Origin of the sequence: Acinetobacter lwoffii (assembly GCF_022967985.1) — a bacterium.
Classification (GTDB): Bacteria; Pseudomonadota; Gammaproteobacteria; order Pseudomonadales; family Moraxellaceae; genus Acinetobacter.
This window is the reverse complement of the sequence record NZ_JALJVC010000003.1, coordinates 1-115,343: the sequence shown is the minus strand read 5'-3', so window position 1 is coordinate 115,343 and position 115,343 is coordinate 1. Positions and strand designations below refer to the sequence as shown.

At 44.5% G+C, this 115,343-nt stretch carries 115 protein-coding genes and 3 tRNA genes (1 of these 118 running past the window's edge); 61 read left to right on the top strand and 57 right to left on the bottom strand.

Going from position 1 to position 115,343, the window contains the following annotated elements; genetic code table 11:
• The 5 genes from leuA to rdgB all read left to right on the top strand — a co-directional run.
• Positions 1-923: the 3' portion of a 2-isopropylmalate synthase gene (gene leuA / locus MWG72_RS03480; RefSeq protein ID WP_247143237.1), read on the top strand. 775 nt of this gene lie to the left of the window's left edge; only the last 923 of its 1,698 coding nucleotides appear in the window; its start codon lies beyond the left edge, outside the window; its stop codon occupies positions 921-923.
• A 112-nt stretch (positions 924-1,035) separates the two neighbouring features.
• Complete coding sequence (metX, locus tag MWG72_RS03475; RefSeq protein WP_247143236.1) at positions 1,036-2,196, top strand: homoserine O-succinyltransferase MetX; 1,161 nt, start codon at positions 1,036-1,038, stop codon at positions 2,194-2,196.
• The gene (gene metW / locus MWG72_RS03470; protein ID WP_004278415.1) at positions 2,196-2,789 is read left to right on the top strand and encodes a methionine biosynthesis protein MetW; all 594 of its coding nucleotides are present in this window, start codon (positions 2,196-2,198) and stop codon (positions 2,787-2,789) included. Before metX ends, metW begins: the two co-directional genes overlap by 1 nt.
• A complete protein-coding gene (locus tag MWG72_RS03465) occupies positions 2,786-3,376 on the top strand; it encodes a tetratricopeptide repeat protein (protein WP_004647420.1) in 591 nt (196 codons plus the stop codon). Before metW ends, MWG72_RS03465 begins: the two co-directional genes overlap by 4 nt.
• A 104-nt stretch (positions 3,377-3,480) precedes the next feature.
• Positions 3,481-4,107, top strand: coding sequence for an RdgB/HAM1 family non-canonical purine NTP pyrophosphatase (gene rdgB / locus MWG72_RS03460; protein ID WP_184412655.1), 627 nt, complete (start codon positions 3,481-3,483; stop codon positions 4,105-4,107).
• Between the two features lie 114 nt (positions 4,108-4,221).
• Here the strand turns inward: rdgB and MWG72_RS03455 are convergent, their stop codons facing one another.
• Positions 4,222-5,103: an AEC family transporter gene (locus MWG72_RS03455; RefSeq protein ID WP_247143235.1), complete on the bottom strand. Its 882-nt coding sequence runs from the start codon at positions 5,101-5,103 to the stop codon at positions 4,222-4,224.
• 186 nt (positions 5,104-5,289) lie between these two features.
• Here MWG72_RS03455 and tatA point away from each other — a divergent pair, with 186 nt between their 5' ends.
• The 4 genes from tatA to MWG72_RS03435 all read left to right on the top strand — a co-directional run bounded on the left by tatA (position 5,290) and on the right by MWG72_RS03435 (position 9,163).
• The gene (gene tatA / locus MWG72_RS03450; RefSeq protein ID WP_004729524.1) at positions 5,290-5,508 is read left to right on the top strand and encodes a Sec-independent protein translocase subunit TatA; all 219 of its coding nucleotides are present in this window, start codon (positions 5,290-5,292) and stop codon (positions 5,506-5,508) included.
• A gap of 9 nt (positions 5,509-5,517) precedes the next feature.
• The gene (gene tatB, locus MWG72_RS03445) at positions 5,518-5,940 is read left to right on the top strand and encodes a Sec-independent protein translocase protein TatB (RefSeq protein WP_191112044.1); all 423 of its coding nucleotides are present in this window, start codon (positions 5,518-5,520) and stop codon (positions 5,938-5,940) included.
• Positions 5,937-6,713, top strand: coding sequence for a twin-arginine translocase subunit TatC (tatC, locus tag MWG72_RS03440; protein ID WP_180037958.1), 777 nt, complete (start codon positions 5,937-5,939; stop codon positions 6,711-6,713). The genes tatB and tatC overlap by 4 nt, the downstream gene beginning before the upstream one ends.
• A 197-nt stretch (positions 6,714-6,910) precedes the next feature.
• A complete protein-coding gene (locus tag MWG72_RS03435) occupies positions 6,911-9,163 on the top strand; it encodes a PhoX family protein (protein ID WP_247143234.1) in 2,253 nt (750 codons plus the stop codon).
• Between the two features lie 55 nt (positions 9,164-9,218).
• On the opposite strand, the gene MWG72_RS03430 is transcribed toward MWG72_RS03435, so the two are convergent.
• Positions 9,219-9,998 carry an NRDE family protein gene (locus MWG72_RS03430; RefSeq protein ID WP_005245943.1) on the bottom strand — a complete coding sequence of 260 codons (780 nt, stop codon included), beginning with the start codon at positions 9,996-9,998 and terminating at the stop codon, positions 9,219-9,221.
• Between the two features lie 93 nt (positions 9,999-10,091).
• Between MWG72_RS03430 and lgt the strand changes: the two genes are divergently transcribed.
• The 3 genes from lgt to MWG72_RS03415 all read left to right on the top strand — a co-directional run bounded on the left by lgt (position 10,092) and on the right by MWG72_RS03415 (position 11,765).
• Complete coding sequence (gene lgt, locus MWG72_RS03425) at positions 10,092-10,901, top strand: prolipoprotein diacylglyceryl transferase (protein ID WP_005107931.1); 810 nt, start codon at positions 10,092-10,094, stop codon at positions 10,899-10,901.
• A gap of 92 nt (positions 10,902-10,993) precedes the next feature.
• A complete protein-coding gene (locus MWG72_RS03420) occupies positions 10,994-11,386 on the top strand; it encodes a hypothetical protein (protein ID WP_005107933.1) in 393 nt (130 codons plus the stop codon).
• Positions 11,379-11,765: a hypothetical protein gene (locus MWG72_RS03415; protein WP_247143233.1), complete on the top strand. Its 387-nt coding sequence runs from the start codon at positions 11,379-11,381 to the stop codon at positions 11,763-11,765. Before MWG72_RS03420 ends, MWG72_RS03415 begins: the two co-directional genes overlap by 8 nt.
• 18 nt (positions 11,766-11,783) lie before the next feature.
• Here MWG72_RS03415 and MWG72_RS03410 read toward each other — a convergent pair whose 3' ends face one another.
• Entirely contained in the window at positions 11,784-12,299 is a 516-nt protein-coding gene (locus MWG72_RS03410) for a hypothetical protein (RefSeq protein WP_005107935.1), read from the bottom strand.
• Between the two features lie 419 nt (positions 12,300-12,718).
• Here MWG72_RS03410 and MWG72_RS03405 point away from each other — a divergent pair, with 419 nt between their 5' ends.
• The 6 genes from MWG72_RS03405 to msrA all read left to right on the top strand — a co-directional run bounded on the left by MWG72_RS03405 (position 12,719) and on the right by msrA (position 17,223).
• Positions 12,719-13,210, top strand: a complete 492-nt coding sequence (locus MWG72_RS03405) for a lipocalin family protein (RefSeq protein WP_247143232.1) — start codon at positions 12,719-12,721, stop codon at positions 13,208-13,210.
• Between the two features lie 182 nt (positions 13,211-13,392).
• Entirely contained in the window at positions 13,393-14,235 is an 843-nt protein-coding gene (gene thyA, locus MWG72_RS03400; protein ID WP_004729505.1) for a thymidylate synthase, read from the top strand.
• 200 nt (positions 14,236-14,435) lie between these two features.
• On the top strand, positions 14,436-14,948 hold the full coding sequence (locus MWG72_RS03395) for a dihydrofolate reductase (RefSeq protein ID WP_247143231.1): 513 nt from the start codon (positions 14,436-14,438) through the stop codon (positions 14,946-14,948).
• Between the two features lie 23 nt (positions 14,949-14,971).
• Positions 14,972-16,021: a DUF4105 domain-containing protein gene (locus MWG72_RS03390; RefSeq protein WP_247143230.1), complete on the top strand. Its 1,050-nt coding sequence runs from the start codon at positions 14,972-14,974 to the stop codon at positions 16,019-16,021.
• 102 nt (positions 16,022-16,123) lie between these two features.
• A complete protein-coding gene (locus tag MWG72_RS03385; protein WP_247143229.1) occupies positions 16,124-16,585 on the top strand; it encodes an META domain-containing protein in 462 nt (153 codons plus the stop codon).
• Positions 16,586-16,698: 113 nt separating this feature from the next.
• Entirely contained in the window at positions 16,699-17,223 is a 525-nt protein-coding gene (msrA, locus tag MWG72_RS03380; protein ID WP_155861704.1) for a peptide-methionine (S)-S-oxide reductase MsrA, read from the top strand.
• A 64-nt stretch (positions 17,224-17,287) separates the two neighbouring features.
• Here the strand turns inward: msrA and MWG72_RS03375 are convergent, their stop codons facing one another.
• The 5 genes from MWG72_RS03375 to MWG72_RS03355 form a co-directional block, all read right to left on the bottom strand.
• The gene (locus MWG72_RS03375; RefSeq protein ID WP_004278434.1) at positions 17,288-17,692 is read right to left on the bottom strand and encodes an ExbD/TolR family protein; all 405 of its coding nucleotides are present in this window, start codon (positions 17,690-17,692) and stop codon (positions 17,288-17,290) included.
• The gene (locus MWG72_RS03370) at positions 17,692-18,315 is read right to left on the bottom strand and encodes a MotA/TolQ/ExbB proton channel family protein (RefSeq protein ID WP_247143228.1); all 624 of its coding nucleotides are present in this window, start codon (positions 18,313-18,315) and stop codon (positions 17,692-17,694) included. Before MWG72_RS03370 ends, MWG72_RS03375 begins: the two co-directional genes overlap by 1 nt.
• Before the next feature lie 25 nt (positions 18,316-18,340).
• The gene (locus MWG72_RS03365; RefSeq protein WP_180087234.1) at positions 18,341-19,108 is read right to left on the bottom strand and encodes an energy transducer TonB; all 768 of its coding nucleotides are present in this window, start codon (positions 19,106-19,108) and stop codon (positions 18,341-18,343) included.
• Between the two features lie 193 nt (positions 19,109-19,301).
• Positions 19,302-20,168 carry a formyltetrahydrofolate deformylase gene (purU, locus tag MWG72_RS03360; protein WP_004278437.1) on the bottom strand — a complete coding sequence of 289 codons (867 nt, stop codon included), beginning with the start codon at positions 20,166-20,168 and terminating at the stop codon, positions 19,302-19,304.
• A gap of 48 nt (positions 20,169-20,216) precedes the next feature.
• A complete protein-coding gene (locus MWG72_RS03355; protein ID WP_034437998.1) occupies positions 20,217-20,948 on the bottom strand; it encodes a TetR/AcrR family transcriptional regulator in 732 nt (243 codons plus the stop codon).
• 115 nt (positions 20,949-21,063) lie between these two features.
• Here MWG72_RS03355 and MWG72_RS03350 point away from each other — a divergent pair, with 115 nt between their 5' ends.
• The 4 genes from MWG72_RS03350 (at position 21,064) to MWG72_RS03335 (ending at position 24,932) form a co-directional block, all read left to right on the top strand.
• Positions 21,064-22,512, top strand: coding sequence for a coniferyl aldehyde dehydrogenase (locus tag MWG72_RS03350; protein ID WP_004278439.1), 1,449 nt, complete (start codon positions 21,064-21,066; stop codon positions 22,510-22,512).
• A 165-nt stretch (positions 22,513-22,677) separates the two neighbouring features.
• Complete coding sequence (gene rpmB / locus MWG72_RS03345) at positions 22,678-22,914, top strand: 50S ribosomal protein L28 (RefSeq protein WP_000048256.1); 237 nt, start codon at positions 22,678-22,680, stop codon at positions 22,912-22,914.
• A 12-nt stretch (positions 22,915-22,926) separates the two neighbouring features.
• Positions 22,927-23,082, top strand: coding sequence for a 50S ribosomal protein L33 (gene rpmG / locus MWG72_RS03340; protein ID WP_001205031.1), 156 nt, complete (start codon positions 22,927-22,929; stop codon positions 23,080-23,082).
• Positions 23,083-23,216: 134 nt separating this feature from the next.
• Positions 23,217-24,932 carry a cation:proton antiporter gene (locus tag MWG72_RS03335; RefSeq protein WP_180180908.1) on the top strand — a complete coding sequence of 572 codons (1,716 nt, stop codon included), beginning with the start codon at positions 23,217-23,219 and terminating at the stop codon, positions 24,930-24,932.
• Between the two features lie 257 nt (positions 24,933-25,189).
• Here MWG72_RS03335 and MWG72_RS03330 read toward each other — a convergent pair whose 3' ends face one another.
• From MWG72_RS03330 to MWG72_RS03285, 10 genes are all read right to left on the bottom strand, one after another.
• A complete protein-coding gene (locus MWG72_RS03330) occupies positions 25,190-25,468 on the bottom strand; it encodes a hypothetical protein (protein ID WP_004278462.1) in 279 nt (92 codons plus the stop codon).
• A 105-nt stretch (positions 25,469-25,573) separates the two neighbouring features.
• A complete protein-coding gene (locus tag MWG72_RS03325; protein WP_148334743.1) occupies positions 25,574-26,077 on the bottom strand; it encodes a DUF6586 family protein in 504 nt (167 codons plus the stop codon).
• Between the two features lie 194 nt (positions 26,078-26,271).
• Entirely contained in the window at positions 26,272-26,523 is a 252-nt protein-coding gene (locus MWG72_RS03320) for an RNA recognition motif domain-containing protein (protein WP_148334742.1), read from the bottom strand.
• 83 nt (positions 26,524-26,606) lie between these two features.
• Positions 26,607-28,595 carry an ATP-dependent helicase gene (locus MWG72_RS03315; protein WP_247143227.1) on the bottom strand — a complete coding sequence of 663 codons (1,989 nt, stop codon included), beginning with the start codon at positions 28,593-28,595 and terminating at the stop codon, positions 26,607-26,609.
• Positions 28,596-28,747: 152 nt separating this feature from the next.
• Positions 28,748-29,887: a glycerate kinase gene (locus MWG72_RS03310; RefSeq protein WP_247143226.1), complete on the bottom strand. Its 1,140-nt coding sequence runs from the start codon at positions 29,885-29,887 to the stop codon at positions 28,748-28,750.
• Between the two features lie 65 nt (positions 29,888-29,952).
• Positions 29,953-30,708: a hypothetical protein gene (locus MWG72_RS03305; protein WP_247143225.1), complete on the bottom strand. Its 756-nt coding sequence runs from the start codon at positions 30,706-30,708 to the stop codon at positions 29,953-29,955.
• A 95-nt stretch (positions 30,709-30,803) separates the two neighbouring features.
• Positions 30,804-33,446: a type I DNA topoisomerase gene (gene topA, locus MWG72_RS03300; protein ID WP_247143224.1), complete on the bottom strand. Its 2,643-nt coding sequence runs from the start codon at positions 33,444-33,446 to the stop codon at positions 30,804-30,806.
• 30 nt (positions 33,447-33,476) lie between these two features.
• Positions 33,477-33,926, bottom strand: a complete 450-nt coding sequence (locus tag MWG72_RS03295) for a hypothetical protein (protein ID WP_004647398.1) — start codon at positions 33,924-33,926, stop codon at positions 33,477-33,479.
• 70 nt (positions 33,927-33,996) lie between these two features.
• Positions 33,997-35,001 carry a hypothetical protein gene (locus tag MWG72_RS03290; RefSeq protein WP_005261740.1) on the bottom strand — a complete coding sequence of 335 codons (1,005 nt, stop codon included), beginning with the start codon at positions 34,999-35,001 and terminating at the stop codon, positions 33,997-33,999.
• 367 nt (positions 35,002-35,368) lie between these two features.
• On the bottom strand, positions 35,369-35,614 hold the full coding sequence (locus MWG72_RS03285; RefSeq protein ID WP_004278477.1) for a SlyX family protein: 246 nt from the start codon (positions 35,612-35,614) through the stop codon (positions 35,369-35,371).
• A 33-nt stretch (positions 35,615-35,647) separates the two neighbouring features.
• On the opposite strand from MWG72_RS03285, the gene MWG72_RS03280 reads away from it, so the two are divergent.
• Together MWG72_RS03280 and MWG72_RS03275 are read left to right on the top strand one after the other, a co-directional pair.
• A complete protein-coding gene (locus tag MWG72_RS03280) occupies positions 35,648-37,552 on the top strand; it encodes an ATP-binding cassette domain-containing protein (RefSeq protein ID WP_114541280.1) in 1,905 nt (634 codons plus the stop codon).
• 107 nt (positions 37,553-37,659) lie between these two features.
• Positions 37,660-38,595 (top strand): LpxL/LpxP family acyltransferase, encoded by a 936-nt coding sequence (locus tag MWG72_RS03275; protein ID WP_247143223.1) that lies wholly within the window; start codon positions 37,660-37,662, stop codon positions 38,593-38,595.
• A gap of 55 nt (positions 38,596-38,650) precedes the next feature.
• On the opposite strand, the gene MWG72_RS03270 is transcribed toward MWG72_RS03275, so the two are convergent.
• Positions 38,651-38,986: a GNAT family N-acetyltransferase gene (locus tag MWG72_RS03270; protein ID WP_247143222.1), complete on the bottom strand. Its 336-nt coding sequence runs from the start codon at positions 38,984-38,986 to the stop codon at positions 38,651-38,653.
• 414 nt (positions 38,987-39,400) lie between these two features.
• A complete protein-coding gene (locus tag MWG72_RS03265) occupies positions 39,401-40,531 on the bottom strand; it encodes an endonuclease/exonuclease/phosphatase family protein (RefSeq protein ID WP_247143221.1) in 1,131 nt (376 codons plus the stop codon).
• 188 nt (positions 40,532-40,719) lie between these two features.
• Here MWG72_RS03265 and asd point away from each other — a divergent pair, with 188 nt between their 5' ends.
• The 5 genes from asd to truA all read left to right on the top strand — a co-directional run bounded on the left by asd (position 40,720) and on the right by truA (position 46,826).
• Positions 40,720-41,838: an aspartate-semialdehyde dehydrogenase gene (gene asd, locus MWG72_RS03260; RefSeq protein ID WP_247143220.1), complete on the top strand. Its 1,119-nt coding sequence runs from the start codon at positions 40,720-40,722 to the stop codon at positions 41,836-41,838.
• Positions 41,839-41,958: 120 nt separating this feature from the next.
• The gene (locus tag MWG72_RS03255; protein WP_247143219.1) at positions 41,959-43,545 is read left to right on the top strand and encodes a FimV/HubP-related protein; all 1,587 of its coding nucleotides are present in this window, start codon (positions 41,959-41,961) and stop codon (positions 43,543-43,545) included.
• A 66-nt stretch (positions 43,546-43,611) separates the two neighbouring features.
• A complete protein-coding gene (locus MWG72_RS03250) occupies positions 43,612-44,997 on the top strand; it encodes a FimV/HubP family polar landmark protein (RefSeq protein WP_247143218.1) in 1,386 nt (461 codons plus the stop codon).
• Between the two features lie 47 nt (positions 44,998-45,044).
• Complete coding sequence (locus tag MWG72_RS03245; protein ID WP_247143217.1) at positions 45,045-46,013, top strand: asparaginase domain-containing protein; 969 nt, start codon at positions 45,045-45,047, stop codon at positions 46,011-46,013.
• 15 nt (positions 46,014-46,028) lie between these two features.
• Positions 46,029-46,826 (top strand): tRNA pseudouridine(38-40) synthase TruA, encoded by a 798-nt coding sequence (gene truA, locus MWG72_RS03240; RefSeq protein ID WP_005107961.1) that lies wholly within the window; start codon positions 46,029-46,031, stop codon positions 46,824-46,826.
• A gap of 92 nt (positions 46,827-46,918) precedes the next feature.
• Here truA and MWG72_RS03235 read toward each other — a convergent pair whose 3' ends face one another.
• Positions 46,919-47,926 (bottom strand): AraC family transcriptional regulator, encoded by a 1,008-nt coding sequence (locus MWG72_RS03235; protein ID WP_005107962.1) that lies wholly within the window; start codon positions 47,924-47,926, stop codon positions 46,919-46,921.
• 231 nt (positions 47,927-48,157) lie between these two features.
• Here MWG72_RS03235 and infA point away from each other — a divergent pair, with 231 nt between their 5' ends.
• From infA to MWG72_RS03220, 3 genes are all read left to right on the top strand, one after another.
• Positions 48,158-48,379, top strand: coding sequence for a translation initiation factor IF-1 (gene infA, locus MWG72_RS03230; protein ID WP_001284370.1), 222 nt, complete (start codon positions 48,158-48,160; stop codon positions 48,377-48,379).
• A 134-nt stretch (positions 48,380-48,513) separates the two neighbouring features.
• On the top strand, positions 48,514-48,894 hold the full coding sequence (locus tag MWG72_RS03225; RefSeq protein WP_247143216.1) for a hypothetical protein: 381 nt from the start codon (positions 48,514-48,516) through the stop codon (positions 48,892-48,894).
• Between the two features lie 144 nt (positions 48,895-49,038).
• Positions 49,039-49,437, top strand: coding sequence for a hypothetical protein (locus tag MWG72_RS03220; protein WP_004278492.1), 399 nt, complete (start codon positions 49,039-49,041; stop codon positions 49,435-49,437).
• Positions 49,438-49,510: 73 nt separating this feature from the next.
• On the opposite strand, the gene leuB is transcribed toward MWG72_RS03220, so the two are convergent.
• From leuB to leuC, 4 genes are all read right to left on the bottom strand, one after another.
• Positions 49,511-50,590, bottom strand: coding sequence for a 3-isopropylmalate dehydrogenase (gene leuB, locus MWG72_RS03215; RefSeq protein WP_247143215.1), 1,080 nt, complete (start codon positions 50,588-50,590; stop codon positions 49,511-49,513).
• A gap of 42 nt (positions 50,591-50,632) precedes the next feature.
• Positions 50,633-51,196: a hypothetical protein gene (locus tag MWG72_RS03210; protein ID WP_247143214.1), complete on the bottom strand. Its 564-nt coding sequence runs from the start codon at positions 51,194-51,196 to the stop codon at positions 50,633-50,635.
• Between the two features lie 87 nt (positions 51,197-51,283).
• Positions 51,284-51,934 (bottom strand): 3-isopropylmalate dehydratase small subunit, encoded by a 651-nt coding sequence (leuD, locus tag MWG72_RS03205; protein WP_114541288.1) that lies wholly within the window; start codon positions 51,932-51,934, stop codon positions 51,284-51,286.
• A gap of 21 nt (positions 51,935-51,955) precedes the next feature.
• Positions 51,956-53,404, bottom strand: coding sequence for a 3-isopropylmalate dehydratase large subunit (leuC, locus tag MWG72_RS03200; RefSeq protein WP_247143213.1), 1,449 nt, complete (start codon positions 53,402-53,404; stop codon positions 51,956-51,958).
• Positions 53,405-53,663: 259 nt separating this feature from the next.
• Between leuC and MWG72_RS03195 the strand changes: the two genes are divergently transcribed.
• From MWG72_RS03195 to ovoA, 3 genes are all read left to right on the top strand, one after another.
• A complete protein-coding gene (locus tag MWG72_RS03195; protein ID WP_004278497.1) occupies positions 53,664-53,900 on the top strand; it encodes a DUF2061 domain-containing protein in 237 nt (78 codons plus the stop codon).
• 192 nt (positions 53,901-54,092) lie between these two features.
• Positions 54,093-54,968 (top strand): LysR family transcriptional regulator, encoded by an 876-nt coding sequence (locus tag MWG72_RS03190; RefSeq protein ID WP_005107972.1) that lies wholly within the window; start codon positions 54,093-54,095, stop codon positions 54,966-54,968.
• Positions 54,969-55,117: 149 nt separating this feature from the next.
• Positions 55,118-57,292 (top strand): 5-histidylcysteine sulfoxide synthase, encoded by a 2,175-nt coding sequence (gene ovoA / locus MWG72_RS03185; RefSeq protein WP_247143212.1) that lies wholly within the window; start codon positions 55,118-55,120, stop codon positions 57,290-57,292.
• A 49-nt stretch (positions 57,293-57,341) separates the two neighbouring features.
• Here ovoA and MWG72_RS03180 read toward each other — a convergent pair whose 3' ends face one another.
• Positions 57,342-57,590 carry a DUF2789 family protein gene (locus tag MWG72_RS03180; RefSeq protein WP_004278500.1) on the bottom strand — a complete coding sequence of 83 codons (249 nt, stop codon included), beginning with the start codon at positions 57,588-57,590 and terminating at the stop codon, positions 57,342-57,344.
• Positions 57,591-57,750: 160 nt separating this feature from the next.
• Positions 57,751-58,401, bottom strand: a complete 651-nt coding sequence (locus MWG72_RS03175) for an HAD family hydrolase (RefSeq protein WP_086044150.1) — start codon at positions 58,399-58,401, stop codon at positions 57,751-57,753.
• Positions 58,402-58,583: 182 nt separating this feature from the next.
• On the opposite strand from MWG72_RS03175, the gene MWG72_RS03170 reads away from it, so the two are divergent.
• The 3 genes from MWG72_RS03170 to MWG72_RS03160 all read left to right on the top strand — a co-directional run bounded on the left by MWG72_RS03170 (position 58,584) and on the right by MWG72_RS03160 (position 61,996).
• Entirely contained in the window at positions 58,584-59,066 is a 483-nt protein-coding gene (locus MWG72_RS03170; protein WP_004278502.1) for an RNA pyrophosphohydrolase, read from the top strand.
• Positions 59,067-59,155: 89 nt separating this feature from the next.
• Complete coding sequence (gene ptsP, locus MWG72_RS03165) at positions 59,156-61,453, top strand: phosphoenolpyruvate--protein phosphotransferase (RefSeq protein WP_247143211.1); 2,298 nt, start codon at positions 59,156-59,158, stop codon at positions 61,451-61,453.
• Positions 61,454-61,495: 42 nt separating this feature from the next.
• Positions 61,496-61,996, top strand: a complete 501-nt coding sequence (locus tag MWG72_RS03160; protein WP_247143210.1) for a hypothetical protein — start codon at positions 61,496-61,498, stop codon at positions 61,994-61,996.
• Here the strand turns inward: MWG72_RS03160 and MWG72_RS03155 are convergent.
• Positions 61,993-62,172 carry a DUF7230 family protein gene (locus MWG72_RS03155; RefSeq protein ID WP_004729442.1) on the bottom strand — a complete coding sequence of 60 codons (180 nt, stop codon included), beginning with the start codon at positions 62,170-62,172 and terminating at the stop codon, positions 61,993-61,995. The genes MWG72_RS03160 and MWG72_RS03155 overlap by 4 nt on opposite strands.
• A 619-nt stretch (positions 62,173-62,791) precedes the next feature.
• Between MWG72_RS03155 and MWG72_RS03150 the strand changes: the two genes are divergently transcribed.
• From MWG72_RS03150 to MWG72_RS03140, 3 genes are all read left to right on the top strand, one after another.
• A complete protein-coding gene (locus MWG72_RS03150; RefSeq protein ID WP_247143209.1) occupies positions 62,792-64,312 on the top strand; it encodes a catalase in 1,521 nt (506 codons plus the stop codon).
• 95 nt (positions 64,313-64,407) lie between these two features.
• Positions 64,408-64,851, top strand: a complete 444-nt coding sequence (locus MWG72_RS03145; protein ID WP_247143208.1) for a thiol-disulfide oxidoreductase DCC family protein — start codon at positions 64,408-64,410, stop codon at positions 64,849-64,851.
• Complete coding sequence (locus MWG72_RS03140) at positions 64,841-65,224, top strand: DoxX-like family protein (protein WP_247143207.1); 384 nt, start codon at positions 64,841-64,843, stop codon at positions 65,222-65,224. The genes MWG72_RS03145 and MWG72_RS03140 overlap by 11 nt, the downstream gene beginning before the upstream one ends.
• 16 nt (positions 65,225-65,240) lie before the next feature.
• Here MWG72_RS03140 and MWG72_RS03135 read toward each other — a convergent pair whose 3' ends face one another.
• From MWG72_RS03135 to hcaE, 9 genes are all read right to left on the bottom strand, one after another.
• Positions 65,241-66,296: an MBL fold metallo-hydrolase gene (locus tag MWG72_RS03135; RefSeq protein WP_005250593.1), complete on the bottom strand. Its 1,056-nt coding sequence runs from the start codon at positions 66,294-66,296 to the stop codon at positions 65,241-65,243.
• A gap of 406 nt (positions 66,297-66,702) precedes the next feature.
• Positions 66,703-67,638: a cation diffusion facilitator family transporter gene (locus tag MWG72_RS03130; protein WP_005107985.1), complete on the bottom strand. Its 936-nt coding sequence runs from the start codon at positions 67,636-67,638 to the stop codon at positions 66,703-66,705.
• A 181-nt stretch (positions 67,639-67,819) separates the two neighbouring features.
• Positions 67,820-68,725: a DMT family transporter gene (locus tag MWG72_RS03125; protein WP_148334732.1), complete on the bottom strand. Its 906-nt coding sequence runs from the start codon at positions 68,723-68,725 to the stop codon at positions 67,820-67,822.
• Between the two features lie 168 nt (positions 68,726-68,893).
• Positions 68,894-70,120, bottom strand: coding sequence for a 3-phenylpropionate/cinnamic acid dioxygenase ferredoxin--NAD(+) reductase subunit (hcaD, locus tag MWG72_RS03120; RefSeq protein WP_247143206.1), 1,227 nt, complete (start codon positions 70,118-70,120; stop codon positions 68,894-68,896).
• 4 nt (positions 70,121-70,124) lie between these two features.
• Complete coding sequence (locus tag MWG72_RS03115) at positions 70,125-71,090, bottom strand: 3-carboxyethylcatechol 2,3-dioxygenase (protein ID WP_247143205.1); 966 nt, start codon at positions 71,088-71,090, stop codon at positions 70,125-70,127.
• Between the two features lie 73 nt (positions 71,091-71,163).
• The gene (gene hcaB / locus MWG72_RS03110; RefSeq protein ID WP_247143204.1) at positions 71,164-71,979 is read right to left on the bottom strand and encodes a 3-phenylpropionate-dihydrodiol/cinnamic acid-dihydrodiol dehydrogenase; all 816 of its coding nucleotides are present in this window, start codon (positions 71,977-71,979) and stop codon (positions 71,164-71,166) included.
• 2 nt (positions 71,980-71,981) lie between these two features.
• The gene (gene hcaC, locus MWG72_RS03105) at positions 71,982-72,308 is read right to left on the bottom strand and encodes a 3-phenylpropionate/cinnamic acid dioxygenase ferredoxin subunit (RefSeq protein ID WP_004278517.1); all 327 of its coding nucleotides are present in this window, start codon (positions 72,306-72,308) and stop codon (positions 71,982-71,984) included.
• Positions 72,308-72,826: a 3-phenylpropionate/cinnamic acid dioxygenase subunit beta gene (gene hcaF / locus MWG72_RS03100; protein ID WP_004278518.1), complete on the bottom strand. Its 519-nt coding sequence runs from the start codon at positions 72,824-72,826 to the stop codon at positions 72,308-72,310. The genes hcaC and hcaF overlap by 1 nt, the downstream gene beginning before the upstream one ends.
• On the bottom strand, positions 72,823-74,190 hold the full coding sequence (gene hcaE / locus MWG72_RS03095) for a 3-phenylpropionate/cinnamic acid dioxygenase subunit alpha (protein ID WP_247143203.1): 1,368 nt from the start codon (positions 74,188-74,190) through the stop codon (positions 72,823-72,825). Before hcaE ends, hcaF begins: the two co-directional genes overlap by 4 nt.
• Before the next feature lie 281 nt (positions 74,191-74,471).
• Here hcaE and hcaR point away from each other — a divergent pair, with 281 nt between their 5' ends.
• Entirely contained in the window at positions 74,472-75,380 is a 909-nt protein-coding gene (gene hcaR, locus MWG72_RS03090; protein ID WP_114541303.1) for a DNA-binding transcriptional regulator HcaR, read from the top strand.
• Positions 75,381-75,761: 381 nt separating this feature from the next.
• Here hcaR and MWG72_RS03085 read toward each other — a convergent pair whose 3' ends face one another.
• The 7 genes from MWG72_RS03085 to MWG72_RS03055 form a co-directional block, all read right to left on the bottom strand.
• Positions 75,762-76,622, bottom strand: a complete 861-nt coding sequence (locus tag MWG72_RS03085; RefSeq protein WP_004278523.1) for an alpha/beta fold hydrolase — start codon at positions 76,620-76,622, stop codon at positions 75,762-75,764.
• Between the two features lie 285 nt (positions 76,623-76,907).
• Positions 76,908-78,176 carry an OprD family outer membrane porin gene (locus MWG72_RS03080; RefSeq protein WP_247143202.1) on the bottom strand — a complete coding sequence of 423 codons (1,269 nt, stop codon included), beginning with the start codon at positions 78,174-78,176 and terminating at the stop codon, positions 76,908-76,910.
• 429 nt (positions 78,177-78,605) lie between these two features.
• Positions 78,606-79,625, bottom strand: coding sequence for a 4-hydroxy-2-oxovalerate aldolase (gene dmpG / locus MWG72_RS03075; protein ID WP_005107995.1), 1,020 nt, complete (start codon positions 79,623-79,625; stop codon positions 78,606-78,608).
• 12 nt (positions 79,626-79,637) lie between these two features.
• Positions 79,638-80,534 carry an acetaldehyde dehydrogenase (acetylating) gene (locus tag MWG72_RS03070; protein ID WP_071850451.1) on the bottom strand — a complete coding sequence of 299 codons (897 nt, stop codon included), beginning with the start codon at positions 80,532-80,534 and terminating at the stop codon, positions 79,638-79,640.
• Between the two features lie 24 nt (positions 80,535-80,558).
• Complete coding sequence (locus MWG72_RS03065) at positions 80,559-81,356, bottom strand: 2-keto-4-pentenoate hydratase (RefSeq protein ID WP_247143201.1); 798 nt, start codon at positions 81,354-81,356, stop codon at positions 80,559-80,561.
• Positions 81,357-81,763: 407 nt separating this feature from the next.
• Positions 81,764-82,432, bottom strand: a complete 669-nt coding sequence (locus MWG72_RS03060) for an HAD-IA family hydrolase (protein ID WP_005250564.1) — start codon at positions 82,430-82,432, stop codon at positions 81,764-81,766.
• Positions 82,433-82,778: 346 nt separating this feature from the next.
• Positions 82,779-83,735 carry an RluA family pseudouridine synthase gene (locus MWG72_RS03055; protein ID WP_004278531.1) on the bottom strand — a complete coding sequence of 319 codons (957 nt, stop codon included), beginning with the start codon at positions 83,733-83,735 and terminating at the stop codon, positions 82,779-82,781.
• 766 nt (positions 83,736-84,501) lie between these two features.
• On the opposite strand from MWG72_RS03055, the gene MWG72_RS03050 reads away from it, so the two are divergent.
• The 5 genes from MWG72_RS03050 (at position 84,502) to MWG72_RS03030 (ending at position 90,514) form a co-directional block, all read left to right on the top strand.
• Entirely contained in the window at positions 84,502-87,981 is a 3,480-nt protein-coding gene (locus MWG72_RS03050; RefSeq protein WP_247143200.1) for an Rne/Rng family ribonuclease, read from the top strand.
• 173 nt (positions 87,982-88,154) lie between these two features.
• On the top strand, positions 88,155-89,996 hold the full coding sequence (locus tag MWG72_RS03045) for a long-chain-acyl-CoA synthetase (RefSeq protein WP_247143199.1): 1,842 nt from the start codon (positions 88,155-88,157) through the stop codon (positions 89,994-89,996).
• 195 nt (positions 89,997-90,191) lie between these two features.
• Positions 90,192-90,267: transfer RNA gene (locus MWG72_RS03040), tRNA-Lys, on the top strand.
• Positions 90,268-90,287: 20 nt separating this feature from the next.
• Positions 90,288-90,363: transfer RNA gene (locus MWG72_RS03035), tRNA-Lys, on the top strand.
• 75 nt (positions 90,364-90,438) lie between these two features.
• Positions 90,439-90,514 (top strand) — tRNA-Lys (locus tag MWG72_RS03030).
• Between the two features lie 182 nt (positions 90,515-90,696).
• On the opposite strand, the gene MWG72_RS03025 is transcribed toward MWG72_RS03030, so the two are convergent.
• Entirely contained in the window at positions 90,697-91,386 is a 690-nt protein-coding gene (locus MWG72_RS03025) for a hypothetical protein (RefSeq protein ID WP_005245882.1), read from the bottom strand.
• 243 nt (positions 91,387-91,629) lie between these two features.
• Here MWG72_RS03025 and MWG72_RS03020 point away from each other — a divergent pair, with 243 nt between their 5' ends.
• The 4 genes from MWG72_RS03020 to MWG72_RS03005 all read left to right on the top strand — a co-directional run bounded on the left by MWG72_RS03020 (position 91,630) and on the right by MWG72_RS03005 (position 95,020).
• Entirely contained in the window at positions 91,630-91,905 is a 276-nt protein-coding gene (locus MWG72_RS03020) for a PspC domain-containing protein (protein ID WP_004278536.1), read from the top strand.
• 231 nt (positions 91,906-92,136) lie between these two features.
• A complete protein-coding gene (locus MWG72_RS03015; protein WP_005261680.1) occupies positions 92,137-92,922 on the top strand; it encodes a sulfite exporter TauE/SafE family protein in 786 nt (261 codons plus the stop codon).
• Positions 92,923-93,004: 82 nt separating this feature from the next.
• A complete protein-coding gene (locus MWG72_RS03010; RefSeq protein WP_247143198.1) occupies positions 93,005-94,417 on the top strand; it encodes an SLC13 family permease in 1,413 nt (470 codons plus the stop codon).
• Positions 94,418-94,639: 222 nt separating this feature from the next.
• On the top strand, positions 94,640-95,020 hold the full coding sequence (locus tag MWG72_RS03005; protein ID WP_164543134.1) for a hypothetical protein: 381 nt from the start codon (positions 94,640-94,642) through the stop codon (positions 95,018-95,020).
• A 37-nt stretch (positions 95,021-95,057) separates the two neighbouring features.
• Here MWG72_RS03005 and MWG72_RS03000 read toward each other — a convergent pair whose 3' ends face one another.
• Entirely contained in the window at positions 95,058-96,167 is a 1,110-nt protein-coding gene (locus tag MWG72_RS03000; protein ID WP_164543133.1) for an HPP family protein, read from the bottom strand.
• Between the two features lie 244 nt (positions 96,168-96,411).
• Positions 96,412-97,218, bottom strand: a complete 807-nt coding sequence (locus MWG72_RS02995; RefSeq protein ID WP_004729385.1) for a transglutaminase-like domain-containing protein — start codon at positions 97,216-97,218, stop codon at positions 96,412-96,414.
• Between the two features lie 312 nt (positions 97,219-97,530).
• On the opposite strand from MWG72_RS02995, the gene glyQ reads away from it, so the two are divergent.
• The 6 genes from glyQ to MWG72_RS02965 all read left to right on the top strand — a co-directional run bounded on the left by glyQ (position 97,531) and on the right by MWG72_RS02965 (position 103,865).
• Positions 97,531-98,514 carry a glycine--tRNA ligase subunit alpha gene (gene glyQ / locus MWG72_RS02990; RefSeq protein ID WP_121979985.1) on the top strand — a complete coding sequence of 328 codons (984 nt, stop codon included), beginning with the start codon at positions 97,531-97,533 and terminating at the stop codon, positions 98,512-98,514.
• Complete coding sequence (gene glyS / locus MWG72_RS02985) at positions 98,514-100,583, top strand: glycine--tRNA ligase subunit beta (protein WP_247143197.1); 2,070 nt, start codon at positions 98,514-98,516, stop codon at positions 100,581-100,583. The genes glyQ and glyS overlap by 1 nt, the downstream gene beginning before the upstream one ends.
• A 223-nt stretch (positions 100,584-100,806) precedes the next feature.
• The gene (locus MWG72_RS02980) at positions 100,807-101,358 is read left to right on the top strand and encodes an SLATT domain-containing protein (RefSeq protein WP_247143196.1); all 552 of its coding nucleotides are present in this window, start codon (positions 100,807-100,809) and stop codon (positions 101,356-101,358) included.
• Positions 101,355-102,656, top strand: a complete 1,302-nt coding sequence (locus MWG72_RS02975; protein WP_247143195.1) for a reverse transcriptase/maturase family protein — start codon at positions 101,355-101,357, stop codon at positions 102,654-102,656. The genes MWG72_RS02980 and MWG72_RS02975 overlap by 4 nt, the downstream gene beginning before the upstream one ends.
• A gap of 119 nt (positions 102,657-102,775) precedes the next feature.
• A complete protein-coding gene (locus MWG72_RS02970) occupies positions 102,776-103,165 on the top strand; it encodes a hypothetical protein (protein WP_247143194.1) in 390 nt (129 codons plus the stop codon).
• 226 nt (positions 103,166-103,391) lie between these two features.
• Entirely contained in the window at positions 103,392-103,865 is a 474-nt protein-coding gene (locus tag MWG72_RS02965; protein ID WP_004729377.1) for a hypothetical protein, read from the top strand.
• A 65-nt stretch (positions 103,866-103,930) separates the two neighbouring features.
• Here MWG72_RS02965 and MWG72_RS02960 read toward each other — a convergent pair whose 3' ends face one another.
• From MWG72_RS02960 to MWG72_RS02950, 3 genes are all read right to left on the bottom strand, one after another.
• Positions 103,931-104,887, bottom strand: coding sequence for a 2-hydroxyacid dehydrogenase (locus MWG72_RS02960; RefSeq protein WP_085064965.1), 957 nt, complete (start codon positions 104,885-104,887; stop codon positions 103,931-103,933).
• Between the two features lie 89 nt (positions 104,888-104,976).
• Positions 104,977-105,174: a hypothetical protein gene (locus tag MWG72_RS02955; RefSeq protein ID WP_081400832.1), complete on the bottom strand. Its 198-nt coding sequence runs from the start codon at positions 105,172-105,174 to the stop codon at positions 104,977-104,979.
• A 124-nt stretch (positions 105,175-105,298) separates the two neighbouring features.
• A complete protein-coding gene (locus tag MWG72_RS02950; RefSeq protein WP_247143193.1) occupies positions 105,299-106,570 on the bottom strand; it encodes a hypothetical protein in 1,272 nt (423 codons plus the stop codon).
• A gap of 113 nt (positions 106,571-106,683) precedes the next feature.
• On the opposite strand from MWG72_RS02950, the gene MWG72_RS02945 reads away from it, so the two are divergent.
• Positions 106,684-107,460: a class I SAM-dependent methyltransferase gene (locus tag MWG72_RS02945; RefSeq protein ID WP_005102950.1), complete on the top strand. Its 777-nt coding sequence runs from the start codon at positions 106,684-106,686 to the stop codon at positions 107,458-107,460.
• A 15-nt stretch (positions 107,461-107,475) separates the two neighbouring features.
• A complete protein-coding gene (locus MWG72_RS02940) occupies positions 107,476-108,063 on the top strand; it encodes a hypothetical protein (RefSeq protein ID WP_247143192.1) in 588 nt (195 codons plus the stop codon).
• Between the two features lie 150 nt (positions 108,064-108,213).
• Here MWG72_RS02940 and MWG72_RS02935 read toward each other — a convergent pair whose 3' ends face one another.
• Positions 108,214-109,413 (bottom strand): TIGR03862 family flavoprotein, encoded by a 1,200-nt coding sequence (locus MWG72_RS02935; RefSeq protein ID WP_148334722.1) that lies wholly within the window; start codon positions 109,411-109,413, stop codon positions 108,214-108,216.
• A 4-nt stretch (positions 109,414-109,417) separates the two neighbouring features.
• Positions 109,418-110,062, bottom strand: coding sequence for a class I SAM-dependent methyltransferase (locus MWG72_RS02930; RefSeq protein WP_171488349.1), 645 nt, complete (start codon positions 110,060-110,062; stop codon positions 109,418-109,420).
• A gap of 84 nt (positions 110,063-110,146) precedes the next feature.
• On the opposite strand from MWG72_RS02930, the gene MWG72_RS02925 reads away from it, so the two are divergent.
• Both MWG72_RS02925 and MWG72_RS02920 read left to right on the top strand, forming a co-directional pair.
• The gene (locus tag MWG72_RS02925; RefSeq protein ID WP_004278554.1) at positions 110,147-110,320 is read left to right on the top strand and encodes a DNA gyrase inhibitor YacG; all 174 of its coding nucleotides are present in this window, start codon (positions 110,147-110,149) and stop codon (positions 110,318-110,320) included.
• A 175-nt stretch (positions 110,321-110,495) separates the two neighbouring features.
• Positions 110,496-110,678 carry a hypothetical protein gene (locus tag MWG72_RS02920; protein WP_004278555.1) on the top strand — a complete coding sequence of 61 codons (183 nt, stop codon included), beginning with the start codon at positions 110,496-110,498 and terminating at the stop codon, positions 110,676-110,678.
• Between the two features lie 40 nt (positions 110,679-110,718).
• On the opposite strand, the gene MWG72_RS02915 is transcribed toward MWG72_RS02920, so the two are convergent.
• From MWG72_RS02915 to MWG72_RS02895, 5 genes are all read right to left on the bottom strand, one after another.
• A complete protein-coding gene (locus MWG72_RS02915) occupies positions 110,719-111,363 on the bottom strand; it encodes an MBL fold metallo-hydrolase (RefSeq protein WP_247143191.1) in 645 nt (214 codons plus the stop codon).
• 22 nt (positions 111,364-111,385) lie between these two features.
• Complete coding sequence (gene hemH / locus MWG72_RS02910; protein ID WP_247143190.1) at positions 111,386-112,399, bottom strand: ferrochelatase; 1,014 nt, start codon at positions 112,397-112,399, stop codon at positions 111,386-111,388.
• A 65-nt stretch (positions 112,400-112,464) separates the two neighbouring features.
• Positions 112,465-113,493 (bottom strand): DUF4062 domain-containing protein, encoded by a 1,029-nt coding sequence (locus tag MWG72_RS02905; protein ID WP_247143189.1) that lies wholly within the window; start codon positions 113,491-113,493, stop codon positions 112,465-112,467.
• A 114-nt stretch (positions 113,494-113,607) separates the two neighbouring features.
• Positions 113,608-114,480, bottom strand: a complete 873-nt coding sequence (gene murI / locus MWG72_RS02900; RefSeq protein WP_247143188.1) for a glutamate racemase — start codon at positions 114,478-114,480, stop codon at positions 113,608-113,610.
• A 48-nt stretch (positions 114,481-114,528) separates the two neighbouring features.
• The gene (locus MWG72_RS02895; protein WP_180038063.1) at positions 114,529-115,140 is read right to left on the bottom strand and encodes a DUF1285 domain-containing protein; all 612 of its coding nucleotides are present in this window, start codon (positions 115,138-115,140) and stop codon (positions 114,529-114,531) included.
• Positions 115,141-115,343 lie beyond the last annotated feature (203 nt).

Below are 115,343 nucleotides of genomic sequence, written 5' to 3'. Positions count from 1 at the left end.
AATTGGCAATCATGGCTGGTGCTGACCGTGTTGAAGGCTGTGTCTTCGGAAATGGTGAACGTACCGGTAACGTCGACGTGGCTGCGATTGCCTTGAACATGTATACCCAGGGTGTAACACCGAATTTAGATTTCTCCAACATCAATGAAATCATTGCGACTGTGGAAGAATGTACCGGTTTACCTGTGCACCCGCGTCATCCATATGCTGGTGATTTGGTCTTCACAGCATTCTCGGGTTCACATCAGGATGCCATCAAAAAAGGTTTCGAGTTCCAGAAAAACGAAGAAATCTGGGATATGCCGTACTTGCCAATCGACCCCAAAGATTTGGGCCGTGACTATGACGCAGTAATTCGTGTCAATTCACAATCAGGTAAAGGCGGTATTGCCTACTTGTTAGAATCGAACTACAACGTGATCTTGCCGCGTCGTTTACAGATTGAATTCTCTCAGATCGTACAAAAACGTACCGATGAGCAAGGCACTGAAATCAGTGCGACTGAAATCTGGAAGTTGTTCAAGGAAACTTATGTGGATGCTAAAAACGTTCACTATTCTGCGAAAAACTACAAATTGTCAGATGATAATGGCAATCAGGTGATTGAGCTTGATCTTGAAATTGATGGCCAGTCACGTCGTGTTCGTGGTGAAGGCAATGGTCCAATTTCTGCGATTTTGGATGCACTTCAGTTACCGATTGATGTTGTAAACTATGAAGAGCGCAGCATCAGTTCTGGTGCACATGCCAAAGCTTTGGCCTTGATCGAACTTCAGGTAAAAGGTACCGGTAAATCTGCCTTTGGTGCAGGGGTACATGACAACATCGTGACCTCTTCCATCGAAGCGATTATTGCCTCGACCAACCGTCTGATTGATCAAGGTGTGTTAAGCACCGATCAGGTGATTGCTGCTGCCGTCTAAACACGGTATTAGAATTAGCAATAATCCATAGCATTAAAAAGACTTTAGAAGGATACCTGCAAATGGTATCCTTTTATTATTCATACTCAAGATTTTAAGGCGAATCCCTCCCGTGTCTTTTCCAGCTGACTCAGTGGGCATTGTTGTCCCACAAAAGTTCCAATTTGAAGAGCCGTTAGAGCTTGAATGCGGTCGCATCCTCCCCCGTTTTGAACTGATGGTTGAAACTTATGGCGAACTCAATGCCGATAAGTCCAATGCCATTCTGATTTGTCATGCCCTTTCCGGTCATCACCATGCCGCAGGTTATCATCATGAAGATGATAAAAAACCAGGCTGGTGGGATGCCTGTATTGGCCCCGGAAAAGCCATTGATACGTCAAAATTCTTTGTGGTTTCACTGAATAATATTGGTGGCTGTAGTGGTTCGACCGGCCCAACTTCTCCGAACCCGGAAAATGACAACCGCCCTTATGGTCCTGATTTTCCTTTAGTGACTGTACGGGACTGGGTCAAAACCCAAGCCCTGCTTTCTGACCGTTTAGGGATTGATACCTGGGATGCCATCATTGGCGGTTCACTGGGTGGCATGCAGGCATTGCAATGGTCAGTGGATTATCCAAACCGTTTAAGAAAATGCGTGATCATTGCCAGCGCTCCAAAGCTTTCTGCACAGAATATTGCCTTTAACGAAGTGGCACGTCAGTCGATTTTGTCAGACCCGGATTTCCATAATGGTCGTTATCTGGAAAATGACAGCTATCCAAAACGTGGCCTGATTTTGGCACGTATGGTCGGTCATATTACCTACCTGTCCGAAGAAGCCATGAAACAGAAATTTGGCCGCGATTTAAAATCAGGCAAATTTATGTATGGTTTCGATGTCGAATTTCAAGTCGAAAGCTATTTACGTTATCAGGGTGAGCAGTTCAGCCGTAACTTTGATGCCAATACCTATCTGATCATGACCAAAGCGCTGGATTACTTTGATCCGTCGCGTGAATATGAACAGTCGCTCAAAAAAGCCATGGCCAATACCCAGTGCAAATTCCTGGTGGTGTCATTCACGACTGACTGGCGTTTTACTCCTGCCCGCTCACAGGAAATCGTGGATGCTTTAATTAGCAACCATAAACCTGTGAGCTATCTGGATATTGATGCCGAACAGGGTCATGACTCTTTCCTGTTCCCTATTCCGCTCTATGTAAAATCTTTGCGTGCATTCCTGGGTGGTGAAGAACACCTGAAAGCAACACCAAAGGAGGCCGTATAATGCGTATCGATCAACAACTCGCTGAAAAGTGGATCAAGCCCGGTTCTAGCGTACTCGACCTCGGGTGTGGCGACGGTGAACTGCTGGCACAAATGAGTAAAAAGCACGATATTCGTGCATACGGATTAGAAATTGATCAGGAAAAGATTGCAATTGCGGTCAGTCGCGGGTTAAATATCATCCAGCAGGACTTAAACCTCGGTTTAAGCCGTTTTGCCGACCAGTCTTTTGACAATGTGGTCATGGCACAAGCTTTGCAGGCTGTAGATGCACCTGACGTATTATTGCGTGATATGGTGCGTGTGGGGAAACAGGCCATTATTACCTTTCCGAACTTTGCACATTGGAAGACCCGGTCTTTCTTGGCAATCAAAGGGAGAATGCCGGTTTCTGAAGCCTTGCCGTATATGTGGTATAACACCCCGAATATCCACTTATGTACATTTCGTGATTTTGAAGCACTTTGTGCGGAAAATAATATCAAAATTATTAATCGACTCGCTGTGAACGGGAATCAAGAAGATAGTTTGCTGAGCAAGCATCTCCCGAATCTATTTGGTGAAGTCGCAATTTATCGAGTGAGCGCGCTATGAAAAAATTATTATTAAGTACGACGCTACTGGCTGGACTTTTTGGCATGCAAGCCCATGCAGATTATGTTGCACCGAGTCCTTCTGTTGCCAGTCAAGCGGCTCAGTATTCCATCATGGATATCAACAGTCTGACCAAAGCAGCGAAAGCTGGTCAGGCCGGTGCACAGTTTTATCTGGCCACCAAATACCAGTATGGTAAAGACATCCAGAAAGATGAACGTCAGGCCTTTGCCTGGTATAAAGCTGCTGCGGATCAAGGTCTGGCAGTTGCACAGCTGAATGTTGGCCGTATGCTGGCCGATGGTATTGGCACCAGAAAAGATGAAGCGCTGGCACGTCAGTATTTTGAAAAAGCGGCCAGCCGTGGCGATAACCGTGCCAGCTTTAACCTGGCAATGATGGAAGAGAAAAAGAAAAACTACATGGGTGCGTACCAGTGGTATGAACTTTCTACCCGTGATGGCATGCTCGACAATAAGGTGATTACGCTGTCGGAAGGCAGAAAAACTGCCTTGGCGGCGAATTTAACCCAAGAGCAGATCCGTCAGGCGCGTGATCGTGCCGACAGATGGATTCAGGCACAATAAGCTGAATGGTATAAATAGCACCTTCGGGTGCTTTTTTATTGCCGCAAATTCTTCATCCGTTGCTAAAATAACACCCATTCTTTATCTAATAATGAGTTTTTGACATGGCTGCAACTGACTGGTTATCCCAAGGCACACTGGTATTGGCGAGTAATAACAAAGGTAAAATTGCCGAGTTTGAAAAACTGTTTGCCGAGTTACAACTGCCGGTTGAAGTCGTGGCTCAGGGCAAGTTGAATATCGAAGATGCGATCGAAGATGGTCTAAGCTTTGTCGAAAATGCCATTATTAAGGCTCGCCATGCTTCTAAAATTTCCGGAAAACCTGCTATTGCAGATGATTCAGGTATTTGTGTGCCTGTTCTTGGAGGTGCTCCCGGCATTTACTCGGCTCGTTATGCCGGTGAGCATGGCAACGATGCCGCCAATAATGAAAAACTGCTGGCCGATCTCAAACCCTTACGCCAAGAGGGTGAAGCAATTGAGGGTATGTTTGTTTGTGTACTGGCACTGGTCCAACATGCCGAAGACCCCTTACCGCAAGTCTTTCAGGGTGTCTGGCACGGGGAAATTCTGGAAGCTGCACGTGGTGAAAATGGTTTTGGCTATGACCCGTTGTTCTGGTTACCTGAACTGGGTATTGCTAGTGCTGAAATGAGTAAGGAACAGAAAAACAAAATCAGTCATCGTGGACAAGCGATGCAGTTTTTTAAGGCGAGTTTGGCGAAGTAAGTTCCGCCTCTCATTACCCCTCTCCCTTTGGGAGAGGGCTGGGGTGAGGGATTTTTAAAATACACCTCTCCCCTTGCGAAACAGCGTTTCTCATCTCCTAAAAAGAGAGGGAATCTATAGTGTAGGCATCAATACATGCACGACTGCCCCATATAGGGCAATCAAGATCGCACTGGCCAAAGTTCCCGAGGCAATATATTTGGCGGAATGGCCCGTTCCCTGATAATGGGTTTCCAGTGCCACAATATTGGCTGCAGGCGGCAATAAAAAGAACATCAGCATTACCGCATAAGTCAGCGTCTGCTGTGGAATCGGCAAATAAAAATAAGCTGCGCCACACAGTAAAACAGCAAATAGCCCACGACAAAAAATAAGTTGCAGACTGCGCATTAAATCGAAGCGGCTGATCCGCACATTGCTTAGCCACATCCCCAGTACACACATACCACTAAAAGTCACCAGCACTTTATTGGCTTGATACAGTATCTCGACCCAAGCCACTTGTTGCCAGTGATTCAAATCCCAAAATGACAATAAAGCTGCCATCGACAAAGCGACCACCGGAGGTGAGAACAACACATTTTTTAAAATATAACGCGTGTCTTGTCTGGCTTCACTGACTGCCATCACCGCACAGACATTGCCAAACAAGGAACCACCGATGTACAGGGCAACTACGGTACTGGTCGCTTGCGGGCCAAAAACTGCCAGTGCAAAAGGAATTCCCAGCCATGCCCCATTTAAATAGCTCAGGCATAAGGCACGCAGTTTATTTTTCAGGGTGAAATAAAACAAGGCAAAGAATACGCAGGAACAGAAAAAGCTGAAGGCAATCAGCCACAAACTGCTCTCTTGGTAAAACACCATATTGTAAATAATCAGTACCGGAATCAGGACCCGTGCCAATAAAGCTGCCAAGAGAGGGCGAACCGGTTTTAAATATTGCACACCCCAGTAACCGATCAGAAAAGACAGGAGGGGAAGAATCAAGGCCATGACAATGCTGCTGAGATTTCCATATCAGGCTGTATGCTAGCACAGCATACTTTTCATTGAATTATGAATTTTTTTATATGAGTGATTCATTCCCCTGCTGCCGTGTCGGCAAACTGTCATCAAAGCGTCACCGCGCTGTCATACAAGCCTGCTGAGATAGGTACATAAAATATAGAGGATAAAATAATGGCAGGATTATCAATTTGGCATGTGCTGATTTTTGCAATTGTGGTGATTTTATTGTTCGGTACATCAAAACTTAAAAATCTGGGTAAAGACGTCGGCGGCGCGATTAAAGACTTTAAAAAATCAGTCAAAGATGAAGAGGCTGAACAGGCCAAGCTTGCAGAGCCGCGCACCATTGATGCCCAGGTCAAAACGCCTGAACATTCGGTTAAAAGTTAAGAGTTCGCTATGCTCAATATCGGAATGACCGAGCTGCTGATTTTCGGGATTATTGCGCTTTTGGTCCTTGGACCAGATAAGCTTCCGGAAGCAGTACGTTTTGTCGGAACATGGTACGGCAAGATCAAGCGTATGGTGAGCAATGTTCAGAATGATCTTGATCGTGAATTGCGCCTGTCCGAGCTACGTGAACAGATGCAAGCTGAAATGCAACGGATTCAGGAACTGGAAGCCAAGATGCAGGCACAAATGACAGATTTGCAGCAGCCGATTGCAGCTGATCAAGTAAAAATAAAACCTCAGTCTGCTCAGCCCTTGCTCAGCTATCAGCCGGTGCAACAGCCCGTATCCTCCGTGTATTTACCTAAGCCTACAGCAATTCAAACCATGATTTCAGAACAACGCTATACAAAAATGAAGGTGGCCGTATGACATCCTTACCGACCACACCCGCCTCAAATGATGCTGCAGCGCTGAATCTTGAACAGATGCCGATTACCCAGCATTTGATCATCTTAAGAAAGCATCTGTTTAAAGTGGTTGCTGTCCTGATTGGCCTGTTTTTCTGCTTATTACCCTTTGCCAATCAGACTTACCAAGGGTTGTCCGAACCCTTGCGTGCACAGCTACCTGCCAGCTCAACCATGATTGCCACAGATGTCACTGCAACCTTCATGGCACCTTTTAAGCTGAACTTCTTTGTCGCGCTGATGATCGCGATGCCGTTTATCCTGTATCAGCTTTGGACCTTTATTAAGCCTGCGTTGTATGCCAAGGAAAAGAGCCTGGCCTTGCCACTTTTGATCGGCAGTATCGTGCTGTTTTATACCGGCATCAGCTTTGCCTACTTTGTGGCATTGCCCTCAATTCTGCATTTTTTTATCAGTGTTTCGCCGGAAACTGTGGCACCGATGACCGACATTAACAGTTATCTCAGCTTCTGTTTAAAGCTGTTTCTGGTCTTTGGTTTTACCTTTGAAATTCCTATTATTACCCTGGTTCTGATCTTGATTGGCGCAGTTTCGACACAGACTCTGGTAGAGAAACGGCGCTTTATTATTGTGGGCTGCTTCTTTGTAGCGATGTTTGTCACCCCTCCGGATGCCCTGTCGATGATCATGCTGGCTGTCCCGATGTGGCTACTGTTTGAACTGGGTTTGCTGGCAGGGAAACTGATTGAAAAACGTCGGTTAAAGACTGAATAACAATAACCAGCCAAAACAACAAAAATATCGACTTACTCAGGCAGCTCTGGCTGTCTTTTTGTTTTTTTAATTTAAATAAAATACTGATTTATTTAACTTTAATGAAATATTTTCTTAAGATTACTGTCATATCCCAAGCTTAAGGTATTGAAAACTTCTACACCACCAAGCACTTATTTTTTAATTGGGACTTTAAAATGAAAAATGAAGACATGATACCTTGCCAGGATCTGGTTGAAGACAGTAACAACTCAAACAACACGCACTTCCAAACGATTCTGGATCAATATACTAGTCGCCGCAGCTTTATTGCAAAAACTACAAGTGGGGCAATGGCATTAGCATTTGCAGCAACAGTCAGTGGTTGTTCAGATGATGATAATGATTCTGGTACTCCTGACGGTAATCCAACTACACCGCCAGACACCACTAACCCAGATCAACATGCCTGGAGTGATCTAAAAGCACGTCCGAATAAATTAGTCTTTGAGCCGGTTCGCAAGAATACCCAAAACTTCTTCAGTGTTCCTGAAGGTTATGAGCTCAAAGTATTGTATGCGGTCGGCGATCCAATCAACCCTGCTTATCCAGAAAAGACCGATGCAACCTTAGCTTCTGGTGCTTCTTACCAGTTCCGTTCAGGCGATAACCATGATGGTATGAGCTTCTTCGGTATGCATCCAACCAACAAAAATTATGCTGCCAAAGAATCAACACAAGGTTTACTTGTTTTAAACCACGAATATCTACAACAATCTCAGCTCCATACACCAGAAGGTACAATTACCATCGATGGTGTACGTCCAGAAGATCAGGTACTCCGTGAAGTGAATGCGCATGGTGTTTCTGTTATTGAGATCAGCAAAGATGCAAATACACAAGACGTTAAAATCAACTTAAATTCTAATTTTAACCGTCGTATCACTGCAGCAACCGAGATGGAAATTAATGGACCAGCGCGTGGTTCTGACCTCGTCAAAACTATTTTCTCACCAGATGGGACGTTGACTCGCGGTACCTTTGCCAACTGTGGTAATGGTTATACGCCATGGGGAACTTACTTAACGGCTGAAGAAAACTGGAGTGGTTATTTCGCTCGTCAAGCCAACGACACCCGCGCTATTGCAAAAGAAGAAATTTCATTATCTCGTTATGGTCGTGGTGGTACTGATGCCCATTCGTCTCAGTACCGCTGGAATACTCCTGTTGCTGAATTAACCGGTGATAAAGGACTTTATGATCGTTGGGATATTTCAGTTAAAGGCGCAAATGCTTTAGCAGATTATCGTAATGTCATGAATACCTGTGGCTTCATTGTAGAAATTGATCCATTTAGCGCGACTACACATCCAGTTAAACGTACTGCACTGGGTCGTTTTGCACACGAAGACTGCCGCTGTAGCAACCCTATTCCGGGTCAGCCATTAGCGTTCTATATGGGTGATGACGCGACCGGCGAATATATCTATAAATTTGTTTCTGAAGCCGTCTGGGATCCGAAAGACGTCAATGGTGGTTATACTGCTGGTGATAAATACATGGATAAAGGGACATTATATGTCGCTAAATTCAATGATGACGGTACAGGTGAATGGCTAGAACTGACTCATGGCAAAAATGGTTTAACTACTGCCAATGAAATCTATCCATTTGCAGGCCAGGATGACATCGTCATCAATGCCCGTCTTGCTGCTGACCATGTTGGTGCGACCAAAATGGACCGTCCAGAATGGGTTGCCGTGAATCCCGAAAATGGTGAAGTGTATGTAACCTTAACCAACAACAGCAACCGTGGTCGTGCATATGAAACTGATGCTGCCAACCCACGTAGCTACATCGACTTTAAAGGTTCAAGCGCCAGCAATTCAGGCAATATGAATGGTCATATCATTCGTTTCAGTGAAGCTAAAAATACAGTTACAGCGACAAGTTTTGCTTGGGATATTTTCCTGTTCGGTGCAGAAGCACGTGCTGCTTCTAACATCAACCTGTCAGGTCTGGATGATTTAAATGACTTCTCCAGCCCGGATGGCATGTGGTTCGATCCGCGCGGTATTCTGTGGATTCAGACGGATGATGGTCAGTACACCGATGAAACCAACTGCATGATGTTGGCAGCACTTCCGGGTACTGTGGGTGATGGTGCTAAAGCGCTTGCAGCCAGCACCAAAGCAGAAGGACAGGAAACCTTTGTTGGTGCCAAACTCAGCAATGATCGTGTTCGTCGCTTTTTGACTGGTCCATCGAGTTGTGAAATTACCGGCGTGACTATTACCCCGGACTATAAAGCGATCTTTGTCAACGTTCAGCATCCAGGGGGTGCATGGCCAGCCAACCAAAGCGAGCGTTATAGCCGTTTAGGCAAAGTACCTCGCTCTGCAACTGTGGTCATTACCCGTAAAGATGGTGGCGCCATTGCGGGTGAGGCTTTGGAACAAGCGAGCGTATAAAAAAGCTGTTATTCAAAAATGCCGACGTCAAGTCGGCATTTTTTATATCCGGTGATTATTTCAGGCTAATTATTTTCTCAATAGTTTGACCTGCGGTCGCACCTTGTTGTGACTTCTCGATCCAGTGCCATCGTCCCTGCTGCATTCTCAAAAAATTTGAGCAGCGGGTGCCATAGGCCGGACTCTGAATAAAAGTCGAAGACAGCAGCTGTTCCATTTCCACGGAGATGCCGGTATCTGGCAGAAGTTCAGGAATCACCTTACGTTCATCTTCCAGAATATCCCAGACTGCATGACACAAATCTGCTTCTGCGATCTCCTGGTGTTGCAGCATCGGTAAAAATTCCTGGGTAAAGCGTTTACGTAAATGTCGGGTCTTGTACCAGTCTTCACTCATCAGGCCATTCGAAACCACATAGACGCCATGCGCCAGTACTTGTGGTGCTTCACCGCGATTGCTCATATACACCGCCTGATCTTGGTCGCCGATAAACAGGTTAAAGCCGGCATAGTCACACTGGCGTTGTTCCAGATCTTGAGCAAAACGAATCGGCGTTAAGTCAGAATCTAAAAAGTTCTGGATGATATGTCCACGTGAAGTCGGATAATGCCCTTTGTCCTGCCCATCACGAAAATTGGTAATCACCGCCCAGCGACCAGAAGCCGTAATCCCCATCCAGGTGCCGCCCGACTGTAGATCCTGTCCGGCAATTATCGGACTATTCTCCCATTCATGCAGCTCCTGCGTAGGACGCTGATAGAACTCATCCCGATTTGAAATCAGACATAATGAGCTCTGATCCAGAACCCGCCAAGCCAATGCCACGATACACATAATTTACGCTCTCGATCTTTACACATTGAATGTACAACATTTTTCTTTGCTTTAAGCTAAAATCTGTGCAAAACAGAATCACAAGGAACAGGAATGCTCACCTATCCCAATATTGATCCCGTCGCGATTTCGCTCGGGCCCTTACAAGTCCACTGGTATGGACTGATGTACTTACTGGCATTTTTATTTGCCTGGGGATTGGCGACGTTTCGCGCCAAACAACGTGGCTGGACACCGGATATGGTGTCTGACCTGATTTTCTTCGGTGCACTCGGTGTGATCATCGGTGGCCGTGTCGGTTATGTCTTCTTCTACGGTTTTTCCCAGTTCCTGGCCGATCCTTTATGGCTGTTCCAGATCTGGACCGGCGGTATGAGTTTCCATGGCGGTTTCCTCGGGGTCATTCTGGCCATGTTGTGGTGGTGCAAGAAATATAAGATGACCTGGTTCCAGACTCTGGATTTTATCGCACCTTGCGTACCGACAGGCTTGATGTTTGGCCGGATTGGTAACTTTATAGGTGGCGAACTGTATGGCCGTCAGGTCACCGACCCAAACTTTGCCTGGGGCATGATTTTCCCGACTGATCCGCTGCAACTGGTTCGTCATCCATCTCAACTCTATCAGGCACTATGTGAAGGCCTGATCCTGTTTATTGTACTGTGGTGGTTCAGCTCGAAGCCACGTCCACGTATGGCAGTTTCTGCGCTGTTCCTGATCGGTTATGGCCTGGCACGTTTTGTGGTTGAGTTCTTCCGTGAGCCGGACAATGGCCAACTGTTTATTGGCTGGATGAGCAAAGGACAATTCCTGAGCCTACCAATGATCCTGATTGGCTTATGGATGATGTGGTATGCCTACCAGAAGAAAATATATGACTGGGGTCCACAAAAAAATAGCTGAGAAAATCGCGTAATTTAGCGAGGCAGAGGCCTCGCTTTTTTATACTCAAAATATGCTAAAGTGCCGATTATCTCTTCTATTCTTTCATCATTATGCTTGAGTTCTGGTTTAATCCGCAGGTGTCTGTTCTCAAAAAACTGTTGATCTTTATTGTGATTGCAGCGACAGCTGCAGGCTTGTACTGGATGGAACCGCTGCCCTTAGATTCTATTTTGATGTTTGTCGGTACCGGCATCATTTTTCTGATCTGTCGTTACTGCAAAATCCACTTTGCCAGCAAAAATCCGACCGGTTTGCTGTATAGATTACTGACCTGGATTCCAATTGCCTTATTGATTGCTTTAGTTTTTATGAATATGCAACAGGGCGAAATCCTGATTCCGGGTGCACAAGGCATTGCCTTTATGGCACTGGCAATTTGTCTGTTTTCTCCACTGTCCCTGCTCAATCAGAACAAATCAGATGCAGGTTCACCTCATGCTTGAGTTCTGGTATTCGGAACGCTGTAGCCGTCAAATCAAACTCATCGCCATCATCGCGACCTGTATTTTGATTTATACAGCATCGACTGTGGCCCAGTTAGATCCGGTATTTGTGGGGGTGAGTTTAGCGATTGGAATTGTCGTGCATTTACTACACCATTTCCGCCTGAAAATCTCAAAATCCAATCCCTATGCAAATGGCTTTAGCGCCTTGAGCCGGGTCATCCCCATCATTGCCTTAATTACCCTGTTTGGCTATTTACCAGAACAGCACCAGCAATGGGGCAAATTTGCCTTGGGTCTGCAATGTCTTGGCTTTGCCGCGATTGGATTATTTATCGTTTCAATCTATGAAAGCCGTGCGAAGCGTTTTGAGGAATGATCACTTCGCAGTGTTTTCTTAGAAGTAAGTTTCCAGACGATAGTAACTATAAGTCACGTTTTTATTGCGATAAACCGCATGATCTCGCTGTTTAAAATCCGATACCCAGGCACTACCTGAATAAGCCGCGATATGTCCATATTTATGTCCCTGAGTACGGTCAATAATATAGATATCGCCTTTTTTCGGCCGATCAAAAGAAGCATTAATTTTCTTATAACCCAGCTGCATCAGGGTACTTCCCCAATCTGCTGCTGCGACCGGATGATTCACAATTTTCGCACCAGAAGATTGCAGACCGACACGAATACTGCGCGCACATTTCTGTGTACTGGTATTTCGGGTAATGCCTTGCAGATAACTGGTAAATTTCTCGATATTGATACGATGGCCATTGCTTACGCCTGAAGCGTTACGGACAGTGGCTTTTTGGGATGACTTTTTAGGTCTTTGCTCCGATTGGGAACGCACCATGATATTCGCTTGGACAGGAGCATATACTTCGCTCATGTTTACTTGATGATCATAGATCATGCCTTAACAACCGCTCCTCGCCTGTAATTTAGGCTTTCATATTGTTAACAAGCCGAGAATACTAGTCGTTTAAATGTTATCTTTCACATTAAAAATGTAAATAAATTTGTCTATTTTTCCGGCATTCAAATTAAGCCGTTCTTTCTAATACAGTTACAAAACCCATTATCTTTGCAAAAAAAAATGTAAAGCAAAGCTAACTCCGACGCCTTGCAAAGCGTTTTCAGCCTGAAATAGAGAAAATGAGCCGTTACTTTTTTCTACTCAAACGTGTGGATTTAGTCTGTAGCTCGGCCATTTTCAGACAGTATTTCACTACATGATTACATCATTTTGAGCTTTACCGCCTGTATTACACTGATGCGGCATTTTTAAACCTTGAACTAAACTTTAAATATTGAACTAAACGGAGAAGAAAAATGAGTCAGACTTTAAGTGCCGTTTCAAATTTTAATTTAGAACAATATTTAGGCACCTGGTATGAAATTGCACGCTTGCCGATGAAACATCAACCTGAAGACAGCACCGATATTTCTGCGGTATATAGCTTGAATGAAAATGGCAAGGTTCGGGTTCAAAACCGTTGTCTGGATGGCGATGGCAAACTGGATGAAGCCATTGCTGAAGCGACCATTGTCGATGCAGAACATGCCAAGCTCGAAGTCAGCTTTTTACCTGAAGGCCTGCGTTGGATTCCGTTCATCAAGGGTGATTACTGGGTATTAAAAATCGACCCCGATTATCAGACCGCGCTTGTAGGCGAACCGAATAAAGAATATTTATGGCTACTGCATCGCGGTACCAGTCTGGATGAAACCATTCAACGCGAATATTTAAGTTATGCAGAATCTTTGGGATATGATCTGTCTGATCTGATTCATACCGTCCATACGGGCCATAAAACCGCTTAAACTGCAATCAAAAGACCTCTATCAGGAGGTCTTTTTTATTCTCAATTTGGGCGATGAAAGCTCATCAAAAAATGCTATGATGTGCGCAATTTAAATTGTCCCTTTCGACAGAAAATTGATTATAAAATAATCCATTCTGCTGTTAAAACGGCGATTTTCAACAGATTCAAATAGAGAGAACTATGCGCCAATATCTTGACCTTTTACAACATATCCTCGACAACGGCGGCGATAAAGGCGACCGTACCGGTACAGGTACACGTTCGGTATTTGGTCATCAGATGCGCTTTGATCTTTCCCAAGGTTTTCCTTTACTCACCACCAAAAAAGTTCATTTCCGTTCTATCGTGATTGAATTGTTGTGGTTTCTGAAAGGCGATACCAATGTTCAATATTTAAAAGACAATAAAGTCTCGATTTGGGACGAATGGGCGACCGCAGAACAGACTGCGCGTTTTGGCCGTCCTGAAGGCGAACTTGGTCCAGTTTACGGTCACCAATGGCGTAATTTTGGTGCCAGCAAAAATGCAGACAATAGCTATAATCAGGACGGTTTTGACCAGATCAAATGGTTGATCAATGAAATTAAAACCAATCCAAATTCGCGTCGTCTGATTATCTCTGGCTGGAACCCGAATGAAGCAGGTCAGGTCGCATTACCCCCTTGCCATACCCTGTTCCAGTTCTTTGTACACAATGGAAAATTGTCTTGTCAGTTGTATCAGCGCAGTGCTGATGTATTTTTGGGTGTGCCATTTAATATTGCCAGCTATGCCTTGTTGACGCATATGATCGCGCAAGTCTGTGATCTGGAGGTTGGTGACTTTGTCTGGACTGGTGGCGATACCCACTTGTACAGCAACCATTTTGAACAGGCACAATTACAGCTCAGCCGTGAGCCACTCGGCCTTTGTCAATTAAAACTAAATCCCGAGATTAAAGACCTGTTCGATTTCAAATTTGAAGATATCGAAATTGTCGGTTATGAATCTCATCCAGGAATTAAAGCCCCTGTCGCTGTTTAATTTTCTTTATTATAAAGTTCCCCCTCCTCCTAGGAGAGGGCTAGGAAGAGGTTTTTTACCACGCGTGAATCGCCACCTCCTTTCAAAATATATTCCTAGCCCTAAAGCATGAAGGCAATCAATATAGATTTTTAACCTTTCTTTCGTACCAGTAAAAAATTACACGAAGGACTTTGGGCTTGATAAGAAGGATTCAATACATGTCATTTCAAGATTTAGAAGTTGTACACGTCGTTGCCATGGATCAGCAGCGTTGTATCGGCAAGGGCAATGACCTACCTTGGCATATCTCTGCCGACCTGAAACACTTCAAGGAAATCACCCAAGGCGGTGTGGTGGTGATGGGTCGCAAGACACTAGAATCGATGGGACGTACCTTGCCTAAACGGGTGAATTGGGTCATTACCCGTGATCCAGACTGGGCATTTGCAGGCACCAAAGTCGCTTATAGCATTGAAGATGCGCTGAGTCAGGCCGTTGCAGATGTAAAGGCTTCAGAAAAACCTGAAACCATTTTCATCATTGGTGGTGGTGAAATCTTTAAACAGACTATGGATATTGCAGACCGTCTGGAACTGACCCATGTCGAACTGGATGTACAGGGCGATGCCTATTATGCAGCGATTCCAGCAGAATTTAAAAAAGTCGCTGCCGAGCAACATATCGACGACAAAACCGGCATTGCTTTTGAGTTCGCAACCTATAGAAAATAAAGCCTATTTCTCATGAAAAAGTGATGATGCAGGGACGCGAATACATCTCCAGACATTGGAGTCTGTGGCTACTGGGCAGCCTGTTTACTTTATTCGTCCTTCTGTCGAGCCTGTGGTTCAGCCTGATGCTCTGGGTTCATCAACCCCTCGGAAAAATCGGCAGCTTGATGCTGATTGGACTCTGGCTGACCTTTGCGCTGGTCGTTCTCGGGATTTATTTCACCCGGCATCTGATCTCCCGCCAAGTGGATAGCGTTCTTTATCTTCTGGCCTTTTTATTCTGTCTGCTAGGATATTTCAGTCTGGAAGCGCGTCAGGATCGAGAGTGGAATCCTGAGGTTTCCCAGCTTCTGCATTATGAGCAGCAAGGCGATCAGGTTACCTTACATAATATCCGCAACTTTGACTGGCAGGCCGATGGTCGCTATATCGAACGCTGGGAAAGCCGCAGTTTTGATCTGAATCAGATTACTGGCGTGAACATCATTACTTCCTACTGGATGGGGCCTAAAATTGCCCATACCCTGGTCAGCTTCGATTTTGCCAATCAAAAGCCACTCACCTTCTCGATTGAAATCCGCAAGGAAAAGAATGAAGAGTTTTCAGCGATTGGTGGCTTTTTCCGAAAATATGAACTGAGTCTGGTCGCATCGGATGAAAAGGATATTGTCTATACCCGTAGCAATGTCCGTGGTGAACAGGTCTATTTTTTCCCAGTCAAAATGCCGCAAGCTCAGGCTAAAGCGCTATTCAAGGAATATCTACGTCAGGCCGATGAGCTGGCCCAAAAGCCAAAATGGTACAATACCCTGACCAGTAATTGCACCACACTAGTCTTTGATATGGTTCAGGCGATATCGCAACAACAGCTACCCTCAGATTACCGGTTGCTGGCCTCCGGCTATTTACCGAATTATCTCTATGATCTTAAAGTACTGGAACAGTCTTGGGATATGCACACTTGGTATCAACGGGCACATGTCAATCCACGGGTAGAACGCACCGCTAATCTCTCCAGTCAGGACTATTCAAGACTCATGCGACAAGGTCTACCAAAACCCGACATGCAATAACTGTGTAGCAAATCCACTTCAATAAAGATACAAAATCAACTGGAACCTTGATCATTTTTTTGTTTATATACAAACAGCTAGTCAATGATCAGAGTATCTCTCATGCTAAAAAAATTAACTGCAATCGCGATTTTAGGCTCGGTTTTAACGGTCATGGGCTGCGAAACTGTGCCTAATACAGCCACGACACAAACCGTGAATCATTTACAACTTTTGCAAAATCGTACCTGGATTGCGACCCAGATTGGCAATACTGAAATCAAGACTGCGCCAACCGCACGCAATGTTCCGAGTCTGCAATTTGATGCCAGTACCCAGCGCGTTTCAGGTTCAGATAGCTGTAACCGGATTATGGGTAGCTATACAGCAGCAAAAGACACGCTGACCCTGAGCCAGATGGCCACTACCCGTATGGCTTGCATGAACAACGATCAGCTTGATCAGAAATTTAATGAAGCTTTAGCCAAAGTGACTCATTATCAAGTGTTTGGTAAAACCTTAAAATTACTGGATCGCCATGGAAATCTCTTGATCCAGCTGGAAAGTGCTGTTCAGCCGCGTTAATACTTCCCTACAACAAAAAGCCTGTATGGACAGGCTTTTTTATCTTTCATACTGATGAGCTGGAATTTAACCATCAGCCCGATTGAGTTATTTAATTGAATGAGGAATCAACCATGCAACAGGCACTTTTCGGTGGGGGATGCTTTTGGTGTACTGAAGCCGTATTTTTACAGATTCAGGGAGTTCAGCAAGTCGTCAGCGGTTACGCAGGTGGTCATACGACTGAGCCAAACTATGATGATGTCTGTGGTGGCAATACCGGCCATGCCGAAGTCATTCTGATCGATTTCGATGAAAACCAGATTAACTATAACCAATTGCTCGATGTCTTTTTTGCGACCCATGATCCAACCACATTAAACCGTCAAGGCAATGATGTCGGCACCCAGTATCGTTCTGTGATTTATTATCTGAATGATGAACAGCAGCAACAGGCGCAGCAGGCGATCGATGCTCTGAAAGCCGATGGCATCAATATGGTGACTGAACTCAGTCCTGCCCCGACTTTCTATCCGGCGGAAGACTATCATCAAAACTTCTTTGCCAAGAACCCGACCCAGGGCTATTGCAATTTTGTCATTCCTCCAAAATTGAATAAATTACGCAGCAAATTTACGACCCTCTTAAAAACCCATTAAGTTTCATGAAAAATGGGCATAAAAAAAGCGACTGCAATCAGTCGCTTTTTTTATTACCTAAATCTTAGTTATCAGTTGCAAAAGCAATATCGCTGAGTCCGGCTCCACTCGCACGCGACATGACTTGCGCCACAGAGTCATAACGTGATTCTTTATCCGCTTTCAGCACAATGGTCGGCTGACGTTCAGCTTGGCCCGCTTCATTAAAACGGGTTTCAAGCTGCTCTAGCGTCAATACATCGCCATTCCAGGCAATGTCACCTTCGGCATTGATGCTGATCGTGACATTTTCAGGCGGCAGATCGATAATCTCCGCAGTCGTTTGTGGCAAGGTTAATGGAATTGATGGGTTCGCAACGGTCGCTGTCACCAGAAAGATGATCATCAATACCAACATAATGTCGATGAGGGGAATGAGGTTCATCTCATTCATGCCTACATCGTTGTCTTCACCCAGTTGAAAAGCCATTAAGCTTGACCTCCCACGAAACTCTGTTGTGTTACTTTTTCATCAGACTTTTTTGCAGCAGATTCCTGTTGCAGCATGGTATCAATCAACAGACCGTGTGCCTGATCCTGTAACTCGTGTGCCAAGCCACGATTAGCACGTACACAGATGTTATAAGCCAGTACCGCAGGAATTGCGACTGCCAGACCTAAGCCAGTCATAATCAATGCTTCACCGACTGGGGTTGCTACTTGTGCCAGACCGGCCTGACCACTTTTACCAACAGCAACCAGCGCATGAAAGATACCCCATACAGTACCGAACAAACCGACAAATGGAGAAATTGATGCGATGGTACCCAAAACTGATACACCTTTTTCGGCATTGGCTTTTTCTGCTGAAATCTGGCGTAACAGCGCCTGTTCTGCCACTGCCTTACGCTGTTCAAAGCCCAAAGGAGCCAGTTTGGTTTTCAGTTGCTCCAATGCCTTAGATAACTGAGTATAGGCAATCTGTTTCAGTTGGCGAGTGCCCATCAAACGCAGCACAAAAATGGTCCATGTCGCAATCGACATTGCCAATAACACGAAATACAGCGTTTTACTGACTGCATCAGCGTGTTGCCAATAAACTGAAAAGTTCATATTCGAACTCCTAATGGGTGAGCCGTTATTTAACCTGAAAATCGAAAGGCTGTTCCACGCGTGTTGGATAAGCCACACCATTTTCAACATATTTGGTGAGTTGTGCACGACGTACCGCTGCTTCTACTTTGCGCGTTACCGCCGGGCTACAACTTGAATTTCGTGCAGTCGCAGAGACCACTTTACCCTGCTCATTCGCTGAAACATCTACTACCAGTGAACAGGCTGATTTTAATTCACCTGCAGAGAGTGAGACTTTTGGTGAACGCTGCCAGGACACGCCCCCACCAATTGATACACTTTTCGGGGATGGCGCAGCAGCAGGTGCTGGCGGTGTCACAGGCGCAGGTGGCGCGACCGGAGCAGGTGCCGGTTTAATTTTAGTTTCAGTGACCACTGTCGGTACAACCGGACTTGGGGTTGGTTTTGCTTCAACTGGTGGTGCTTTAACCACTTTTGGCGCTTCAGCCTTTTTCACCTGCTCGATTTTTTCTACTTTTTTCGGTGGTGGTGGCAGCGGTTTATCGACAATTTTGACTTCTTTAGGCTTAGGCGGCTCTTTTTGTGGCTCGGCCTTCGGCTTTGGCGGTAAAGGTTTTGGCGCTTCCTGGAGTTTAACAAAGCGCACTTTTAAGGGTTGCTTATCAATAGGTGTCAGCTCAGGTGCTTTCATCTGGCTGATCGCATATAACACACCCACATGCCCAACCAGTACAGCCGCCACGATAGAGATGACTTTCTTTTTCATCTGATTCGGCGGTGTAGGCATTTGGGGCGCAGCAACTTGACTCATTAAATCTATTACCTTGAGGAGATGATGTGGAACAAACTATCAAGCTCATCGGTTAGCACAATTAAAGTATGTCAATAATAAATGAGAAGTGTTTTCATTTGCAACCGCTAATCCTACCTTTGACTGACTTTTTTTGCATCAAAACAAAAAAAGGCACACTAAAAGTATGCCTTTTTAAAACTCAATGCAAGTCTTATTGGAACACGACAGTCTTGTTGCCATCGACAATAATACGGTCTTCCAGATGCCATTTTACCGCACGGGCCAATACATTACGTTCTACGTCCTGACCGAGTTCACGTAACTGCTCAACAGTAAAGTCATGGTTCACGCGCTCCACATCCTGCTCAATAATCGGACCTTGATCCAGATCAGCAGTCACATAGTGCGCAGTTGCACCGATCAGCTTCACGCCTTTTTCATAGGCCTGTTTGTACGGATTGGCACCTACAAAAGCCGGCAGGAAAGAATGGTGAATGTTGATCACTTTCATTTCCCACTTGCTGACAAATTCTTCATCCAGAATCTGCATATAACGCGCCAGCACCAGTAAGTCATTGCCCTGCATCAACTGGTCGATTTCTGCATAAGCTTCAGGTTTGTTGTCTTTGGTCACCGGCACGACTTCGAATGGAATGCCAAAGTTTTCAACTGCTTCGCGTAAAGTCTCGTGATTCGATACCACTTTGGTAATTTCACAAGGTAGGCCACCACGCGCATGACGCCATAACAGCTCAAGCAAGGCATGATCGACCTTAGACACCAGAATACCGACTTTTTTCACGTCACTGACCAGAGCCAGACGCCATTGCATGCCATAGCGTTCTGCCACATTCGCTGCAAAAGTCTGGGTAATACTTTCTTTACGACTTTGAAGATTATCTAATTCAAATTCAACGCGCATGAAGTAACGTCCGCCCTGCGCTGCTGTCGCATATTGGTCAAGCGCAGTAATGTTGGCACCTTGATGATACAAGAAGCTCGAAACAGCCTGCACGATGCCCGGCTTGTCTTCACAAGTAATCAATAAACGTGCGGTGTTAGCAGTCGTCATATTCATGTTGATTTAAGTCACTAATCAGTTAAATTAAAAAATAAGCCGAGTATTCTAGCGCGTTTCTTGGATATTCTGAATAGTTTGTTCAGATTCAGAATCTTTAGACGACGACAGGCTGGCAAAAAGTTCCGAAGAGCCCAAACTACTCAATAAACCTTCATAGGTTTGACGACTTTCACCACGTAAATACGCCCCTTCCAGGAATACCATTTGACGGAGTGCCTGCCAGACCCATTTTTCTTCCAGCGTATTGGAATCGGTCAAATGACCTGACATATACAGGAAATTGGTCCAGTTGGTCAGTACAATCCACAGGTTAATGATCAGTGCTTCAATTTCTGAATCGGTCATGTCCATCAGGCCTGCATTAACAAAGCCTTTATAGATTTTCTGGCCCTGCTGCATGACCTGCCCTGCAAAGCGTGGATACATCTTGCGAAAATCTTCGTTATTTTCTACCAGATGATAGACATCACGATGCAGGAAACGGTAAGCCCATAACTGGCTGCTCAGTACCTGAAAATAATGCACCTTGTCATTGGCATCCAGCGCACGGTCATCCGGCAGCGCCAGCATTTCCAGGGTCTGGTGCTGGTACTGTTCCATCAATTCTTTAATAATTTCATTTTTATTGCGGAAATGATAATACAGGTTACCCGGGCTCATGCCGAGTTCAGCCGCAATGTGATTGGTGGTTACCGATCGTTCGCCACGCTCGTTAAACAGCTGCAAACTGAGCTGCAAGATACGCTCTTTAGTTTTTAAGGTTTTGGTTTGGGACATCCTAAAATAACCATTCAGTTCATGCATTAGCAGGCTAACACACAAAGTCACTTGACTAATTAGAGTATTTGCTCTAAAAATTAATTAATCGATTTTTGAATAATGGTAGTGCGGCATGAACAGTCACACAAAAACAACATCAATGACACCACATTTTTTTGATAGCCAATATCTGAATGAAGTCTTGGCGCAACAAAAACACGCTTACTTACACTACCCTCTGCCGACTGCAAAGGAACGTATCGATCGTTTAGCTCGACTTAAGCGTATCTTAGTTAAGTATCAAGATCAATTTGCTGATGCAATTAATCAGGACTATGGTAACCGTTCAATCGGGGAAACCAAGATTGGTGAACTGCTCACCTGTCTGGAACATATCAAATATTACAGCAAAAACCTGACCCGGTGGATGAAACCCTCCAAGCGTCATGTCGGCATTATTCATCAGCCGGCCAAAGCCTGGGTACAATATCAGCCTTTAGGCGTGGTTGGGATTATCGCACCATGGAACTATCCGCTGTTGTTGTCGATTGGCCCCCTGATTTGCGCACTGGCGGCCGGCAACCATGCCATGATCAAAATTTCCAGTGCATCCGCTGCCTTTGGTGAAGTTTTAGAAAAAGCTTTGGCTGAAGCCTTCCCTAAAGAATTGGTCGCTGTGGTGAATGGTGGCGGTGTGATTTCAGATGCTTTCTGTCGTTTGCCTTTCGATAAACTGATTTTCACCGGCTCAACTGCAGTCGGTAAAACCGTCATGGCAGCCGCTGCCGAAAATCTGGTGCCGGTGATTCTGGAACTGGGCGGTAAATCGCCAGTACTGGTGCATCCATCGATTGATCTGCGCGATGTCGCGCAGCGGATTGCGGTGGGCAAACTCTGGAATGCCGGTCAGACCTGTGTAGCGCCAGACTATATGTTCCTGCCTCTCGGAAAAACTGCCGAGTTCATTGATCACTTTAAAGCCTGTGTCGAAAGCATGTATCCGGATATCACCCATAATCAGGATTACACCTCGATTATTAATGTCAAACAATATAACCGTCTGCAAGGCTATCTGGATGATGCGCGTGAACAGGGTGCGCAAGTCATTGAAATTAATCCGCGTAGTGAAAATTCGGCTGATCTGCGCAAGATTGCACCGACCATCGTGACCAATGTCACCCCGATGATGCAAATCATGCAGCATGAAATCTTCGGTCCGCTGTTGCCGATCATGGAATATGATCAAATTGACGATGTCATCGACTTTATTAATAGCCGTCCGCGTCCACTTGCTTTATACTACTTCGACTTTGATCAGGCGCGTGCCGATTATGTCGCACAGCGTACCCATTCAGGGCATTTCGGGCAAAATACGGTACTGACCCATGTTGCGCAGGACGATCTACCATTTGGGGGTGTCGGTGCATCAGGTATGGGTAAATACCATGGCCCAGAAGGCTTCTTCAGTTTGTCGCATGAACGCTCAGTAATGTCGAATCCAAAGCTGTATAGCTTGAAATACATTCTGCCACCGTTTAATAAACCGATTCACAAGCTGATTTCGAAGACACTTCTCCGCTAAATGATCAAGGCATGAGCTATCGATATAGTTCGTGCCGCGTTTTGACGAAAATCGCTTGTCTTTTAAGCGCATTTTTGATATAAAACGCCCCTTGAATGATTTCAATCCGTTTATTTTTGACTGGCCATACAGATTTGCTGTTGGCTAAATCAATGGAGTTACACCATGTCTAAGGTTTGCCAAGTTACCGGCAAGCGTCCAGTCGTTGGTAACAACGTCTCACACGCCAACAACAAAACTAAGCGCCGGTTCGAGCCGAACCTGCACCACCACCGTTTCTGGTTAGAAAGCGAAAAACGTTTTGTACGTCTTCGTTTAACCACTAAAGGTATGCGTATTATCGACAAATTGGGCATTGAAAAGGTTGTTGCTGACCTACGTGCTCAAGGTCAAAAGATCTAAGGAGTCTGAACCATGCGTGATAAAATTCGCTTAGTTTCTTCAGCTGGTACAGGTTATTTCTATACCACGACTAAGAACAAACGTACTATGCCGGAAAAAATGGAAATCAAAAAATTTGATCCAAAAATCCGTCAACATGTAATCTTCAAAGAAGCTAAAATCAAATAATTTTAGTTTCTTTAAAAAAACGACCTTCGCGGGTCGTTTTTTTTGCACTTTTTTTATCCGGCTTGATAAACTTTCTGCATGTTTTGGCACTTTTTGTGCTTATTTCCCAGCAAACCTAGCTAAAGGAGTATTTAGTGCCACATGACGTAGAGCTCATTATATTACTGGCTGTTGGTTTTGGCTTAGCTTTGGTCTTTGGCTATCTCGCTGCACGGCTACGTCTCCCCCCTTTGATCGGCTATCTCATTGCCGGCATTCTGATTAGTCCCCACACGCCCGGTGTGGTCGGTGATATTCATCTGGCCAACCAGTTGGCAGAATTAGGCGTCATGTTCCTGATGTTTGGCGTCGGAATGCATTTTTCCCTAAATGATCTGATGCAGGTCCGCCGGATTGCCCTGCCTGGTGCGATTTTACAGATTGCAGTTGCCACCTTGCTCGGAGTCGGAGTTTCGATGCTGTGGGGCTGGAGCTTTGGTTCAGCGCTGGTCTTCGGCCTAAGCCTGTCCTGTGCCAGTACCGTGGTTCTACTCAAAGCCCTTGGTGATCGTGGCCTGCTCGATTCGATCAATGGCCGGATTGCTGTTGGCTGGTTGCTGGTCGAAGATCTGGTCATGGTCTTGGCGCTGGTACTGTTACCTGCCACTGCGGTACTTTTAGGTGGGCAGGCGCTGGAAGGCGCAAGCGATGAGAATATCTGGCTTACCTTAGGGATTACCTTACTTAAAGTCGCAGGCTTTATTGCCTTCATGCTGATTATTGGTAAACGCTTGATTCCGATGATCATACAGGTCGTGGCACGTCTTGGTTCACGTGAGCTGTTTACTTTAACAGTGGTGGCTGCCGCCGTTTCAATCGCCTTTGGTGCCTATAAAGTCTTTGGCGTGTCGATGGCACTGGGTGCTTTCTTTGCCGGAATGGTGGTGAAAGAGTCCGATTTTAGTCATCGTGCCGAAGAAGAAACCTTGCCACTGCGTGAAATTTTCTCGATTTTATTCTTTGTCTCCGTCGGCATGCTGTTTGATCCGCGCATCCTGCTGGAACAGCCTTTACATGTACTGGCCGTGGTCGGGATTATCATGATTGGTAAAACTATTGCCGCGATGGCACTGGTGCTGTTCTTCCGTTATCCGATCAATACCGCTTTGACCGTCGGTGCTTCTCTGGCACAGATTGGTGAGTTCTCCTTTATTTTGGCTGCACTCGGTGTTTCGCTCAATCTGCTTTCGCTGGAAGGTCAAAACCTGATTCTGGCAGGTGCCTTAATTTCGATTACGCTTAACTCCTTTATCTTTTCCGCGATTGAGCCGGTACAGAAATGGATTCGGGAACGCTCGACTCTGGCCCGCTTACTGGAACGCAGTGGTGACCCTTTGGCAATGTTACCGGATGAAGTCTCACAGGATTACCTGCGCGATCAGGTGGTCATTATTGGCCATGGTGAGGTGGGACGTCGCATTACCCGCTCATTGATGGAAGAAAACATTAAGGTGGTGATTGCCGAAGAAAACCGTGACATCGTCGAAAACCTACGTGAAAAAGGCATTGCTGCAGTGTCTGGTGTAGCCACTGAAGCCGGAGTACTGATTCAAGCACATATTCAACATGCGCGCTTACTGGTTATCTCTCCTATGGATATTATCGATATTCATAAAATCGTGGACATTGCCAAGACCTTGAATCCACAAATTCAGGTACTGGTCTGTGCAGAAAGCAAGGAAGAAGCTGAAGCCATTCGTCGGGATAATGTCGGTGCGGTTTATTATGCCAAAGAAGAAATGGCGAAAAATATGAGCAATCATATTTTGAATCAGATTGAGATCGCGCATCAGCATACGCCTTCTCATTAAAGTTTTTCTTTGAATAAACACTGAATAAAAAAGTTGCCGGATCTGGCAACTTTTTTTATGTACATCAATATATCTCTGAGCCAAATATTTTATTAACACACTGGCTTCAGACTGCTCACGACTTAAATTTTAAAATACTGATTTTTCATCTTCATTTTAAATGAACGTTTTTGTGATACTTAAAATCTGCCTAATTTAATAACCTATAAAACTCAAAAAGCACACCGATAGTGTGCTTTCTAAATAAATTTCAACGATTAACTCATATACTTTGGTTCTTCATCCACAACTTCAGCCTGCCATTCATTGACCTGCTGTTCCAGCAAGCCATAGAGTGCTGCCTGAATCATCTGTTGCGCAATCACGGGCGTCTGCTCTCCAAGTAGAGCTTTCACCTCATCATTAAATTGAATCATTACCAAAGGCTGTTTATGTGAGCCTGCATTGCGTAGAGCCAACGCGCCACCTTCAAGTTGAACGAGTTCTAAAATCGCGTCTTGATTACCAAATAAATCTTTCAACTGTTCTATAGACATATATCCTCCATGTTCAACATGGTGGCAAAGCGCCGGGTGCACTTTGCATCATTAGAGTAATTGATATAGGGTTAAAAATTGCAATTTCAAGTACAGCCGATCCGATTAAAATTCAATCATCTCACTACGAAAACCATCAATTAATTGCGTCAGGTCACGATGCCACTCCCTCAATATAGCAGTATCAGGTAACCATGCTTGTGGAGACTGTGTGACTTTAATGATGAGATTTGAGGAGGTTTCGTCTTCAGGTTCTGGGGTACTTGGTTCGGGCGCATACTGGCACAGACGGTAAGCGCGTTTCAGTTCAGCAATGAAACCACTCTTGGATAAATGTTGCAGCACCGCCACTTCTGGCGAAATTTGGCCTTTGGCCGCCATCAATTCTTCGATCGATTTTAGCGTCGGATGAGGATCATTCAGGCGATAGTAACGCACCAGTTCCTGTAAAAATGCTAACAAAGCACCATGCAAATGAAACACAGTTGCTTCACGTTGTGCCTGAGCCTGTTGTACATGTTCAGTTTGCTCTGCTTGCTGGCAGGATAGACGGGCAAAATACAGTTTTTGATTGGTACGGTCCGCATGATAGCGAGCAACACGGGTCATCGAGATTTCCTAAGGTTTAAAACAAATTTTGGCTTTTATAAAGTAAAAGGTTCGCCTGCATTTCGCAATCAAAAGATGTTTAGACTGAATCCATCCAGCACTGAAATTCAGAGCATTGAGCTCACTAATTAAGTACGGCGATACTAAATTGTAGCCATAAAAAAAGGAGCCTATCAAGTGCTCCTTTTTTGAGTTTAAGCCTGAGGCTTGTCTTCTACGGCTTTCACGCGGATGCCATGTCCGTGTAGGCGTAAAGTGTTCAGGCCTTTAATGGCTTTGACTGCTTCACGGCCATGCGGCATTTCTACAAAAGCAAAACCTTTTGATTTGCCTGTTGCTGCATCAAGCACCAAAGTACAGGTCTCCACTGTGCCATATTCCTGGAACAGTTTCAGTAATTCGGCTTCTGTGACCGTACGTTCTAAATTACGAACTAAAATTTTCATCTTACAACCTTAAGAAGATAGGCAAAAAATATCAAAAAGCACGCGCCTACTCTACTTTTTGCATGAAACAACTTTGCCATAGTTTAATCGAGATCAATCCCAAAATCTAAATTAATCGACTTGCGTTCAATCAAGGCACTTTTTACCGTTTGCTGCCGGGTCTTGTAATGGGTTTCTGTGGTGCATAAATGCCGGGTGAGATCATTCAGGAAATAGCTTTCGACTTTACGCCCCTGCTCATCGACCGTTTCCCGCGCCCAATGATTCAGGTTCTGTTTGGTCAGAATCAATTCATTTTTTGCCCGGGTCAACGCCACATATAGCACACGACGTTCTTCTTCGACATCATCAAAGTCACCCTGAGCACGTGCATGCGGGTAATTGCCTGGCGTGACATTGGCCACATAACAAACATTTTGTTCGGTGCCTTTGGCCGAGTGAATGGTAATCAAGGTCACCACATCATGGTCCGACTGGCGTTCAATTTCCGAGATTGACACCGGATCCAGTACATATTCCTCTAAAAACTCACTCAGCTGCGAATGCTTGGAGGCCAGCTGTTTGACCAGTTCAAAATCACTCTGGCGACGTGGCCAATCCTTTTTATAGTTTTCCGCCAACTGCGATTCAATCGCCTGAATCGCAAGACCGACACAGGCTTGCACTTCGCCTTTGAGCACACTCATCTGCTGCATGATCAGAATGGTTTCTAATGGTATCTTGCCAAATTTTTCCAAATTATCTGCAATAGCTTCCATTTCCGGTTCAGCCAATAACTGCTGCGATAGCTTACTGGCACCGACATCACCAACACCATTCCACAGGGTCAAGAAACGCATCCAGGCGATATCATCCAGCGGATTGGCGACTACGCGCAGCATGCTGAGCAAATCTTTGACATGCGCCGTTTCCAGCAGCTTCATGCCACCAATAAAGCGATACGGCACATTAGCCGCGATACAGGCTGCCTCAATATGCCGTGCGGCAAAACTGGAACGAACCAGCACCATATGCTCGCCCCACTTACTACCTTGCAGATAATGACGCTCTTTAATATCAATCGCGATCCATTTGGCTTCATCAAACTCATTCGGGAAAATATGCATGCGCGGCTTTACACCTTCTCCGCGATACGCTTCCAGACGTTTGTCATATTTGATTTCAGACTGATCGAGCAGCCAGTTGGACAGATCCAGAATTTCCTGGGTCGAGCGGTAGTTTTTTTCTAATTTAAAAATCTGCGCATCTGGCACACGTTCTTTGAAATAGTGAATATTTTCAAAGTCTGCACCACGAAAGCCATAAATCGACTGCGCATCATCACCGACACAGAACAGGCTGATCCGGTCTTTCAGTGGCTCCAGCAAAGCCCATTGCAATGGATTGGTATCCTGCATTTCATCGACCAGCATATGCCGACAGATTGAAGCGACATAGTCGACCAGACCTTCGGACTGTGCCAGCGCCGTAGCTACTACCGCCAGAATATCGTCATAATCCAGAAAACTTCGCGCTTGCTTACGTGCTTCATATTCTTTCATAATTTCGGCAATCTGGTCCTTTAAGGCCAGATATTCCGGCATCTGTTTTTCCAGCGCCAGACTGAGCTTTTGCCGGGTATTCCTTGCAAAAGAATACAAATCACATAATTCTTGAGGCTTCGGCAGATGATTGGGATTTTTCTTGTCATCACGGCCGCGAATCAAACGAAACATCATCAACTGATCATCACGATCAATAATCGAAAACTGTTCCAGACCAAAAGCTTTCGGAATACGGCGCAGCAGATACATACAGAAGGTATGAAAGGTCGAGGCCCGCAGTCCCTTGGCTTGTTCACCCAGTGCAAGTTCGACACGCGCCACAATTTCACTGGCTGCACGGCGGGTAAAGGTCAGAATTTGAATCTGGTTGGCAGGCACACCCTGCTCAATCAAGTAAGCTGCGCGTGCCACGATAGTCTTGGTTTTGCCACAACCTGCCCCGGCCAGCACCAAACTGTGTTTTGCTTCTGTGGTCGCTGCTTGCTTTTGTTGGGGGTTTAATTCATCAATCAGGGTGGCTAAACTCATTTTCACTCATCATTTTGTGGATGTATGTAGTTTAACAGATCGCTTCCAGAATTATGGCTTTTCAGTTGTCCTGAAACTGTCTCCAATTTTATTTCCTGATTTGATATTAGCTAACGACAGGGCGTGCTGGATTACAGGAGAGAGAAATACTTTCACTCTGTCAAAAGATTTTTAACTATCTCAACGACAGCTTTCTCCAAGTTCATTTCTGCATTATTTAAGGCTTCCTCTAAAGGACAATCTGGCGGATTAATCCCAACAATCTGGCTAAATCCTGACTCAAACAAATCCTCAATCCCTTCACCGACTAGACCAGCAAAAGCAATCACCGGTTTATTGAAGTGTTTTGCAACCTGCGCCACACCAAATGGCGTTTTGCCAAATTTGGTTTGAAAATCAATTTTACCTTCCCCGGTAAACACATGATCTGCTTGCGCTATTTTCTCGTTGAGTTGAACCTGTTGAATCATCAGCTCTACACCTGATCGAATGGAAGCAGCAGTGAATGCCATTAAACCAAAACCCAATCCACCGGCAGCGCCCGCACCTGCCACATGACGATAATCACAGCCAATCTGCTGAGCAACCACATCGGCGAAATGACAGAGGTTTTGATCCAACTGCTTGACCATTTCAGGCGTTGCACCTTTTTGTGGTCCAAAGATTATCGATGCACCATTTGGTCCACACAGTGGATTGTTGACATCCGATGCAATGATTATTTCAGTATCTGCTAAACGTGGATCAAGTTCGGATAAATCCATTGATTTGACCAGATCTAAGTTTCCACCACAGACCTGAATTAATTCACCCGCATGATTTAGAAACCGCACACCCAGTGCCTGTGCCATGCCGGCACCACCATCATTGGTAACACTCCCACCCAGCCCAATGATGATTTTTTTCACACTCAAGTCCAATGCCTGTTTGATCATTTCTCCTGTGCCATAAGTTGAAGTGAGCATCGGATTACGCTGTGAAGGCTTCAATAAATGAATGCCATTGGCCTCGGCCATTTCAATCACGGCAGTTTGACCTGGATCAACCAAACCCCAATAGGTCTGAATACGTTGCTCAGGCAGTGGTCCGGTCACTTCACATGCAATACTTTGCCCCTTTAAACTTGAAATCAATGCATCGACCGTGCCTTCACCGCCATCAGCCATTGGCACATGAATGATATGGGCATCCGGAATGACGTTCTGAATACCGCGTTGCATGGCCTGACAAGCCCGCGCAGCAGACATGCTTTCTTTAAATGAGTCAGGAGCAAGTACAAAGGTGAGCGGCATGATGTAATCTTTTATCCACAAATGAAGTCTAAATTGTGGATAAATCCAGTACTATCCACAAGTCTTTATTTCCAGCCCAGTTCAATTGCAGTTATCTCATTAATCAAGGTTTGATTTAAAGATTCTGGCATTTTACTGGTAGTTTGAGACAGGGGAATATGCCCTGCCATCAGCTCCGCCTTGGATTGCGGAAATAAGGGTTGCTGATCTGGAAATGCATAACCCAGCGGATAAATCGGTTGCCCTGTCGCTAAATCGTATTTATCCGAAGCACCAAAGGCATGCAGCAATTCATGAACCAAGACAATTTTATTCTGTTCAGTCTGTTGCTTGGATGCAAATAGATTCACCGAACCAATCCGGCCTTTTTGCAAGGCGGTTGAATGCTTTAATTGCTTGGTCTGCGCAGGATCATAGTAATTTAAAAATAAAGTCACATTGGCTGAAGGATCTGAACTCTGTCGCTGTTTCCAGGCATAGAAACGGAATTTTAAACTCCATAAAACTGTATTGATGAGCGAAGCCTGCTCAGGGACTTTGGGCGGTAGAACTTTAAGCTCACGGCCTAAATTAAAATAAAAATAAGTCGGCTGTCCGCGATACTGCTGAGCTGCTTTTTCCAGATATTCCCTTGCTCCATTCAGGTCCTGAACTGACAGTTGCTGGATATATTTCTGTGTGGTTGGTAATCCATCAGCACTAATCGGATGCAGCAAAACAATAATCGGCTTTGACCAGTTCTGGTTTTGATCACGATAGGCATTGACTGCGACAATCAATAAGATGATTAATAAAATCAGAATCCGAATCTTTTTCCACATGGCCCCAAATCAACCTTGATTATTGTTTTTAAAATGAAGATACATCATAAATAAAAAATGCCGACTTTCGTCAGCATTTTTTTGAATCTTAGAGTTTAGGCTTCAACCCATTTTCCGTCCTGATAAACCAGAGACCATTTGGTTTGCTTGCCTTCTGCAGTTTCCGAACCAATATATTGTGACTGGTTCTTACGGCTAAATTTTACCAGAGTTGGATTCCCTTCCGGGTCCACATCAGGTGCCTGCAAGATAAACTGATACTTTGGATCAAGCTGATCAGCAACAGAACGTATCTCGGCCACTTTCGGTGCACGGGTTTCACGCACTTTCGGGAACTTGCTTGCCGCCAGGAATAAACCGGCTGCACCGTCACGCAGTACGAAGAAATCGTCATGCTTGGCAGAACGTAAATGCTCCATCTTGATCGGGTCCACACGTGGAGGCGCAGGCTGACCGCTCTTTAAGACTTTACGGGTATTGTCACAGCTGGTACAGGCAAAATACGGACCAAAACGACCCGTCTTCAGCTGCATTTCACCATCACACTTGTCGCATGGGATACTCGGGCCATCATAGCCTTTAATTTTGAACTCGCCTTCTTCAAGTTCAAAACCACTACAGTCCGGGTTATTCCCACAGATATGCAGTTTACGGCCGCCATCAATCACATAGCTGTCCATGGCAGTTTCACAGATCGGACAACGCTTCTTCGACATCAGGTCAGCAGTTTCCGCAGCCTCATCATCAGACAATGCAGCCAGAGACTCAACTGGTGTCAGGTTCAAGGTTCCCTTACAACGCTCTTTCGGCGGTAGGTTATAGCCTGAACAACCCAAGAATACGCCTGTGGTTCCGGTACGAATCTGCATTGGACGGTCACATTCTTTACAGTGTACCGCATCCACTTCTACAGGCTGATTACGGCGCATTCCGTTTTCACCCTGCGCTGTAGTCAAACGTTGTTTAAAATCGCCATAGAAGCTGTCTAATAGCTCTTTCCAGTTACGCTCACCATCTGCTACCTTATCCAGCTGACCTTCAAGATCTGCGGTAAAGGCATAGTTCATCAGATTACTAAAATTTTCATTCAGACGATCGGTGACGATTTCGCCCATCTTCTCGGCATAGAGACGACGGTTATCCAGTTTCACATAACCACGATCCTGAATGGTCGAGATGATTGCAGCATAGGTCGATGGACGGCCAATGCCTTTTTTCTCCAGTTCTTTGACCAGTGAGGCTTCGGTAAAACGTGCCGGTGGCTTGGTGAAATGTTGAGATGGATCAAGTTTCTCAAGTTTAAGCACTTCACCGACTTTGACCGCAGGCAATAAAATATCGTCATCGGCTTTATTGGCACCACGCACGCGAGTAAAGCCATCAAAGACCAAGGTACGGCCTTTAGCTTTCAGTTCCACGCCATTGGCATCCACTAAAATGGTAGAAGACAAATATTCTGCCGGAGTCATCTGACAGGCAACAAACTGGCGCCAGATCAGGTCATACAGACGCTGTGCATCACGCTCAACACCCACCAGACTGTCGCCTTTTAAGCCAACCATAGATGGACGAATCGCCTCATGCGCTTCTTGCGCACCGGCTTTATTGCCATAACGGTTCGGCTTGGCAGGCAAATACTTCTCGCCAAACTCGGATTCGATATGACCACGCACCATATTCACCGCATCATCACTCAAGAAGGTCGAGTCGGTACGCATATAGGTAATGAAGCCGGCTTCATACAGACGCTGCGCCAGCATCATGGTTTTCTTCACAGAAAAACCGAGACGGGTACTGGCTGCCTGTTGTAACGTTGACGTGATATACGGCGCACTTGGATTAACCTTGGTTGGCTTATCTTCACGTGTAGAAACCGTATAATCCGCATCTTTGATCAGGTTTAATAAGGCATCAGTTTCGGCTTTGTTGCGCAGCTTGAGCGTCTTGCCATTTTGCTTGACCGCTTCGAGACGAATATCATCTTTTTTCGATTTGGTATCGGCAAACACCTGCCAGTATTCTTCAGGAATGAAGGCACGAATTTCACGTTCACGCTCGACTACCAGCTTCACCGCAACCGACTGTACGCGACCTGCCGACAAACCACGGGCAATCTTTTCCCAAAGCAATGGCGAAATCATAAAGCCCACGACACGATCCAGAAAACGGCGTGCCTGCTGCGCATTGACTTTATTGGTATCCAGACGTGACGGATGCTTAAAGGCATCCTGAATCGCGTTTTTGGTAATTTCGTTAAAGACCACACGCTGATAACGCGAATCATCACCGCCAATGACTTCTTTTAAATGCCAGGCAATTGCTTCTCCTTCCCTGTCCATATCCGTTGCCAGATAGACTTCATCAACTTGCGATGCGAGTTTTTTCAGTTCGGCAACCACATGTTCTTTGCCAGGAAGGACTTCGTATTTGGCTTTCCAGTCATGTTCCGGATCGACACCCATGCGGTTAATCAACGCATTCTGTGATTTTTCAGCTTTTTCTGCATCCGTCAGTTTGGTACGTGTCGCCGGTTTTTTCTCTGTCGATTTTGCAGAACCGCCAGTCGGCAAGTCACGCACATGACCTACCGATGATTTTACGATGTAGTTCGGACCAAGGTACTTATTGATTGTTTTCGCTTTTGCAGGCGACTCCACAATCACTAGGGCACGCTTGCTTCCAGCGTCGGGAGACTTCGCTGTGCTGCTTTTTGATGTGGACCGAGGAGCGTTCGCCATAATTAACCGTTAATCCTGTTTATTTCTAAATTAAAGTTCAGCCAAAGCGTGTAACAGCGCTTTGATGTCGTCGAGTTGGGTCGCTCTTAAATCAGCTTCTTCATCCCAATACATGCCGACACAGTTGGCCTGCATATCAATAGCATAAATGCCTTTTAATGCAATGGGAAAATCTTTAAATTTCTCATCACCCTGCACGATTTCGAGTTTATTATCGACAACACGGGCGCGCATCAGGGGCAAACGCGCATCTGGCATCAGTACACTGTAGTACGCGACCATACTGGCACGACTTTCAGTCGCCTTCGGGATTTTGGTCCAGTCCGGTGCCACCACCAGACGTGGATGCAAACCCATTTTACGGGCTTTGTCACGCATCAGGCCCAAGGCTTTTTCTCGGGGGCTCACGCGCAACCCGAAAATCGACCCTATGACGAAAATGATGATGACCACCGTCACCCAGATTCCAGTGTTTTCCATAGTTCAACCTTTATGTTCTATTATTAGAGTTGCATAAGCACAATATAAAACGCAAGTTTGCACGATAAAATTAATTCAGGAACATTTCATGACTATATAAAATTTCGTGACCATTCCAGTAAATATAACCTTTCTCGATCAACTCCTTCAGCAGCAAGCGGATGTCCGATTTTGGAAATAACTGTTCCAGTAAATCACGCAGCTCATAAATGTCTTTGGGTTTATCGCCCTGCAATTCACGCAGTTTACGCGCCACTTCCAGTTGTACCGGATCGATCCGGCCAAAGTTCTTGAACAGGTCTTGCTGTGCCGACTGGATTGGTGACTTGAGTATTTCAGATTCAACTGGAGCTTCTTCTGCCTTCAGTTGGGAAATGACCTGATCCAGTTTTGGATTTTCAACCGGGCTTTGTTCATCCAGATTGAGTTGCAGCCATTGTTTCAAAACTTTTTTGCGGAAGCTGATTTGCTCATCATAGCGTTTGACGATTTTCAGGTTAATCAACATGCCGACCACATGCTGAGCTTTTACCGGCATCACTTGCAGAATATTCGCCACTGAGTTTTTTAGGGTTTCCACCGTATTCGGTTTGCCGCTCATTTTCCCTAACGCATCACAGTATTTTTTCACCAGTTGCAAGGCAGGTTTGTTCTTGATGGTATCCAGACTCGGAAGATGATTTTTAGGTTGATCGGTTGGAATGTTTGTCTCATCAGGCTGAATCTGAATTAGGTGACACGGAATATCAGAAGCTTGCAGCATCTGCTGCAACATCTCGCAGCTGTCCATCGCCGAGATCAATTCAACCTCGGTTTCCGGCTCCAGTAGCGCCATAAGCTGACCGACAATGACCGCATATTCATATTCTTTTTGTGGCGATTCAGGCGTGTCCAGTACCACCACCTGACCACTGCTAATCCAGCCGGCAAGCTCGGTTAAATCCTCTAAGGAGAATTCAAATTTTCCGGCACAGCTAAACAGATATAAAGTCGAATAATGCGCCACAATCTCACGCATTAACTTGGCTGTAGGGAAATTATTTTCGAGGTCGAGTAGAACAACTTTTGGGTGCATGGGACGCAATTCCGGAATGTACCTGAGAGCCGGTATTAGAGTAGGAAGTGAGTGAAAGGTCAAATAATTTTATGGCTGAATGGGTGCAGCCCTGTTTCGGCAGAGGGCCAAACTGCATTTTATGAAATGCCGGCAAGAAATCTGTTTGCAAGCGCGAATGTTTGTTTTCAACAGGAAAATTCTTTTGCACTTGATCATCGCGTTGCACTTTATTACTTTTATATGCGTGTTTAAGGCAATTTAAAAGCCCATTCAAAACAAAAATACTTCTCTTTTTATCATCTTATAGATTGACTCATTTTTATTTTTCAATAAAAAACCCTTAGATCAGCTAAGGGTTATTGTTGATTAAATCATTGGTTGCAAATTAATAATGCGGTGGTCGGTCTGCAACCGGATCAAATTCTGCTATGCCTTCAGACAGATCTGAAGACTCAACACGTTGATATAACAGCGTCATTTGCTTTTTCAGGTCAGCAATTTCCAGGGTCTGTTTGGCCACCTGATCATTCAACTGTTCAACTAAATCGTCTAAAAATGCAATTCGCACTTGCAAATCTTCAATGGGTGCGGAAAATGACGCCTGATCATTTAGATTTTGTTGTTTAGTCATTTAAAGTCCTCATTGGGGATTTCAGGAAACATTATGGCCTATATTACCCTTAGGGATGTCCAACTTGCGTTTGGTGGACCCGCCCTGCTCGACGGCGCGAATTTTAACTTGGAACGCGGCGAACGAGTGTGTTTGATTGGCCGTAATGGTGAGGGTAAGTCTACCTTACTTAAGCTGATTGAAGGAAGTTTACTGCCTGACAACGGCGAAGTTTCATTACAAAACGGCATTACCATTTCCATGCTGGCGCAAGATGTACCGATGGATTCAGGTAAAGTGGCTGATATCGTGGCAGATGGCGCTGGTGAAGCGTCAGAAGTTCTGCGTGCTTATCATGCTGCCAGTGAAGCTTGTGTACTAGGTGACATGGACGCCTGTGATCGTATGGGCAACCTGCAACACAAAATGGATCAGCTGGATGGCTGGGCCCTGGAAACCAAGGTCAATTCGATTTTAAGCAAAATGGGCCTGGACCCGGATGCAGATCTTGCCGATTTGTCTGGTGGTCGTAAACGTCGTGTCTTGCTAGCACGTGCTTTACTTACCCAACCTGATGTCCTGTTACTCGACGAACCGACTAACCATTTAGACGTTGAAAGTATCGAATGGCTGGAAAAATTCCTGCTCGATCAAAATAATTTGACCCTATTGTTCATTTCGCATGACCGTGCCTTTGTCGATAGCATTGCTACCCGTATTGTTGAACTGGATCGTGGTCAACTGCGTAGTTATGAAGGTAACTATTCACGTTATCTAGACCTGAAAGCCCAGCAAATGGAAGCTGAAGAAAAGCAAAATGCGCTGTTCGATAAAAAGCTGGCTGAGGAAGAAGTCTGGATCCGTCAAGGGATTAAAGCCCGTCGTACCCGTAACGAAGGTCGTGTCCGTGCCCTAAAAGCATTACGTGAAGAATCTAGAGCACGTCGTTCGCAACAAGGTAAAGTGACGATGGCGACTCAGGATGCCAACCGTTCCGGCAAACTGGTGTTTGAAATTGAGAACCTGAGTGTGAAATTCGGTGACAATGCACCGATCATCAACAACTTCTCTGCACTTGTCCTCCGTGGCGACCGTATCGGTCTGGTCGGTGATAACGGTGTCGGTAAAACTACCCTCATTAAAGCCATTCTGGGCGAGCTAGAACATGGCGGTACGGTGAAGACCGGTACGCAGTTAGAAGTGGCCTATTTCGACCAGCTCCGTAATGCGCTGGATCTGGAAAAATCTGTTAAAGATAACGTCTCAGAAGGTTCTGACCACGTGGATGTGAATGGTAACCGTCGTCATATCTATAGTTATTTACAAGATTTCCTGTTTTCGCCAGAACGTGCCCGTACCCCAGTCAAAGCTTTGTCAGGTGGTGAGCGCAACCGTATCCTGCTAGCGAAACTGTTGCTGAAACCATCGAACCTGATTGTGATGGATGAGCCAACCAACGACCTGGATATGGTGACTTTAGAGTTACTGGAAGAGATGCTGGGTGGCTACAAAGGCACCCTGCTGTTGATCTCGCATGACCGTGCCTTTATGGACAACGTGGTAACATCCACTTGGGTCTTTGATGGTAAGGGCAATATTGACGAATATGTTGGCGGTTATCAGGATTATCTTGAACAACGTCCGGATCAAACCGTGGTTGACCAAAAAAGTGCCGTGAAAAAAGCCATAGCCAAAGCAGAAGCCGAGGCGGCACCGGTCGCTGCCAAAAAAGTTAAGCTTAGCTACAAGGACCAGCGTGCACTCGAGCAACTTCCTGCTGAAATGGAAGCACTGGAAAAAGAGCAGGCCGAGATCAACGCACAACTGGCTGATGGCTCTTTATTTGTGACTGATTCCGATAAAGCATTGAAACTTTCTAACCGTTTATCCGAAATTGATGAGCTGTTACTGGAAAAATTAGAGCGTTGGGAAGAACTGGACAACCTAAGTAACGGCTAAATATTCCCCGAGCTTTTACTAAAGCATCTGTATTCGTACAGATGCTTTTTTATTTCAATAATCTTCTCTGTTAGACTGCATTTAATCTTTTGGCCCTAAATTGTTTTATGAGTACTCAGCCTGCATATCAACCCGGTGAATTTCAATGGTCATTCCTGTTACCTCAATATTGGGGCAAATGGCTAGGCATTATTTTCCTGATGATTCTGGCGATCTTACCTTGGGCCATTCAGCATCGTCTGGCGTCCATGCTGGGCCACCTTTCTTTTAAATACTTGAAATCACGCCGTGAAACCACGCTGCGTAATCTGGAAGTCTGCTTTCCCGAATGGTCTGAAAAGCAGGTACAGGACAATGCCCGTCAGGTATTTATCGATCAAATGCTTGGGGTGTTTGAGACGCTGAATGCCTGGTACAGTCCGAAATGGTTTCAGGGCCGCGTCAGTATTGAAGGCTTGGAACATATTCAGAAGGCACAAGCCGCAGGCCAAGGCATGCTGTTATTAGGCACGCATTCAACTTTGCTCGATGCGGGTGGTTATCTTTGCGCACAATATTTTGAACCGGATGTAGTCTATCGTCCGCAGAATAATCCACTTTTGGACATGCTGATTTACCGTTGTCGCGCCACAATTTATGCCAATCAGATTGACCATGATGATATGCGCGGTCTGGTACGTAACCTGAAAAATGGCCATGCGATCTGGTACAGTCCGGATCAGGATTATGGTTTAAAACAAGGCGTGATGGCACCTTTTTTTGGCGTGCCTGCGGCGACTGTAACCGCACATCGCCGTTTACTGAAAATGACCAAAGCTGCTGCAATTCCTTTATATTTCTACCGTCATGGCGATATTAACAATCCGCGCTACCATGTGCTCATTGAACCGGCACTGGAAAACTTCCCTAGTGAGAATGAAGTTGAAGATGCCACTCGCGTGAACCGGGTGATTGAGCAGCAGTTGCGCATCGCACCGACCCAATATATGTGGTTCCACCGCCGTTTTAAAACTCGCCCTGAAGGTTATAAGGAAATTTACTAAATCTGTTTGATCCTAGACTTTAAATCGCTACAGCTCCTATAGTTTAAAATCCTGTTCATGATCTGTACCTTGATAGATCTACATAGCTTCCGTTAGTCCCGCACGCGTGAAGCCTAAAGCCTGATAAAAATCCTATTGTCTGCTGATCGGCCACTAAAATCTGCTGATGAAATCCTGAATAATATTGCAGCATACTTTGCATGATCCGCCGACCAATGCCTTGTCGTTGCCAGTCTAGACCAACCAATAAATGGGGGGAATACACCCCCAGAGAGCCATCTGAAATCGCATTCGCCAGTCCGACCAGCTGACCATTTATACGTGCAGTGACCAGACCATGCGAATGTTGTAAAGCCTGTAATAAATGTTGTGGTTTTCGGCAGTAGACCATGGATTGGCACGATAGAGCTGAAGTATTTCTGATCCATTCACTGAGTCATCACTGGCAATAACATTTTCCATTCTGCACTGTAAAAATATAGCTTTAAACCTAAAATTATCCTTAATAATCAATTAAATATTTAAAAAAATTCACTCTGAAAATAATTTAACCCGGGTTCTACATCCTGTAAAACCCGGGTTAATGAGGTTGTGCTTTCATCTATTATAATTGGTTCTATTTTTTGTGATTTCCCTTTCAGCATCATATCCATGATGTTTTCATTCAGCTTCGTCTTCCTTATGAGAATATCCTTTCTCGACTCCCTGTGCTGATAAACCTAGAATACCCAGATTCCCAACCCCTGCCCATTCGCAAGAAGCGTAAACTGTTGTAAGCAATATCGTACACTTTTCTTCTAAAAACCTATGAGATTTTGCCCCCTTCTTTATAAGCCAGGGCAACTTCATCAGTGACTATTTTTTCCTCTTTCTCTGCTTTCTGAATGCCCTCTTCAATGGCTTTTTGTGCTTCCTGCTCATCTTTATCAGTTTGTTCTAATTCTTCCTGAATATGCTCGAATACCCGACCGGTTTGTAAAACCAGAAAGACCGGAAAATGGTCAGAACCTACATGCGGTAAACGCTCCATGTGTACCAAGGCAAAATCGGTACTATGAAAGACGTGATCCAGCGACCAGCGGAAAAAAGGATAATCTGCGTGAAAAGTATTCACATAATGACGTCCTACCCGCGGATCCAGCAGCCCACTAATGCGTTGAAACAGGCGTGTGGTACGTGACCAGGCCACGTCATTCAGATCGCCCATGACGATACAGCTTTCATCCAGATCTTTAATCTGATCACCGACAATCAGCAGTTCAGCATCACGCAAGGTAGAATCCTTGGCCTCGGTCGGACTGGGTGGTTTGGGATGCAGACAGTAGAGCTGTACCGGTTGTCCTGAGCGTAAAATCACCGTGGTATGAATGGAGGGAATTTCATCACTCAGAATAAATTTAACCTCAGTTTCACTCAGTTCGAGCTTGCTATATAGATGCATGCCATACAGATTATCCAAAGGCACAGGCACGCGATAAGGATAATCAGCTTCAATCACCGAGAGTGCATTTTGCCAGTTTTGATCGGTTTCCAGAGTCAAAACCAGATCTGGCTGATGAATCTGGATCTGCTCGATCAGTAAATGATATTTGGTATTGGTAGTAAGTACATTGGAAACGACCAGGGAAATCTGACGTTGCGGATCCAGCTGATCATGCTTGACCTGCTTGACCTGTTTTTTCCAGATAAAGGTATAGGGCAATACCATTTTCAACTGATAGGCCAAAGCTGCCATCAGCCCGACAAAAAGCAGCTGATTCAACCAGTTCCAGGGATGATCAACCAGAAGAAAAAGAATAAAGGCGATAAAGCCCAATACCAGAATTTGTAAGCGTGGAAAATCCGCACCCCGAATCCACCATTCATCGCGTGGTATCAGTGACCAAAAACTTAACCAAATGACAATGATTGCCAGAATTTGGATAACCCATATCATAAACTGCGCTCTTAATTAAGTTATTATTTTTTCTAAAAGAAAAATGACGTTATCAATTTTGTATGTATCATAAAGCAGATATTTCTCTCAAGAATATTGATGTTTTGATTGTGTAGCTCTTGCAGTTGAGTCCCTTTTTGGTACACTCGAATCCCTTTTGATTTTTTAACGCACCGAGGCAAAGTGACATGAAAGTAGGTCTGGTCGGTTGGCGCGGGATGGTTGGTTCCGTCCTTATGCAACGTATGGTTGAAGAGAATGATTTTGCTCATTTTGAGCCATTCTATTTCTCTACCAGTAATGCAGGCGGTGAAGCGCCGGCATTTGGCGGTAAGACCGCCCCAGCACTTATGGATGCATCAGACATTAACAGTCTGAAGCAAATGAATGTCATTATTACCTGTCAAGGTGGCGACTATACTTCTGAAGTTTTCCCGAAACTGAAAGCTGAAGGCTGGAACGGTTACTGGATTGATGCAGCATCGACTTTACGTATGGATGATGAAGCCATCATCGTACTTGATCCGGTGAACATGCACGTGATCAAAGATGGTCTAGTCAAAGGCACCAAGACTTTTGTCGGTGGTAACTGTACGGTTTCCTTGATGCTGATGGGCTTGGGCGGTCTGTTCCAGAACAATCTGGTGGAATGGGCAACGTCAATGACGTATCAGGCCGCTTCTGGTGCGGGCGCGCAAAACATGCGTGAACTGATCAATGGTATGGGTTATTTATATAACAATACCAAAGAGTTGCTAGATGATCCGCGTTCTCCAATTCTGGATATCGACTCTAGAATTGCTGAATTACAACGTGGTGAAGGCTTCCCGTCTGCAAACTTTGGCGTTCCTTTGGCTGGTTCACTCATTCCTTATATCGACAAGCAACTGGAAAGCGGCCAGTCGAAAGAAGAATGGAAAGGTCAGGTTGAAACCAACAAGATTCTGGGCAACCAGCAGATCGTGCCAATTGATGGTCACTGCGTGCGTATTGGTGCCATGCGTTGTCACTCTCAGGCATTAACCCTGAAATTGAAAAAAGATGTACCTTTGGATGAAATCGAAGACATCATTGCACGTGCCAATGACTGGTCTAAAGTGGTTCCAAATACTCGTGAAGCATCGATGACTGATCTGACGCCTGTTGCTGTAACAGGTACTTTAAGCGTTCCAGTCGGCCGCCTGCGCAAGCTGAACATGGGTAAAGAATATCTGGGTGCATTCACTGTAGGTGACCAGTTGCTTTGGGGTGCTGCCGAGCCGTTACGCCGTATGCTGCGTATTTTGATTGATTATCAAAATACCTAATATCCTTTGGATATAAAGCCCAAAGCCGATCTTTATTGATCGGCTTTTTTATGTAACTATTGCGTAAGTATTTTACAAAAAACAAACATCCCGTTAATCTATAATTTTCGCTATGCGATAATGACTGAGCTCACGATTAAGATGACTGTACATAACAAATTAAAGCTTGCCATTTTAGCCATTGTTGCTTCACAAAACATTTATGCGGTTAATGTAGATCCGGTACAAATCCAGTCTGCACCTGGGGAATTGCTTTATGCAGAAATGAATTTTCGGCAATCCGATATCAATTTGCCGATTGAAGTCAGTCTGGCTTCGCCTGAAGATTTAATGTCGATTGGAGCATCGCATCAACCACCGGGTCATTTGAACTTTTTTACCCGGCGTAGCAATAATGGCACCGGGGTCATTACTATTACCTCTTCTCGACCAATGACAGAGCGCGAGCTGAATATTATTGTCAAAATCAAGGAAGGCAATGCTGCACGTCTGCAACATATCCGTACGCCCTTACAAGCTAAAACTGATTTATTAAAAGCTAGTCTCAAACAGAATGAACGCCCGCTTGCACCAGTTGTCGTCGTCAGTGAAAAAGATATTGCACTCAACTTACCCGTAAGTAGCCATTACAGTACAGCAGCTTCCGCTGCCTCAAATAAGCCACCGGTTTTAGAAAAGCCATTGGCATTGCAACGCACAGCACCACCTGTATTATCGAATATTTCCATTCCTAAAACTGCATTTGCACCAGCTGTAATGACATCAAGTCCAGCGATTCAGGCGCAAGCGATTGCGCCTGTGCTTAAAAGCGAGGCTGTAACTGCACCCGATATTCAAGCCCCAGTTAAAACTGCAGCGGCGCTTTCAGATTCAGTAAAGACCTCACAAGCAACTCTTGCATCGCCGGCTCCTGCAGCAGCCTCGACTACAAACAAACCAACCAGTACGATACCAGCAAATCAAAGTGCATCAGCACCAAATAAAGCAAATATGCAGAAAGCTGTAGAGTCCCATTCTGATCATCAAACTGCTTCCAGTGATCCATTGGTGAAAAAATTTGCTGAGGAACAAGCCAGAAAATCAACTGGATCAGCTAATCCGGTGAAAACTCCAGCTCCAGTTACTACAAAAGCTTCACCAGTCAAAGCAACTCCGAATCAGACTCAACCTACTTATGTAGTTCAATCCAATGAGTCACTGTGGGGAATTGCCTCACGAATTGCTCAACAGCAGCAGCGCCCGGTCAATGAAGTCATGCAACAAATTAAAAAAGACAATGAGCATGCTTTTATTGGAGGAAATGCCAATCGTCTACGTAAAGGTGCTGCATTGAACTTAAATACGACTCATCCTACACCTGCGCCTATTAAAGTCACTGCGGCAAAGCAAACCGAGCTACCGTCTAAGCCTACTGGCAAGACTAAATACCGCCTGAATCAGGCAGAAATGAGCCTAGTGGCTGAGAACCAGCGCGATTCCGGGCAAGTTTCTGCAAACCAGAACACAGAACGCAATCAAACATCAAAGGAATTGTCATTAAAAGTTATGACAGCCCGAGAAAAAACCGTTAAATTACAGAGAAACGTAACTGAATTAGAATTGGCACTCAATCAGAAGGATCACAGAATTCAGTTATTAAATGCGCGTCTGGCCCAGCTACAACAACAGCTCAAAGCCCAACAAGCAGATAAGAAGCCAATTAATTAAAAAGTTACACATGACGATTTATTGGGATAGGCGAACTTAAACTACTCTATCCCCAAGGGGTAAAACATGCTGATTTATGTGATTCCATTAGTGATATTGATCATCGTATTAATTGTCTTTAAAAAACGACAAGATGCTCAAGAATCAGATAAAGCAAAAACTAAAACGGTAAAAGCGAAAAAACCTGGCTCTGCTTCAAAAGCTGCTCCACAAAGAACCAAAGTAGTGGAGCCAGTCGGGGTCACAAAAAAATCAGCAACGCCATTATCAGCAGAAACACGCAAGAAAATTGAAGGCCTGATTCAGGAACGTAATTTTTTTGCGGCCGAAGCACAGATTAATCAGGCACTGAATCGGGATAATTCCCAGCATGAACTCTATCTGTTGTTATTGGATATTCATATCTTACAGCAAGATGATTTTGCAATTACTCAACTGATTAATCATATTCGTGCTCTGAAAATCGATGAAATTCTATCTCAGGCTGAAGAAAAAAGAAGCGCCTATGAAAGAGAAAAATCGGTTAAACCAGATCCAGTTTCTAAGTCTGTTGCTTTCGCATCGAATACAAGTGATTTTGATGAATTGAGTCTTACATCACTTCCTGTAGATACAAAAGCTGGTTTAGCATTCGAGCAACTACAACAAGAAAGTGCGCCAGTTAAAGAAGAACCAGCACCTCTTGAATTTAATTTTAAGCCGAGTGCTGCGCCTGCCTCAACCAGCGCAACAAAGACTGAGCCTGAACAAGACAACAGTTTTGACTTTAATCCAAAGAGTAGCTTTACTCAGAGTGTGCCGACTGAATCAGCACCAGTAGTGGTTAATGAAGTTCAGTTTGACTTTGAATCTTTTAAAGTAGAGCCAACAACGTCAGAAATTTCTTCTGTAGCTTCTGATCGTCTAGAAACAGATTCTGAAAATAAAACGAATCTTAATCAGATTCCTGATTTTGATCTCAATTTAAGCACTAATAATGAACAGTTACCGGCTAGCGATGAAGAAATCAAGCCTCTAGATTTTTCATTCTCACTTGACACACCTGTACCAGCAGCTGAGAAAATTGCGGTACCAGCGACTGAGTTTGATCTGTCCAGTTTGACAGCTGCAGCACCTGTGACAGAACCAATGCCACAAACCAATCTATCAAGCATAGATTTTAAATTAGATCATTTAGAAACCACGCCAGAAGCACCTGCTGCGACAGCGATGAATTTCGATCTTCCTGCTACGCTAGCTCACACAGTGATAGACCAGCATGATCCACTCGTGCAATCTTTCCCGGAATTACTGGATGTTAATGAAGCAGGTCTCAATCTTGATCTTGCCCAGCAATATATTCAACTCGGTGCCTATGCCGCTGCCCGTGAAATTATTGCCGAGCGAGAAGCTGAATATACTCCTGAACAACAGCAACGCGCAGAGCAATTACTGAATCAAATCGCATCTTGATGCATTTCGATTTACACTAAAGCAGTCAATAATTGGCTGCTTTTTTTATGATAAAAAATATTGCATTAATTTATATGGGTGGCACATTCGGCTGCGTGGGGGATCCTCTCGTACCGATGCCTGCTGATTTATTTATTCCAAAGCTCGAACAGATACTTGCAGAGCAGTATTTTATCGAATATCACCATGCACCCACCATTAAGGACAGTAGTGCCTGCACAGCAACCGACTGGTTGCAACTGGTACAGTTTATTCAGCAATTGCAATCGCGGCAGATCCAGCATTTTGTGATTATTCACGGTACAGATACGCTGAGTTATGCCAGTGCAGTACTGGCACATTTTATTGGAAACTCGGCGCATGTGGTACTGACCGGTAGCCAATATCCGCTGCTGAATGCTCAAGGCAATGAACAGCGTGAATTTAGTGATGCCCTAGATAACCTGAAATTTGCACTAGATTCCGTCAGCGAATGTAGCGCTGGGGTCTATCTGGCATTCCATCATCAGCTGCTACATGCGCAAACTGCACTGAAACAGCATACTACTGAGTTAAATGCCTTTTCCGGTCTTGAGGCCAATATTGCAATCCAAACCAGTCAAGCGTGTTATCAGATCAAAGCTGAAGATATTACGAAAGCGACTGAATTCAACTGCATGAGCATCATGATGCAGCCAGTTGATCTGACCCAGCAGCTGAATAACCTGAACAACCTATTGGCTCGACCACCACATTTTTTATTTCTGCAAGGTTTTGGCACTGGCAACCTGGCGGTCAATGACGCCATGATTGCACTCATTGATCAACTCTATGAGCAGGGCTGTATTTCCGTCTTGACCACCCAAGTGCCTTTTGGTGCGACGGATCAGCGCTATGCTATTGCCGAATGGGTCAATCATTGCAAAATTTTGCTGAATGAAAGTTATGGACATGCGGATCTGTATGCAAAAGCCCTAAAAATGTATTTACAATACGACACTGTAGAGCAATGGCATCGTCATTGGTACGATCAATAAGGTTTTGAGGTCATTATGCAACGTTTTGCGGTGGGAATTGAGTTTTGTGGGATGCATTATCGGGGATGGCAGACTCAACAGCCGGGAGTTGCAAGCGTACAGGAAACCATTGAGAAGGTTCTGAGCAAAGTTGCCGATCAACCGATCCTCTTGCATGGTGCCGGCCGCACGGATGCCGGGGTACATGCGACCAACATGGTGGCACATTTTGATACTGATGCCGTGCGTTCTGAACGTGGCTGGCTGATGGGCTGCAATAGCCAACTCCCTAAAGACATCTCGATCCAGTGGATCAAAGAAATGGATCACAGCTTCCATGCCCGTTTTAAGGCACAGGCGCGCCGCTATCGCTATGTGGTCTACAACCACCCTGTACGCCCGGCATTGCTGCATAAACAGGTCACCCATGTCTATGCACCGCTTGATGTTGAACAGATGATATACGCCGCGAAAAAGTTTGAAGGCACGCATAACTTTGAAAGCTTCCGCGCCGCAGCCTGTCAGTCCAATCAGCCCGTTCGTCATGTCAGCCATTGCCGCCTGATTCAGCATGGTCAGTATCTGGTACTGGATATTCAGGCCGATGGCTTTCTGCACCATATGGTGCGCAATATCATGGGATGTTTATTGGAAATTGGTCAGGGCATGTATGCTGCCGATCATATTGATAATATTTTCGCGGCAGAAGACCGTAAAGCTGCTGGTGTGACTGCGCCAGCAGATGGTTTGTATTTTATTCATGCTGATTATCCGGCGCAGTTTGAATTACCTGAATTACCCTTAGGTCCGCACTGGCTGAATATGCCGGAATAGTTTTTAAATTTTTTAGAATATTTACCTCCCCCTAACCCCTCCTAAAAGGAGGGGAATTCCTCCCTTTTTTAAAGAGAGGTTAGGAGGGATTTTTAACGCTGCTTCCGCTTCCGATATTCCACTGGCGTTTCATTGGTCCAGCGTTTAAAGGCACGATAGAAGGTACTTGGCTCGGAAAAACCGGTCAGATAGACAATCCGCTCGACGCTCTCATTGGTACTCGCCAGCAAACGCTTGGCCAGACGACAGCGATAATCCGAGAGAATCTGCTGAAAGCTGGTATGTGCCTCACTCAGTTGTGTTCTCAAACGGCGTGGCGTGATGTTCAGCTGGGCTGCCACAGTTTCTAGCGTGGTTTCGCCACTCTCCAAAGTAGAGCCGATTGCACGACGTACTTCACCGACCAGATCATATCTTGCCAGTTCCTGTAGCTTTTCAATGGCCAGTTGCTCATGCAGCTGCAACAGCTCAGGTTCAGCCTGCCACAGCGGATATTCCAGGATAGTCGGATCGAAATACAAACGAGTTTCTTTCTGACCTAGACTGACCGGACACTCATAAACCCGGAAGTATTCATCATCAGGTGCCCCTTTATAAAAATTAAAATCGATATAAATCGGCTCAAAACGCCCTTCGGTAATAAATTTAAAGAAACGCAGTACACCTGACATAGCACATTCAGTAAAATGACGATTGACCAGACTCTCAGCAAAAGGCTGTTCACCATTGGTTAAATAGCAGCGATCATCTTCAATCACTAATTTGGCAGCAAAGGCATCGCTGATCAGTCGCTGATAAGCCAAAGCACGTTTCAGTCCCTCACCAAAATTTTCAGATGAAACAAACAGGTGTTCAATGACCTGACCACGATAAAGTGGCAGGTGCTCACCCAGATGCAATCCAATGTCTGGGTCCTTGCTGACTTCCTCTGCCGCCACCCAAAAGGCATATTGGGCACTCAGCGGGGTACGGTCATTGGCTTCCACCTGATTTAAAGCCACTCCTGCTTTGGTCAAAAGTTCTTCTGTTGGCAACCCCGCACGACGAATCGCCTGATAGCCTAAACGCAATACGACTGATGCATCCGTTAGCTGACTCACTCAAAAGCCTTCCTTGTATGTACTTCATTTATACTTAAAAAGATTAATTTTAGATTAACTGTGATTGACCAAACTGACAACAGAAACAGGTGTCTTTTTAGTTAAAAAAATTATCGTGACAGTTCGCCTATTTTACTGGCAGATGATCAGTCTAACGCCCGTTTCGTCTTGTATTTTGCAAAAAAATTGACTATAATTTGCGCCTTTCCAATTTATTCATTCAGGTAGGCTATGGCCAATAAAGAGGAACTCATCGAGTTCGAAGGCGTTGTCACCGAGACGCTTCCTAATACTATGTTCCGTGTACGTTTAGAGAACGGTCACGAAGTGATTGCCCACATCTCTGGTAAAATGCGTAAACACTATATCCGTATTTTAACTGGCGACAGTGTGAAGGTTGAAATGACACCTTATGATTTGACTAAAGGTCGTATCACATATCGTGCACGCTAAGTTTTAGCGCAAGCAAAAGCCACTTTTAGTGGCTTTTTTATTACTTGAATTATTTATCAATCAATAAAATAATTTGACACAGCCTTATAAATTCACGACTATTCATTGAATTAAAAATAACATGTATAAAAACAATGAATATGAAATGCTTATCCCTACTTTCCAGCTTGTTTCTCGTTGCCTGCGCCACGGGCGGCAATCAGTATCTGCATCAGTCTCTACAACCTTATGTGGGTCAAACTGCCGCACAGGTTCGTAGCCAGCTTGATCTTCGTGCAATGGGATTCAAGACCTCCCAGCAACCGATTCAAACCACAGAATTTCTCAGCTACACTATTTTTCGGGATATGAATATTCCAATGGGAACGCCGAATATTAGTCAGAGCATTCCGATCGGCGCACCAATGCCGATGCCCTCAAATGGTGGTTATAACATTGAGATGAAATGCCAAATCTGGTTTGACTTGAAAGATGAAATTGTTCAGGCGATTCGCTTTACCGGTAGAGCTTGCTGAGCTGTACTCATCGAGTTCAAAGCCTGTATCGGATTAAATCAGGGATCAACCTCACCACGCTAAACTTCTACCGTGTATCAAATCACAACAGTATTTTTGCATGGAATGTGCTTACACTCATTTTATTTGGTGTGAGGACAGCTCATGAAGTTCACACTGATTTTAGTATGCTGTACAGCATTCAGTTTGCTTAATGCATGCAGCACCACCTCATCAACAACTGCGCAGCGTGATGCCTATTTACAACAGTTCATTGGGCAAAGCAGCCAACTGATCGATCAAACTCTGGATCTAAAACGTTTAGGTTACCAGCAGATCAGTGAGCCTGAACGCAGCGCAAAACAATTAAGTTATGTGGTACAACGCCCCATTACCATTCCTTTGCCTGTAGCGCAGTTTCCTGCCACAGGGACAGGCACTGTACCGATTCCAGTATCAGTAAGCCCTGCCGGCGGCTATGACGTCAAATTGCAATGTAAAATCACCTTCTTACTCAAAGATAATATTGCCACCGCGGTACGCACCACAGGCCGAACCTGTTAAGCCGTTTAAGCTTTGAAATTTCTATCATAAAAAAACGCAGCTCAAGGCTGCGTTTTTTTGAATCGAAACAGGCTTAGTTCAATGCAGCAACGACTGCTTGACCCATTTCAACCGTACCGACTTTTTGCATGCCTTCAGACATGATATCCGCCGTACGCAAGCCTTGATCCAAGACCTGACCTACTGCATCTTCAATCACTTTAGCAGCGGCTTCTTCACGGAAGGTATAACGCAGCATCATCGCCACCGAAAGAATCGTTGCCAATGGATTTGCCAGGTTTTGACCCGCGATATCTGGTGCAGAACCATGACAAGGCTCATACATGCCTTTGCCATTTTCATCCAGAGATGCCGATGGCAACATGCCGATTGAACCGGTCAACATCGCTGCTTCATCCGACAAGATATCACCGAACAGATTCGAGGTGACAATCACATCAAACTGCTTTGGCGCACGCACCAATTGCATTGCGGCATTGTCGACATACATGTGCGATAAATTAATTTCAGGATATTCGGCATCTTTCAGCGCAGTGACCGTCTGTTTCCACAGCTCAGTTACTTCAAGCACGTTGGCTTTATCCACTGAACACACTTTACCACCGCGCAAATTGGCCATTTCAAAAGCGACTTTGGCGATACGCTTGATTTCAGACTCTGAATAAACGTCGGTGTTATAGCCTTGCTTCTCGCCATTTTCCAGTTCACGAATACCACGTGGCTGACCGAAGTAAATACCACCGGTCAATTCACGTACAATCAGAATATCCAGACCTGCGACGATTTCAGGTTTTAAGCTTGAAGCATCAGCCAGTTGCGGATAAAGAATCGCTGGGCGCAAGTTGGCAAACAGGTTCAGTTCACTACGCAATTTCAATAAACCACGTTCCGGACGGATTGAACGCTCAATGGTATCCCATTTTGGACCGCCCACGGCACCCAGTAGAATCGCATCAGCTTTTTTAGCCTGTTCAGAGGTTACTTCAGGATACGGTGAACCATGTGCATCAATGGCTGCACCACCGAGTAAACCCTGTTCCCATGTCAAATCGAGATTAAATTTTTCATTTACACGAGTCAGCACCTGCTCTGCCGCCTTGACAATTTCAGGACCGATACCGTCACCAGCTAAAATCAAAATTTGTTTAGACATGAGATTTTCCGTTTAAAACGTCAGATTCAGACCTGACAGAGGTTAAATTTTCTTTTCTACAAACTCTGCAATCCCGGTGACTGCATTATAGGGTTTGCAAAAACGACGAATGGTTTTTTGCTCTTGTACCAGATCTACGCAAAGCGGATCCGGTGCCGAAGCATTTAATAAACTGCTGCTACGCGCACTACGGTCACGGAACATTTTTAAGCTATAGCGGTTATTGGCCTGAAAACGATGGAATACATGTAAAGTTTCCGCTTTATCCTTACTGATCGGATAGAAACGCACGACCAGTTCATGCTGTCCTGCCGGCACGGATAAATAAATCGGATTGGCCTGATTTAAATTTTTGGCCTGCAAGCGCACCAGTTTCTGCTTCAGCGCCTCATCACTGATGCGGCCATTGTCGGCGTTGACAATAATGGTCTGATTGAAGCGTTCGAACTGACAATCTGGCGTCCCTGTACAGTAGATCAGGGCATTGCTTTTGCTCTCAGTATTTTCTTTGGCATGTTTGAGTTTCATCGTGTCGATGCTTTGACATGCAGTCAACAGCACCGATACTGAACTTAAAGCAAGCCACTGTTTCCAATAATTCGCCATAATGTCTGTCTTACCCAATCAAAAAACTCAATAATCTTCCGATATTAGCAAGGGCATCGCAGTCATGCCATGACAATTTTTACTGATTTATCCATGAATTTCGGCAAATACCCAAGGACGCGATTGTTTGGTTTTTTCTTCATAGGCACGAATATCATCCGCCACCTGCAAAGTTAAGCCAATATCATCCAGACCATTTAACAGGCAATGCTTGCGAAATGGATCGACTTCGAACTTAAAGCTTTCACCTGTAGGGGTGCGAACTTCTTGTGCCTGCAAGTCAATGGTCAGTTGATAGCCTTCATCTGCCGCACATTCCTTAAATAACTGCTCAACAATATCTTCAGCCAAAATCACGGGCAACATACCGTTTTTAAAACAGTTATTAAAGAAAATATCAGCAAAGCTTGGCGCAATCACGGTACGGAAACCATATTCGCTCAAGGCCCACGGCGCATGTTCACGGCTAGAACCACAACCAAAGTTGGCACGTGAAATTAAAATAGATGCGCCCTGATAACGTGGCTGGTTCAAGACAAAGTCCGGATTGATCGGACGAACTGAATTGTCCTGACCTGGATAACCTTCATCCAAGTAACGCAATTCGTCAAACAAATTTTCACCGAAACCGGTACGTTTGATCGATTTCAAAAACTGTTTTGGAATAATTAAATCTGTATCGACATTGGCACGGTCTAAAGGTGCAACGATACCTTGTTCAACGGTATAAGCTTTCATGTCTGTGCTCCTACGTACCAATTAAAATGAACGGACATCAACAAAGTGACCTGCGATCGCAGCAGCGGCTGCCATGGCTGGACTCACCAGATGAGTACGACCGCCATTGCCCTGACGACCTTCAAAGTTACGGTTCGAAGTCGACGCACAATGCTCACCTGGTTGTAATTTGTCGGCATTCATCGCCAGACACATTGAACAGCCGGGTTCACGCCATTCGAAGCCCGCTTCGACAAATACCTTGTCCAGACCTTCCGCTTCTGCCTGAGCTTTGACCAATCCAGAACCAGGAACCACCATCGCCTGTTTGATTGAAGATGCGACTTTACGACCTTTAATCACTTCGGCTGCAGCGCGGATATCTTCAATACGCGAATTGGTACATGAACCGATAAATACACGATCTAACTGGATGTCTGCTAATGCCTGACCTGCATTTAAGCCCATATATTGATAAGCACGGTTCCAGTCATTGCGTTGTACATCATCTTTGGCTTGTTCTAAAGTCGGTACTGCTTGAGAGACCGGAATCACCATCTCAGGGGAAGTACCCCAAGACACTTGTGGCTCGATTTCTTCACCTTGCAACACGACCACCGTATCAAAGTATGCGTCATCATCTGAATGTAAAGTATTCCAGTAAGCAACAGCCTGATCCCACTGATCTGCAGTCGGCGCATACGGACGGCCTTTAACATACTCAATGGTTTTTTCATCGACAGCCACCATGCCGACACGGGCACCGGCTTCAATCGCCATGTTGCACACAGTCATACGACCTTCAATCGACATGTCACGGAAGACCTGACCGCCAAATTCAATCGCGTGACCAGTACCGCCTGCGGTACCGATCTTGCCAATAATCGCCAAGACCACATCTTTTGGTGTTACACCCTGACCTAATTTGCCATCAACACGCACCAGCATGTTTTTCATCTTCTTTTGAACCAGGCATTGGGTCGCCAATACATGTTCAACTTCGGATGTCCCGATCCCATGCGCCAAGCAGCCAAAAGCACCATGGGTTGCTGTATGCGAATCACCACATACCACGGTCATGCCCGGTAAGGTCAAGCCCTGCTCCGGCCCAACTACATGCGCGATGCCCTGACGGATATCGTTAATATCAAATTCAACAATATTAAAGGTCTTGCAGTTATCATCCAAGGTTTGCACCTGAATGCGCGAGGTTTCATCTTCAATTCCGGCTACGCCCTGCTCACGCTCTTTTTTCGAGGTCGGTACGTTATGATCCGGTGTAGCAATATTCGCGCTTAAACGCCATGGCTTGCGCCCGGCCAATTGCAACCCTTCAAATGCCTGTGGTGAGGTTACTTCATGCAACAGGTGACGGTCGATATAGAGTAAGGCAGAACCATCATCACGTTGCGTTACTAAATGGTCATCCCACAACTTGTCATATAGTGTTTTTGCATTTTGCTTTTGTACTGTTTGGGTCTCGCCTGCCATGTCGATATACTCCACTGGACTGGGTAAATTCTTTCTCTGATTTTGATTATATCGCTGCAATCACATAAATCTAATTTATCATTTTTATCAGTTAAAAAACTTTTTGGAATCTTTTAAAAGCTGAATCAAATTATGCTTTAGCTCTATTTCCATAAATCTAATTTTCCGATTAATTTATAAAAAATATTCGCTTTTACAAATCAAATGAGAATTATTATTATTTCTTCATCGACAGAGATTATTTTTAAGGAACTTCGACATGGCACATATTCAACGCTTTGTAGACAACAACCAGCGCATGTTCAAAAAGACCTTCAGCTACTACATTATGCATATTACAGTAGCGATGATTGTGGGTTACTTGGTGACTGGCAGTTTGACCATGGCCATTGCCTTAAGTTTATTAGAGCCAACGGTACAAGCAGTGGCTTTCTTCTTCCACGAAAAAATCTGGGAGGGTAATAACCAACAGCAGAATGAGGACATTACCGTCTAAACTCTTCGGTCGAGGTTCCAGATGAAAGGCTGTTTTGAGAAAGGCAGTCTTTTTTAGTTTTTAAAATGCCAAGGCTTTGAAAATGTATAGTAATTCAGCACTGCAACATAGATAAGGTAATTTTACTTTGATTTATTCTTAAAATGTAACAATAATAGATTTACACATAAAAATTCTTTATAGGTGATTAAGATGAATCTCGCAGCCTTTGAAGCCTTCGTGAAAGTCATGGAAACCGGTTCGATTTCTCTGGCCGCAGATCAGCTCTTCATTACCCAGCCTGCTGTCACCAAACGTATTCACAGTCTGGAAGAATACTTTGGGGTCAAGCTGTTTGAATCTGCCGGACGTGGCGTACAGGCCACCCACGCGGCGCATTCGCTGTTGCCTAAAGTGAAAAACTGGCTGAATGAACTCGGTGATATTCATTATACCTTGAGCCATGAACAGGGTCAGGTACAGGGCAAACTAAAAATTGGTACCAGCCATCATATCGGCCTGCATCATCTGCCGAGTCATTTGCGCCATTATGTCCAGGAATATCCGGACGTGACCCTGGATGTGCATTTTGTTGATTCCGAGCAAGCACATGAACAGGTAATTGCCGGCGATCTTGAACTGGCATTTTTAACCTTGCCGCCCCGTGGTGATGCGCGTCTGAATTACGTAACCATCTGGAATGATCCTCTGGTCTTTGTGGTGGCACCGTTTCATCCGCTGGCACAGCAAAAAAATCTGTGTCTGGAAGATTTGCTCGACTATCCAAGCCTGTTGCCATCATCACAGACCTATACCTCGCAAATTACTTTGGCCGAATTTGAAAAACAGGGTATTAAACCGAAAGTCAGTATGAGCAATAATCCGCTGGAATCAATCCGGATGCTGGTATCGATTGGCTTAGGCTGGTCGGTACTGCCAAAAACTTTGGTCAATCATGACCTTCACCAACTAGATATTAATCTGGAAATGAACCGTCGCTTGGGCATGGTCTGGCATCCGGGTCGTACGCAGTCCAAAGCGGCACAGGCTTTGGTTCAGCTCATGCAAGGCGCCTCGCTGTCTATTTAAGCTGTTCCTGAACATGCTGCATCCAAAACGGTGCAGCATTTTGTTACCTAAATACACCCCATCTGGCGATATCTTTCGAGTATTTTTAAGACAATTCCATTCTTTTGCAGTGCAGAGGAATGCTTAAACTATTCGATGGAGCCTGACGGATGCAGCTCGATTCTCCCCTAAAATCCCACTCTCAAGATAAAACCAATACAAGCAGCCTGTGGCTTTCGGCCAAACCGATGCTGCTGCCCACGCCGGCACTTGATTTTGCCGATGAACAGACTGCCCGGCACTGCCTGCGCGAATATTTCCTGAACACCTTTGACACCTATGAACAACTGTTTGAATGCCTCAAACATGAAGATGCATTTTTCATCAAGCCGATTACTTTACGTCATCCGCTAATTTTTTATTTTGCCCATACCGCCACTTTTTTTGTCAATAAACTGCTGCTCAGCAAGCTAATTAGCGAACGCGTAAATCCGCATTTTGAAAGTATCTTCGCGATCGGTGTAGACGAGATGAGCTGGGATGACCTGGATGAAGTGCACTATGACTGGCCCAGTGTGCAGGAAGTCCGTGATTATCGGCATCAGGTACGCGCCCTGATCCTGAACATCCTTGAACATGCTCCGCTAACTCTACCCTTAAACTGGCAAAACCCTTGGTGGACCATCATCATGGGCATCGAACATGAACGGATCCATCTGGAAACTTCTTCTGTGCTGATCCGCCAGCATGCTTTGGAACATGTACGCCAGCATCCGCAATGGCGTGCCAATATTATTACCGGCATGGCCCCGGATAATATTTTGCTGGATGTGCCGGAAGGCAAAGTGCATTTACAGAAAGATTTTAACCATCCATTTTATGGCTGGGACAATGAATACGGCCGGCATGAAGCCGAGGTTGCAGCTTTTGCAGCCTCCAAATATCTGGTATCGAATCAGGAATTTCTGGCCTTTGTCGAAGCTGATGGCTATCAGACCGAACACTACTGGAGTGAAGAAAGTCTAGGCTGGCTGCAATTTTCACAAGCTGCTCATCCCTGTTTCTGGCGCAAAACTGAATTAGGCTGGTCACTGCGATTGATGCTAGAAGAAGTGCCGATGCCTTGGGACTGGCCGGTAGAGGTGAATTATCATGAAGCCAAGGCCTTTTGTCAGTGGAAATCCCAACTGCTGGGAAAAACCATTCGCTTGCCGACTGAAGATGAATGGTATCGCCTGTATGCAGTTTCCGATCTGGATTCAGATTTACCGAGCCCTGAACAGGCCAATATCGAGTTGAAATACGGCACCAGCTCCTGTCCGGTCGATCATTTCAAGCAGGGCGATTTTTATGATATTCAGGGCAATGTCTGGCAGTGGACTGAAACTCCGATCTATCCATTTCAGGGTTTTCAGGTGCATCCGCTTTATGATGATTTCAGTACACCAACCTTTGACGGTCGCCATAACCTGATGAAAGGTGGCTCCTGGATTTCGGCGGGCAATGAAGCTTTATATAGTTCCCGCTACGCCTTCAGACGGCATTTCTTTCAGCACGCTAGTTTTCGCTACGTCGCTTCTGATCAAGCATTGCAACATTTCCCTTCGCATTATGAAAGCGACCAGCTGGTCTCCCAATATCTGGAATTCCAGTATGGTATCGAATATTTTGGTATCGCTAATTTTGCCAAAACACTGGTCGATCTGGCACAACCCTATTTTCAGCAAACGCCGTGCCATCGTGCCTTAGATATTGGCTGTGCTACCGGCCGCGCCAGCTTTGAACTGGCACGCTCTTTTGATCAGGTAACCGGTTTGGACTTTTCGGCACGCTTTATCCAGCAAGCAGTTTATTTGGCTCAAGGCGACAGGGTACGTTATCAACTGCCACTAGAAGGTGAATTAAGCGAAGAAAAAAGCTGTTCACTTGAAGATGTCGCTTTGGATCAGGTTGCGCCAAAAACGGAATTTTTTCAGGCCGACGCCTGCAATCTTAAAGCACATTTTAGCGGCTATGATTTTATTCTGGCAGCGAATCTGATTGACCGGTTGCATCATCCGAAAGACTTTTTGGCGCACATTCATGAACGTATCAATATGGGCGGAGTTTTAATGCTGAGTTCGCCTTATACCTGGCTGGAAGAACATACGGCGCGTAGTGAATGGCTGGGCGGTTTTCAGCAAGATGGGGGAAATATTACAACCTTGGCTGGTATTTCCAATATTTTAACCCAGCACTTTGAATTGGTGACCGAACCCCAAGATGTCCCTTTTGTGATTCGTGAAACGGCCAGAAAGTATCAACATACCCTGTCACAAGTCACGATCTGGAAACGGGTTCGCTAAAGGTAAGGTGATGGCCTAAAAAAGCCAATCATACGATTGGCTTTATATCTTATCCTTCACTGGTTGAATTTTCATGCAAGGATTCATTGAGTTGATCTACCACAATCGCCCATTCGCCATCAGATGCTATTTTCTCGCTTAAAAATTGACGTTGTGCCTCTGACCAATACGGCGCATCCAGTAAAGTCAGATCTTTATGCAATTGATGCTCGTGAATAAATGTTTCAATACCTTCTGCACTGGCATCCAAGCCAAGCTGCTGGAACAGATGTGTCATACGCGGTCGAACGTGAGTCATATCTCATACCTCAGAATCTACTATTGTTATCATGTCCTGTTTTTTGAGCATAGCATGTCTGATTCAGCCGGACTATGAAAAAACATTAATATTCAAATGAGGCAAATAAAAAGCACAACCGAAGTTGTACTTAATAATCACATCAATGAGTTCGGAGTGATTAGATCGACCAGTCCTGTATTTCCCAGCCTTGTTCTTGGGCTAGAGTTTCCAAGCGATCATCCGGATTCACTGCAATCGCATGATCCGCATATTCCAGCAAGAAACGGTCATTAATCGAATCTGAATAGGCCCAAGACTCGGTTACATTGCGACCCTCCAGCCATTGTTCCAGACGCACCAACTTGCCTTGCTGATAGCACGCTGTATTGATGACTTTACCAGTATATTTACCATCAATGACTTCAGCATTGGTGGCAATAATTTCAGTAATTCCGAATTCACGAAAAATGGGTGCGGTAATAAAGTCTGAAGTCGCGGTAATCCCCACTAAGGCATGCCCTGCTTCACGGTGGCGCTCAATGGCTTTAAAACCTTCAGGACGCATTTGTGGACGAATGACTTTTTGCATGAACAGTTGATGTAATTCAGTCAAATAATCATTGTCATGTTTGGTCAGAAACTGGAACACAAATTCATTATAGGCATAGGGATCTAACTGGCCTTTTTTATAATCGTCATAGAACTTGTCGTTCATGGCGCGATGCTGAACTGGATCGACCAGGCCCTCACTGACCAAAAACTCTCCCCAAGAATGATCCGAATCCGTGTTTAACAAGGTGTGATCGAGATCAAATAGCGCCAATTTCATGAAAATACTCGTTAAAACTGAAATTTAAGAAAAAAATTGTAAATCTATCTCCGCTAGTCGATAGAAATTCGTTAAGATCATAGCAATTTTAACATTTTTAAACTTTGCTTTTTTCGAGTTGGATAACGAAATAATGCTCCCCGATGGCAAAGGCATAAATTAAACAATTTTTAGGTAGCCAAATGATCGACTCTGAAGGTTTCCGACCGAATGTCGGGATCATTTTGGCAAACGATGCTGGACAGGTTTTATGGGCAAAACGCATTGGTCATAATGCATGGCAATTTCCACAAGGCGGGATCCAATATGGAGAAACCCCTGAGCAGGCACTCTATCGTGAGCTGAGAGAAGAAGTTGGCTTATTGCCCGAACACGTCCAGATAGTCGCGCAAACCAAAGGCTGGTTGCGCTATCGTTTGCCGCATCGATACATTCGTACGGACTCTGATCCGGTCTGTATCGGTCAAAAACAAAAGTGGTTTTTACTCAAACTCACGGCCCCCGTTCAGCATATTCAGTTGAATCTGTCTGATCCGCCCGAATTTGATCAATGGCAATGGGTCAGTTATTGGTACCCACTCGGTCAAGTCGTGAATTTCAAACGTGATGTTTACCGCAAAGCCTTGGTGGAGTTGTGTCAGCAACTGCCCCAGCAAAAACCTTAAAAAATCGCATAAATAATGCAGATTTTTTACGCGGCTATTGTTATAAATAAACTTCATTACTGAAATTCTGAATAGACGGAGCAGACCTTATGTCGAATATGCAACTGGACACCTTGAGACGTATTGTTCAGGAGATCAATGCGTCCACCAGTTTGCATGAATCACTCGACATTATGGTCAAGCATGTGGCCGAGGCCATGCAGGTTGATGTCTGCTCGATCTACCTCCTCGATGAACGCAATCAGCGTTATTTACTCATGGCGTCTAAAGGCCTAAATGCAGAATCTGTCGGCCATGTGTCTTTGCAGACCGGTGAAGGTCTGGTGGGCCTGGTTGGGCAGCGTGAGGAAATTGTCAATCTGGATAATGCCCCTAAACACGAGCGCTTCCTGTTTTTACCTGAAACCGGTGAGGAAATTTATAACTCCTTCCTCGGTGTGCCGGTGATGTATCGCCGTAAGGTCATGGGTGTACTGGTGGTTCAGAATAAAGAATCACAGGACTTTTCTGAAGCTGCTGAATCCTTTCTGGTCACGCTCTGTGCGCAGCTTTCTGGCGTCATCGCCCATGCCCATGCCGTCGGCAATATCGATGTATTCCGTAAGCCAACCAACCTGCCCGCCTATAAAACCTTTCAGGGAGTTTCTGGCTCCGGTGGTATTGCCTTAGGTCGTGCAGTGATTCTGTATCCACCAGCAGATCTTGCCGCAGTCCCTGATCGTGAAGCGGATGACATCAGCGAAGAACTCCAGCTATTAGATAATGCTCTGAATTCAGTCCGCGAAGAAATCCAGTCGCTAGATGACAAAATGCAGGATGCGTTGATGGCCGAGGAACGCGCACTGTTTAGCGTGTTCTTGCGTATGCTGGATGAAAATGCCCTGCCTGCAGAAATCAAGGCTTTTATTCGTGAAGGTCACTGGGCACAAGGCGCCGTGCGAATTGTCATTGACAATCATGTGGCACAATTCTCCCAGATGGAAGATGATTATTTACGTGAGCGGGTGGCGGACTTAAAAGATCTGGGCCGCCGCATTCTGGCGCGCTTACAGGAAGCCGATGCCAGTCACCGTGAACTGACCGATGAAAGTATTCTGATTGGTGAGGAAATATCGACGGCTGCACTGGTTGAACTGCCCGTGGATAAAATTGCCGCGATTGTCACCACTGAAGGCGCCATGAACTCGCATATGGTGATTGTGGCGCGTGCCCTTGGCATTCCCACCGTAGTCGGCGTAACCGAACTGCCAATCAACACCCTCGATGATGTGGAGATGATTGTCGATGCCCATCAGGGCCGGGTCTTTATTAATCCCCCACGTCGCCTGCGCAGTCGCTATAAAGAAATTCAGAAAGAAGAAGAACAGATTGCCAAAGATCTGCGCCAGTACGAAACCAAAGATGCGATTACTCCGGATGGCGTGGCGGTCAAACTCTACGTCAACACCGGCCTGATGATTGATGTGGTGCGTGGCGTGCAGCGCGGTGCCAAAGGCGTTGGCCTATACCGTTCTGAAATTCCGTTTATGTTACGTGACCGCTTCCCGGGTGAAGAAGAACAACGTGCGATTTATCGTCAGCAGCTCAGTCATTTTGCCAATAAACCGGTGGTGATGCGAACGCTGGACATTGGTGCAGACAAAGACCTGCCGTATTTCTCGATTGAAGAAGAAAATTCGGCACTCGGCTGGCGCGGCATTCGTTTTACCCTGGATCATCCGGAAATTTTTTCTTCACAGATTCGTGCCATGCTCAAGGCCAGTATCGGGCTGAATAACCTGCATATTCTGCTGCCGATGGTGACCAGTGTTAGTGAAGTTGAGGAAGCACTCTACCTGCTGGAACGTGATCATGCGGCGATTCAAGAAGAAGAACAGGTCAAGGTAAATAAACCAAAACTCGGCATCATGGTGGAAGTGCCGAGTGTGCTTCATCAGATTGATGAATTTTCCGAACTGGTGGATTTCTTCTCGGTTGGTTCCAACGATCTGACTCAATATCTGTTGGCCGTGGACCGTAATAATCCGCGGGTGGCCAATGTCTATTCACATTTACACCCAGCAGTACTGCGTGCCCTGACCCGTTTGGTGCAGGACTGTCATCGCAATGAAAAACCGGTCAGTATCTGCGGTGAAATGGCAGGCGATCCGCTGTCTGCAGTTTTGCTCATGGCCATGGGCTTTAACACCCTGTCGATGAGTTCAAGTAATATTTTGCGGGTACGTAAAACCATTTGTCATGTTCCGATGAGTGATGCACAGGAATTGCTGCAACATGTGTTAAAAATGGACAATCCGCTCATGGTAAAAAGCTGGTTAGAATATTATTTCAGAACCCATGGTTTAGGGGATATGGTGAAATCAGCATCACGTATGGTGAGTGCCTAATACGGGACTTTTTCCAGTCCCTCGACAGTGGTAGAGGTGCTTATGGAATTTCTGGTCATCCTGTTCATGATTGTTGCAGTGTTCTATGTAGTCATTCTTGCACCGGCCTTGGCTGCCCGCAAAGAAGCTCATAATTCCGGTTCATCTTATATACACCCTGCCAGCAATCGAGCAACGAACTATGCCGATCGGCCTAAAATGACTCCATTATTGGGCATTGAAATTTCGGCATCGCAACGGCGGCGTTTAGGCAGAGATGACCCCTCCGTCATTGCCGCCAGACTCTATCACCAGCAAAAAGATCAATTTGCCAGTTTTCAGCAGGCCAGACCACAGTCTCACTCCCCTCACCACAAAGCGCCAGTGCACAGTAGACTCAATAAATTCTTTAATGACTTAATTGCGGATAAATCGACAACGTCATCCCGGCATCCAAATCAATATTCGCAAACTCGTAACAACCGGCCTGTCGCCCCGCTCTCTCTAGTTAAAACCAATCCTAAACAGCCACCGCGTCATCCCCAGCCACCTTACAGACCTTAAGCAGCCATTAAAAAAGGGCGATCTTCCATGGAATATCGCCCTTGTCTGTGCTTGTTGTAGCCACGTTTTGCATTTTTCTTTCGGTCTACAAAGACTTGGCTTTTGTTAACTTCATGCATGTGTTTTGCCACAAAATTGTGGATCACCACCTGCTCGGCTGTTTTTTTCTTGGCCATTTTACTCTCTATGTGATTTTGAGGAAGGAGTGAGATAATTATAGGGCCGACTGACTAATTTTCAAGCATATTTGCCAATGCTTTTTTAAAAATAAAGACCATCTGGATAGGATTTTCTGTATGCAAAAATGCGAGCTATAGCCAGAAAACACCCTTATTCCATTCATTATTTTTATGGGTTTCTTCAGACCAACAAAACTTGATTAAAAAACTATTTAAAATAAATCAGTTATAAAATGTATTTTAAATAACACTTTTCACTTATTATTTTTATCCTTTGATAAAAACATATTATCGACTTAGATATTGTTATTTTCGTTTAATCCCATTCATTATTCGAGTTATTCAAAATATATAGAATTTGATATTGTCACAGAGTGGAAAACCCGTTACTTTTTAAGAGTAACCATTTAATTTTCAACATTTTAAACTTTATTAAATTTAAAAATATTTTTTGAGTGAGCTCACTCAATTATACCCTGAATTCCGTTTTGTGCTGTAACACCCTTTATTTAAAGATATTGTAAATATAGCGAAACCTGATCTGATTAGCATATATCTCAATATTCTATGAATACTAGGTAAACGACATAAGATATTCAAAACTTGGAGAGGAAAGATGAGCCAAGATTTTAAAAAATGCCCTGTCACCCACCTGACCACTGAAGCTGGTGCCCCTGTGGTCGACAACCAGAACAGTATGACGGCAGGGGCGCGTGGACCTTTACTTGCCCAGGATTTATGGCTGAATGAAAAACTGGCCAACTTTGTCCGCGAAGTGATTCCAGAGCGTCGTATGCATGCCAAAGGTTCAGGCGCTTTTGGTACCTTTACCGTGACCAATGATATTACCCAATATAGCCGCGCTAAAATTTTCTCTGAAGTCGGCAAAAAAACCGAAATGTTTGCGCGTTTCTCAACGGTGGCAGGTGAACGTGGCGCAGCCGATGCAGAACGTGATATTCGCGGTTTTGCCTTAAAATTCTATACTGAAGAAGGCAACTGGGATCTGGTCGGCAACAATACTCCGGTATTTTTCCTGCGGGATGCCCGCAAGTTCCCTGACCTGAATAAAGCAGTCAAACGTGACCCGAAAACCAACAAGCGCAGTGCCACCAATAACTGGGATTTCTGGACACTCTTGCCTGAAGCTCTGCATCAAGTGACTATTGTTATGTCGGATCGTGGGATCCCAACCGGTTACCGTCATATGCATGGTTTTGGCAGCCATACCTTTAGTTTTATCAATTCCAAAAATGAACGCTTCTGGGTAAAATTCCATATGCGTACCCAGCAAGGCATCCAGAACCTGACCGATGCTGAAGCTGCAGACTTGATCGCCAAAGACCGTGAAAGCAGCCAGACCGACCTGTTTGATGCCATCGAACGTGGTGACTATCCAAAATGGAAAATGTACGTTCAGATCATGCCGGAACTGGAAGCCGAAACAGTGCCTTATCATCCATTTGACCTGACCAAAGTCTGGCCAAAGGGCGATTATCCACTGATTGAAGTCGGTGAATTCGAACTGAACCGCAATCCGGAAAACTATTTCCAGGATGTAGAACAGGCAGCCTTTGCACCAAGTAATCTTGTACCGGGCATCAGCTACTCACCGGACCGTATGTTACAGGCACGTTTAGTGAACTATGCCGACGCAGCGCGTTACCGTGTTGGCGTGAATCATTCACAGGTTCCAGTCAATGCTGCACGTTGTCCTGTACATTCGAACCGCCGTGATGGTCAAGGCCGCATGGATGGCAACTATGGTTCATTGCCACATTACGAGCCGAACAGTTTTAGCCAGTGGCAGGAACAACCGGAATTCAGAGAGCCTCCACTGAAAATCACCGGTGATGCCGATTTCTGGGATTTCCGTGAAGATGACAATGATTACTTCAGCCAGCCACGCGCCCTGTTCAACCTGATGAATGACCAGCAGAAACAGGCTCTGTTTAATAACACGGCCGGAGCGATGGGTGATGCGCTAGATTTCATTAAATACCGTCACATCCGCAACTGTTATGCTTGCGATCCAGCTTATGGGCAAGGCGTTGCTAAGGCCCTAGGTATGACTGTAGCAGATGCCCAAGCAGCACGTGAAAGCGATCCAGCCAAAGGTTTGCCTAGCTTTCTCTAAGCCAGTTTAGACACGTATAAAAACCACCTTCGGGTGGTTTTTTATTGCGGCATCAAGCACTATAGAAGCAAGTCAGCACAAAAAGAACTACAACAATGCATCCGAATATTGAAGACATCATTCAACAATACGACATCGTTTTATTTGATGCTGTTTGCGTGATCTGTAATGGCTGGGCACGGTTTTTGATTCAATACGATAAAAAGATTCAGTTTAAACTGGTCTCCGCCCAATCGCCTTTAGGTACAGCACTGCTCGAACATTATCAGATGTCTACTGAACATTACACCACCATGCTCGTCATTCAAGATGGCACACTCTATACGGAATCGACTGCCTTGCTGAAGGTGCTGCAGCATCTCGGTTTTCCCTTTAATTTAATGAGCGCAGGTTATTTGGTTCCACATTTTATCCGAGATTTTCTGTATCGTGTGGTCGCTTTAAATCGTTACAAGCTATTTGGTAAAACCAAGTATTGCCTGATTCCATCCAGCGAAAATAAACGCCATTTTCTGGAAGAAGCTGTCCGTGAATCCTAAACCTGTATTCCTACAATCACTGCGTACTATCCAGCTGACTTTGGTCATACTATGGCTCTATCAGGGACTCATTCCAAAAATTCTGTTCCAATCACCCGCTGAAATTAGCATTTGGCAAAATATGGGTTTTGAGCTAGCACTGGCCAAAGTCTTGGTTAGACTTTCCGGAGGATGTGAAATGCTATTTGGCTTATGCTTTCTGAAATGGAACCGGTCCATACTCTTGCATAGGTTGAATATTATCGGACTTGCTGGATTACTACTGCTGATTGCATTCACAGCCCCGTTGCAACTTACTGCAGCATTCAATCCTGTGGTGATGAATACCGCCATGCTGATGCTTTCTGTAGTGGCCATTCAACTCATCCAATAGGAACAGAGTAAAATATTTAGACAATAATTCGTTTGCCTTCACGTATGCAATAAAACGGATTAATCAACTTGGAAGAATGCTTGATGATCTCATGCAACTCATGTTCCGGCGCATCCCGGTCTTCATCCGTGAGCTGAAAAGTACGGTAATGAATCGCCAGTGAACATTTGGCCTGCAAGTCATGATGGGCATGAAAGGCATCTTCCGGATTCATATGGATCGCGCGCATCAGTTCACGCGGTTCATAAGCTCCTATCGGGAGTAAGGCAATTCGCGGTGCACCCAGACGTTTACGGATTTCTTTAAAATGCGAGGCGTAGCCACTATCTCCGGCAAAAAAACAATGTTCCTTGCCATGTAATAAAGAAAAGCCTCCCCAGAGTGCACAGTTCTGATCGCGCATGCCGCGCCCCGAGGCATGTTGAGCCGGCGTATAGACAATCCGTATCTCTTCAAAAAAGGCATTTTCCCACCAGTCCATTTCATGCACGGTATAATGTTCTGGCAAATACCAGGCATTACCCAGACCAGTATAAATCGGCATCTCAAAAGTGTTGTGCAACCATTCCAGACTGGCCAGATCCATATGATCATAATGGTTATGGCTGAGCAGTACGGCATCAATCTGAGGCAGCTCATCCAGAGCAATGCCAGCCGGAATGACCCGCTGCGGCCCTGTGGAAGCCGATGGACTGGCATATTCAGCCCAAACCGGATCGGTCAGGAAGTTATAGGGGCCGATCTGAATTAATGTGGTTGCGTGACCAATAAACCAGACTTGCCAGTCATCCAGAGCTGCATCTGGACGCTGCTGTGGCAATGCGCGTGGACGAGAAAAAAACTCGGCACGCTCTTCATCAAGATTAACATTCCAGGTTTTGGATTTTCGGGTAATGAGCCATTTGTATAAATCAAAGCGACCACGCGATAGAGAAGCATGCTCAAGATTACGAAACTGTTTTCCGTCGAAATGATCTGAATGCAGATACTCAAACACTGGCTTAGACCAGAGATGTTTCCAACTGGATTCCGTGATTAACTGGAATTTTTTAGTTTTGAGAAGATCTTGCATAAACATCCACTATTTATTATTCGCTATATGCAAGACAACAACCTCTTGAAATGGTCAAGCGGTGCATCTTTTAATGAGCATACAAACTAAAAACAGGCACACTACAACATAGTATGAAATCCGTCACAGAAAATCATGTATGTTTTTGTTATTTTTAGCAAAAAAATGGCATTTCATCGACCTTATGGCTGGCTGAAGCCTTGGATTATCTAGAAAAATATCGCTCGCGCCCTTCTGTCTAAAAATACAAAATGATACTCAATATTTATAAGCCCATGCTGACAAAAGCATGTCTGCCCATTGATGATTTTATGATGAAATTCGCCATACCTCAGTATCATCACATCAATTGTGCGAGAAAGGCAAGTTGAGATCAAAATACCAACCTCAAGCGTTTTTTAGATCTTTATACACGACCTTGAGTTCGTTCCAGCCATACGGCCTTGGTTTGGGGTTTCACAAATAAAGCAATAATTTCCGGGTGCAGCTGTTTAATCTGCGCTTCGATCCGGTTGACACAGGCTTCAATTTCATCAGAAGTTAAATCATCTTTAAATTCCAGACTCAATGATGCAATGACTTGCTGAGCACCCATCTGCTCAGTCAATACCCCATTAGCACTAAAAACTGCCGCATCCTGTTGAGCAATGTTCAATACATCTTCACGCAGTTTTGGATCTGCCGTTTCACCCAGTAACAAACCTTTGGTTTCACGTGCCAGAAACCAGGCAGAAACCGCCAGCACGATACCAATTAAAATCGATGCGGCACCGTCCAATTCAGGAATATTCAGTTGATGCGCCAGCAAGATACCGACCAGAGCAATCACCAAGCCGACCAGGGCGGCAGTATCTTCAAATAACACGGTAAAGGTCGTTGGATCTTTACTGTGTCGAAAGGCTTCAAAATATCCCAGATTTCCCTTTTGTTTACGAAAGGTTTTTAAAGCCACTGACCATGAAAATCCTTCAAAAAGAATCGCCAGACCCAGCACAATATAATTGATCAATGGATCCTGCATGACTTCAGGCTGAAGAATATGCTGTATCCCTTGATAGATGGACACAATCGCACCCAGGGCAAAAACCATCAGTGCCACAATAAAGGCCCAAAAATACAGTTCACGCCCATAACCAAAAGGATGTTTGGCATTTGCCGGTTTTTCTGATTTTTTCATGCCATATAACAGTAAAATTTCATTCAAGGTATCTACTACGGAATGAATTGCCTCACTGAACATGGCAGAACTATTGGTTATATAGGACGCAACAAATTTCACCAGCGCAATCGCCAGATTACCAAACAGGGCTGCATAAACTACGATTTTATTGGATTCAGACATCCTGACACTGTCCTAAATAAGCTTGTGCAAGCTTGAATGATTTATGTATCAAAATCTTAATCATTTATTTTTGAAAGTTGTTTTACAAATTGTTGCTTAGTCGTGATCTCTCACGTTGTTGAATCACTTTACTCTCCACTAAAATAATAAAAGGGCTTTCGCCCTTTTGGTTTTTACAGTTTTAATGCTTGGAAAAATACTGCTCGCGCCACTCTTTCCAGAAATACATGATGATCCCGAACATCACCACAGCAATTCCCGCAAAAGCATGACTGCTGATAATTTCATGATTTAAGGTTGCTCCCAATACCAGAGCGATCACCGGCGTCATCACATTACTCAATGAAACGGTCGAAGCATTTAGACGGCGAATCAGCCAGAAATAACACAGCATTGCCACAATCGAAGACATGATCATGGTAAATACAAAACCGATCATTGCCTGTGTGCTAGGCAACTGAGTCGGCATATGTTGCCAGATAAACGGCACTAAAATGACTGAACCAGCCGCGGAGACCAGCAATGACCCCGTCGCTTGCGACATCGGACTCAAGGGTGCACTAATCTGTTTAACCCAGAAGATTGAGCTGATATAAGACACCATACTGATCAGCATCAGTACCACACCCCAAGGATTAATCTTGCTGTCTGCCGAGTCGGCAAAAACAAAACATAAACCGGCGACGGCCACTGCCATGCCGAGCCATTGCAGCCAGATCAGTTTATGGGTTTTTAAAATCACATGACCGATTAAACCGGCGATCAGCGGTGAAAAACCAAAAATTAGCGCCATCAAACCTGAGGTCAGATAATTGGCCGCCAGATAAATAAACAGCTGCGCACCGATTAAATTCAAACTGCCTGCCAGATAACTTTTCATTGAAGTGCGGTCAAAAGGCAGCGGGTCGCGCATGATCTTCAGCAGGAACAACGCAATAATCGAGGCACCAAAATAGCGAATGATCAGCACCCACATCGGGTGAATCTCGGCCACGCTCCAGACAATCGCCAGTGGCGTTGCCGCCCAGATCAGCACCAATAAAGCGTAAATACTTGCCGTGACCGGCAATGAAGATGAAGAACTCATAAGTCTCCTAAACGAGGCCAAGAAGTTCTGGATCAGCAACTTCAAAAATAGCGTATAGCGAATCCATGCTGAGATGAAGTTTTAATTTTTGATAAATTCATCAAGTTTCGTGCATAAAAAACAGACCTATGCAAAACATAGGTCTGTCCCAAGATATCTCAATACGACTTAAGCAATTTTGCGTAAGTCTTGCGCGATATCTAAATGTTTTTCAACATCAAACGCCGTATTTTTGCTGATCATTTTTTTCAAATGACGCATTTCTTTGGCTGCATTCACGGTAATCCCGCCAACGATCTGACCATCAGTCACACCGTACATCACGAATGAATTGTCTGCACCTTTGGCTGCATCCATTTCACCACGGATATGCCATTCAGCTGCGGCCATATCGCCGACAAACTGGAAGTTGATATTCAGCTGATCCGTCCAGAACCAGGCCGGATTAGCTTTCGGATGTTCCACACCCATCACGTGACGCGCAAAGATACCTGCCTGAAGGTTGGCATTTTCCCAGGTTTCTACACGGCGGTGATTGCCACAGTCACGCAATTGAGTTGCAACATCGCCTGCCGCATAAATGTCAGCATTTGAAGTCTGGCAGTGTTCATTCACCTTGATCGCAACATCAACGTCCAGACCTGCATCTACTGCAAGCTGTGCATTTGGCACGATCCCGATTCCGTAAACTACAGCATCAGCACGCAGCTCTTCACCGCCTTCCAGCGTTACCACGACTTCTTCACCATCTAAACGGCAATCTGCAATCTTGGTTTCAAGACGCACATCGACCTGGTTTTGACGATGCTGTTCTAGCAGGAATTCGCTCAGGATTTGTGGTGAACAACGGCCCATGACCATTGGGCCCATTTCGATCACAGTGACCTGACAGTCTTTGTAACGTGCAGATGATGCAAGCTCAAGACCAATCACGCCACCACCGATCAGGATGATACGGCGACCGGCTTGAAGCACAGGCACCAGTGCCTGTGAATCTTCCAGGTTACGCAGGGTATAGACGTGTTTGCCCAAAGCATCGAAATTAGGCAAACGGCGCGCGGCACCACCTGTTGCAAGCAAGAGTTTGTCATAAGCAACAACATCACCGTTCAGGAGTTCAACCGTTTTCGCTTCGGCATTGATTTTCACCACGCCATTACCGCGAATGGTTTCCACCCCTAAATCTGCCAGTTTCTGTTCTGACAGGATTTCGATCTTGGTGTCTTCAGGTTTTAGAATCACATCTTTAGACAACGGTGGACGCTCATAAGGAAGATGGCTTTCATCACCAATTAAGGTAATTTTGCCTTCATACTTGTTGCCACGAAGTTCTAAAGTTGCGCTCGCACCTGCCTGGCCAGCACCCACGATCACGATGTTGTTTACGTTGCTCATTTTCTTAACCTTTTAACTCTGCAGATACGATGCCGAAGCCCGCAATCCACTCACTAATATCTTCGTAGCAGTGAGTTGTCATTTCATACTCACCGACTTCATGTAATGCAGCAAAAGCAGCCATCCAGGAACGGACTTCCTGACCACCACGGCCACCCTCGACACGAATTTCAGCTTCCGTCATCGCTTCAATTGCAGCAAAGTCAGCTTTCTTGAAGGTTTCAAGCAATGCACAATCCCACTCAGGGTTCAACGGCACTGCAACAGATTTATCACCGGCAGCCAGTTTTTGACCTACTGCAATAATTTTTGCCTGACGGTTCTGGCGAGACTCTTCAGACGGGTTACGACCTGCAATCAGGAATTCTTCCACTTCAGGAGGAACCGAACCCATTTGCGGCGTTGGTGGATCGTGTGACAGACCACCTGTACCCAGTACCAGTACACGTTCATTTTCCAGGTTCAATGACTTGATGAACTGACCTACTGCACGGCCCAAAGCCACTGTACGTTTAGTGGTTGGCATTGGTGTAGCCGCACCATTGATGAAAACCGGAATGGTTGGATAACGGTCGAGCTGACCGCCACACAGGAAATGTAAGGGCTGAGTCACGCCATGATCGGCTTGCATACGATATGAGTACGCAACATCCACACCTTCATCCAACACACGACGCACTAGATTAAGGGCTGTTTCTTCAGGCACATTAATGTGGTCATTGTCTTTACCATAATCCCAGTCCCCTGCTGCTTTGGCACGAATACCGACGCAGAAACTTGGCATCAGGTCATAGAAGAAACCATTAAAATGATCTGGACCAAAAGTGATGATCAGGGTTGGGTCGTAAGCTTTTACTTCAGCAGAGAGTTTTTCAAAAGCAGCACGAACTTTTTGCTTTTTTGATTGATCTTGAGGTGAAGCAAATTCCATTAAAGGACTGTGCGATGCACAAATAAGTTTAACGGCCATGAGAGACTCCTAGAAGGAAAGCAGCCCTGAGAGAAGAGGCTGCCGGTAAGTCCATTTGAATGAGACTAGATGTTTATTCGTCAAAGAAACCTGCACGTGGCTGACGTAGGCCACGAATACCCAGACCGCATTCTGCATTGATCAGAACACCAGTCAAAGGACGGTTGTTTTGACGAGATGCCAACAGCACGTATGAACCGGTCATATCTTCCGGTTCAGGCAAGAAATTCAGTGGCATGCCACGTGCAATTTTCTCAGGATCACGTGCATCGAGCAGGCCCACATTTTCCTGACCCAGCGATGCCGCACCTTTGATATTCACATTCATACCTGACGGTGCAACAGCGTTCACTCGTACTTTAGGCGCAAGCTCGTAAGCCAGTTCTTTCATAATCCCGACACCCGCATGCTTAGATGCAGTATATACAGGGCCTCCGCCAGCGGAGTACAGTGCCGAATTAGACAAAGTAAATATGATAGAACCTTCAGAAGCGATCAATGCATCCAGTGCAGCCTTCGCACCGAAGATCAGAGATTTGGTATTGATGCCCATAATCTCGTCAAAGGCTTTTTCTAGTTGCTCACCAGAGGTATTGACGATATCGGCATAGTGATCCCAAATACCGGCATTACCGACGAAACAATCGAGTTTACCGAAACGTTCCACAGTTGCTTGAACTGCACGAACGTTATCTGCATAGCTGGCTACATCACCTTCGATCGCAAGAACTTTTCCACCGAAGTGTTCATTTAATGAATCTACTTTAGCTTTTGAACGTTGAAGAACCGCAACTTGTGCACCTTCCTCAATAAAACGTTCTACCAAAGCCCAGCCTAAGCCTGAACCACCACCAGTAATAAGTGCAACTTCGCCTTGTAGCCAACCCATGCTTACTCTCCTGCCATCTCTACAAACAATTGACCATCTTCAACAATCACTGGGAATGTTTTGATTGGATCAGTTGCAGGTAGACACAATGCTTCACCTGTTTTTAAACAGAAACGTGCTGAATGCAATGGACATTCCACAGTACCGTCATCTTCAAGGTAACCTTCAGACATAGAAGCATTACCATGACTGCATTTATCGTTCATAGCGAAGAATTCACCGCCATTGTTAAATACAGCAAGCGCTTCGATACCGTTTACGCCACAATCTACTTTTAACGCTTCGCCTTCGTCCAATTCGTCAACTTGGCAAACAAAAATCTTATTCATTAGAAGAACACACTCAGGTTATGTGAACTGTAAGTAACTTGGTCAAGCGTGATCTTACGGTTGAAGATCTGGAAGCCGAGGCCGCCTTCAACTTTACGGATCTTGTCATGGCGTTTACCGCAGTAAATGACAATGTCTTTCTCTTTTTGCGTACGATATAGCAAATAGGTTACGTACACGTCGTATTCGCCTTCAACTTCAGTTGGCTCTACGATCACGTTAGACACCATGTGGGTGGTACGTGATGGAGGCTCTTCAGCCCAAGCCATACCGGTTTCCAGACGTGCTACACGACGCTCTAAAAGGTCTTTCGAATCGTTGAACACCCAAGTTGTAGGTGGTTCAACTGAACGACGACGGTCACGGGTTTGTGCGTTTGGTGTGGTACGTAGCGTGTAAGAAATATCTTCAGCTAACGTATCCAACCATTCGCGGAATTTCCAATCGTCTAGCAATTTTGCTTCGCGATAAAGGAACTGACTAATTTGGTGATGAAGTTCTAAGCTGATTTGACTCATTTCATAAGCTCCTTCTCATATTCGTCAGCTGCTTTTTCCACGTCTTCCCATTTTTCATGGATCAATAAATCTGCCCAGCGGCGGTACATACCACGTGCTGCAGTTTCAGAGAAAATGTAGTTGGTGATACCTGGGATACCATCTTCACGTACTTTTTCGTTGCCTTTACCCATTTCCATAATGAGTTTGTTTTGACGCGCTTTATAACCACGTAAAACTTTTTGGATCTCGATCCAATTTTCAGAGTCATCTTGCTCCAGGAAACCGGCTGGACCAAAGGCACGCGTTGCAGAACGTTCAAATGCTTCTTTCACTTCTTGAGATGCTTCAGCATCAGCAATACAGAATGCCCACACTTCAGTTTTGTTTGGACCACGTGGGTGCCATACACGAAGTGTTGCAGTACCGTTCAACCAAGACAAAGTTGGGAACATGGTGTTGTGACCTGCAAGACGCAATGCACGAGTCTCGCCTAGGCGCTCTTTAACTTCGTCGTAAGTTTCACGGAAGTAGTTGGCAACTTCACCGTCAACCCATACGTTTGCGTCTGGTTTCTCTGTAAAGAAGAAGCCTGAACCGTGACCACGTGAACCGTACTGGATCGCGTCTTTGGCAGTTTCCCAAACTGGACGAGCAGTTTGCGCAGCACCTAATTTTTTAGAAGATTCGTCGTCTGGTTTTGCACCAAGTACCTGAATTGCAGATGCGTGAGAGAACAACGCGTGGTATTGGTCAGATGCGAACTGTTCGGCTGCAAATTTCCAGTTACACTCGATTTCCCATTTGTGTACACCACCCACGATCACAGTACCGCCTTCACGACGATCGACAACACCGTCCAGGTACCAAGCGATATCGCCCATGTATTCTTCTAGATCTGGAGTCGTTTCATCCCAGCATCCGAAGATCAGGCCTTTGTAAGACTTCACACGATTCACTTCAACCAGACCCCATTGCTCTTTACATGCACCATGTGGGTAAGCACGATCTTCAAGCGGAATGTCTTTTAGAGAACCGTCAATACCGTATGACCAGCCGTGGTATGGGCAAGTGAACGCACGTGTGTTACCACAGTCTGCGAAGCTTACGCGCATAGAACGGTGACGGCATTGGTTTAAGAATGCTTTGATTGAGCCATCTTTTTGGCGTGCCACAATGATTGGATCTTCACCCATGTAGGTGTTGAAGAAATCACCAGCCTTAGGAATTTGGCTTTCATGGCAAAGGAATAACCAAGTACGACCGAAAACACGTTCGAGTTCTAATTCGTAAATGTCAGGATCTGTATAAATAGATGGCGTGATACGTCCATTTTGTGCATCGACTAAAGCATCGATTTCGCGCACATCAATTTTTCCACTCATGAAAAGCTCTCCTGTGACCTATCTTTGGCACAAAGTAATAGACTCAACTTTTCAACGATGATGGATTTGACAGCGTTTTTCGGGAAATATTTTTTTTGTTTCAATTAAGAGCTTAAAGCAATTATTAAGCACGTGAATTTTTATATTAAAACATCTATTAATCCCGCCAGAGCATTTAGTTTATGAATGGGAAAATAATCTTCACGACATAGTTGTTTATAGATTATACTTTGAGGAAATTATAGTAAGACATTTTTTGGATTACTCTTTGGGTTGATGACATGGAATTACGACACCTTCGCTACTTTATCACCGTTGCTGAAGAGCTCAATTTTAGTAAGGCAGCACTTAAACTTTATACGGCTCAACCCTCACTTAGCCAGCAAATCAAAGACCTGGAAGAAGATGTCGGGGTAAAGCTACTCAACCGGACCAAACGTAAAGTAGAGCTGACCGAAGAAGGCGCCGTATTCCTGGAACAGGCCCGTCTCACCCTTGCACAGGCGGACAAAGCCGTTGCCATGGCACGTCAGGTGTCACAGGCCAAACAGCAAATGCTCCGTATCGGTTTTGTACCGGTAGCCGAGATGAAAATCTTCCCCTATATCTTGCCAAATCTACGTGTACAGAACCCAGATTTAAAAATTGAACTGCTCAGCCTGAACAACAATGAGCAGATGCGTTTGTTAAAAAAAGGTGATCTAGATCTGACCTTTACCCGTCATAATTTCAATAGTGATGAAATTGAAAGCCAGTTCGTGATTCGTGAACCGCTGATTTTTCTCCTGCCTAAAGATCACCCCTTAGCAAAATACGAAAGAATTCCTGTTAAAGCATTGAATGGTATTGATTTTATTATTCCATCAGCAGAGCAGTCCTTGACCCTGAACCAGGCTATTCTGGACTTTGCCAAAGCCAACGGCATTGAACTCAATATCGTGCAAAAGGCCGATAATATTTTATTTAATATCAACTCGATCGGAATGGGCTTGGGCTGTACCATTTTGCCGGGCTATATTGCACCATTGACCATGGACAATACCGTGATTCGTCCACTGGACGTGGAATTGCCCTATTTAGACCTGTATGTCAGCTACCATAAAAACAACAAATCCTATGCCGTCAGCAAATTTCTTGAACTCTTGACCCGTGTGTTCTATCTGGATATTAACCGTAGCGAACAAAATTAATCCTATTTCTTCTCTGCATTAAGCATATGCCATTCAACTTTTGATAGGCATGTGCTTTTTTTGTTTTATTATTTTATGCTTAAGAATTCAATTTTAATTTAATTTTTTGATAAAGGATCTATTTCTAGCATTTAAATTTGTCACTTGACCTCGACCAAAATTGTGTATTTTTAGCTCTAAATGTGCTGCATTTACCACTTAAGTCTAATAAAGTTTCATTCGGATTTTTCTCAGTTTAAATAGCTCAAACCTATAAAAATTATTAGATTTTTAGATTTATCCAAATAAATGAGAATCAAACTCACTTAAGCACCCTGCCTTAAATATTTCCGATATAAAAAAGGATGACCGAAGCCATCCTTTTTTAAAACTACATCGAGCTTATTTTACGCCGTGTACAGCCAGGTAGTTTTTGATCACAGTGTTGAATTCGTCTGCTTTTTCAACTTGAGACCAGTGACCGCATTGGCTGAAGATATGTGCATCAGCATTTGGCACGATGTTGAGGATGTCCCAAGTACGAGAAACCGGAATCACCACGTCTTGCGTACCATGAATCAGCAATACAGGCACAGTAATGTCTTTCATTTTTTCGAAATCTAATGGGAACTCGAAACGGTCACGGTCACGTGCGCCAACCACATCCATTAAACGATTTGATGCATAGTCATTTGCAGCAGAAGCAAAACGTACTTTTACCAGTTCATCTGTAATCAGGTCTTTGTTCACGACAAACATAGAAAGGGTTTTCTTGATCCCTTCTTCTGTAAGAACTGGGTTTGCATGAGCTTTGAGTGCAGCAGTCTGTTTTGCACCGCCCGTACCCATAGACACGATACCCAAAATGCGATCTGGATAATCCAGTGCCATCTGGAATGCTAACCAGCCACCCAGAGAGTTGCCGACCAACCAGGTTTTTTCGATACCCAAAGCGTCTAGCGTACGGATCGCATGATCTACCCAAGCACGGATACCATATTCAGTACCCGGTGCAACTACAGTTTGGCCATAACCAATGGTATCAATCGCGATACAACGTGCCTGCTCACCAATTTGTGGCAGGTTTAACCACCAGTTTGCCGCAGCCGATACACCTGTACCTGAACCGTGTAAAAATAGAATAGGCGTACCTTCACCAATTTCGTGGTAATGGGTCAACTCGCCTTCAGCGGTTTCAATCCATTTGTCTTCTAAGCCAAAGAATGGATCTGTTTGATAGTCAGGGATTTGAACAGTGCTCATATTGCTTCCTCTTACAGTCTTTCGCTTGCGTGTCCCTCTATTTTCAAGAATTCGACGTCAAGTTGACTCATTAAAATGACTTGTGTACACCCTTATATTAACCGCTCAGCCGCAGCAAACTGATACAAAATTACGATTGCACCCTACAAAATAGATATAATTTAAGTGGTTGTTTTATATATTAATTTAAAATAAACCCTACTCAATCCAAGCCTTTAATGAAACAATGTAACACTTAAACCAAAAAGCAGCCAGAAGACTGACTGCTTTTAAAATATACGGGTATTAGAATTTATGCGTATAAGTGGTGGCGACACGGTATTCTTGCAGGTCTGGTTTTGCTGGATTGGCAAAATTCACATCAATATACATCGCCTGTACACCCAGACCTTTTAATTTACCTTCTGACACAGTGTAGTTCACGATGGCATTCACTTCATCCGTATTGAAGTTCTGGCCTTGATACGCCCAAGTACCTTTCTGATTATAACCTTTGAAATATACGGCTGTTGCATTTAAGCCTTTTGCACCCATTTCAGAGAAGTCATAGCCATAAGAAACACTCCATGATTTTTCTTCTGGCGCGGTAAAAGTCGCTACCCCCCAGTTCGCCAGATAAGGCTGTGGCACCCAGCCACCCAATGTCGGGAATGCGCTATCACCAAACATTTGCTGGTAACCTACACCTACGCTATGTGCACCATGATTCACTTTTGCAGCGACAGATAATGCCTGGTTATCGATCTCACCATACAGCTTGTCACCTGACTCCGAGTTATCGAAGTAACGAATATGGCTATCTAATTTGGTTTTTTCACCGAGCGTAGTTTTGTAATTGACACCCAGATAATGCTGTTGGTAAATGTCTTGAACATCGGCATACCAGTAGCTCGCACCTACTTCTTTAGTAAGCTGGTGGTCTATGCCTGCAATCCACATGCCATCAGCTTCAGCACCCGTATCATAGAAACTTGGTGGAGCAAATTTAGTTAAGTCGCGGAACTGGTTGTCATAACGGTTATTAATGCCATCAATATACGCAAGAGTTAACTTGGTATCTTTAAGGTCTTTAGACTCTAACCAGGCACCACTATACGTCGTCAATAACTGACGCGATGGATCGAATACCAAGACTGGAGATACCGGCAATAACTCGCCGACTTTCAGTTCAGTTTGTGACACTTTGGCTTTTAAGGTCGCACCAACTTTACCAAAATTATCTTTTTGCCCTTTGCCTGGTCCTTCATGCGGTAAAACCCAGTCAGGATTATTATCACGACCATTCAAACGGAACGCATGCTGAATAAGAAGATCTGCACCGACCTGCACACCACCACCGATATCGTGATAACCCGACTTGGCATCCAGAGTCACGCCTTGTGACCAAGAACCCCAATTACGTGATGAATAGTCATCTTGATACTGACGGTCTAGATAAAAGTTCTTAAATTTGAGTTGAACATTGCTGTCGTCAATAAAGTCTGCATTCGTTGCAGTTGTCCCTAAAGTTGCTGTCGCAGCAAGCATTGCAATCCATAAATTGTGACGACGCATGATGAGTTCCCCATTCAGCTGATAAAATCCATGCAGCCATCATGCGCAAGTCGGTTTAAATAAAAAATCCGACCACAGTATTAAACTTTTGCTCTTTTAGCTCTGCATATTTCAAGCCCAGATTTAAGCGCTCAATCTCTTAGATTTTAAACCGATTAAAGAAAATAAAAATTTGACCAGATATTTAATTCAAATTTTTGTTTCTTCTATTAATAAGAGCAATTTTTTTAAAAACTTTAAGATAATATTTTTTATTTATCGTTTTTATGTTTAATGAAAAAATGAAACTAAAATAATCCCTACCTATCACTATAACTAAAATATCTGAGATCAGAGTTTTAATATATTATTAAATCTACTTAATAATAAAAAAGCATCCGAATCGGATGCTTTTTTATTGCCCTTATTTTAATACCACGGTATTAAAAATTAAGCTTGTAACTCACGCGCTTTAGACATGGTTAATGCCAGGTCTTCAATCATGTCTTCCTGACCACCTACCGTACCACGGCGACCAAGTTCCATCAGGATTTCACGCGCAGATACGCCGTATTTCGCTTCAGCGCGTTTAGCAAATAACAGGAATGAAGAGTAAACCCCCGCATAACCTAAAGTTGCCGCATCACGGTCTGCACGAATCGGGTTGTGCATCATTGGAATCACTAGATCTTCAGCAACATCTTGAACTTTGAACAGATCAACACCAGTGTCCATACCCATACGGTTTGCCACAGCGATAAACAGTTCAAGTGGCGTATTACCTGCGCCAGCACCTAAACCTGCAGATGCCAAGTCAACACGTACCGCACCTGCTTGAACCGCAGCAACAGTATTCGATACACCCATACCTAAGTTGTGGTGACCGTGGAAACCAAGCTCAATGCTTGGATCCAAGTGTTGACGTAAGTGACCCACACGGTCGATCACATCCTGAGGAAGCATATAACCTGCTGAATCTGTTACATAGATACAGTTTGCACCGTAAGACACCATCTTGTTTGCTTCTTCAAGCAATTTTTCAGGTGTTGCCATGTGCGCAAGCATCAAGAAGCCCACAGTGTCCATGTCTAGTTTACGTGCAGCGGTGATGTGCTGTTCAGAACAATCCGCTTCAGTACAATGCGTCGCCACACGAATAGTAGAAACACCAATTTCATGTGCCATTTTCAAATGGTCAACCGTACCGATACCAGGAAGAAGCAATGCAGAAATTTTTGCATTTTTCATACGTGGCACAACAGCAGACAAATATTCTTCATCTGTTGCAGCAGCAAAACCGTAGTTCACTGATGAACCGCCCAGGCCGTCACCGTGCGTTACTTCAATTAAAGGTACGCCTGCATCATCAAGTGCGGTTGAAATTGCAATCATTTGCTCAACAGTCGTTTGATGGCGCTGCGGGTGCATACCATCACGCAAAGTCATATCATGAACAATAATCTTAGACATTTTGGTATTCCTTTAAGCTTCAGCGATGTTGAACACGTGTTCTGCGAACATTTCTGCAGTACGTGCAGCTGCTGCAGTCATAATATCCAGGTTGCCTGCGTATTTCGGCAGGAAGTCACCCAGACCTTCAACTTCCAAGTAAATTGATACACGGTTGCCATCAAATACAGGACCATTTACAAGCTTGTAACCTGGTACGTATTTTTGAACTTCCTTGATCATGGCATGTACAGATTCAGTGATCGCTGCCTGATCCGGCTCACCTTCTACTAGACAGTGAACAGTATCACGCATCATTAGAGGTGGCTCAGCCGGGTTAATGATGATGATCGCTTTACCTTGTTTCGCGCCGCCGACTTTCTCAATGGCACCTGCAGTAGTACGTGTGAATTCATCAATGTTTTTACGCGTTCCCGGACCAACCGACTTAGTCGATACAGTTGCAATGATTTCGCCGTATTCAACAGGTTGAACGCGAGAAACCGCAGCCACCATCGGAATCGTTGCCTGACCGCCACATGTCACCATGTTCACGTTTGGTACTTCGCCCGCTTGTAGTAATGCTTCAAGGTTGACTGGTGGTACACAAAATGGACCAATCGCAGCAGGCGTTAAGTCGATCATCAACACGCCAAGTTCATTCAGCTTGCGGCTGTTTTCAGCATGGACATAGGCAGAAGTTGCGTCGAATGCAATTTTGATGTCATCAGCAATCACATGAGGAAGAAGACCATCAACGCCTTCAGCTGTGGTTTTTAAACCCATTTTCGCAGCACGCGCCAAACCTTCAGAAGTCGGGTCAATCCCCACCATCCAAACAGGTTCTAACCATTCGCTACGTTGTAATTTATAAAGCAAATCAGTACCAATATTCCCTGGACCGATCATTGCACATTTAATCTTTTTCATGAATGTACTCTCTTGGAATCTTGATTATTCAGCAGCGAATGCAGCGGTTACTGAACCGAAGCCTTCAATTTCAACTTTGAATTCATCACCTGGTTGCGCCACAACCATTGGACCTAAGGCACCCGTCAAGATGATGTCACCTTTTAACAGCGGACGACCACGGCGTACCATTTCATCTGCCAGCCAAACAGCAGCATTCAATGGGTTTGCCAGACATGCTTTACCCACGCCTTGAGAAACGACTTCCTCACCGCGCGTCATCACCATCTTGCAGTTCACCAGATCAAGATTTTCTAATTTAACTGGCTGAGAACCCAAGACAAATGCAGCAGAAGATGCGTTATCTGCCACAGTATCAATCAGGCTAATTTTCCAATTTTCGATACGGCTATCGACCACTTCAATTGCAGGCAATGCATAATCAGTTGCGCTGATAATGTCTGCATACGTGTGTTTTTTTTTGGTTAAATCCTGGTTAATCACCAATGCGATTTCCGCTTCAACTTTTGGCTGAATCAGGAAACCGGCTGGAATTGCTTCACCATCGCCATAAGCCATGTCGGCAAATAACATACCAAAATCCGGCTGATCTACACCCAGTTGCGCTTGAACGACTTTAGACGTCAAACCGATTTTACGACCCACCAGACGGCGACCTTCAGACAAAGCACGCTCGGTATTCACTTCCTGAACGGCATAGGCGATATCTACGTCAGCACTTTCACCGCCAAGTTCCGGGCGAATCGGTGCAATCGCAGTTTGTGATAATTCAGCGCTACGAAGTGCTTGTGCAACTGATTCAACAACAGCAGAATTCGACATCAATGTTTCCTTAAACTGCAAAAATTAGGCTTATGCTGGGATCTAAGAAGGACAGAAAATATGAAAATGATCAGGCTGATCATCCGCATGGACTGCCTTTCTCAGAGCGAGCATAGGAATAAACAGTTTTAGGATGGGAAAAATCCGGCGTTTGTGCCAATAGTTATTTTATTTTTTGCTATAGCTATTATCTATAAGAATAATTTATAAAAAATTAAATAAAACAAAATCTTATTGTTTAAAACACATCGTTATTTAGCAAAATAACTGCCATAATATGACCGGATAAAATCAGTACAATTACGACTTTAGACTAAAAGATAAGAACCAGCGCTTAAATCTGCAGCATTCCCCAGCCAATTTAAACCGGGGAACTGCTTGTTTTTCATTACAACCAAGATACTGGATTAAACTGCTTGTTTCCATTGGACTTTAGCCAACAAAGCGCTATGCAAAGCAGCCACATCATCCACGATACAGACTGGATTAAATTGTGCTAAAAGTTCAGGTTCATGCACACCATAACTTACCCCAACGCTTGGCATGGCAATATTTTGCGCCATTTCCAGATCATAAGACGTATCACCGACCATAATCGCATGTTCAGCCTGCACACCGGTTTCCGCCAGAATTTCTTCTAACATGAGTGGATGAGGTTTAGAATGGGTTTCGCTGGCTGCGCGCGTACTCACAAACAGCTCTTCACTGTTCGTCTGTTTTAATACACGATCCAGACCTTTACGGCTTTTCCCTGTGGCTACTGCCAGCTTCACGCCTTGCTGCTGTAAATCTGCGAGCATGTGCGCTACGCCTTCAAACCAGGAGTCTCCTGATGAGTTGGCAACATAATGATCGGAATAAGCCTGCAAAATATCCGTATGTAATTCTGGTACTGTCGGGAATAAACGCTGTGCAACTTCAGGTAAACCCAGTCCAATAATACTTTTCGCATCTGCATCCGTTAACGGCTGCTGAAACTGCTGTGCGGCAAACTGCAAACTCGCCACGATTTGACCGACTGAATCAAATAAAGTGCCATCCCAATCGAAAATGACCAATTTTACAGGTGAGTTCATAAAAGATTTCCTAGATTTGATTCAGTCTTGAAGCCCTCTCCTACAAGGAGAAGGAATTTTTCATTCTTAAGCAAATGACTTTAATAAAAGAACCAATAAAGTCGAATTATCAATGAAGTTTTAATTCAACATTACTATTTAATAAGTAACGTTCCCTCTCCTGAACGAGTTTAAAGCACTGCTTTAAACGACGTGCAAGAAGGAGACTTGCTCAGCAGTGCTGCTTAGGGAGAGGATTCTTTCGAAATTTAATCTCCCCTAGCCCTCTTTAAGAAATAGGGGAATTCCCTCCTTTTTCAAAGGAGGGTGAGGGTGGATTAAATTTATTAAAAGAAAAAATAAGTCCTTATTGGGCAGCCGGTTTATCCGCTTTCTGCGCTCTTAACTGCGCCACCAGACTCTGCATATCTTCCGGCAATGGCGCTTCAATCGCTGGATAGCCCGGAATGTCCAGACGCATTGCATGTAAACACAAACGGCGTGGTTTTGGCCCACGATATTCTGTTTCATGACCATACTTTTCATCGCCTACTAGCGGATGACCAATACTCAAACCATGAACACGAATCTGATGGGTACGACCAGAAAGCGGAGATGCATACACCAGTGTGGCATGCATAAAACGTTCCTGCACATTCCACTGGGTTTTAGACTCTTTACCTTCTTTCGGGGACACGCAGACACGACGTTCACCATTGGCCAGCTCGTAACGATGTAAAGGTGCATCAATCAGCTGTTTATCCAGACTGACCTGCCCTTTTACTACAGCGGCATAGGTTTTTTTGATTTTATGTTCACGCAACATATCTTGTAATGTTTTCAACACGCTACGCTTTTTGGAAATCATCACCAGACCGGAAGTATCACGGTCAATCCGGTGAATCAGTTCCAGATACTTTTTACCGGTTGCGGCACGCAAGCCCTCAATCAGGCCATAGGCTACACCGCTACCACCATGCACAGCAATCCCGGAAGGTTTATTCACGACCATCAAACCTTCATCTTCATAAATCACACGGGCCAATAAGCCTTGTGCCACTTTGTCAGAAACAGGTGCAGCAGATTCATCTTTTTGTTCATAGCGAATCGGCGCAACGCGAATCTGGTCACCGATTGCGAGTTTGGTTTCTGCTTTAATGCGTTTTTTATTAACGCGAACCTGGCCTTCACGAATCAGACGATAGATACGGCTTTTTGGCACACCTTTCAGACGACTAAACAGGAAATTATCGATGCGTTGTCCATCTTGATGTTCATCCACTTCAAACCAAGTGACGTTTTGCCATTGTTGCGTAGAATTCATACAGTTACTATGACCCAAAAAATACTAAAATTGATTAAAAACTGATCACTTAGGTTATGCTTTACACAAGAAACATAAGCTTAGCCCATAGGCAGATGATGCAAGGTTTGATATAGTCAGCGCACGGAAACCATCGTTTGTGAGTAAAAGTTGAATCATTTCAGATTTTTCTGAACTTGATTGTTCAATTAAAGACTCACATGATACGGGAAGGTCCCCAAAGAATTATGCCACGCCGAAGGCTTATTATATCGGCAAACAAAGCAAACTGTTGCGTTTAATTGTACCTCAGGTACATAAATCAGTTTGTCTTAAAAAATATGTCGCCAACTTTGTTGGTTTTTAAACGTAAACTGATACACATCAGATTAGTCGCAACCTGAAGACGACTTCAGGCTACAGCGTTGATGCATTGGATCTGCACAGTTTGTAAAGATACGACGACAATTCCGTATCAAGACACTTTCTATAAAGAAGGGATGATCTTCGAGCAATGTGACAGTGAAAGTTACACACATCCAATGCACCGCTCGTCCGCCAGTGAAGCGTTCAGGTGACTTTAATCCGTTTAAAGATTGAAGCCGTATTGCCATCATCAATACGTGAATCAAAAACCGAAGCCCATCTATATTAAATAGAGCTCGGTCATAAAAGACTCAAACCACAATGAAATTCATTGCAGATTTGAGCCATTGATCCGTGATGTGTGATGTTCGCTACGTGTATAGCGATTTTTTGCTGTGTATCACTATAAGGTGTTACACCCATGAAACGTATGTTGATTAATGCAACACATGCCGAAGAAATTCGCGTTGCACTTGTCACTGGTCAGCGTCTTTACGATTTTGATTTAGAAAATCGTACCCGTGAACAAAAAAAATCCAATATCTACAAAGGTCACGTGACTCGCGTTGAACCTTCTTTAGAAGCTGTATTCGTTGAATACGGTGCAGGTCGCCAAGGCTTCCTGTCAATGCGTGAAATCGCAAATTCATATTACAAAGCCGACCCTCGCCAAACTTCAAATATCCGTGAACTGATCACTGAAGGCACCGAACTTCTGGTTCAGGTGGAAAAAGAAGAGCGTGGCAACAAAGGCGCTGCCCTGTCTACTTTTATCTCACTTGCTGGCCGTTATTTGGTATTAATGCCAAACAACCCGAAAGGTGGTGGTATCAGCCGTCAGATTTCCGGTTCAGTGCGTGAAGAACTGAAAGAAATGCTGGCAACACTGAACGTGCCACGTGGTATGAGCGTGATTGTGCGTACTGCCGGGATTGGCCGTTCACAAGAAGAATTGCAACTCGACTTACAGCACTTGTTAGACCTTTGGGCACAAATCCAGAGCACGGCAAGTTCAGGCCCATCGCCAATGCTGGTACATCAGGAAGCGGGTGTGGTAACACGTGCCATTCGTGACTACCTGCGTGATGATGTTGCTGAAATCCTGATTGACTCAGAACAAGCCTATAACGAAGCCTATAACTTCGTAAAAGCGGTAATGCCACGTCAGTTAGAAAAACTGAAAACTTATACCTTAAATGAACCTTTATTCGCGCATTTCGCGATTGAAAGTCAAATTCAAACCGCTTATGAACGTGAAGTAAAATTGCCTTCTGGCGGTTCGATCGTGATCGACCAAACTGAAGCTTTAGTGTCAATTGACATTAACTCAGCAAAATCGACTCGCGGTAGCGACGTTGAAGACACCGCGTTGAACACCAACATTGAAGCGGCAGAAGAAATCGCGCGTCAATTACGTTTACGCGATATCGGTGGCCTGGTGGTGATCGACTTTATCGACATGACCAAAGACCGCAACCAGCGTATGGTGGAAGCTAAGCTACGCGAAGCGACGCAAAGTGACCGTGCCCGTATTCAGTTCGGTCAATTGTCACGTTTTGGTTTGATGGAAATGAGCCGTCAACGTCTGCGTCCTTCTCTTGAAGAAGCGACTGGCTACGTTTGCCCACGCTGTCATGGCACCGGTATGGTCCGTGATCTTCGTTCTTTATCACTTTCGATTATGCGTAAAGTGGAAGAAATCGCGCTACGTGAACGTCATGGTGAAGTTCAAGTCGAAGTTCCAGTCGAAATTGCTGCCTTCTTATTGAATGAAAAACGTCACACCTTGGTGTATTTAGAACAGACTTCAAATGTACGTGTGACTGTGTTGCCTCACCCGCATCTGGAAACACCGCATTATGAAATCACTTATAATGCCGAAGGCTTTGCACCAACCAGCTATGAACGTACTGAAGCAACTCGTTCAAGTGAAAAAGAGTTGGGCTATGAGTCATCTGAATGGCATTTAGAAGAAGAACAACATACGCATGCTGCTGCACCAGCGCCTGCTCAACAGCAAAACAACGGCAGAAACAATAAACGCCGTAACCAGCAAAACCAAAATGCACAGCAAGTACCTGTTGCGCAACAAGCTCCAGCCCAAGCACAAGTTGCTGCTCCTGCATCTAGCCCATGTGCCTGGTTAGAAAACCTGTTTGTTCAAAAACAGGCTGCGACTGTTGATCAATCGCGTACTGCCAACAATGCAGCTGCAGCAATTGAACAAATGATCAATGGCGGTGCGGTGAGCCGTGGTCAGTTCGGTCAATTGTCTGCACCAGTGGCACAACCTGCGCCACAGCAAGTGTCTCAACCTGCTGCTCCGGCAAGCAGCAATGCCTACCTTGCACCATCGACTGTAGCGCAAAAACAGGAACGTGATGCTGAAAAACCGGCAGAGCGTGATGAAAGAGCGCCGCGTCATAACAATAAAAAACCACGCAATCCGAAGCACAAAGAACCGCGTGAGCAGGTTCAGTCTGAAGCTTCCGCTCCTCAGCAACATCAGGTGCATGAAGAAGTGATTCAGGTATCTCGTCAAGAGCAACGTCATGAAGCACGTGAAAACAAGCGTAATTCTCGCCGTCAGCATCACAATGAGCCATCTCAGCAAAATGATGTTCAAAACAATGAACAACAGGCTCAACAGGTAATGCCACGTCGTGACCGCCGTAACCAGCCACGTCAGGAACGTCCAAATCGCCACCGCGATCCAAGCGTGCTGAATGAGCAGGCTCAACAAGCAGCACCTGCAGTCGTTGAAGCGCCAGCAGTCAATGACAAGCAGCTTCGTGTTGAGTTGGTCGATGCACCACGTCAAGACGTGATGCCAACAGCCATGGTCGTGAATATTGACCAGGCGAAAAGCGAAATCGTGGCATTGAATGACAATGCTGCAGTTGTAACGCCAGCGGTTGAAGTTACTGCACCGGCAGATGCGCCAGTTGAAGAAGCCGCTGCTGAAAATGTAGTAGAAGCTGCACTGACAGCACCTGCTGAAGAAGTTGTGACAGCGGAAGAATCAAGTGCTGAAAAACCTCGTGCCAGCAACGATCCGCGTCAGCGTCGTCGTCAGCAACGTGAAGGACAGCCTCAACAGGCTACAGTTCAAAAGTTGACTCCGTCACAAGTACCAACTTTGGGTCAGTTCACTATTGGTAGCCTGATTCGCCATGTTTATGGTGAAGACTGCTCCGTGCTCATTGAACAGTTTGGTTTATTGCCAACCTTCAACCGTGCTCTAGAGAAGTTCACAAAAGAGTACAACGCGAGTCTGGTGGCTGCAGCATCGCCTGTCGCAGAGAAAAAACCGGTCACCCGTGATGTTCAAGTGACGGTAGCTAAGGTTGAAGCAGAGCCTGCTCCAGTTCTGGATCTAACTCCACCAAAACCGGTGTCGGACAAACGTGTCGCAAACGATCCACGTGAGCGTCGCCGTCTGGCTAAACAGGCTGCAGAACAGGCCCTGCAACAAGCCAAGCAACAGGCCAAAGTAGAAACAGCTCCGGCAGTTGAAACTGAGCCAGAAGCACCTGTAGCAGCAGAAGCGCAAGCAGAGTCTGCTGAAGCAGCGGCAACTGAAACTCCAGTAACCACTGAAATCGCTATTGAAGAAACCGTAAATGCTCAGCCAGCTGAACAAGCAACTGAAACGACGGCACCAGTAGATACAGCTCCTACAGAAGCGGCTCCAGTGACTGAAGCTCAACCTAGAGATGCTGCGCCAGTTGAAGCAAATGCTGAATCAGAAGCTCCTGTTACAGAAGCCCAGGATCAGGCCAAAGTAACAACAGAAGACACTGAAGCCAGCGAAGCTGAAAAAGCGGAGAAACAGGCTGCTCGTCCACGTCGTCCACGTGGTCGTCCACCGAAAAAAGCCAATACTGCAACTGAATCATAATTTGCTCAATTGCAGTCATCTAAAAAAACCTAGTCATTTCGGTGACTAGGTTTTTTTTGCTAGATTTAGTCAGAATAGGTTGATTGCACTAGTGTTTTAACGCTAAAAGATGGATAGCTCGTCTACTGTATATAAATTGAACGTATCGGATACGAAAAATAAATAGGATTCTCATGACCCAAATGAAACCACACGATCTGATTGGGATTGCAGATGTCGCTGCCAAAATCCCGGCTTTTTTGACCAAAGTGCCCAATTTGCTCACTGGTCTAAGACAGGCATATTTACGTACTCCGAACACACCGGCCGGCTTGGGTCTGGCTTTTGAAAAAGCGACCAAGCGTAACCCCGAAGGTATCGCCTTGCGTTTTGAAGAGCAAAGCTATAGCTATGCTGCTCTAAATGCTCGGGCCAACCAGATTGCCCATTTCTATCTCTCCTTGGGTGCCAAGAAAGGTGATGTAGTTGCCGTGATGGTCGAGAACCGCCCTGAGCTGATTGCTAGCGTGATTGGTCTGGCTAAACTGGGTGTGACCACCGCCTTGGTGAATACCTCTCAAGTCGGCAAAGTGCTGACGCACAGTATCAATCTGGTCAAACCGATTGCTCTGATTGTGGGCGAAGAATGTCGTCATGCAGTCAACGAGATTCGTAATGACCTGAATATTAGCAGTGATCGCTTGCACTGGTTTGCAGATCAGAATACTCAAGCCGATCCGGGTCAGGCACCTGAAGGCTTTATCAACCTGGCTGAAAAAACCGATCTCTCTCCCAAATTTAACCCACCGACCACCCATTCGGTGCAGGGCAAAGATGGGCTGTTCTATATTTACACCTCGGGCACCACAGGTCTACCTAAAGCGGTGATCTTTACCAATGGCCGCTGGACGCTCGCTTATGGCACCTATGGGCATGTGCTAAACCTCAATCAAGATGATGTGATGTACTGTACCCTGCCGCTTTATCATGCCACAGGCATGGTGGTGTGCTGGTGCGGTGTCATTGCAGGTAGCAGCACCCTGGCGATTCGGCGTAAATTTTCGACCTCCTCTTTCTGGAAGGATGTACAAAAATTTGATGCCTCTGCGATTGGTTATGTCGGTGAGCTGTGCCGTTATCTGATGGATGCTCCCTCATCTGAACTGGAAAAAGGCCACCGCGTGACCAAGATGATTGGAAATGGGATGCGCCCAAATATATGGGATAAATTTAAATTCCGTTTTGGCATTCAGGAAGTGCTGGAACTATATGCCTCCAGTGAAGGCAATGTCGGTTTTAGCAATATTTTCAATTTTGACAATACCGTCGGTTTCTCACCCACACCGTATGCCATTATTGCCTTTGATAAAGATAAAAATGAGCCGGTACGAGACCTTAAAGGCCGTTGTAAACGGGTGAAAAAGGGCGAGACTGGTTTACTGATTGGTAAAATCACCCGTCGTTCACCTTTTGATGGCTATACCGACCTGGAAAAAAACAAGTCAGTCATCATGCAGAATGTATTTACCCAAGGTGATGCTTACTTCAATACCGGGGATCTGGTGCGTAATATCGGCTTCCGTCATGCGCAGTTTGTCGATCGTCTGGGTGATACTTTCCGCTGGAAAGGGGAAAATGTTTCTACAACTGAAGTGGAAAACATACTGACCGAGTATGACAAAATCGTTGAAGCGGTGGTGTATGGCGTAGAAATTCCCAATACAAATGGTCGTGCCGGTATGGCCGCGATTACCCTGCAACCCGATGTAAAATTGGATGATGCAGATTTAGCAGCCATGGCCGCTTGCTTTAAAAAATGCTTGCCGGCTTATGCGGTACCGGTATTTTTACGTATACAACAGCAGATTGAAACTACAGGTACCTTTAAATACCAGAAAAATAAATTGAAAGAGCAAGCATTTGATCCGAGTAAAACCGATGAACGCCTGCTGGTGTTATTGCCAGGTGCAACGGCATATTCGGAGCTCACCGCAGAGATTTTTGCCAATATTCAGGCCTATCAATATCGCTTCTAAGTACTGAAGTTGCCTATTTTTTGTTTAGATAAAGCATAATTGTTGTATTTATAATCAAACATGGGCAACTTTGTTATTTTTTGCTTGCGCTGAAATGAGATCTTGCTACAATACGCTCCATCAAACAAAGTGGTGCTTTAAGCTATTTAGCTTGACTTGCACTGCACATTCAAACCTGGTTTGAATGATGGTTCAGGGTCGTTAGCTCAGCTGGTAGAGCAGCGGACTTTTAATCCGTTGGTCCCGCGTTCGAATCGCGGACGACCCACCACTTATTTGATATCCCTTGATGGGTCGTTAGCTCAGCTGGTAGAGCAGCGGACTTTTAATCCGTTGGTCCCGCGTTCGAATCGCGGACGACCCACCATCTTCCGAAAGGATCACGTAAAAGTACACCACACTCTTGCGTCATAAAAATGGTCATCATCATTTTTATTCCTCAGGGTCGTTAGCTCAGCTGGTAGAGCAGCGGACTTTTAATCCGTTGGTCCCGCGTTCGAATCGCGGACGACCCACCATTCTTTCCTTAGAATGTCTCCCTGATTTCCCTTATTATATTTTAATTAAATTGCGATGTTTTGGTCGTGTATTTCTGCGCCCAGATTTTAGGCTCACACGTTCCCACAACTTGCCTTTATTGTCTAATCTAAACAGTATTTGAATTAGGCTTTCTACCAGATCAGCCGATTTTTATCGGGTATTATTCTTGAATATGAAAGGACGTGTCTTTGACCAGTTCATAGGCTTTCGAAGGTGCCGGATAGCCGCGATCAAATAATTCCCGGTTGGTTTTTTCTTTTTCACTATAGATTTTTTCCAGATTCATGACTAAGTGATTTGAATCTTTAATCTTATAGTAAAAGCTCGCCCCTTCTTTACGATTCACTACTATATCGGTACGCTCCGGATTGATAAACCAGCGGTCTTTACGGTAGGTAATATTATGAGCCGTGCTGCTTTTGGTATTATCAATAAATACTTTGCCATACTGTAAAATACTGCGATGCACCGTACCGTCCGGCATTAGAGTCAAAATAAATTCTGCCTTACCTTCAGTACAAGGCGCAAAGCGGCCATCACAGTCGATTTCAGTATGATAGCGACCTATAAACACCTTGGCATCCTCTGGTACAGTTGCCGGGTTTAAATCTGCTTCTACCGGAAGAGTCGCCTGCCCTGCGACCTGAGTTAAGGATTTGGCGCTGACAGTCACCACATCGGCCTTCGTATTGGCAGCGGAAATTTTAACGCCCTCTTCTGAGGTCGCCTGACCTTCCTGTTCAGGTTTGACTTGCTGCTGATCACAAGCCTGCAAAATCACCATACTCCCCAACACCAGGCTACATTTAAAAAAACTGCTTAATGTACAACGTGATACATCCAATTTCATTTTTAACAAACCTAAATAGGAAACATGGCGAGCAAAAAGCACCCAGCAAAGCTGATGAACTTTACACAAGAGTTCAATAGAATTTTCACTATGTTAGTAGCTCTTAGATCTGGTTTTAATCTTTATTAACATTACTTAACGATTTTATTTGTAATCAGCACTTTAAAAAGTTTAAGTAAACTCCATTTCTTTAAGTATGGATCCATTTTAGGATTCAAACTTATTTTTAATCAGGAGATTTTAATGGCCAATGTTGGTTTATATCGCTCTAACCGCTCAAACATGATTGCAGGTGTAATGGGTGGTATTGCTGAACGTTTTGGTTGGAACGCAAATTTATTACGTCTGATTTTTGTGGTGATTTCAATCATGAGTGCCGCATTCCCGGGTATTTTGGTCTATCTGGTGTTGTGGTTAATCATGCCGAAAAAACAGTACAGAATTGATCATGACAGCGTTCATCAACCTCAGGGCTATCAAAATCCTGTGCGTACAGTGAATCAGGATAAACGCTATTAAGCTGTACAGTCATTTTTAACAAGCGTTCTTAACCAGTTTCATCGCAGAGCTTCCTCTTTCACCCCGGTTAAATGGGATGAAATTTTGATGCCACGGTAATTTCCCCAAGTTATCGTGGCTTTTTTTTGCCTATATTTTTTGTTATTTCTTTGCTGTATTACAGCTTTTCACTTTCTTTCTCAGTTGAATTCACGATAAGTTCAAGATTCCAATTTTTGAAATGGATTTCACATGACTCAGGCAGAATGGATGATGCTGTGGCTCTGTGCCGTCGCAGCCCTGCTGCATGGTTTAAGCGGCTTTGGCTTTCCTATGATGAGTACGGCTGTTCTGTCCAGCGCATATCCGCTTAGCATCGCGGTTACCCTTGTCATTCTGCCCTGTCTGCTGCTGAATCTGATCATGCTGAATGCTGACCCTGCGCATAGCCTGTTGAATAGTATTGGCTATTATATAAAACGTTATTGGCCATTAATGCTTAGTAGCCTGGTCGGCAGTGTACTCGGGGTCAAGCTATTACTTTGGCTAAATGAGGCTTATTTAAAACTGTTATTGGGTCTGGTAATTATATTTTATGTCTTGGACCAGTTACGGGCACGCCCCTTACAAGTTAGTCCGCATATTTCCAGCATGCTCTGTTTTGGTTTACTGGCCGGCATTATTGGAGGTGCAACCAATGCCATGGCACCTTTTCTGATGATGTATCTGATGAGTTGCCAACTCTCTAAAACAGATATTGTCATTATCAGTAATCTCAATTTCATTGCCGGTAAACTGATCCAGCTGGTTTTACTGTTTCCAATTCTGATCACACTGGAAACCCATCAACAGCATATTCTGATCGGGATAAGCTTATTCGCCCTTGCTGGTGTCTGGATTGGAGGCAAAATACGCCATCGTTTATCTCAGCAACACTTCAAATGGATTGTCTTGGCTTTACTTTTCGGCTTGGGCCTGTATGCCTTCTGGCAAAGTACTGGATTATTGCAACAATCTGGTTATAGTATCTTTAAATAGGATATTTTTTAAGCAAAACAAAATTACAAATTTAAAGCTAATATAAAAAATGATGTAAATAAAAATCTTGCAAGGAGAGCATATGACTCAGACCAACCTAGCTACCCCGACCAATGCCATGCCCAAAGGGCTGCTTAAAGGCTGGATTCTTATTTTTGTCGCAGCCATTGTAGCCTATGGCTTATATCTTTACCTGCCCTATGACCAGAATGCCAATAAAGGACTGGCCCTTTTAGCCTTTATCGGTATCTTATGGCTGACTGAAGCCATTCATATCACGATTACAGCTTTACTCATCCCCGTGATGGCGGTATTGCTGGCCATGCCAATGGCCTCTGGTGAGGAACTGGTTCCGATTACCACACAAGCCGCTTTGGCCACTTTTGCCGATCCTGTCATTTTCCTGTTTTTTGGTGGTTTTGCGCTGGCAACGGCGTTGCATATCCAGAAACTGGACCGGAAAATTGCCATGTGGATCATCTCCATGTCCAGAGGGCATCTGGGCATTTCTGTACTGGCGATTTTTGTGGTGACGGCGCTGCTGTCCATGTGGATTTCCAATACGGCGACTGCTGCCATGATGCTGCCTTTGGCCTTAGGCTTGCTTTCACATCTGGATGTCAGCAAGGATCGTAAAACTTTTGTCTTTATCCTGCTCGGCATTGCCTATTCAGCCAGTATTGGCGGACTGGGCACCATGGTCGGTTCACCTCCGAATGCCATTGCCGCCAAGGCACTTGGCTATGATTTTGCCGACTGGATGAAAATCGGCTTGCCGATGATGTTCATTATTCTTCCTGCCATGCTGGTCAGTTTATATCTGGTACTACGTCCAAAACTGAATCATAAAATACAATTTGCGACCGAAGATATTCCTTGGACCAGAACCCGTATAGCCACCATGATCCTCTTTCTTTGTACTGCAATTGCCTGGATTTTCAGTAAAAAATTCACTGAAATTTTTGGTATTTCCCAGCCGGATACCTGGATTGCAATTTCGGCTGCCTGTATGGTTGTGATTCTGGGTACCGCAAGCTGGAAACAGATTGCAGAAAATACTGATTGGGGGGTGTTATATCTATTTGGTGGTGGTCTGACCTTGAGTGCCATTCTAAAGGATTCAGGCAGTTCGCTGGTACTGGGTCAAACTCTGGCCAATGCCTTTGGTGATACCTCCCCGCTGATGATTATTTTTGTAGTCGCTACTTTTATTATCTTCCTGACTGAATTTACCAGTAATACCGCTTCGGCTGCCCTGCTAGTACCAGTATTTGCCGCAATTGCGGATCAGATGGGAATGCCCAAAGAAATTCTGGTGATCGTCATTGGTATTGGTGCTTCATGTGCCTTTATGCTGCCGGTAGCCACCCCACCAAATGCGATTGTTTTTGGAACCGGTCATATCCAGCAAAGCGAAATGATGAAAGTTGGTTTTGTGCTGAATATCATGTGTATCTTTATTATTTCACTGTTTATTTACTGGTTCTTTATTTAATCATTACAGCTCTTAAACATCACACCCTCTACAAAGCACACTCCGGTGTGCTTTGTCGTATCAATCGCCTATATGTTGAATCTTTCTCTCATCGAAAAATAATATGCTTTTAACAATGATAAAGATAAAGTCTTTATATTAAAAACATCAAAAAGTAGCAGATAGATAGTGGACAGGATATTTCACTTAATCTCTCAACCGATCCAGAATTCCCCTTGGAAAATGACATTTAACCTCGCGCTTGCACCTCTGATCATAGCTGTAATTTTATTCCCTTATGCGCTATTTCATGAAGCCAGCTCTGGGATTTTCTCCATTTTCAAGAGCCTGTTTTCAGCGCTTTTTATTAGCTTTTTTGTCTGCCTGACTTACTGGATGATGATCTTCCCTTTCCGATCAGTGACTCACCTGCTGCTACGCCATTATCAACTGTTTAATATCATCACGATTTTAATGAGCTGCGTACTGGGAACCCTGATTCTGGCCTATATCTCGCATCCTTCAAGTGAAAATTTTAGTTCCCATTTTTTGTTTCTGCTGTGTTTTTCCCTGCCGATGGCACTATTTTACAGTTTTCTCAGCCGGCAAGCTGACCAGAGTTGATCACACATGCTCTGTTAAATTCCGTTTTAATTCGGTTTTAAACTTTCATTTTAAAATGATTCAGCTCCTGATTCAGTGCGGCAATCATATCTGCCCGACTGATAATTCCCACCAATTGCTGCTCGCTCACCACCGGAATATAGTTGAACGAACGCTCGACAAAATACGGCACCAGATCCTGAATGGGTTGTAAAGGCTGCACCGTAATTACCTTACGGGTCATGATATGTTTGACCTGATGCTCCCAGCTGCTACGGACATCAGCCGCGCGCTTGAACCATTCCACCACCTGATACATTGCCAGTGTACCGACCAGTTGTTCATCGGCATTAACGACGGGCAGGCTCATCAGGTTCATTTGCTTGAACTTGTCCAATGCGTGCTGGATATCATCATTTTCATGCAGGGTTGCTACATCCTTCGTCATAATATCTTGGCAGCTAAATTCATGTACCGCACGCGCATTGGCGCGGTTTTGTGCCTCCAGAATGATTTTTTGCAGGTCATATTCACTGATATCCAGCAACTCGGTGCGCTGATCCAGCACTTCCTGAATATCCTGTGGTTGAATCGTGACTTTCTGGGTCGGCGTCGGATCCTTGGAACGAGTATTTAGTTGAGCTTGCTGCGGATAATCCTTGCCAATCATCCGGTTAAAGACAATGGCAATTACCATCAGTAAAATTGAATTGAGTAGTACCGGATAAAATACAAAGGCATAACCGAGTTCATGCACCGGCTGGCCGCCCAGCACTGCGGTAATGGCCACGGCGCCACTCGGTGGATGCAGGGAATCCGTGGTCATCATCAGGACAATTGCCAAAGCCACGGCTACACTAAAAGCCTCAGTTGGACTGGCAATAAACAAGGCACAGCTCACGCCAATCACGGCAGCAATGGTATTCCCGACCAGAATATTCCAGGGCTGTGCCAGAGGACTGGCAGGCACTGCAAATAGCAATACCGAAGAGGCGCCCATCGGGGCAATATACCAGGCTTCAAAATCCCCCAAAATCCATAAGCTCAACAAGGACGAAACTACCAAACCCAATAGTGCTCCAGCTCCGCAGAGCAAACGGTCTTTGAGTGGAAGGACTTTGAAATTCGGTTTTAAGGTATTGAGCCAGTCGAGATGGGAGTGAAACACAGTGCGCCTGATCTTATTGTTTATAGATTTTGGGCATTATAGAACCAAGCCCGATGAAAGGCATCTGTGTTTTACATCTTTTCACCATTCGCGAATACATGCTTTTTAAAACAATATTTCACTCAGGTTAAAACATTCATCCTGCTTTTTATAGAATGATCACGTCATCACCGATAGTCATTTGCATAGAAAAATCCTTTTTACCATGCTGCTTAAATCGTTGTTCAAAAATTTTTAAAACAACCTAATGGCTCATTTCAGGTTGAATCAGCGGCTGGATTTTTAACAGTTCGACCTGACCATAATAAGTTGAAAATGCCACATCTCCGGCATCGACTCCAGTGCCAATCCGAATAAGATTTTCGACCGGCGCCAGACGGGTCGGATCAAACTGTACCCATCCACCATCTAAATAGGCTTCAAAAATGGCATGAAAGTCAGGTAAAAACTTTTCAATTTCTACATAACCGACCACCATGCGTGCCGGAATTCCCAAGGCACGGCACAGCGCAATGCCTAAATGGGCAAAATCACGGCATACGCCTGCGCGATGCACCAGCACATCTGTGGCAGTGGTGAACTGGTCAGAACTCCCCGACACATAAAAAATATTATTATAAATCCACTGTTCGATCGCTTTGACCCGAGTATAGCCCGGTATCATCCAGCCAAATGAGCGTTTTGCCATTTCCAGTAATAAATCCGAATTGCAATAACGGCTGGCCAACAAATAAGGCAATACTTCATCGGGCAGCTCAGGAATGGTTACTTCTTTCATACCTTGCTGAAGTTCCAAAGAGAGGCTCGGTTGACGAACCACTGTCGCCGTATAATTCAGCTCAAAAACCTCACAGGGTTCGACCTGTAGCCGAACATGACGATTTTGATGCTGCGCATCCTGAAATTCATGCCATGTCACAGGCAGGTTAAAGCTGAGTTGTTCTCCGAGAATCTTCTGATCGGAATGATGTGCCGCCTGAAGCATAAAAATAAATTCTGTCGGTTGCACGACCTTGTATTTTAAATGGCATTGAATTTGGTAAGTGGTCATGAAGTTCCTTATTTTTAAGCATTATTATATTGCGTGAATATTAAACTAATTTTAGAGTCGCAATCGTATGAGATCCGTTGAACTTTATGATTCTCCGCTTAACAGCATGCCATACATCTGATTTATTCCTGATTTTCAGATCAGCCTGTATCGGCCAGTACAGCTAAAATCGCAGTAAGCTTCTAAATACCGCGTATCCTTTAAGCCTGTTTTATTTTTTTCAAAAAAGTATCCGTACATTAACCCTTTGCCACTCCCCTGCAAAGTCCTTATAATTGAGCACAATTTTTCTCTAATTTTAAGTGGATGACCATGAGTCGCGCCATATCGCATATTGATACCTTCCAAGGCTTAATTCTTGCCTTACAAACTTACTGGGCGGAGCAAGGCTGCGTCATTTTGCAACCTTATGATATGGAAATGGGTGCAGGGACATTCCACACTGCGACTTTCCTTCGTGCGCTGGGTCCTGAAACCTGGAATGCCGCTTATGTTCAACCGTCACGTCGTCCGAAAGATGGTCGTTATGGTGAAAACCCGAACCGTTTGCAACATTATTATCAATTCCAGGTGGTGCTTAAGCCAAACCCGGACAATATCCAGCAGCTTTATCTCGATTCATTAAAAGCGATCGGTATTGATCCTTTAGTTCACGACATTCGTTTCGTAGAAGACAACTGGGAATCTCCAACACTGGGTGCTTGGGGCTTAGGTTGGGAAGTATGGCTCAACGGTATGGAAGTGACTCAGTTCACTTACTTCCAACAAGTCGGCGGTGTTGAATGCTACCCTGTGACTGGCGAAATCACGTATGGTCTTGAGCGTCTTGCCATGTACTTGCAGGGTGTAGATTCTGTTTATGATCTGGTTTGGACCAAAGGTCAGTTCGGTACGGTAACTTACGGTGATGTGTTCCATCAAAATGAAGTGGAACAATCGACCTATAACTTCGAATATGCCAACGTTGAAAAAATGTTTGAATTGTTCGATTTCTATGAAGCTGAAGCAACGCGTTTGATCGAAGCGAAACTTCCACTTCCTGCATATGAGCAAGTCGTGAAAGCATCACACAGCTTCAACTTATTAGATGCGCGTGGCGCGATTTCTGTGACTGAACGTCAACGTTACATTTTACGTGTACGTACCTTGGCACGTTCTATTGCGACCAGCTATGTAGCAGCACGTGCGGAACTTGGTTTCCCAATGGCAGAACCTGCTTTACGTGATGAAGTGTTGGCACAGCTCAAAGCACAAGTTGAAGCAGAAGCAAAAGTTGAATCTAAGGAGAGCAAATAATGTCTAAACATACCGTTTTGTTCGAATTGGGTTGTGAAGAACTTCCACCAAAAAGCCTGAAAAAATTACGTGATGCACTACATGCAGAAACCGTTAAAGGCTTAAAAGATGCTGGCTTAGCGTTTGATTCGATCGAAGCTTATGCAGCACCGCGTCGTCTTGCACTTAAAATCGTCAATGTTGATGCTGCGCAAGCTGATACACAAAAACGTTTTGACGGCCCTGCTAAACAAGCAGCCTTTGATGCTGAAGGTAACCCGACGAAAGCACTTGATGGCTTTATGCGTGGTCAAGGCATCACAGTAGATCAAGTTTCGACTTTCCAAGCGGGTAAAGTTGAAAAAGTGTGCTACTTAAAAGACGTAAAGGGTCAAAGCCTTGACGTTTTACTGCCACAAATTTTACAAAATGCGTTGGATAATCTTCCAATTGCAAAACGTATGCGTTCTGCGGCAAGCCGTACTGAATTTGTACGTCCTGTGAAATGGGTTGTGTTGTTGAAAGACAACGACGTAGTTGATGCGACGATTCAAGATCACAAAGCCGGTAACGTGACTTTTGGTCACCGTTTCCATGCACCTGAAGCGATCACGTTGGCAAATGCAGATGCTTACTTAGATGCCCTTCGTAGCGCTTATGTAGTAGCTTCTTTTGAAGAGCGTCAAGCAATCATCGACCAGCAAGTTAAAGCATTGGCTGATGAAGTCAATGCCATTGCAATCGTGCCTGCGGATCTTCGTGATGAAGTGACTGCACTCGTTGAATGGCCTGTTGCGCTTCGTGCAAGCTTTGAAGAACGCTTCCTTGCAGTTCCTCAAGAAGCATTGATCACCACCATGCAGGACAACCAAAAGTACTTCTGCTTAGTAAACGCTGACAATAAACTTCAACCGTACTTCATTACTGTGTCGAACATTGAGTCAAAAGACCCGACACAAATTATTGAAGGTAACGAGAAAGTTGTTCGTCCACGTTTGTCTGATGCTGAATTCTTCTTCTTGCAAGATCAAAAGCAACCGCTTGCATCTCGTAAAGAAAAATTGGCGAACATGGTGTTCCAAGCAGAATTGGGTACGCTTTGGGACAAATCGACACGTATTGCGAAATTGGCTGTGGCTTTAGCTCCAATTACTGGTGCAAAAGCGGAAGATGCTGAAAAAGCGGCGCTTCTTGCAAAATGTGACTTAACCTCTGAGCTTGTTGGTGAATTCCCTGAACTTCAAGGGATCGCGGGTACTTACTACGCACGTCTTGAAGGTGAAAATGCTGAAGTGGCTGAGTCTTTAGGTGAGCAATATCTTCCTAAATTTGCGGGTGACGTTTTACCGAAGACTAAAACAGGTACGACCATTGCCCTTGCGGATCGTTTAGACACGCTCACAGGTATTTTCGGTATTGGTCAAGCGCCTACAGGTTCTAAAGACCCGTTTGCACTTCGTCGTTCTGCAATTGGTATCCTGCGTCTTGTGACTGAAAATGAGCTTGATGTTTCAATTGAAGATTTGATCAAGCTGGCTTTGGCTGCTTATGGCGATGTATTGAAAGATCACGACAAGACTTTGGCGGATGCTGTTGCATTCCTTGAAGGTCGTTACCGTGCGAAATACGAAGATCAAGGTGTTGCTGTTGATGTTATTCAAGCTGTTCAGGCGTTATCGCCAAAATCACCGCTTGATTTTGACAAACGTGTAAATGCGGTTAATCACTTCCGTGCATTACCTGAAGCTGCTGCTCTTGCTGCTGCCAACAAGCGTGTTGCAAATATTCTTGCTAAAGAAGCGACACCTGAAGGTACTGTGGTTGAAGCTAACTTGGTGGAAGATGCTGAAAAAGCATTGTTCGCTGAACTTGCGAAAATTACGCCTGTGGTTGAGCCGTTATTTGCTGCGAAAGACTACACTGCTGCCTTGTCTGCACTTGCTGCACTTCGTGCGCCAGTAGATGCGTTCTTTGACGGTGTGATGGTGATGGCTGATGATGCTGAGCTTAAAGCTAACCGTTTACGTATGCTTGCACAGCTTCGTGATTTATTTACGAAAGTGGCTGATATTTCGGTGTTACAGCATTAAGCAAAATTATACGAAGTATTTAAAAAACCGCTAGAAATAGCGGTTTTTTTATTCTACTATTACGTTGTTGCATTTGAGGTAGGAAGTCCATCCCATCTATATTATTTATAGGTGCAACTGATTCTTAAAGAGATTATCTCTTTAAACCTTTAGGTTTGATTCTCTTTGTCTATCAAAGAGGATATTAATAATTTTATTTACCTTAAATGCAACGCTCTAAAATATGTCAATAAAAGATAAAATTTGGTGGACAAGAAAAGCTAAAATTGAACAAGAAATTCGTCTTTTAAGATATGAGTTTCATAGCCAAGTATTATTGATTTGGTACTCGTTTTTTACAGTGGCAATTTCTATCCTGCAATCCCAAAGTAAAAACATGCCTTTCGAATCATCTACTTTATTAGTTTTTTCAGTACTGACTTTAGTTATGTCTGGAATAGTTAGTGCTCAAAAATTTCACTCGAGATCAGAAAAAGTTAAAAAATGTTACGAGCAATTAAATACTTTAATTTTATCTAATCCAGAAGATATTGTTGAAAAGTATGAATATATATTAAGTGGGTGTGAAAATCATATAAAATCAGACCACCATATATCAAAGTTAAATGTTTATTTTTCTACAATGAAAAGTAAAAGAAATGAGATATCCCCTCCTCTGACATTTAAGGACTTCTTTGAGGCTTGGCTAAGTAAAATTAAATATTATTTGACAATAGCAATGCTTTATACTCTACCTTTTACTAGCTCTTATTTAATGTCTGAATATATAAAATGAATTCTCTAAAATATTTCCATACCCATGAGCAATTAGAAAAAATTTATTTAAAACATATTTATCACAGTTTTGCAATTGGCACAGATAATATATCTCACAACACTTTTAATAAAAATCTTCATAATGAAATTGAAATTATTTATAGAAAGCTTAACAATAGAACTTATAAATTTACCAGATATAAATTAAATTTACTAAACAAAGGTAGACAGAAATACCCACGTGAGATTTACATTCCAACAATAAGAGATCGAATAGTTTTAAAAACAATTCATTTATTTTTACAAGATTATTATTCTTTACATATAGAAAATAAATTACCACAAGTAATAATAAAAGATATTGCTACTTCAATAAAAGATTACGACTCATATATAAAAATAGATATAAAAAATTTTTACCCTTCTATCAATCACAATAAACTTTTTCTAATTTTAAAAGAAAATATTGAATGTGAATATACTTTAGAAATGATTAAAAAGAGCCTACAACCTCCAAAAAACGAAATAATTGGTGGAATACCTCAAGGTTTAGCAATATCAAATATTCTAGCTAATATTTTTCTTATTAGTATTGATAAAAATTTAAAAAACACAAAGAATATAAAATACTTTCGATATGTAGATGACATTTTAGTTCTATGCAATTATTCTAATATAGAAGAATTAAAAGCTAAAATTAATACATTATTTAAAGAACTACTTCTAGAAATTCACCCAATTTCTAAAAATAGCAAATCAAAAGTAGGGAGCATTGCATTAAATAAATTTGATTATTTAGGCTATTCTTTTGAAAACGGGAAAATATCTGTTAGAAACTCTACTATTAACAATTTACATACTAGTATTATCCAATGTTTTACAAAATATAAATATTCAAAAAATAAAAATATTGAATTTCTAATATTCCAGTTAAATCTTAAAATAACCGGGTGTATTGATGACGGAAAAGCTAAAGGTTGGCTCTTCTTTTTTTCTCAAATAAATAATCTTACAATTTTAAAAAAGTTAGACTTTTTTATAAAACATACGTGGGAGAAATTTGGGATAGAGCCTAATTATTTCTTATACATAAAGAGTTTTTCAAAAGCATATTTTGAAATTAGATATAATTTTAAAAATTCTACCTATTTTTATAATTTTGATAATTTTAACTTAGCTCAAAAAATCAAGATACTTGAGGAAATATTTAATACTTCCACAAATGGTATGTTTGAATCTGAAATTAATGATCTTTTCAGAATTAAGACTAAGGGGCAAATAAATAAACTTCTGATTGATTTAAAAAACTTTTCCTAAGTTTAATTAATTGCGATATTTATACATCTTTTATTCAGCTAAAAGCATTTAAATCTTATAGGCATTTCACCTTATATTTCATATACTCAAACCAACAACACTCAACAAGAAAGAATCATATGAAATTTAAAACACTCATTCTGACTGGTCTTGCGAGTATCGCAGTTACAGCTTGTACATCTGCACCAAAAATCCCACAGCTTCAGGTTGGCGTCTTACAGGAAGTCCAAAACCTCGAAGTTGTTCCAGCCACGACCAACAACAAGGCCAAACTGACTAAATTCCTCGACAAATGCGTGATTGAATTTACCGGCGATATCGGCAATAACCATGTCATTGAACAATGGTCATTTAAAGGCATGACTCTAATCGATGCCGGCTCAGCGACTTTCCAGCGCGACGGTACTAGCACTGCACAAAAATTTGACCTGCACGATGCAGGCGTACAAAAGAACTTTGTCAGCTTACGCGAACATTTCGCCAAAGATGCCCTGACACAATGTGACTAAAAAATCGCCCTGTGTCTAGTCTCAGAACAGGGCTTTTATTTTGCTAAAAATCAATCCAAGGTTTCTCCTGATATCTACTGCCTTTCTTTAAAATTACAATATTCCGGCACAGATCAACCTGAAGGCACTGCACTCTTCACAGGATATTCATTGTTTTTGATCAATTATCCGTTACACTGAAAAACAAACTCAGACCGCACTTAGACGAATTCGAGGTCGATCCATAATGAATATCAAAACCCCAATTATTTTAACGACAGCTTTGATGCTTTCTGTCCCAGCATTCGCACAAACCACGACTCAGTCTGCTAAACCGGTTAAGCCTTATGGTGAAAATCCGAACCTGCTGCATGTCTTTGCTTATAAAGCACAGGAAGGCGTGATTAATACCGCCGAGAAAGTCGGTGAAGCAACGGAAAAAGGCATTGCCAAAATCAAGCCAGGGGTAGACCGAGCCTGGAGTAATACCAAGTCTGCAACCTCAGATACACTGCAAAAAGTAGATCAGGGTGCAACTCAGGCAGCCCAACAAACCGGTCAGAAAATCCAGCAGACCAAAGAAGTCTGGCGTGGAAATTCACAACAGGCACCTATCGTGCAGCAGCCTTTAAGCCAGTCGAGTGCGACGCAAAACCCAAATACACCACAGACTCAACCCCAGTCAGGATCAGCTACCAGTTATGCGGTAACCGATTTATAAAAAAAGCCCGTGATGGGCTTTTTTAATTTTTAGAAAATAAAACTATTACCTTGTATCGACGCGATCTATGAATTGACCTGTCGAATCGGCTGACCCTGTTTAAATGCTGCTACATTTTCGACCATTTGATCCACAATCCGTTGTCTTGCATCGACACTGCCCCAAGCATTATGCGGTGTCACAATCAGGTTGGGAATCGTAGAGTCGAGCAGCACATTGCCCTGTTTCGGTGGTTCTACCGTTAGAACATCTGTCGCTGCACCGGCAATCTTGCCTGCACGCAGAGCCTCAGCCAATGCCGCTTCATCGACAATTCCGCCACGCGCACAGTTAATTAAAAATGCGCTGCTTTTCATTGCATCCAGCTCAGTATGACTGATTAAATGGTGGGTATCTTCAGTGAGTGGACAATGCAAAGTTAAAAAATCGACTTGAGGAAGTAGCTCGGCAAATGGCGCACGAGATGCATCCGCCGGACGATTTGGCAGCGCGGCAATAAGCACTTTCATGCCAAAGGCTTCGGCCAGTTTCGCCACCGCATGGCCCAGTTCGCCATAACCCACAATGCCCAATGTTTTTCCGGCCAGCTCGACAATTGGCGCATCCAGCAAACAGAACTGACTGGCTTTTTGCCATTCGCCTTGTTGTAACGCACGTTGGTAAGACAGGAATGAAGTTGCCAGATTCAGCATCAACATGATGGTATGCTGCGCGACTGCCGAAGTGCCATAAGCCTGACAGTTACACACGACGATCCCTTGCGCTTTGGCCGCCTCAAGGTCGACATTATTGGTGCCGGTTGCAGAGATTAAAATGAGTTTGAGTTGAGGGCATTGCTGAATCGTAGCTGCATCGATCATCACCTTATTCGTAATGATAACATCGACATCAGCTACACGGGATGCAATCTCGGCAGCCGAGGTCGCCGGATACAAAACCAGTGGATCAAATGCGGCATGCAGTGCCTGAAAGTCTAAATCCTGCTGGTCTAAAGAAGCATAGTCTAAATAAACGGCTTTCATGGCTGTTCCCTCAATCCTGTTTGACAATTTATGTCTGTCATTTAAAACAAGTCATTGAGTCTTTTCAACCCGTTTCCAGCCTGATGCAATTAATCCAGCGGTTTATCCATATGATTACGTAGTGACTTGCGGATACGATACACCACATACACGGACAGAATAATCATAAAGATGATGGACGCACTGACCATGATCACTGCAGGATGCACAGTTTCTGCATGTGCCAGATTAGGTAGAATCAAACCGAAGATAAAACATACTTGCATCATCCGAGTCGCTTGCATCATAGAGATCCCCTTCTTCGTTTCAACCATCGGGAACGATATAATTGGTTTATTATTTATACCGCTTATCTCTATATTATGCCAAGCTCACCACAAGTCAAGTAATTGTTTTTTATAAAAATTTTATTTAATTTATCTCGCTGTGCGTCACAAACTGCGTATTTTTGTCACTATCGTTGATAAAAGCAGCAGCACCATACTCATTGGTACTCAGATTCAGCTGCTTATAGCTAAACATATAAAAATCGCTATAACGCTTCATTAAAATCGGGTGCATACCCAGACTGAGCTCATCCTGTTCCTTGATCAGTTTCATGATATGCCGGTCGTTCATCACCACCAGATAACGTTCATCATTCAGGTTAATGCTCAATAAACCATTACCTTTGGCATAAATCGGAATCAGGAATTTATGGTTCAGGGCAATTGCGCCTTCTGCATAACTTTCGATTTTATGGCTGATGACATTAAATACCAGACCATGCCCATACTGGTCCAACAGCAACTGACGATTTTCCTGCGGCAAATTCACATGAATGCCCAGTTTGAGCAGGTCATGCTGATCAACCTGTTTATTGCGTAACAGTTCCCGCAAAATCACCTGTTTCTGGCTGGCATCAAAAAACTGGTTATCCAGTTGCAGATCGTTATTTTTCAGAATGTGCCCCAAAGCCATGCGGTGTCGTGGCAAGACATTTTCAATCACCTTACGATAATAGAACTTGCTGTTTTTCTTGACCCGACGCATTTTCTGGTAGAAATAACTCGGCTCATAGTCATGTACCAAAAAGTCATAGAGCAATTCGGAACTGGCCAAAACTGCGATCGCATCATGTCCGGTAAAAGGCAAATGCAGCACATGATGATGCGGAATCAGCGCCTCTAATTTCAGATAATGGGCACGATCTTCGGCACAGTAAGGATCATAGACAATAATATATTCACATGCAGGCTCGATATCCTGAGCTTCAACCCGCATCCCGGCATTCAGCTCTGGCTGATAGAACATGTTATAGCGGGCATCGTGTACATCTTCCGGATCAATCGAGTATTGCGGCACCATCGCCACCACCCGTTGTACGCCCAAGGCACGGGAATATTTAATCGCGGCATAGCCACCCATCGAGCCACCATAGGCAATACGCTGCTGAAACGGCGCAATCAGATCTGCGATGGCTTGCAACATGTTCCACATGGAACCTTGCGGAAACCAGGATTTATGCTTGGGCATAATGCCAAGCACATTAAACTCGAATTTCGCCAATGAATTTTCTGCATTGATGTTGAGGCCCTTGGCACGGGTAATCAAATCGCCAAATGAAAAAATCAGTTCTGAAGAGGATCCCGGCATAAAAATCGCGCGTATATGTTCATCTTCAAAAACAATCTGCTTGTCCATAACTTTCCCGTGCTGGTAAATCGAACCCTTCCACAACAATTCAGTCAATGAACGCTGTCAAAAAAGTGAATATGCTATTTTATATCGATCAAAAAGATTAAAAAGCGCAAAATATGACACAATCATTACATCCTGCAGCAAAACGGGGTTTTAGTGCGTCGGCTGAGCTCTATCAGCAAGTGCGTCCCGATTATCCGGCAGAAATCAGCCAGTGGCTGAGTGAAACGCTGGCTTTGCCTGCAGATGCGCATCTTTTGGATTTGGGCAGCGGCACCGGCAAGTTTATCCCCTATTTACGCCCGCTCAGTAAGCACATTATCGCGATTGATCCTGTCCCGGAAATGCTGGCTCAATTACAACAGGCGCATCCGGACATTCATACTCTTGAAGGCGTTAGCCATCAACTTCCCCTGCCTGATCATAGCCTGAATGCGGTATTTTGTGCACAGTCATTTCACTGGTTTGCCGATTCTGCTACCTTACAAGAATTAGATCGGGTACTCAAACCGCAGGGTTATCTGGTGTTAATTTGGAATCAGCGCGATACTCGGATCGACTGGGTTCAGGCCTTGGCCGATTGTATTGCCCCCTTGGAAGGCGATACGCCGCGCTATCATAGCGGCACCTGGCGCGAGGTCTTTGCACAGCAAACGCTATTTCAGCCCTATGCAGAAACCACAATGACCCAGCAACAGCATGGCAGTGTCGAGCAGGTGGTATCCAAGCGGCTGCTCTCGACTAGTTTTATTGCAGCCATGCCTGAACAGCAGCAGGCACAGTTAAAACAACAATTTGAACAGATCATCCAGCAATATACAGCCAAAAGCGCAGAGGAAATGATCGATTTTCCTTATGTCACCCATATCTATGTGTTCAAGAAAAGTAATTAAAAACAGGAGGCGATCATGCATAAAATACCAGGAATGACACGAACGCTGTTGTTCGCTGCGGCCATGCTGCTGATGGCATGTGACCAGAAAACGACCAAAACTCCGACTGAAGCGACAACAGATAATACGGCTTCAGATCAAGTCATGCAGGAACTGAAAACCGAGCCACTGAAAGACTTCCCTAAAACTGCTGATGATCCGCATGATATTGCTGCATTGACGGATTATGAACAGCGCTTTCAGGAAATGAGCAGCGACTTGGAAAAAGAATTAAACAGCATGCGCGATGATGAAAATATGACAGAAGAATTTGTCCAGCAACGTCAGCGTGATCATGTCCAGTCAGCATTGAATATGTTGAAGGCTTTAGAACTGAAAACCGAACAGGGCCGTTATATTCAGGGCTTAATGTATCAATACTGGGAACATCAGGACAAATTACTCAATACTCCCAAGACTCAAGCTACACCCGTGAATGAAGCCAGTGAGAATGTCAAAGGTCTAGGGAAATATCTACACGCCCAAGAACAACTGGAACGCTGGCGTTCGCAATATCCGGATCTCGCCAAGAAAGAACCCGCTTCCCGGCAAGTGAAGGAATAGTCTAGGATGCTAGATTGGCACACAGCTTAGATAAAATACAAAAATAATCTAAGCTGAACTGGCAGCTTTAAAACAGCGTCAATGAACAAGGCCGGATCTGTTGAGTCTGCATTCAGTATAAATACTAGATCATCCTAGCTATAAAATGACTTAATCTGCTGTCAGAAACTGATGCACACCTTCACCCGCTGCACGCCCTGTGGCAAAACAGGCTGTCAGTAGATAACCGCCGGTCGGTGCATCCCAGTCCAGCATTTCTCCGCAAAGAAATACATGTGGGTTAGATTTCAATTGTAGCTGTTCTGACAACACTTCACGCTTGACGCCACCCGCACAGCTAATCGCCTCTTCAATCGGGCGGAAGCCGCTGAGTGGAAGGGTCAAATGTTTAATTTTTTTGGCTAATGCAGTAGCATCTTGCCATACTGCTTTGTCTAGCAATTCCCGTACTAAAGCCGCCTTAGCACCGTCCAATCCGGCTTTACGCCAGACATTAGTTAAAGACTGCTTCTTACTTGGCTGTAATTTTTGCGCAAGCTGTTCGATGCTTTGATTTGGGAATAGGTCCAGATGCAGCTGCATAGGCTTCCCCTGTTTTAGTTGCTCGCGTAAGCCACGACCCTGCTTATAGATCAGACCACTTTCCAGACCATAATGACTGATCACGATATCGCCGATGGTCTTTTCACCTTGCCCAACCCATGCCTCGACACGCTTTAACGGTTGACCAAAGACTGGCTGCATAAACCGAGACCAGGGATATTCCACTCCGGCATTACTGGCCTGAAATGGCTCAATTTCATCCGTTTTCAGCCAGGCTTGCCATGCCCCATCACTACCCAACTCTGACCAGGACACTGCCCCACAAGCCAGAATAATGACATCAAAATGTTCAGTGCGATGTTCATTATTTTTCAGATCATGCAGCTCAAGCTGTTGCTGCTGCAACTGGCTGACTTTATGTCGGTAATGAAACTGGATACCATGACTGGCCAAACGCTTGAGCCAGGCACGCAGCAAGGGCGCGGCTTTCATCTCTGTGGGAAATACCCGGCCAGATGAACCGATATAAGGTTCAATACCGAGCTGTTTCATCCAGTCTTGAATCCAGACCGCATCCCACTGTTTGATCCAAGGGGACAACCACTCCACCTGATCATAACGTTGTACAAACTCTGGCACAGGCTCGGCATGGGAAATATTCAGGCCGGTCTTGCCTGCCATCAGGAATTTTCGCGCAGCAGACGGTTTTTGCTCATAGACATGCAGCTCATAATCAAACTGACTGAGCACTTCTGCTGCCATTAAGCCTGCGGGGCCTGCGCCCACAATAGCAATGCGTTTGCTCATCTGCTTAGTCCGAGACGGTGGCATTCTGCCCTTGCAAAGGCTGGAAATCATCAAAACGTGTCACATAACTTTCAGGCTTGCTGATGATTAGTTGCTGGCATAATTCGCCGCGTTCCAGATATTTAATTTCAAAATGGGTGCGCGCCGAATCTGCAGCAATCACTTCTTTGACAAAAGGCAGCTTCCAGAGCTCTCGCACCTGTATTTCTGCTTCTTCGATATAGGCAGGAATATTACTGGCCAAAGTAATCGTTCCCCCGGTTTTCAGGCGTGAAAGCAGAAACTCAAAAAATGGCATATTGACCCAGCGCTGTGCCGGATTATGCGGTTCAGGATTTGGATATAAAATAAAGAATTGTTCTACCTGCTGCGGATACAGTGCATGTACGATCCACGGTAAAGCATCGGCATGAACGGTTTGTAAATTAGTTTGACCCTCAACAGCATGCTGTTTTTGCATCGCCAGAAATTTTTCACGGGTACGTTCAATTGCAATCAGTTGAGTATCGGGATTGTTCTTGCTGAATAACAAGGCATGTTTACCTTTACCCGCTCCCACTTCGACGCAGACCGGTTCAGGACTGATGCTTTGAAAATCACGGGGCGCATGCATACGCTGTGCTTGAAATTGACGAATCGGCATAATCAGATCAAACTAATAAAAACCGCATAAGTCTAACAAGTGCGGCTATATTTGCCTAATCGAACCTTTATTTTTCTTTGGAGTCGTCCCATGCCTACCACTTTAAACTGTCCGCGCTGTGGCAAGCTGACCACATGGGAAGATAATGAATTCCGTCCTTTTTGCTCAGAACGTTGCAAGATGATTGATCTAGGCGCTTGGGCCAATGAGGAATATAGTTTGCCTACTCAGGATGCACCACAAGCCGACAACAGCGAAGAATAAAATGTCTTCCCTGTCGAAAATTCTGTCTGAAAGCAGAATCTTGTCGAAATTAAGTAAATAAATCATATGAATTTTATAAAATTACTTAGATAAAGCAACACGAATTAACATCATTCATAAAGCCTTAGTATTATTGTTCTACTCTAAATTTTCACATTATTTTTAGAGCAATAATATGGGTTATATTATTTTAAGAGTCATATTAATTGGGGTCGGTCTACTCGCACTTCTTTCTTTGGGAGTCGGCATTTTCCAACAAGATAGTTTATTTATTGTATTGGGTGTGCTTTTTGCTTTTGCCGCTTGGCTCATACACATGCAAACGCGACAACTTCGCAATAATCCCTTTTCAGAATAAAAATAAAAGACCAAACTATGTTGGTCTTTTATTTACGCTTTTAACCCGCTTTACCTGCAACAAAAGGATTATGCTGCTTTTCAAAACCAATGGTGCTGATCGATCCATGTCCTGAAATGAATTGAGTTTCATCCGGCAGACTAAAACATTCTCTCTGAATGGAATCTAAGAGCTGCTGATGGTTGCCACGCGGGAAATCAGTCCGGCCAATTGAACCTTTAAACAATACATCCCCTGTCCATAACAAGTCATAATTTTTGTTATAGAACATCACATGACCTGGCGTATGGCCTGGAGCAAAACGCACTTCAAATTCTTCATTGCCGAGTTTGAGCACTTCTCCACCTTCCAGCCATTGGGTCACTTCGACTTTTTCCGGAATCGGGAAGCCATAACGTGCAGAAACTTCCTGAATCATGTCGAGCCAGAATGCATCTTCCTTATGCGGTCCGATTACCGGCACATCCCAAGCCTTTTTTAACGCGCCCACAGCACCCGCATGGTCCAGATGACCATGGGTCAACCACAAGGCTTTAACTGTTAAACCCAGTACTTCAACTTCAGCCTTCAGTTTCTCAGGTTCGCCCCCTGCATCAATCAAAATGGCTTCTTTGGTGTCCGCATCCCAAACGATGGAACAGTTTTGCTGAAATGCAGTAACTGGAACAATTTTGACTTGTAACATGGGGTGAAAAACCTCGGGCAAGTTAATGGGCAAGTATCTGTGTCAATGCATCCAGATTAGCTTGTAGCAGACTGTTGAGCAATTGCAAATGATCTTCACGGCTATTTAATGCCGGAATATAACTATAGCTTTCACCGCCGAGTGCTTTAAAAATCTCGGCATTTTCGATTGCCAGCTCTTCAAGCGTTTCCAGACAGTCCGCGGAAAATGCTGGACTCATTACTTGAATTGATTTCACCCCCTGCTTAGCCCAATCTTCAAGCAAAACATCGGTATAGGGCTTGATCCATTCCTGTTTGCCAAACCGCGACTGGAAGCTGATCGCATATTGATCTTCGCTTAAACACAAGGCTTTAGCCAACAGCTTGCCAGTTATGCGGCAACGGTCGGCATAAGGATCGCCTTTATCAGCATAGGGCTGTGGAATACCGTGGAAAGACATCAACAATTTCTCTGGCTGACCATGAATTGCCTGATAGTCCCGTACACTTTGAGCCAGCGACTGGATAAATAAAGGATGTTGATAATAATCCCGGATCACTGTCAAACCGGGTAAATTGCGCTGTTTAACCACCCATTTCGCCACAGCATCGTATAGAGGTGCGGTCGACGTGGCTGAATATTGGGGAAACAGGGGAAATAGAATCACGTGTTCCTGTGGCTGCGCGGAGACTTGTGCCAAGACATCCTGAATGTTGGGATTGCCATAAGTCATGGCAGGCACCACATTCAGCTCAAACTGTGGATACAGCTGGGTGAGATGCGTCTTGACTGCTGCGACCTGCTCAAACAGAATTTCACGCATCGGCGAATCCTGTCCCCATACTTGCGCATAGGCCTGTGCTACCCGCTTTGGACGGAAGGGCAAAATGAATAAGCGCAGAATGATTTGCCAGATCGGTTTGGGAATTTCAATCACACGCTGGTCAGATAAAAACTGCTTGAGGAAACGGCGTACCGCTGGAATCGTAGGCTCATCTGGTGTGCCCAAGTTTGCCAATATAATCGTCACTTTCGCTTTAGCAGGAGAATACATTCAGTTCGTCCGTCATGATATCAACCCCTGTACTTTAACAGCTTTTTATTTATTCTCTCTATGGATTAATACGCTGACTTATATTGAAAAGTGCGATCTAAATCCAGCAAGCTGCTGTCCAGCAACTTCTGTGCTTTTGGCGTGATCTGCCACAGCATGCGCTGTCGGTCATCACGACCGGATGGTACAATCCAGTCATTCTGGCGCATTTGAATTTTTAAACTATGCAAGGCACGGATATTCATCTGGGCACGCGCGACAGCATGCGCTCGCGGCATCTGCACCCGCGCATCCTGCAGACCGGTTTCATTCAGATATTCATTCATGCACTTCGAGAAAAATTCCTCAGGGGTCGGATTGACAAATGTTGAACCCAGCAATGCCAACAATTGTGCCCAAGTCAGTTTTTTCTGGACTTTGATTTCCTTGAAGTTACCATCCTGATAAGCATGCATCCGGTATTCAAAAGAAAAAACTTCATGCATCGCCACTTTGGGCAAACTCAGGAATGGATCGACTTCTGCAGTTCCGCCATCACGTTCCAGTTGGGCCACTTTAGCTTTCAGCTGATCAATCTCGTCATGTAGCGCCTGAGTATTTTGCGGACGCACCCAGCCAGTCACCGGATAGCGCTCCAACATTTGCGGCATGTTAAAACGCACTGCCATTTCCAGATCGCGCAGGCTACGGTAAGTAAAAACCTGATCCACTTCCTGCTGTAACAGTTGACGGAATTCCTTGAATTTTTCCTGTAATTCCGGTTTGGCATCATGCAATGCACTTTCACGTGATGCCGGATCATCATGCATAAACACAATAATCGGTTTTTGCTTGGTCACGGCATAAATATATTCGAGATGCATATAACCGACACCCGATACCGACTGCTCCCCATACTGGCTTCCCAGCAAAATCACGACATAATCACAGTCATCAATCTGGCGGCGTGCAAATGCAGTATTCAGCGGTGTACGCTGTTCCAATCCCCACGAGAAAAACCCCATTCCTACCAGTGTTTGAGACAGAATAATACGCTCCGGTTGCATTTCTGCCCCAGAGGTTGAGATGAACACTTGGTACCGTTTATCCAGCATGGGCTATCCTCTTCTCCTGTACATTTGGGTAAAATGCATCATCACATGCTTCTTTACCCAATATGGCCACCCCAAAATCAAAATATCTTTCTTCTTAAATTATAAAAATGAGTTTTAAACTGCACTCATATTACTGACCTGCCATTTTAAATCGGCCGGAATCAGGTGCTGCAAAATCGGTCGGAGCTGTTCAGCATTCTGCCCACTCACCACCAATTCAATTTTCACGCTTTCTTTAGACTCATGCTCAAATAATAACCCATTTTTAATTAAAATTCGGGCCGTTTGTCTTGCAACCGCGAATCCAGAGTCAATTAATGTCAGCTTTTGACCAAAAATATACTGAATTGACGATTTTAGGAAGGGGTAATGTGTACATCCTAACACTAAATAATCAGCGCCCTGATCTACAACTGGTTGTAAAATCTCTTTTAATGTCTGCAAACAGGCTGCACTCATCTGCTCTCCAGCCTCAACAAAAGGCACCAGATCCAGACTGGTCACAGGCAGGACTTTGACTTGAGCCGGTTCGGCAAAACGGGAAATGACATCTTTAATCAGCTGGCCGCGGAAGGTTGCAGGCGTGGCCAATACCGCCACAGTTTTCGACTGGGTATTCAGGACGGCCGGTTTAAGTGCGGGTACTAAACCGATAATCGGAAAGTTTTCACCATAATAGTCACGCAAATAATCCAGACTAAAAGCGGAAGCGGTATTACAAGCCACCACCGCAACTTTACAACCTTGACGATAAAGCCATTCAATCGCCTGAGCCGTCAAGGTACGAATTTCCTGATCATCTCTCGGGCCATAAGGCACATGCGCAGTATCCGCATAATAGACAAAGCGTTCATTAGGCAAATGGCGGGCAATTTCCAGGGCGACTGACAAGCCGCCTACACCTGAGTCAAAAATGCCAATAGGCGCATCTGCCGTGGCATTGGGCATCGGGTCTAATAACTGGGAAATTGGTTGAATAGCGCTCATAACGTTGCAGGTGGCTTGTTTGAAATTTCTAGCATTCAAGCTTAAACCTCAGGTGCTCAAATGCAAGTCTAAATCACCACTTTTCAAACTTAAAACGGTTTCGCCTGCCGGATTTTCATCAAGCTCTCCCATCTCGACCAGATGTAAAAATGCCGCACGCTGAATCAGGGCATTAATCCCAAAACGCACATGCACATAAGGCCGCAACTCACCTTTGTATTCACGCATAAAGATTGGATGTTCAGCATCAACAACAATCAGGTCTTGCGTGGTTGTGCCCAGTTGCAGATAAATCCTTCCATTAATTTCAACCTGATCGACCTGATTGACAAATAAAGGTTCATCTTCAACTTCAATTTCAATCATTTCTACCGGTGTTTTTAGATAGAATTTATCGTTTTCTTTCCAGAGTACCGTTGCAAACAGGTCAATCATAGGCTGACGCTTGATCAATTGACCTTCGTGCCACCATTCGCCGTTGGCTAAAACCTTCAGATCCATGACGCCACAATGCTTTGGCTGCCATTGCTCCAAAGGGGGAATTGACCTTTTGTGACTGCCCTGTGCATCTTTTAAGTATTGTGCGATATCCATTAAATTTTTATCATCGGGATAAGTTACTTTTTTCGTCGGATTTGTGCTGGGTACTGGCTTATCCATAAAAGAAGACCTTAATGACGGAAAAATAATATGTTTCAGCCAATTGGCTAAAACCGGCTTTAAAACTATACTAGCCCAGATTATCAAAGACACCAGCATTTTTGTGTCTAGGAACCAAGAACACTTATGGCAGCACCCAACCATCCGGTTATGGTTGCCACCGAATAGTAATATGAGGAGTCCTACATGGAACACATCGAACG

Bases quoted from the DNA above. Each gene is read 5' to 3' on its own strand.
- metW (WP_004278415.1), top strand. From the start codon at position 2,196: ATGCGTATCGATCAACAACTCGCTGAAAAGTGGATCAAGCCCGGTTCT.
- MWG72_RS03465 (WP_004647420.1), top strand. From the start codon at position 2,786: ATGAAAAAATTATTATTAAGTACGACGCTACTGGCTGGACTTTTTGGC.
- rdgB (WP_184412655.1), top strand. From the start codon at position 3,481: ATGGCTGCAACTGACTGGTTATCCCAAGGCACACTGGTATTGGCGAGT.
- MWG72_RS03455 (WP_247143235.1), bottom strand. From the start codon at position 5,103: ATGGCCTTGATTCTTCCCCTCCTGTCTTTTCTGATCGGTTACTGGGGT.
- tatA (WP_004729524.1), top strand. From the start codon at position 5,290: ATGGCAGGATTATCAATTTGGCATGTGCTGATTTTTGCAATTGTGGTG.
- tatB (WP_191112044.1), top strand. From the start codon at position 5,518: ATGCTCAATATCGGAATGACCGAGCTGCTGATTTTCGGGATTATTGCG.
- tatC (WP_180037958.1), top strand. From the start codon at position 5,937: ATGACATCCTTACCGACCACACCCGCCTCAAATGATGCTGCAGCGCTG.
- MWG72_RS03435 (WP_247143234.1), top strand. From the start codon at position 6,911: ATGAAAAATGAAGACATGATACCTTGCCAGGATCTGGTTGAAGACAGT.
- MWG72_RS03430 (WP_005245943.1), bottom strand. From the start codon at position 9,998: ATGTGTATCGTGGCATTGGCTTGGCGGGTTCTGGATCAGAGCTCATTA.
- lgt (WP_005107931.1), top strand. From the start codon at position 10,092: ATGCTCACCTATCCCAATATTGATCCCGTCGCGATTTCGCTCGGGCCC.
- MWG72_RS03420 (WP_005107933.1), top strand. From the start codon at position 10,994: ATGCTTGAGTTCTGGTTTAATCCGCAGGTGTCTGTTCTCAAAAAACTG.
- MWG72_RS03415 (WP_247143233.1), top strand. From the start codon at position 11,379: ATGCTTGAGTTCTGGTATTCGGAACGCTGTAGCCGTCAAATCAAACTC.
- MWG72_RS03410 (WP_005107935.1), bottom strand. From the start codon at position 12,299: ATGATCTATGATCATCAAGTAAACATGAGCGAAGTATATGCTCCTGTC.
- MWG72_RS03405 (WP_247143232.1), top strand. From the start codon at position 12,719: ATGAGTCAGACTTTAAGTGCCGTTTCAAATTTTAATTTAGAACAATAT.
- thyA (WP_004729505.1), top strand. From the start codon at position 13,393: ATGCGCCAATATCTTGACCTTTTACAACATATCCTCGACAACGGCGGC.
- MWG72_RS03395 (WP_247143231.1), top strand. From the start codon at position 14,436: ATGTCATTTCAAGATTTAGAAGTTGTACACGTCGTTGCCATGGATCAG.
- MWG72_RS03390 (WP_247143230.1), top strand. From the start codon at position 14,972: ATGATGCAGGGACGCGAATACATCTCCAGACATTGGAGTCTGTGGCTA.
- MWG72_RS03385 (WP_247143229.1), top strand. From the start codon at position 16,124: ATGCTAAAAAAATTAACTGCAATCGCGATTTTAGGCTCGGTTTTAACG.
- msrA (WP_155861704.1), top strand. From the start codon at position 16,699: ATGCAACAGGCACTTTTCGGTGGGGGATGCTTTTGGTGTACTGAAGCC.
- MWG72_RS03375 (WP_004278434.1), bottom strand. From the start codon at position 17,692: ATGGCTTTTCAACTGGGTGAAGACAACGATGTAGGCATGAATGAGATG.
- MWG72_RS03370 (WP_247143228.1), bottom strand. From the start codon at position 18,315: ATGAACTTTTCAGTTTATTGGCAACACGCTGATGCAGTCAGTAAAACG.
- MWG72_RS03365 (WP_180087234.1), bottom strand. From the start codon at position 19,108: ATGAGTCAAGTTGCTGCGCCCCAAATGCCTACACCGCCGAATCAGATG.
- purU (WP_004278437.1), bottom strand. From the start codon at position 20,168: ATGAATATGACGACTGCTAACACCGCACGTTTATTGATTACTTGTGAA.
- MWG72_RS03355 (WP_034437998.1), bottom strand. From the start codon at position 20,948: ATGTCCCAAACCAAAACCTTAAAAACTAAAGAGCGTATCTTGCAGCTC.
- MWG72_RS03350 (WP_004278439.1), top strand. From the start codon at position 21,064: ATGAACAGTCACACAAAAACAACATCAATGACACCACATTTTTTTGAT.
- rpmB (WP_000048256.1), top strand. From the start codon at position 22,678: ATGTCTAAGGTTTGCCAAGTTACCGGCAAGCGTCCAGTCGTTGGTAAC.
- rpmG (WP_001205031.1), top strand. From the start codon at position 22,927: ATGCGTGATAAAATTCGCTTAGTTTCTTCAGCTGGTACAGGTTATTTC.
- MWG72_RS03330 (WP_004278462.1), bottom strand. From the start codon at position 25,468: ATGTCTATAGAACAGTTGAAAGATTTATTTGGTAATCAAGACGCGATT.
- MWG72_RS03325 (WP_148334743.1), bottom strand. From the start codon at position 26,077: ATGACCCGTGTTGCTCGCTATCATGCGGACCGTACCAATCAAAAACTG.
- MWG72_RS03320 (WP_148334742.1), bottom strand. From the start codon at position 26,523: ATGAAAATTTTAGTTCGTAATTTAGAACGTACGGTCACAGAAGCCGAA.
- MWG72_RS03315 (WP_247143227.1), bottom strand. From the start codon at position 28,595: ATGAGTTTAGCCACCCTGATTGATGAATTAAACCCCCAACAAAAGCAA.
- MWG72_RS03310 (WP_247143226.1), bottom strand. From the start codon at position 29,887: ATGCCGCTCACCTTTGTACTTGCTCCTGACTCATTTAAAGAAAGCATG.
- MWG72_RS03305 (WP_247143225.1), bottom strand. From the start codon at position 30,708: ATGTGGAAAAAGATTCGGATTCTGATTTTATTAATCATCTTATTGATT.
- topA (WP_247143224.1), bottom strand. From the start codon at position 33,446: ATGGCGAACGCTCCTCGGTCCACATCAAAAAGCAGCACAGCGAAGTCT.
- MWG72_RS03295 (WP_004647398.1), bottom strand. From the start codon at position 33,926: ATGGAAAACACTGGAATCTGGGTGACGGTGGTCATCATCATTTTCGTC.
- MWG72_RS03290 (WP_005261740.1), bottom strand. From the start codon at position 35,001: ATGCACCCAAAAGTTGTTCTACTCGACCTCGAAAATAATTTCCCTACA.
- MWG72_RS03285 (WP_004278477.1), bottom strand. From the start codon at position 35,614: ATGACTAAACAACAAAATCTAAATGATCAGGCGTCATTTTCCGCACCC.
- MWG72_RS03280 (WP_114541280.1), top strand. From the start codon at position 35,648: ATGGCCTATATTACCCTTAGGGATGTCCAACTTGCGTTTGGTGGACCC.
- MWG72_RS03275 (WP_247143223.1), top strand. From the start codon at position 37,660: ATGAGTACTCAGCCTGCATATCAACCCGGTGAATTTCAATGGTCATTC.
- MWG72_RS03270 (WP_247143222.1), bottom strand. From the start codon at position 38,986: ATGGTCTACTGCCGAAAACCACAACATTTATTACAGGCTTTACAACAT.
- MWG72_RS03265 (WP_247143221.1), bottom strand. From the start codon at position 40,531: ATGATATGGGTTATCCAAATTCTGGCAATCATTGTCATTTGGTTAAGT.
- asd (WP_247143220.1), top strand. From the start codon at position 40,720: ATGAAAGTAGGTCTGGTCGGTTGGCGCGGGATGGTTGGTTCCGTCCTT.
- MWG72_RS03255 (WP_247143219.1), top strand. From the start codon at position 41,959: ATGACTGAGCTCACGATTAAGATGACTGTACATAACAAATTAAAGCTT.
- MWG72_RS03250 (WP_247143218.1), top strand. From the start codon at position 43,612: ATGCTGATTTATGTGATTCCATTAGTGATATTGATCATCGTATTAATT.
- MWG72_RS03245 (WP_247143217.1), top strand. From the start codon at position 45,045: ATGATAAAAAATATTGCATTAATTTATATGGGTGGCACATTCGGCTGC.
- truA (WP_005107961.1), top strand. From the start codon at position 46,029: ATGCAACGTTTTGCGGTGGGAATTGAGTTTTGTGGGATGCATTATCGG.
- infA (WP_001284370.1), top strand. From the start codon at position 48,158: ATGGCCAATAAAGAGGAACTCATCGAGTTCGAAGGCGTTGTCACCGAG.
- MWG72_RS03225 (WP_247143216.1), top strand. From the start codon at position 48,514: ATGAATATGAAATGCTTATCCCTACTTTCCAGCTTGTTTCTCGTTGCC.
- MWG72_RS03220 (WP_004278492.1), top strand. From the start codon at position 49,039: ATGAAGTTCACACTGATTTTAGTATGCTGTACAGCATTCAGTTTGCTT.
- leuB (WP_247143215.1), bottom strand. From the start codon at position 50,590: ATGTCTAAACAAATTTTGATTTTAGCTGGTGACGGTATCGGTCCTGAA.
- MWG72_RS03210 (WP_247143214.1), bottom strand. From the start codon at position 51,196: ATGGCGAATTATTGGAAACAGTGGCTTGCTTTAAGTTCAGTATCGGTG.
- leuD (WP_114541288.1), bottom strand. From the start codon at position 51,934: ATGAAAGCTTATACCGTTGAACAAGGTATCGTTGCACCTTTAGACCGT.
- leuC (WP_247143213.1), bottom strand. From the start codon at position 53,404: ATGGCAGGCGAGACCCAAACAGTACAAAAGCAAAATGCAAAAACACTA.
- MWG72_RS03195 (WP_004278497.1), top strand. From the start codon at position 53,664: ATGGCACATATTCAACGCTTTGTAGACAACAACCAGCGCATGTTCAAA.
- MWG72_RS03190 (WP_005107972.1), top strand. From the start codon at position 54,093: ATGAATCTCGCAGCCTTTGAAGCCTTCGTGAAAGTCATGGAAACCGGT.
- ovoA (WP_247143212.1), top strand. From the start codon at position 55,118: ATGCAGCTCGATTCTCCCCTAAAATCCCACTCTCAAGATAAAACCAAT.
- MWG72_RS03180 (WP_004278500.1), bottom strand. From the start codon at position 57,590: ATGACTCACGTTCGACCGCGTATGACACATCTGTTCCAGCAGCTTGGC.
- MWG72_RS03175 (WP_086044150.1), bottom strand. From the start codon at position 58,401: ATGAAATTGGCGCTATTTGATCTCGATCACACCTTGTTAAACACGGAT.
- MWG72_RS03170 (WP_004278502.1), top strand. From the start codon at position 58,584: ATGATCGACTCTGAAGGTTTCCGACCGAATGTCGGGATCATTTTGGCA.
- ptsP (WP_247143211.1), top strand. From the start codon at position 59,156: ATGTCGAATATGCAACTGGACACCTTGAGACGTATTGTTCAGGAGATC.
- MWG72_RS03160 (WP_247143210.1), top strand. From the start codon at position 61,496: ATGGAATTTCTGGTCATCCTGTTCATGATTGTTGCAGTGTTCTATGTA.
- MWG72_RS03155 (WP_004729442.1), bottom strand. From the start codon at position 62,172: ATGGCCAAGAAAAAAACAGCCGAGCAGGTGGTGATCCACAATTTTGTG.
- MWG72_RS03150 (WP_247143209.1), top strand. From the start codon at position 62,792: ATGAGCCAAGATTTTAAAAAATGCCCTGTCACCCACCTGACCACTGAA.
- MWG72_RS03145 (WP_247143208.1), top strand. From the start codon at position 64,408: ATGCATCCGAATATTGAAGACATCATTCAACAATACGACATCGTTTTA.
- MWG72_RS03135 (WP_005250593.1), bottom strand. From the start codon at position 66,296: ATGCAAGATCTTCTCAAAACTAAAAAATTCCAGTTAATCACGGAATCC.
- MWG72_RS03130 (WP_005107985.1), bottom strand. From the start codon at position 67,638: ATGTCTGAATCCAATAAAATCGTAGTTTATGCAGCCCTGTTTGGTAAT.
- MWG72_RS03125 (WP_148334732.1), bottom strand. From the start codon at position 68,725: ATGAGTTCTTCATCTTCATTGCCGGTCACGGCAAGTATTTACGCTTTA.
- hcaD (WP_247143206.1), bottom strand. From the start codon at position 70,120: ATGAGCAACGTAAACAACATCGTGATCGTGGGTGCTGGCCAGGCAGGT.
- MWG72_RS03115 (WP_247143205.1), bottom strand. From the start codon at position 71,090: ATGGCCGTTAAACTTATTTGTGCATCGCACAGTCCTTTAATGGAATTT.
- hcaB (WP_247143204.1), bottom strand. From the start codon at position 71,979: ATGGGTTGGCTACAAGGCGAAGTTGCACTTATTACTGGTGGTGGTTCA.
- hcaC (WP_004278517.1), bottom strand. From the start codon at position 72,308: ATGAATAAGATTTTTGTTTGCCAAGTTGACGAATTGGACGAAGGCGAA.
- hcaF (WP_004278518.1), bottom strand. From the start codon at position 72,826: ATGAGTCAAATCAGCTTAGAACTTCATCACCAAATTAGTCAGTTCCTT.
- hcaE (WP_247143203.1), bottom strand. From the start codon at position 74,190: ATGAGTGGAAAAATTGATGTGCGCGAAATCGATGCTTTAGTCGATGCA.
- hcaR (WP_114541303.1), top strand. From the start codon at position 74,472: ATGGAATTACGACACCTTCGCTACTTTATCACCGTTGCTGAAGAGCTC.
- MWG72_RS03085 (WP_004278523.1), bottom strand. From the start codon at position 76,622: ATGAGCACTGTTCAAATCCCTGACTATCAAACAGATCCATTCTTTGGC.
- MWG72_RS03080 (WP_247143202.1), bottom strand. From the start codon at position 78,176: ATGCGTCGTCACAATTTATGGATTGCAATGCTTGCTGCGACAGCAACT.
- dmpG (WP_005107995.1), bottom strand. From the start codon at position 79,625: ATGTCTAAGATTATTGTTCATGATATGACTTTGCGTGATGGTATGCAC.
- MWG72_RS03070 (WP_071850451.1), bottom strand. From the start codon at position 80,534: ATGAAAAAGATTAAATGTGCAATGATCGGTCCAGGGAATATTGGTACT.
- MWG72_RS03065 (WP_247143201.1), bottom strand. From the start codon at position 81,356: ATGTCGAATTCTGCTGTTGTTGAATCAGTTGCACAAGCACTTCGTAGC.
- MWG72_RS03060 (WP_005250564.1), bottom strand. From the start codon at position 82,432: ATGAACTCACCTGTAAAATTGGTCATTTTCGATTGGGATGGCACTTTA.
- MWG72_RS03055 (WP_004278531.1), bottom strand. From the start codon at position 83,735: ATGAATTCTACGCAACAATGGCAAAACGTCACTTGGTTTGAAGTGGAT.
- MWG72_RS03050 (WP_247143200.1), top strand. From the start codon at position 84,502: ATGAAACGTATGTTGATTAATGCAACACATGCCGAAGAAATTCGCGTT.
- MWG72_RS03045 (WP_247143199.1), top strand. From the start codon at position 88,155: ATGACCCAAATGAAACCACACGATCTGATTGGGATTGCAGATGTCGCT.
- MWG72_RS03025 (WP_005245882.1), bottom strand. From the start codon at position 91,386: ATGAAATTGGATGTATCACGTTGTACATTAAGCAGTTTTTTTAAATGT.
- MWG72_RS03020 (WP_004278536.1), top strand. From the start codon at position 91,630: ATGGCCAATGTTGGTTTATATCGCTCTAACCGCTCAAACATGATTGCA.
- MWG72_RS03015 (WP_005261680.1), top strand. From the start codon at position 92,137: ATGACTCAGGCAGAATGGATGATGCTGTGGCTCTGTGCCGTCGCAGCC.
- MWG72_RS03010 (WP_247143198.1), top strand. From the start codon at position 93,005: ATGACTCAGACCAACCTAGCTACCCCGACCAATGCCATGCCCAAAGGG.
- MWG72_RS03005 (WP_164543134.1), top strand. From the start codon at position 94,640: ATGACATTTAACCTCGCGCTTGCACCTCTGATCATAGCTGTAATTTTA.
- MWG72_RS02995 (WP_004729385.1), bottom strand. From the start codon at position 97,218: ATGACCACTTACCAAATTCAATGCCATTTAAAATACAAGGTCGTGCAA.
- glyQ (WP_121979985.1), top strand. From the start codon at position 97,531: ATGAGTCGCGCCATATCGCATATTGATACCTTCCAAGGCTTAATTCTT.
- glyS (WP_247143197.1), top strand. From the start codon at position 98,514: ATGTCTAAACATACCGTTTTGTTCGAATTGGGTTGTGAAGAACTTCCA.
- MWG72_RS02980 (WP_247143196.1), top strand. From the start codon at position 100,807: ATGTCAATAAAAGATAAAATTTGGTGGACAAGAAAAGCTAAAATTGAA.
- MWG72_RS02975 (WP_247143195.1), top strand. From the start codon at position 101,355: ATGAATTCTCTAAAATATTTCCATACCCATGAGCAATTAGAAAAAATT.
- MWG72_RS02970 (WP_247143194.1), top strand. From the start codon at position 102,776: ATGAAATTTAAAACACTCATTCTGACTGGTCTTGCGAGTATCGCAGTT.
- MWG72_RS02965 (WP_004729377.1), top strand. From the start codon at position 103,392: ATGAATATCAAAACCCCAATTATTTTAACGACAGCTTTGATGCTTTCT.
- MWG72_RS02960 (WP_085064965.1), bottom strand. From the start codon at position 104,887: ATGAAAGCCGTTTATTTAGACTATGCTTCTTTAGACCAGCAGGATTTA.
- MWG72_RS02955 (WP_081400832.1), bottom strand. From the start codon at position 105,174: ATGATGCAAGCGACTCGGATGATGCAAGTATGTTTTATCTTCGGTTTG.
- MWG72_RS02950 (WP_247143193.1), bottom strand. From the start codon at position 106,570: ATGGACAAGCAGATTGTTTTTGAAGATGAACATATACGCGCGATTTTT.
- MWG72_RS02945 (WP_005102950.1), top strand. From the start codon at position 106,684: ATGACACAATCATTACATCCTGCAGCAAAACGGGGTTTTAGTGCGTCG.
- MWG72_RS02940 (WP_247143192.1), top strand. From the start codon at position 107,476: ATGCATAAAATACCAGGAATGACACGAACGCTGTTGTTCGCTGCGGCC.
- MWG72_RS02935 (WP_148334722.1), bottom strand. From the start codon at position 109,413: ATGAGCAAACGCATTGCTATTGTGGGCGCAGGCCCCGCAGGCTTAATG.
- MWG72_RS02925 (WP_004278554.1), top strand. From the start codon at position 110,147: ATGCCTACCACTTTAAACTGTCCGCGCTGTGGCAAGCTGACCACATGG.
- MWG72_RS02920 (WP_004278555.1), top strand. From the start codon at position 110,496: ATGGGTTATATTATTTTAAGAGTCATATTAATTGGGGTCGGTCTACTC.
- MWG72_RS02915 (WP_247143191.1), bottom strand. From the start codon at position 111,363: ATGTTACAAGTCAAAATTGTTCCAGTTACTGCATTTCAGCAAAACTGT.
- hemH (WP_247143190.1), bottom strand. From the start codon at position 112,399: ATGTATTCTCCTGCTAAAGCGAAAGTGACGATTATATTGGCAAACTTG.
- MWG72_RS02905 (WP_247143189.1), bottom strand. From the start codon at position 113,493: ATGCTGGATAAACGGTACCAAGTGTTCATCTCAACCTCTGGGGCAGAA.
- murI (WP_247143188.1), bottom strand. From the start codon at position 114,480: ATGAGCGCTATTCAACCAATTTCCCAGTTATTAGACCCGATGCCCAAT.
- MWG72_RS02895 (WP_180038063.1), bottom strand. From the start codon at position 115,140: ATGGATAAGCCAGTACCCAGCACAAATCCGACGAAAAAAGTAACTTAT.